Below are 115343 nucleotides of genomic sequence, written 5' to 3'. Positions count from 1 at the left end.
CGCGCTGGTGTGATAAATCCTTTGAGGATCAGATCCAGCCTGCGCGCGCGACCGCCGACCAGGCGAAGCGTATCGAGTACTACAAACAGGCACAGGTTGTGATGCATGACCAGGCACCGGCGCTGATGATCGCGCACTCTACGGTATACGAACCGGTCAGCAAGAAAGTCACCGGGTACAAAGTCGATCCGCTGGGCGGACACTACTTTGCTCAGGTAGACATTCAGGAATAATTGTCGCCTTTTCCGGGGCGGCCCTGCGTCGCCCCGGCTTTTTCTCCCTGTTTTACTGGAAACGGTAGAGGCGCAGTCTGACTGCGTCGCGGTCGGACCTACCCGATCGTCAGATGTAAGCAATAACAACCCTCGCGGCGACGGTCGCGCGGAGAAGAGAGAACCCGGATTATGCTGCAGTTCATACTCCGACGTCTGGGCCTTGTCATCCCAACGTTCATCGGTATTACATTACTCACTTTCGCTTTTGTTCACATGATCCCCGGCGATCCGGTACTGATCATGGCGGGCGAGCGCGGGATTTCTCCTGAACGTCATGCACAGTTAATGACGCTGCTGGGTCTGGATCAGCCGCTGTGGAAACAGTATCTGAACTACATCAACGGCGTACTGCATGGCGACCTGGGCGTTTCACTCAAGAGCCGCATCCCGGTCTGGGATGAGTTTGTTCCGCGCTTCAAAGCGACGCTGGAACTCGGCATCTGCGCCATGATATTTGCCGTTGCGGTGGGCATCCCGGTTGGGGTCCTTGCCGCCGTGAAGCGTGGCTCCATTTTCGATCACACCGCCGTGGGCATCTCACTGACCGGCTACTCCATGCCGATCTTCTGGTGGGGCATCATGCTGATCATGCTGGTCTCGGTGCAGCTTAACCTGACGCCGGTTTCCGGGCGGGTCGGCGACACCGTCTTCCTGGATGACAGCATGCCGCTGACCGGCTTTATGCTGATCGACACCTTCTTCTGGGGTGAGCCGGGCGACTTCCATGACGCGGTCATGCACATGATTTTACCGGCCATCGTGCTGGGCACCATTCCGCTGGCGGTGATTGTGCGTATGACGCGCTCGGCGATGCTGGAAGTGCTGGGTGAAGATTACATCCGCACGGCGCGCGCCAAAGGCCTGACGCGGATGCGGGTGATCGTAGTGCATGCGCTGCGCAACGCCATGCTGCCGGTGGTCACGGTCATCGGTCTGCAGGTCGGCACGCTGCTGGCCGGGGCGATTCTGACCGAAACCATCTTCTCGTGGCCGGGTCTGGGTCGCTGGCTGATTGAAGCGTTGCAGCGCCGTGATTATCCGGTGGTGCAGGGCGGTGTGCTGCTGACGGCAGTACTGATTATCCTGGTCAACCTGCTGGTTGATCTGCTGTATGGCGTGGTGAACCCGCGCATACGTCACAAGAAATAAGGGGGCATCATGTCTGTTGTTGATCCCGGCAGCGTTACCGTTGCACCCAAGCCGATGACCCCGTTTCAGGAATTCTGGCACTACTTTAAACGTAACAAAGGCGCGGTTATTGGCCTGGTGTACATCATCATCGTGTTGCTGTGCGCCATTTTTGCCGATGTGCTGGCACCGCATGCGCCGGCTGAGCAGTTCCGCGATGCGCTGCTGCATCCGCCGGTCTGGCAGGACGGGGGCAGCTGGAACTTTATTCTGGGCACCGATGATGTGGGCCGCGATGTGCTGTCGCGCCTGATGTACGGCGCGCGCCTGTCGCTGCTGGTGGGCTGCCTGGTGGTGGTGCTGTCGCTGATTTTCGGCGTGATATTCGGCCTGCTGGCCGGTTATCTCGGCGGCCTGGTCGACGTCATCATCATGCGTGTCGTTGATATCATGCTGGCGCTGCCCAGTCTGCTGCTGGCGCTGGTGCTGGTCGCCATCTTTGGCCCCTCGATCGTCAACGCCTCTATCGCGCTGACCTTTGTCGCCCTGCCGCACTACATCCGTCTCACCCGTGCGGCGGTGCTGGTGGAGGTGAACCGCGACTATGTCACCGCCTCCGGCGTGGCCGGTGCGGGTATGCTGCGTCAGATGTTCGTCAATATTCTGCCTAACTGCCTTGCGCCGCTGATCGTGCAGGCGTCATTAGGCTTCTCCAACGCCATCCTGGATATGGCGGCGTTGGGCTTTCTCGGTATGGGTGCGCAACCGCCAACGCCGGAGTGGGGCACCATGCTCTCCGACGTGCTGCAGTATGCGCAAAGTGCCTGGTGGGTGGTGACCTTCCCTGGATTGGTCATCCTGCTCACCGTGCTGGCATTTAACCTGATGGGCGATGGTTTGCGTGATGCACTCGACCCGAAACTCAAGCAGTAAAGAGGCACCGAGATGGCGTTATTAAATGTAGACAAACTGTCGGTGCATTTCGGCGACGACAAAGCACCGTTTCGTGCGGTTGACCGCATCAGTTATCAGGTTGAGCAGGGCCAGGTGGTCGGCATTGTCGGCGAGTCCGGCTCCGGTAAGTCGGTGAGTTCACTGGCGATCATGGGGCTGATCGATTTCCCCGGCAAAGTGATGGCGGAAAAGCTGGAGTTTAACCAGCGCGATCTGAAGCGCATCTCCGAAAAAGAGCGCCGTCAGCTGGTTGGCGCAGAAGTGGCGATGATCTTTCAGGACCCGATGACCAGCCTTAACCCCTGCTACACCGTGGGTTTCCAGATTATGGAAGCGATCAAGGTGCATCAGGGCGGCAACAAACGCACCCGGCGTCAGCGGGCAATCGACCTGCTGACCCAGGTGGGAATTCCCGATCCCGCATCGCGGCTTGATGTCTATCCTCACCAGCTGTCGGGGGGTATGAGCCAGCGTGTGATGATCGCGATGGCGATCGCCTGCCGGCCTAAGCTGCTGATTGCGGATGAGCCGACCACGGCGCTCGACGTGACCATTCAGGCTCAGATCATCGAACTGCTGCTGGAGTTACAGCGGCAGGAGAACATGGCGCTGATCCTGATTACGCACGATCTGGCGTTAGTGGCGGAAGCCGCGCACCACATCATCGTGATGTATGCCGGTCAGGTGGTGGAGAGCGGTAAAGCGAGCGATATCTTTAAAGCGCCGCGTCATCCTTACACGCAGGCGCTGCTGCGCGCGCTGCCGGAGTTTGCGGCGGATAAAGCGCGTCTGGCCTCGCTGCCTGGCGTGGTGCCGGGCAAATATGACCGCCCGACGGGCTGTCTGCTTAACCCACGCTGCCCCTATGCGACCGATCATTGTCGTCAGGTGGAACCTGAATTGCGCACCATTCCAGGACGCCAGTCCAAGTGTCACTATCCGCTGGACGATGCCGGGAGACCAACGTATGAGTCATGAAACAACCAGAGATCAGTTCCTGTTGCAGGCGATTGATCTGAAGAAGCACTACCCGGTGAAGAAGGGTCTGTTTGGTCAGGAGCGTCTGGTTAAGGCGCTGGATGGCGTCTCCTTTAATCTGGAGCGGGGCAAGACCCTGGCGGTCGTGGGCGAGTCGGGCTGTGGTAAATCCACCCTTGGCCGTCTGCTGACGATGATTGAAACCCCGACCGAAGGGCAGCTCTACTGGCACGGTCAGGATCTGCTGAAACACGATCCCCAGGCGCAGAAGCTGCGCCGTCAGAAAATCCAGATCGTGTTCCAGAACCCCTATGGCTCGCTCAACCCGCGTAAAAAGGTGAGTCAGATTCTGGAAGAGCCGCTGGTGATCAATACCCAGCTGACTAAAGCGGAACGCCGTGAGAAGACGCTGGAGATGATGGCGAAAGTCGGCCTGAAAACCGAGCACTACGATCGCTATCCGCATATGTTCTCTGGCGGACAGCGTCAGCGTATTGCGATTGCGCGCGGGCTGATGCTCGATCCGGACGTCCTGATCGCCGATGAGCCGGTGTCGGCCCTCGACGTCTCGGTGCGCGCCCAGGTGCTTAACCTGATGATGGATCTGCAGCAGGACATGGGACTCTCCTACGTCTTTATCTCGCACGATCTGTCGGTGGTGGAGCACATCGCCGATGAGGTGATGGTGATGTACCTCGGCCGTTGCGTTGAGAAGGGCAGCAAAGAGGCGATTTTCAGTAATCCGCGTCACCCTTACACCCAGGCGCTGCTCTCCGCGACACCGCGACTGAATCCTGACGATCGGCGTGAGCGGATTAAGCTGACCGGCGAGCTGCCCAGCCCGCTCAATCCGCCGCCGGGCTGCGCCTTTAATGCGCGCTGTCACCGTCGTTTTGGCACCTGTGTGCAGCTGCAACCGAAGCTGAAAAACTACGGCGGACAGGAGATTGCCTGTTTTGCAGTGGATCAGGATGAGAATCAGCCGGTCGGTGTGGCAGAAAAGGTCAGTTAAGGATCGGCAGGCCCCGTCGGGGGCCTGCGTTTCCTGATATCGCACGGGCTCAGCCCTCTTCAGCCTGAACCGGCAGAGTCATGGCCTGACGATCAGTCCCCCCGCTTTATTTTCCCCCTCTCTTATCACAGCCCGTCGCTGTTATTCGCCAGCAGCGCTGCATCTTCCTTTAGCGGTGCCATCCTGATATGAGTGCAGCTGGCTGTACCAGGCAATGTCTGAGCCCTCTCTGCTGAAACATTATTCAGAAAGGAATAGCCAGTTTAACTTAAGTTTAATTTATTAATTTTGAGTGCCGGTTGGCTATGGAAGGCATCATCGGGAGATTAGTGAATCTGTATGATTAAAATCGTTAATTAAATATGCTTTTTTTATAATCAGGTTTTCCTGACTGCGAATAACAGGATGTGGTATATTCCAGGAAAATTCCCCCCTTGTGGCAGGCCACCTCAAATGAAGAATTATGATGATTTGCAGCGTTTTAAAGAAAAAACACAAACGCTCGACATCGCCTTTAAAGATATGTCTGGCCAGACGCAGGAACCGGCGGAACAGAGTAAATGGGCACTGCTTCGTCAGCTGGCGAAGGAGGAGCATCACACGCCGTTCGGTGGCGGTCAGCGAATAGACCTGCCACAACCGCAGCCGCTGCGCGGTGATGAGTTTACGGCACCTCCGCCAGAGCCACCGCGCCCCGCAACGCTCTCTGCGTCGCCGGCAGAGGCACAGCCCCGTTACGCCGCGCTCAGTGCGCAACCGGCGGCGGCCCGCAGTTCGATTCTCGACAGCCTGGCAGGCAGCAGCGTCCCTGCGGCCACGCCAGCGGCTGAGCGGGGCCCGTCGGCCTTATTTCCACCACCCCCGCCGCCACAAAAAGCCATCGTCGCGGAACCTGTCGCCGCGCCGGTCCGGCCCGCCAGCGTGGCCGAACTTCAGCCCGCGGTGGCACCGTCCGCGCCTCATGCTGAGCCGGGACGGTTTGGCGCGCTGTTCCGCTCACGTGAAGTCAGCCTGCCGAAAGAAACCTTACTGAAACCGTTACTGGAGAAGATTGCGCTATGCCGTTAGTTTGTGTGTGCTCGCCAAAGGGGGGCGTGGGGAAAACCACGCTGGCGGCGAATCTGGCCTGGAGCCTGGCGCGGTCCGGTAGCAAAGTTCTGGCCATCGATTTTGATGTGCAGAACGCATTACGTCTGCATTTTGGCGTGCCGCTCCACGACGGCCGCGGATTTGTGGCGCGTTCAGAAGAGCAGGCGGACTGGAGTCAGTCGATTCTTACCACCGGCGGCAATATCTTTGTTCTGCCTTATGGCGACGTCACAGAGCCGCAGCGCGAACGGTTCGAAGAGAACCTGATGAAAGATCCCCACTTTATTCAGCGCGGTCTCGACACGGTGCTCAATTATCCCGGCCTGGTGATTGTGGCTGATTTTCCGCCCGGCCCCGGTCCGGCCCTTAAAGCCATGACGGCGCTGGCCGATATGCATTTAGTGGTGATGTTAGCGGATACCGCATCGGTCTCACTATTACCGCAGATAGAAGAGAACCGGATGATCGGTAAACCGCTTAATAATAAACAGGGGCACTATTTTATCCTGAACCAGTGCGATAACCGCCGCAATATTAATCGCGATGTGACGGCCTTTATGCAGCAGCGGCTGGGGGATAATTTACTGGGCGTGGTTCACCGTGATGAAAGTGTTGGCGAAGCCAACGCGTCTCAGCAGTCTGTTTACGATTTCAGCCCCGCTTCCGCCGCGGCATTTGATATTGAACTGATCGCGAAACGCGTCAGCAGCATTCTCAATATCACCGTAGGCAATGGCGAAGTTCAGGCACCTATCCGTACTCACCATTTTTAACCGGCTGGTTTCGCCAGACAGCTGATTTACACAGCGCTTCTCAGGGTGAATCATGAGTAAAATCGGGTTTTACCTGCTGCTGCTGGTGCTTGCACCCGTTGCGGCGGTGATCATCACTACGCCGATGGACAGCCAGAAACAGTATATTTTTGGTCTGATCAGCATCGGCATGATGTTTTTATTGGGTTTCAGCAAGAGCCGCAAAATTACCGTGGTGATGGTGATCCTCTCGGCATTAATGTCCAGCCGTTATATCTGGTGGCGGACGACAGAGACGCTGCATTTTAATTCCGAAGTCGAGGCTATCTTAGGGATTGGCTTATATCTGGCGGAGCTTTACGTCTGGCTGATTTTAATTCTGGGCTTCCTGCAAACCACCTGGCCTTTAAAACGCACTATCGTTCCGATGCCGGACGATACCCGGTTGTGGCCGACAGTGGATATTTATATCCCCTCCTACAATGAAAGCCTGGAAGTGGTGCGCGACACCGTGCTGGCGGCGCAGTGTATTGATTACCCGCGCGACAAACTCAGGGTCTACCTGCTGGATGATGGCAAGCGCAGCGAATTTGCCCGCTTCGCGGCCGATGTGGGGGTGGGCTATATCACCCGCGACGACAACAGACACGCCAAGGCCGGTAACCTTAACCATGCGATGAAAATCACCAAAGGTGAGCTGATCTGCATTTTCGACTGCGACCACGTCGCAACCCGCACCTTCCTGCAGGCGACGGTCGGCCCTTTTCTGAACGATCCAAAACTGGCGCTGCTTCAGACGCCGCACTACTTCTACTCACCCGATCCCTTCGAGCGTAACCTGCGCGCCGCGCGCAGCATGCCAAACGAAGGGTCGCTGTTTTATGGCCCGGTGCAGCAGGGCAATGACAACTGGAACGCCACCTTCTTCTGCGGCTCCTGTGCGGTGATCCGCCGTTCCGCGCTGGAAGAGATTGGCGGCTTTGCCGTTGAAACCGTGACGGAAGATGCGCATACCGCCCTGAAAATGCAGCGGCTGGGCTGGGGTTCGGCCTTTCTGTCGATCCCGCTGGCGGCCGGTCTGGCCACGGAACGTCTGGGGCTGCACATCATTCAGCGCACCCGCTGGGCGCGCGGCATGACACAGATTTTCCGCGTCGATAACCCGCTGTTTGGCCGGGGTCTGAAGTGGCAGCAGCGTCTCTGCTATCTCAACGCCATGCTGCATTTTCAGTTTGGTCTGCCGCGCGTCGCCTTCCTGACCGCGCCGCTGGCTTACCTGCTGTTTAACCTCAACATTATTCACTCCTCGGCGTCGCTGATTTTCGCCTACGTGCTGCCGCATCTGGTGATGTCACTCTACGTCAACTCCCGCATGAATGGCCGTTTCCGCTACACCTTCTGGGGCGAGATTTATGAGACGGTGATGTGCTTCCACCTGGTGATCCCGACCATCCTGACCCTGCTGTCGCCTAAACATGGCAAATTTAACGTGACCGATAAAGGCGGCGTGCTGGATCAGGGCTTCTTCGACTTCCATATTGTGCGTCCGCACGTGATCGTGGCGCTGCTGCTGAGCATCGGCATTGTGGCTGGCGTGGTGCGGGCGGTGATGCATGACTACTTTGGCGTCGATCCCTACGTGATTGCTCTGAATGTCGGCTGGGCGATCTTCAGCCTGATCATTCTGATGGCCGCAATTGCCGTGGCGCGCGAAACCAAACAGGTGCGTAAAACCATCCGTATTGAGGTGCAGATCCCGACGATTATTCACTACGCCAGCGGCATTTCATCGCGCACGCTGACCAGTAACCTCTCCATGGGGGGCGCGCAACTCGACGCGCCCGACGGGCGTCACGAGTCTGATGAAATCGAAGAGATCGATCTGCTGCTGAAGTCAGGCGCGATTACGCTTCCGGTCACGAAGATTTCCGGCGATGCGGAGAGCATTCGTCTGCGCTTTGAAGCGATGCCGCTGGCGCGCCGTCGCGAACTGGTGCGCGTGGTGCTGGCGCGTGCCGATGCGTGGATTCAGCCGGAGTATAAACAGGACAACCCATTGATCTCGCTGGGCACCATTATCCGTACCGTGTTTGAGCTGTTCTGGCTGACCTGGAAGGGCCGCCACGATAAACGTAAAAATGTCGACCCGGTTGCCGCGGCGGCGAAAGAGGATGGCGCGGCATGAAGATCCTGACGCAGACATTGCTGGCCAGTTCACTGACGGCGGCATTGTGGCTGACGCCTGCCGGCGCGGAAACGCCAGCGGCGGTGGACAACAGCGGCGCGGCCCCGGTAAACAGTTCAGCCCCGACGCCGCCCGGGGCGGCTCCGGTCACGCCGTCTGTCACAGACGCTACGCCGTCTGCCACGCCGGGAACCGATTCGGCGCAGGCTCCGGCCAGCGAGACGCCGTCAGCCGCGCCAGCTGCGGCAGCCGGGAACAGCGCAGCGTCTGCCGCGCCGGGAACCGATTCCGCGCAGGCTCCGGCCCGCGAAACGCCGTCAGCCGTGCCAGCTGCGGCAGCCGGGAACAGCGCAGCGTCTGCCACGCCGGGAACTGATTCCGCGCAGGTTCCGGCCAGCGAAACGCCATCAGCCGCGCCCTCTGTGGCACCAGCGACCGGCGCGGCCCAGCCATCCGCCAGCGATGCGCCCTCTGCCGCACCGGTGAACAGTGCGGCCCCGGCCAGCGGAGCGGTTCCCTCCGCGACACCACCATCCGCCTCACCCGGTGACACGCCAGGATCAGCGCCAGCCGCAGCCGTTCCCTCTGCTGAGGCGACAGCCGCTCCGCAGAATCCTGCCGCGACGGGCGACGCTGCGGCCACGACGGCGCACAGCGGAGCCGTCACGCAGGACAGCAGTGCGCTGTCAGCGGTGCCGTTGCCGCAGGGGCTGAGCAGTGCGGACCCGGCGCTGGAAGCGGCCGCCAGCGCGCTGCCCTATGCGCCAGGCCAGGCGACAGCACCGGCGGCAGACGCGCCGTTACCGGTCATGGCGGCGATCAATCAGCCGATCAGCAGCACCCTCTCCGTGGCGCAGATGGGCCAGACGCGAGGCATCACGCTGACCGGCGGCCAGTTGCAGTCAGGCATTACCTTTACCCTGCCCAGCGATGAGGTGATTACCAATGCGCGGCTCAATCTGTCGCTGCGCGTCTCAGCCGCACTGGCAGCGCGGAATACGTCGCTGCAGCTGATGCTGAACGGTCAGCCGCTCGGCACACTGCCGCTGGGCGCGACCGACAGCGATGTCAGCGACTATGAGCTGGAGATCCCGGCGGCAATGGTGGTCTCTGAAAACAACCTGAGTTTTAAAATCAACGATGCGGACAAGTTGTTGTGTGAGAAAGAGAGCGCACAGCAGTATCAGGTCACCATCCTGCCGCAGACCTCCCTGCACCTTGAGGGGCAGCAGCTGAATATCGGCACCCGCCTGCGCAATTTCCCGCGACCGTTCCTCGATCCTCAGAGGATGACCGCCGCCACCGTGACCATCGGCTTCGCCAGCAACCTCTCTCCCGATGCGGTGAGTGCGGCGGCGCTGGTGGCATCCTGGCTCGGCATCCAGAGTGATTATCGCGGGATTCGTTTCCCGGTGGTGCGCGGTGAGCTGCCGGAGAACAACGGCATCCTGTTTGGTCATCCCGGAGAGCGCATCGGCACGCTGACCTTCCCGGCCAGCAACGGCCCGATGCTGCAGCTGGTGGATAACCCCATCAATCCGGTCTACAAACTGCTGCTGGTCAGTGGCAACAACGCGGATCAGCTGCGTCAGGCGGCAAACCGGCTGACGCAGCCCCTGGCGACCGATGAGAGCCAGCTGCCGGTCTCTTCGCCGCTCCCTGACAGCCGTAAGCCTTACGATGCCCCGCGCTGGATTAACACGGACCGCCCGGTGCGGCTGAGCGAACTGCTGCGCAAAGATCAGAGCCTGACCAGCAGCGGCATCTGGCACGACGCCCTGCGCGTGAACTTCCGCGCCGCGCCTGACCTTTTCCTGTGGGATGGCGACACGGTGCCGGTCAATCTGCACTACCGCTTCCCGTCGGAAACCTGGATTGATGAGGAGAATTCGTTCCTTAACGTCATGCTTAACGGCACCTTCCTGCGCAACCTGACGGTGAACAAAGTCGGTCTGCTGGAGAATGCCTGGCACCGTTTAGGCGGGGATGCGCGGCAGGAGCAGTATCGGCTTAATCTCGAACCCTATCTGATCTACGGCGATAACCAGCTGGCGCTCTACTTCAATATTAAACCGCGCGCCGACGCGCCCTGCGGCGTGCTGCTGAATAACAACATCAAGAGCCGGATTGAAGAGGACTCGTGGATCGATCTGAGCCATACCCGCCACTTCAGTATGCTGCCGAACCTCTCTTACTTTGTCGGGGCCTCATTCCCGTTCTCGCGCCTGGCCGACTTCGGTCAGACCACGCTGCTGCTGCCGGAAACCCCCAGCAACGCCGAGCTGTCGACGCTGCTGGATCTGGCGGCGCGCGCCGGGAATGCCACCGGCGTGGCGCTGACGCAGAATCAGGTCATGTTTGGTCTGCCCGCTGGTGGCACCCATCTGGCACGTCTACAGCAGAGCGATCTGCTGGCGGTCAGCACCACCGGCAACAGCGCCTTTAATCAGGCGATGCTGGCGGCGTCACCGTACGACGCCAGCGGCAACACCTTTGGCGTGAAAGAGCCGGATACGCTGGAACAATTACGCGGCTGGCTGACCGGCGACTGGAGTCGGCAGCAGCTGGATGCCGATCGCTACTTCTCCTCCAACGAGGCGTGGCGCGGCTTCCTCAGCTATCGCTCGCCGTGGAACCCCGATCGACTGGTGGTGATGACGGTCGCAACCAGCGACGACCAGCTGCTCCGACTGCACAACGATTTAAGTTCGGCGCAGATCAACGCCGCCGTGCGCGGCGATACCGCGATCATTACCGATGAAAACGGCATTCGCAGTTTCCGCGTCGGCGCACAGTTCCCCAGCGGCGAGATGCCCTGGTACATGATGGTGGTGTGGTACGCCAACCAGCACTCGGTGCTGCTGGCACTGGCGGCGCTGCTGGTCTCTGCGCTGGTGGGCAGTGCGGCCTGGGTGATGCTGAAGCGCCATGCCTGGCGGCGTCTGCATCCAAAGCAGGACCGTGATTCCGGCAGGAAGTAAGGATAAAAAGAATGAAAACGACTCTGATAAGTGCCGGAATCCGCCATGCGCTGCTGCTGGGCAGCACGCTGATCTTCTCTTCGCCGCTGCTGGCGGCGGAAAGCAGCAACCCGGCGTTGCAGGCGCTGTTCGACCAGGCTTCTTACTGGCACCAGAAGGCGCATGACGATCTGGCGAAGGCTTCGCTGCAGAAGGTGCTGATGGTGGAACCCGGCAACACCCAGGCGCTCTACCTGCTGGCGCTCTATTCCCAGCAGGGCGGCGACACGGCGGCGGCGGCGCAGTATCGCGCCCGCCTGAGTCAGGTTGCCCCTGGCGATCCCCATCTGAGCGAGCTGGATAATGCGCGCCAGATGCAGACCATTCCGCAGGCGCAGCTTTCGCTGGCGCGTCAGCAGGCGCGCAGCGGCAATATACCGGCGGCGTTACAGACCTGGCGCAACACCTTCAGCGGCAATGAGCCGCCCGCCAGCGTGGCGGCGGAATATTATCTCACCATGGCCGGCGACCGTACGCTGCTGCCGCAGGCGGTCGAGGCCCTGCGGCAGTTTGCGGCGCAGCATCCGCAGGACACGGGTGCGCAGCTGGCGCTGGGGAAAGCGCTGACTTATCAGGAGTCGACCCGCCGTGAAGGCATCGAAGTGCTGAGCGCGCTGGCGAGCGGCAATCAGGATGCTGACCGTTCACTGCGTCAGGCGCTGCTGTGGCTCGGCCCGCAGCCCGCCGATGCGGCGCGTTATCAGACCTGGCAGCAGCGTCATCCGCAGGACACTGCGGTCATGGACTACTACCGTAAGAACGTGGGTGGCGCAGAAAAAGGGGCGGGCTTCAGCGCGCTGAACAGCGGGGATGTCGGCGGGGCGCAGGCCAGCTTTGAAAAAGTGCTGGGTGCGAATCCTCAGGATGCGGATGCGCTGGCGGGCATGGGCTACGTGGCCCAGCGTGACGGACGTTATCAGGAAGCGGCCGATTATCTGCAGCGGGCGGCGCAGCTTGGCGGCGATCAGAGTGCGTCGCGTCAGCAGCAGGCCGACGATGCCCGCTTCTATGCGCAGCTGGCCAGCGCGCAGCAGGCGCTGAAAAACGGCGACAGCGCACAGGCGCTGACATTAAGCGAACCACTGATGCAGGCGCAGGGCGAAAAAGGGCTGGCCGCCAGGCTGTTCCGCGCCGACGTGCTGCGCCGCACGAATCAGCCCGTCCAGGCAGAGCAGATCTACCGCGAAATCCTGCAAAGCGATGCGGATAACCGCAGCGCCAAAGAGGGGCTGTTTTACGTGCTGCGCCAGCAGAATCGTACGGCTGAAGCTGGCAGCCTGCTGGGCTCCCTGCCGGAGAGCGTACGCCAGAGCGTCGCACCGCGGGCGAATGAAGCCGATGCGCTGCGCCAGCAGGCGAAGCGTCAGCTGGCCGCCGGTAACAGCGCCGCGGCGATGGCGACGCTGCAACAGGCTATTCAGCGCTATCCCACGGAGGGGTGGCTGCGGCTCGATCTGGCCCGGCTCTACCGCCAGCAGGGGGATACGCTGCTGGCCGCTAACGTGATGCAGCCGGTCATGCGCAGCGGTGCCAGCAGCAGCGAGCTGTATGCCGGCGCACTCAACGCCAGCGAAAGCGGCGGCTGGCAGCAGGCCAGCACCTTACTGTCACGCATTCCCGCCAGCGCACAGACCGCAGCGATGCGTGAACTGGCGCAGCGGGTCAATTTCAACCTGCAGATGAGCACCGCCGATCGCTATCTGGCGCAGGGGGCCACGGCCGCCGCCGCCAATACCCTGAAAGCGCTCACGGTCAATCCGCCCGCGAATCCGGTTGATGCCGGTAATCTGGCGCAGAAGCTGGCGCAGGCGGGCGATCTCTCCAGCGCCGTCTCGCTGGTGCGGGCGAACCTGCAGCGCGGCGTGCAGGGGAATGCGGGCGACTATGCGGCGCAGATGGCGGTGCTGAATCAGGCGGGCCTCGGCAGTGAGGCACAGCGCTTCCTCAGTAACCCTGAGCTGCAGGCGCGCAGTACCCCGACCCAGCTGGCCGGCATTCGCAACGGCTATCTGATTAATGAAGTGGATCGCCTGCGGCAGCAGCGGCAGTATGCGGTGGCCTATGACAAGCTGATTGGTGCCCTGCAGCAGGATCCTCAGAACCGCGATCTGATGTTCGCGATGGCCCGTCTTTACCAGGACGGTAAGATGAACCGGGATGCCGGTGTGGTGTATGACTACCTGATGACCCAGGATACTCCGACTCAGGATGCCCGTGTCGGGGCCATCAACGTGGCGCTGGCGCAGAACGATGTGCAGCGCGCCAGTGCGCTGAGTCGTGGCCTTAACCGCACCGCGCCGTCGGCCGATCGCCTGCTGCTGCTGGCGCGCGTCGCGGAAGCCAACGGCGACCATACGCAGGCGATGGGCTATCTGCGTTCCGCGCGTGGTCAGCTGATCGGCCTGCAGGGCGCGCAGCCCGGCAGCGTGCCGACGATAGGCGGGCTGGCGCTGGCGGATAACCCCTTTATCAATCGCCACACTTCGCCGGTAGGACGCACCGCGTCCAGCTACGGCACCGTGCTGCCGTGGCAGGCAGCGCCTGCCGGGGTGACGGCACAGGGCGAACCGGCTGCGGGCAGCGAAACCGCGTCCCGACAGGCGCAGACGCTGCACGAGATCGACACCATGATGGATTCGCTGCAGGAGAAAACCGGCACCTGGAGTCAGGGTATGGTGCAGGTGCGCGGGCGTGATGGCGAGTCAGGCCTGAGCAAACTCACCGAAGCCAAAGCGCCGCTGACGTTCTCTACCGTGCCGTTTGAAAAGGCGCGCTTTGACTTTACCGCCACGCCGGTCTCGCTCACGGCGGGCAGCGGCGCGGCCGATGCGTGGCGTCGTTTCGGCACCAATGCGCTGAGCCAGGGCAATGTGGTCGCCGCAGGCGGTGCCACGGTCAATGATCTGCCGAACGCCACCACCGATTCGCAAACGGCGTCGGGCGTGGAGCTGAATCTGGCGCTGAAGGGCGACCGTTACAAGGTCGATCTCGGCAGTACGCCGCTGGGGCAGGATCTCAGTACCCTGGTGGGCGGCGTTCAGTGGTCACCGAAGCTGACCGACTTCCTGACGCTGATCCTGACCGGCGAGCGCCGCGCCATTACCGACAGCCTGCTCTCATACGTGGGCGCAGAGGATAAGGCCAGCGGTAAACGCTGGGGCCGCGTCACGAAGAACGGGGCTAACGCCCTGCTAAGCTACGACAATGGCGATGCGGGCTTCTATGCCGGGGCAGGCGCTTACAGCTATCTGGGTGAAAATGTTGCCAGCAACAACAGTCTGCAGGCGACGGCAGGCGCTTATGTTCGTCCGTTCCACAGCGACGACCGCGAGCTGAAAGTGGGGATGAGCCTGTCGTGGATGGACTTCTCGAAAAACCTTAGCTATTTCAGCTACGGGCAGGGCGGCTACTTCAGCCCGCAGAACTATGCGGCGGTCTCTTTCCCGGTGGAGTTCTCTCGCCGGTTTAACGATCTGAAAGTGAACATCGGCGGTTCCGCCGGTTATCAGAGCTACAGCCAGGATAAGAGTGCGTACTTCCCGGCCGATGCCCGGCTGCAGTCGCAGCTGGAGGCGCTTGCCGCCGGTGGCAGCGTGAAAGAGGCGTACTATTCGGGTGGCAGTAAAAACGGCGTCGGCTACAACCTGCACGCGGGGGCTGACTATAAACTCAATAAAGATGTGACGATTGGCGGCCAGCTGGGCTATGACACCTTTGGTGACTACAACGAAAGCAGCGCGCAGCTCTATGTCCGCTATCTGTTCGGAGAGAAGTAATGAGTGAGCATTCGGGCGGTTCGCATCCCTGGCAGCCGGGCTGGTTTGACCTGGTCAGCGTGCTGATTGAGGGGATGATCGCCAACGCCGGTCAGCAGGAGGCGGAAGCCTTCCTCTACCGCATGGGGGAGTCGCTGGCGACCCGCTATCCGTTGCCAGCGGCACGCACCGTGCAGGATCTGGAGCGCGAGTGTAATCTGCAGCTGGCGCGCTTTAACTGGGGGTTTGTGCAGCTTCAGCCGGAAGAGGCGGCGCTGCGGATTACCTGTCACGCTATACCGGCAGGCGACAACATCCTTTCACCGGCTGAGTGGCAGTCGGCGTTTGGTGCGGTGCTGGCCGGTCTTTTTTCGGGCTGGCTGCAGGGGCAGGGCGGCAGCAACCGGGTGCCGGTGACGGCTGAACGCAGTGAAGGCAGTACGCTGTACTATCGATATCAATAGGATCAACTATGAAACGTAAGCCATTCTGGCTGGGCTGGATCTGCTCAGTGTTACTGCTGGCCTGCAGCGCGCAGGCCAGTGCCAGCGGCTGGGACACTTTTAAAAGCCGTTTTGTTACCCCTGAAGGGCGGATCATCGACACCGCCAATAACAATGTCAGTCACACTGAAGGTCAGGGGTATGGCATGTTGCTGGCGGTCGCTAACGATGACCGCGCCACTTTTGATCGGCTGTGGCAGTGGACGCGCACCCAGTTGCGTAATCCGCAGACCGAGCTGTTCTACTGGCGCTATGTGCCGGGCAGTGACAATCCGGTTGCCGACAAAAACAACGCCTCGGATGGTGATGTGTTGCTCGCCTGGGCGCTGCAGCGTGCCGCGCAGAAGTGGCAGGCTGAGAGCTATCAGCAGGCCTCTGACCGCATCCAGCGTGCCATCATCCGGCTGGATGTGGCGAATTTTGGCGGGCACACCGTGCTGTTGCCGGGGGCGCAGGGCTTTAACAAAGGCAGCTTTGTAGTGCTGAACCCCTCCTACTTCCTGTTTCAGGCCTGGCATGAGTTTGGCGAGCGCAGCCATCTCCAGGTCTGGGATAAGCTGATCAATGACGGCTTCGATCTGCTGGGTAAGCTGAGCTTTGGGAAAACCGGCCTGCCGCTGGACTGGGTGGCGCTGAATGCTGACGGTACGGTTGCCCCGGCCGTCGGCTATTCCAGCCGCTTCAGCTACGACGCCATTCGCGTGCCGCTGAACATCTGGTGGTATGACCCGCACAGTCTGGCGCTGGTGCCGTTTCAGCGCGTCTGGCAGGGTTACAGCCGGATGCTGACGCCAGCCTGGTTTGACGTGCTGGCGAATACCCCGGCCCCTTACCATCTTGAGGGCGGTCTGCTGGCAGTTCGTGACCTGACGCTGAATGAGACGGGCTATCTGAGCGATACGCTGGCGGCGGATCAGAACTACTTTTCGGCCAGCCTGCAGTTACTGACCTGGCAGGCTTTTCAGGAGAAGCGCTGATTGCTCAGCGCCCTGTTGCGGATAGCAGCGGGTTCATTCCGGTTCAGGCGCGTCGCCGCGCCTGAACCCCTCCATCGCTGCGCTACTGCGGGTAGGCGACCCAGTCGCCGCCGTTAAGCCGGATCCAGGGTTTGCCCTGATACATCATCACCACCGCACCATCATTCTCCGATACGACAGGCGTCTGAGGCAGCTTGTCCGTCAGCACCGACATGTTCACATTCGGCGCATTAAACACCTGACCATCGACCACGCGCGAGACAAGCTCTGAGACAGCCAGCAGGCTGGTTGGTGCATCGATATTCAGGGGCTGTCCCTGATGCGGTGCCTTCATGCCGACAAACTTAATTCCCACCGGCACGTGCGTGATATCGGGGCTGGGGATATCGCGCAGGCCGGACATCTGCATTTTATCGCCCTGCAGCGCGGCACCATGCTCCGGCACCACCAGAACCATCACCCGGCGGCCCGATTTCTCCAGCTGCGTCAGGAAGGCGTCGATCTGGTCAAACAGCAGCTGAGCGCGCGGCTTCCACGGGGCCGTTTTCGTGCTGCCCAGGTCGCGCGTGCCGTCGTGCAGCGGGATCAGATTGTAGAAGGTGGCGCTGCGCGCATCGCTGCTCTTGCTGCGGTCATCCAGCCAGCGCTGCATCACCTGGGCATCGTTAAGCACCGGCGAGCCGTCGAACGAGGTCAGTTCCGGCGCGATACCCGCCTGGGACATCAGCGGAGCCTGAATATCGCCTGACTCGCGTAACTCCTTGAGATAGTTACCGAACACACCGGTATGATCCATCATCAGCTGCTCTTTAAAGCCCAGTTTCGCCAGATTATCGAACAGATAGCAGCGTGAATCGGTGGGCTTATAGAGATCACTGTGCGAGGTCTGACCGCAGCTGGCACGCAGCAGGCGAATCCCCGCCGGGCCGCTGTAGCTGGTGGCCGAGTTGAAGTTGGTCAGCATGATGTCGAAGTGCTGCCACAGCGGGTGATTCCGCAGCTGGGACGCATCCATATCAGACCAGGCGAGCGAACAGATATTGATCACCAGAATGTCGAACGGCTGCGAATCGGCTGGCAGACTGTCAGGGAAGTGGGTGACGCGCTTGCGTTCACTCTCATAAAAGCGGCTGAGCCAGGCGGTCAGGCTGGCGCTGGTGGGGGCAGCCGACTGGTCGAGCCCCTCCGGTGCCGCCGCGGGCTGGCTGGCGGCGGCGGGCGTCTGATTCAGAACCACCTGCGGCGTGACGGCGCGCGTGGGCAGCAGCGACATCGCCGGGCCGGCGATAGTCAGCACGTTGAGCCAGATCATCATCAGCGACACCAGCACGGTGATGCGGATCCAGGGCGAAACAAACAGGTAGATCACCAGCAGCACAAACAGCGCACCTAACATCTGCCAGTTAATAAAGCGGTCAGCCAGATCGAGCAGGTAAGCGGCGGAGAAGCCCGCCAGCTGGTCGCCCTGGCTGAGCAGGCTGCTGAGCCCGGGCAGCCAGGTGTCATGCCAGAACAGCCCGATCCCGATGGGAAGGGAGATCCAGTGACGGAGGCGATGCAGGCGCAGCGACGGCAGCGGGAAGAGGAGCCAGGCGAGAAACACCAGATTGCTCAGGGCGTGAAAATTAAGATAGCCGTACCACAGCAGGGCAAACTTCACTAAGAAATAGAAATTCCAGCCGCCCAGGCCGCGCCAGCAGGACCACAAACGGGAAGCGTGGGCCGCAGCGGGTTGATCATTTTTCATTAATGTTGGCATCCGTTTTTGAAGATTGACGCTGCCAGTGCCCCTCAGACTTCAGCGCACGTGCAGGTAACAGGCGATTCAGCAGACCGTTCCAGCGGCGCGGCAGCCACTGCTGCCACACGGGTCTGGCGATCAGCAAAATGAACAGCAGCAGCAGCGCAATCTGCACCCAATCCATCAGGTTCATCAGGACTCTCTCTCCGGCAGTAATGTAATGGGCTGCGGAACCGGGCGCTCCGGCGCGGCCACTGGCGGGGTCTCCGCGGTGCGCACCGAATCGGAAACCGGCGTCAGCACCTGCAGCGCCATCGGCGTCATTTTTTTAATGTTGCCGATCTCGGCGAGGATCTGGTTGTCCTCAAACCAGATAATCCGGTTGGCAAACAGCTCATCGTGCGGCAGTGAAAAGATAAATTTCAGCGCTTTATCCAGGTCGTTGTAGCGGCAGGAGGAGAGGAACAGAATCACCCGATCCTCCAGCACCGTGACCAGATCGCCAAAGCGGCGCGGTTTGCAGAGCGTCAGAACCTGCTGAGGGGTAAGCTGCGGCACCGGGCGCAGGGCGACCAGCAGGCCTTTGTCATTTTCCGGCAGCAGGGTGTTGCTGATTAACTGGCTGACCGCCTCACAGAACGCATCCAGGCGCAGATAACCTTTTTCATGCAGCGGCTGCAGGGAGGCGATCAGCGCATCCAGGCTGGCGGGCACGCGACGACTGAACCGCTGCCCCTGAATCCCTTCGAGCATGGTGAGAAAGCGCGACATCGCCGCCGTGGTGGGCACAATGGTGTTCACGCCGCAGGCCTGCAGCAGGCGCTCATCGCTGTAACGCAGGCTGACGCCCATCTCACGCACCACAATTTTCAGCCCGTTGCCGCGCGCGCGGCGCAGGCTGTGCACCATTTTTGCCAGTTCACCGATCTGTTCACTGTGATTCAGGCTGAAGATCACGGTGGCCGCATGGGCCTGCTGCGCCTGCAACCAGACCTGCTGATTATCGTCAAACAGCTGCCACTGGCGGGAAAGCGGCGGCGCGCCTTCAAGCACGCTTTTATCGGCCAGATAGTGTTGCTCATCATTCAGGCTCAGCGGTTCCTGCGTTTCTTTTAACGCAAAGAAATGCGCATCTTCATAGCCCAGACGAAGCGTACGATCGGCAAACAGTCTTTCGCCGGTATACCACCAGCTTATTTGATACAGCCAGCTATCCTGCTCAACGGTTAAATAAGCCAGTCCGTCTATCTGACGATAATAACGCTGAAGCGAGCTGGTCTGATTAAAAAGAGTAATACCGGTGGTGACGATGAGAAGTGTAATATTTCGTTTGCGCAACATTCTGCGCATGCGTGTTATCCAGTCACGCAACTTCGCTTCGTTTAATTTATCCCATTGCGCCGTACTGCTGCTGAAGATCACCAGCCCACTTTTATGACTGAGCGTGCGGGATAAATCCCTTTCCAGCTGCAGCAGACTTTTTTTATTTGCCGGCAGAGAAAAGAGCGGGATACGGTCGGGGCCGCCCGTCAGGTCGGGCGTCAGCAGCTCGCGGGGCGGCAGCCCGGCGCTGATGAGCGTTACGGCATGCTGCTGGGAAATAACCTGTCGAATAAAGGCACGCATATCCTGCTGGCGTGCGCAGGTGACCCAATAAAAACCGGGATTTTGCAACGTTATGACTTCAGGCTGAACCTGTCGCAGCCCCAGTGAAAAAGAATTTTTCATAATGAATTCGATATTGTTCCAGCCCAGGCTAGTTTATTATAGTCAGCACAGGTTGTAACCTGACGAATTAAAAATTACTGCGACAGGCCAATTACGCTTTTCTGATAGCGTCCTTATTCTGGAAACCCCTTTTCAGAAAAAAGGCGAAGAGGCCACTGTCCTCAATCCGACACTGTTTGTTCGTGGCGAAAAATAATGACAAACCCGAATGTTTATACGCCGGTCGCCGTTGAGGGTGGACCTCAGGATGATATCAGCGCACTGCGTGACGCCTTTTCTCTGCACGCGTTCCGTTATATCGATATTGCCCGCGAAGAACGGCTGGCAGAGATCGTATCGCGCTGGCCATTATTAACCGAAACCGTTGCCGCACAGCCGGAGCCGCATCGCTGATGGCGCTGATGGCACTTCAGGGCATCCGGGGCGGTGTCGGCACCTCCTCTCTCTGCGCAGGTCTCGGCTGGGCGCTGTCGGCACTGGGTGAACAGGTTCTGCTGATTGACGGCTCGCCGGTCAGCCAGCTCGGCATGCATTTTAATCTGCCGGTGCAGGCGGAGCAGGGCTGGATGCAGGCGCTGTGTCACGGCGGCGACTGGCTGCAGAGCGCCCGGCGCTATCCGCAGGGGCCGGATCTGCTTCCCTATGGTCAGCTCTCCGCTTCCGCCTCCGCTGCGGTTCAGGACAGCACGATTGCTGCCCCGCTGCTGGCGGCGCTACCGGCGCTGCGGGCGCGCTACGGCTGGATAATTTTTGATCTGCCCGCCGAAAGCGCGCCGTGGCATGCAGCGCTCTATGCGCAGCTGGATGGCCTGCTCGGCGTCATTACGCCCGATGCGAACTGCCATTTGCGCCTGAGTCAGCAACGCTTTCCTGCGGCGACCCGTTTTCTGATCAACCAGTTCAACGCCAACAGCCGCCTGCAGCAGGATCTGCATCAGCTCTGGATGGCGTCGCTGAATCCGCTGATCCCGCTGCTGATCCACCGGGATGAAGCGCTGTCAGAAGCGCTGATGATGAAGCAGCCGGTCGGAGAATACCGGCCCCACGCGCTGGTCAGCGAAGAGCTCACCACCCTGGCGAACTGGCTGCTGCTTCATCTGAAAGGCGATCGCGTATGAACCCGCTGCGCTGGCTGCTGACCCGACCCGCCTGGCTGGCGTTGCAGCGTCGCTACAGCACCGCCCGGAACAACGGAGCATCCCGCTTCGCCAGCGCGCTGCATCTCTTCTGGTGCGGGCTGGCGGTGACGCTGTTGCGCCTGGAGGCACCGGGCTGGCAGCAGATTATTCAGCAGCGCCGCCGCCTCTATCCGCATATTTCGCCCGAACGCCCGCAGCCGCTTGATCCTGTGCGCTATCTGATCCAGACGCTCTGGCTGGTGTTTATCCTGCCGGGTGATGGCCGCCGCCGCGTGAACGGCTTCGCCACGCTGGCTGGCTGGCGGCAGCGGGTCTATCGCTGGCTCGACAGGCGTGGCAGGCAGGCAGAGGCGCAGGGGCTGGGCGCGCGGGCGGAAAAACGGCTGAAGAGACTGCCGCCCCTGCTGCGTTACGCTCTCCTGGCCGGGATGGGCGTGATCGCGTCGGTACTGGCGCTGCTCTGTATCAGCCAGCCCTTTGACCTGCTGACGCAGTTTATCTTTGTGCTGCTGCTCTGGAGTCTGGCGATGGTGGTGCGGCGCGTGCCGGGCCGCTTACCGACCATGATGCTGATCGTCCTGTCGCTGACCGTATCCTGCCGCTATCTCTGGTGGCGTTACACCTCGACACTCAACTGGGATGACCCGCTCAGCCTGGTGCTGGGTCTGCTGCTGATCGCCGCCGAAACCTATGCCTGGGTGGTGCTGGTGCTGGGCTATTTCCAGACGCTATGGCCGCTCAACCGTCAGCCGGTTTCGATGCCTGCCGATCGTGCGCTGTGGCCGTCGGTGGATCTGCTGGTTCCGACCTATAACGAACCGCTCAGCGTGGTCAGGCCGACGCTTTACGCCGCGCTGGGTATCGACTGGCCGAAAGACCGGCTTAACATCTATCTGCTGGATGATGGCAACCGGCCCGAATTTCGCGCGTTCGCCGCCAGCATTGGCGTTAACTATGTGGTGCGTCCCTCGAATGAACACGCCAAAGCGGGCAACATCAACCATGCGCTGAAAAAGCACTGCCGCAGCGACTTCGTGTCGATCTTTGACTGCGACCATGTGCCGACGCGCGCCTTTTTGCAGATGACCATGGGCTGGTTTATCAAAGATCCCCGGCTGGCCATGCTGCAGACGCCGCACCACTTCTTTTCGCCCGATCCGTTTGAGCGCAATCTGGGCCGCTTTCGCCGCACGCCGAATGAGGGATCACTCTTCTACGGCCTGGTTCAGGATGGCAACGATACCTGGGATGCGACCTTCTTCTGCGGCTCCTGCGCCATTCTGCGCCGCACCGCGCTGGAGGAGATTGGCGGCATCGCGGTCGAAACCGTAACGGAAGATGCGCATACCTCGCTGCGCCTGCACCGGCTGGGTTACACCTCGGCCTATATCCGTATTCCTCAGGCCGCCGGACTGGCGACCGAGAGCCTGTCGGCGCATATCGGACAGCGAATCCGCTGGGCACGCGGCATGGTGCAGATCTTCCGTCTGGATAACCCCCTGTTCGGTAAAGGGCTTAAGTGGGTGCAGCGACTCTGTTATGCCAACGCCATGCTGCACTTTCTCTCCGGCATTCCGCGGCTGATCTTCCTGCTGGCTCCGCTGGCGTTTCTGCTCTGCCACGCCTACATCATCTACGCGCCCGCGCTGGCGATCGCGGTCTATGTGCTGCCCCACATGCTGCACACCAGCCTGACCAACTCGCGTATTCAGGGGCGCTGGCGGCACTCGTTCTGGAGTGAAGTCTACGAAACGGTGCTGGCGTGGTATATCGCCCTGCCCACGACCGTTGCGCTGATCAATCCCCACAAAGGCAAGTTTAACGTCACCGCCAAAGGCGGGCTGGTGGAGAAGCGGCATCTGGACTGGGTCATCACCCGGCCTTATATGCTGCTGGTGTTGCTTAACCTGGCGGGGGTAGGGATGGCGTTCTGGCGCATGCAGCACGGCCCGGCCAACGAGGTGTTAACGGTGTGGGTCAGCCTGGTGTGGGTCATCTACAACATGGTGATTCTGGGGGGCGCGGTAGCGGTCTCGGTTGAAGCCCGGCAGATCCGTGAGGCCCATCGCGTGGAGATTGCGATGCCTGCCGCCATTGCGCGCGAAAACGGCCACATGCTGCCCTGTACGCTGCGGGACTACTCCGATGGCGGGGTGGGTCTGGAGCTGCGCGAGCCGGATGCGTTGCGGGAGGATGAAAAGGTCTGGCTGCTGCTGCGTCGCGGTCAGCAGGAGTTCAGCTTCCCCTGCACGGTGCAGCGCGTCTTTGGCCGTCGGGCGGGCGTTCGCCTTGAGTCCCTGACCACCCGGCAGCACATCGATTTTATCCAGTGTACCTTCGCCCGTGCCGATACCTGGGCGTTGTGGCAGGACGGTTTCCCGGAAGATAAACCGGTGCAGAGCCTCACCGATATCATGATCCTCGGCTTCAAAGGTTATCTGCGCCTGGCGGAATATGGTCCGCCGCAGTTACGTCGGTTGTTTAACCTGCTTACCGCTGGGGTAAGCTGGCTGGCTTCGCTGTTGCCGCAAGGCATCGGACGCGTGCCCGCCTCAAAAAATCTGCATTGAGTTGATGATATGACGACAACGAGAATAAACAGGTGGGTCGCTGCGCTGTTGCTGGGTTCCGCAACATTAAGCTGCGCTGCAGCAGAGGAAAATGCACCGGTCAGCGCGGCCGGAGAGACGGCGCAGCAGGCCGTGCCGCAGCCGTCGGCTGCGCCGCTGCGAAACAGCCAGCTGAGCTTTGCTAAGCTGGCACCGCCGCCAGGCAGCATGACGCTGCGCGGAACGCGCACCACCGGGCAGATTGAGTTTGGGGTGCGCAGCGACGAAGTCGTCACGAGTGCTATGCTGAACCTCAGCTATCGGCCATCGCCTGCGCTGCTGCCGACCCTGTCGCAGCTGAAGATCTATCTCAACGATGAGCTGGTGAGCCTGATTACCCTGACGCCGGAGCAGATCGGCAAAGAGAATCAGACGCAGCTGGCGCTGGACCCCCGGTTTATCGCCGATTTTAACCGCGTCCGCTTTGAGCTGGTCGGTCACTACGCCAACATCTGTGAAAACCCGGCCAACAGCACCATCTGGCTCGATATCGGTAAAGCCAGCAGCCTGGATCTGACGCTGCAAAAGCTGCCGCTGAAAAACGACCTGTCACACTTCCCGGAGCCTTTCTTTGATGCGCGCGACACGCGGCCGCTGACCCTGCCGATGGTGTTTGCCGCCCAGCCCGATGTCGCGCAGCAGCGGGCCGCCGCCATCCTCGCCTCCTGGTTTGGCAGCAAAGCCGCCTGGCGCGGCCAGCGCTTCCCGGTCCTCTACAACCAGCTGCCGCAGCAACAGCACGCGGTGGTGTTTGCCACCAACGATGCGCGCCCGGCATTCCTGAAAGATCTGCCGCCGGTGAGCAAACCGACCGTAGAGATCGTCAGTCAGCCTGACAATCCCTATGCGAAAATGCTGCTGATTCTGGGCCGCAACGACGACGACCTGCTGACGGCCGTGCAGGGCATTGCGCAGGGCGAGTTACTGCTGCGGGGCGATACCTCCACCATTGACCGCGTCACGCTGCTGGCCCCGCGCCAGCCTTATGATGCGCCAAACTGGGTACGCACCGATCGCCGCACGACCTTTGCCGAGCTGACGCAATATGAAAATCAGTTACAGTCTGACGGTCTGCAGCCTAATCCGATCAGCCTGACGCTGAATCTGCCACCCGATCTCTTCCTGGTGCGGGCGCGCGGTATCGATATGGATCTGAACTATCGTTACACCTCGCCCACCCAGCCGGACGGCTCCAGGCTGGCGGTCAACCTGAACAATCAGTTCATTCAGGACTACCCGCTGCAGCCGAAAAACACGGCCGGACAGCAGCTGCTGCACCTTCCCTTGCTGCAGGGAACGACAGACAAGAGTCATGAGCTGAAAATCCCGGCGCTCCGTCTGGGCGTGATGAATCAGCTGCGTTTCGATTTCGACTATGCCACGACCTTTATGGGCGGCACGGCGGACGGACGCTGCGAAACCGTCACCCCGGTGAGCAATCATGTGGTGGTGGACGACAACTCCAGCATCGACTTCTCCGGATATCGCCACTACATCGAAATGCCGTCGCTGCAGACCTGGGCGAATGCCGGCTTCCCGTTCAGCCGCTACGCCGATCTCTCCCAGACGCTGGTGCTGGTTCAGCCGGATCCGGATGCGCAGCAGGTTGCTACCCTGCTGAATGCGCTGGGCAATATCGGCGCGCAGACCGGGTATCCGGCGCTGCGCGTGCAGCTTACCGACGACTGGCGCACGGCGCAGAAGCAGGACGCGGATCTGCTGCTGATCGGCGACATCCCCAAAGATCTTCAGGACGACCGCCGGATCAGTGCGCTGGTTGACGCCACCGCCAGCTGGCTGAAAACCCCGGCGCGACGGGCATCTCTGCCGGCTCAGACTCTCAGCGAGGCGGAACGCAGCGCAGAAAGCACCACCGCCATCGGCTCCCGGGGTCCGCTGGCGACCGTGATTGGTTTCCAGTCGCCGTTCTACGATCAGCGCAGTGTGGTTGCGCTGCTCGCCGATGGCAGTCCGCGCAGCTGGCAGCTGCTCGATGAGGCGCTGGCTGACAGCGGCAAACGTGCGGCCATCTCAGGCTCTACGGCAATTGTCCGTGAGTCGGGTGTGAACAGTCTGCGTGTCGGCGAGACCTACTATGTGGGCCACCTCCCCTGGTGGGAGCGGCTCTGGGCTGCGCTGGCTACCCATCCTTTCTGGCTGGCGCTCTGCTCGGTGGGTGTCGTGGTGCTGTTTGCCATGCTGGTCTGGCGTCTGATGCGTCTTATCTCGCGCCGCCGTCTGCTTGATGATGAAGATGAATAAGTCGCTTCTGCTGCGGGCAGGTGTGCTGATCGGCCTGCTGGGTGCGCTGCCGGGGCAGGCTGCGCCTGTCGCCGGTCCGCAGGTTTCACCGGTTGACTGGCTGCTGACCCAGGTGCGCATCGGCGAATCGACCAACAAGTATGAGCTGGTGCAGCAGTCGCTCTACCGGCTGGAGAAGATTGACCCGGAGAATCCCCAGGTGCTGGCGGCGCGTCTGCGACTGGCGCTGCATCAGGGCGATCTCACCACCGCACAGACCCTGCTGGATCAGCTCAACCGGCTGGCGCCCGACTCCGCTGCGGCGCGGGAATCTGCCGCCGGCCTGCGCATGATGTCGTCTGACGGACGGCAGCAACTGCAGCAGGCGCGGCTGCTTGCCACCTCAGGACGACTGGCGGAGGCGAAAAGCGCCTACGATGCCCTGTTTAACGGCGTCTTCCCCGATCCTAACATTGCCCTGGAGTACTGGCGGCTGGTGGCGCGCCTTCCCGGCCAGGAGGATCTGGCCTGGCAACAGCTTCAGGTGCTGGAGCAGCGCTATCCTGGCAACGTCGGGGTCGGATTACAGATCGCCCGCATGGCCTTTGCGCGTCAGCAGCCGGAGCAGGCAATTACACAGCTGAAGCGGCTGGCGGAGCGCGGCGGCGGGCGTGAGGCCGCCGCCGACCTCTGGCTGCAGCAGATCACTGACCAGCCGGTCAGCGACAGCAGCGTGGCGCAGCTGAAGGCCTATCTGGCGGTATTTACCGACGGCGAGCCTCATCAACAGGGTGTGGACGCGTTATCGAAGCAGCAGAGCCAGCTGGCCGATCCCGCCTATCGTGACCGGATGCAGGCGCTGGCGCGGGTCGATGCCGGTAACGATGACAGCGCCATGCGCGCCCTTGAACGGGCGCTGAAGAGCAATCCCGGGGATGCCGAACTGATGGGCGCAATGGGGCAGATTCAGGCCCGCGCGGGCCATCGTGAGGTGGCCATTCGCTGGCTGGAGCGCGCGATTCAGGCGGGTCAGCAGAGCACGCTGATTGGCAAATGGCAGTCGCTGCTGCAGACCAGTCGTTACTGGCTGGCGATTGAGCAGGGCGATAAAGCGCTGGCGCAGCACGATATCGACGGGGCTGAAAAGGCCTACCGCGCGGCGCAAACCTATGACAGCAGTGACAGCTACGCCCTGATTGGTCTGGGTGATGTGGCGATGGCGCGCAACGATGCGCCCGGCGCTGAACGGCTCTGGCAAAAAGCGCGCCGGCTGGATGGCACCAATATTACCGCGGTGCGGCGGCTGGCAGGATTTTACCGGACGGTATCGCCCGCCCGCGAGATGGCATTTATCGATACGCTGCCCGCCGACCAGCAGCGCGCTCTGGCCGACACGATTCGCACGCTGCGCAGCGACAGCCTGCGCGCGGAGGCCGATGCGCTGGCGCAGCAGGGGCGCTGGCCCCAGGCCACCGATCGCTATCGCCAGGCACTGGCGCTGACGCCGGATGACGTCTGGCTCAGCTACCGGCTGGCGGGTGCGCTGCGTAACAGCGGTCGTGCGCAGCAGGCGGAGGCGGTGATGCGCGGCGTGGCGCAGCAGCACCCGCAGGATAGCACCGCGCTCTACGCCGCCGCCCTCTGGTTCTCGGGCAACGATAACGCCGCTGAGGCCAGCGCCACGCTGCATCGTCTGCCGGAAGCACAATGGAGCAGCGATATGCGCCAGCTGGCTGACCGCCTGACGCAGGATCAGCGCTTTGCCGAGGCCGATGCCCTGCGCGAGGCGGGCGATGAGCCTGCCGCAATCGCGCTGCTTCGGCAGCAGCCGGATTCCAGCCGCCGCGATCTGACCCTGGCGGACTGGGCGCTGGCGCGGGGGGACGCGCAGCAGGCGCTGCAGGGGTATCAGCAGGTGCTGTCGCGCCAGGCGGACAACCGCGATGCGGCGCTGGGACGGATTGAGGCGCTGGTGGCGCTGCAGCGCAACGGCGAAGCCCGTCAGTCGCTGGAGACGCTGCCGCCGCAGCAGAGCACGCTGAATGCGGATCGCCGCGCGGCGCTGGCGTGGCAGGCGGTCGGTGAAACCACGCGGGCCGCGGCGCTGTTGACCGATCTGAAACAGCGTGCCGCCTCGCTGCCCCCTTCGCAGGATAAAGCGCTGGTCTATCGTGATGTGGCACGGCTGGAAGGGGCGCAGCAGCAGCCTGAACAGGCACTGGCAGACTATCGTCAGGCGATGACGGCCAGCGGCATCGCGAGCAGTGGCAATATCAGCCGCGCAACCCGCAACGATCCCCAGGATGACTGGCTGAAGCGCAGCCTGCGCAGCGACACGGCCGATCTCTACCGTCAGCAGCAGACCACGCTCACGGTGCAGCAGGACTATTCACGCAACAGCGGCACCGGCGGCATCTCCGATTTTACGGCGCACACCACCATGCTGCAGGCGGAACATCCGTTTGCCGATGGCCGGGGCTTTTTCCGTCTTGATCGGGTCGATGTCTCCGCAGGCACCTTTACCACCCGAAACGGCAGCATCGACGCCCTGTTTGGCAGCTGCGACGATGCCAATTCTGGCGGCTGTAATCGTGACAACCGCCAGCGCGATAGCGGGACGGCGCTGGCCGCGGGCTGGCATAACGCGACCTGGTCCGCTGACCTCGGTACCACGCCGCTGGGTTTTGAAGTCACGAACTGGACCGGCGGCCTGAGCTGGAAAACCGATGTGAAACAGCTCGGCGTCACACTGACGGCCTCACGCAGGCCGATCGCCAGTTCGCTGCTCTCCTATGCCGGGACGCGCGATCCCGCAGCCAGCGGCGGCAAAAGCTGGGGCGGCGTAGTGGCCACCGGCGGCAGCATCGGGCTGAGTTACGATCAGGGCGGCGCGCATGGCGTCTGGGGCGACATCAGTGCGCATCAGATCACCGGCAAAAATGTCGCCGATAACAGCCGCGAGCGCCTGATGGGCGGCTATTACTATAAGCTCATCAACAGCGACAACCGCCGGGCGACCGTCGGGCTGAACAGCATGCTCTGGCACTATCAGAAGGATCTCAGCGATTACACCTTCGGCCAGGGCGGCTACTACAGCCCGCAGCAGTATCTCTCTTTTTCCGTGCCGGTCACCTGGCGGCAGCGGACAGAGAACTGGTCGTTTGATCTGGGCGGCTCTGTCTCCTGGTCCCATTCGCAAACCCATGCCCAGCAGCGCTATCCGGTTAATCCGGGCTATACCCTTGCCAGTAACCCCTCTTCTGCCAGCAGTTCCGGCGGCGGTACCGGCTATACGCTGCAGGCAGTGATTGAGCGACGGCTGACGTCGAACTGGTTTATCGGTGCCGGTGTGGATATCCAGCAGGCGAAGGATTACACCCCGAGTCATGGTCTGCTTTATGTGCGCTATGCTGCCGGTGGCTGGGAAGGGGACCTGGATATGCCGCCACAGCCGCTGACCCCTTACGCGGATTTTAAATAATCCTGACCGGGAAAAAGCCGGACTTTTCAGACGGTAAAAAAGTCAGTTTATGGGATATACTGGCTGGCATTGTACTGTCTGCTATCTGGGCTTTTTTCATCGTCAGGAGAGAATTTTTTGCGCGTAAGCCGGTCACTTACGATAAAGCAGATGGCGACGGTTTCGCTGGTTGCGGTTATCACCATCAGTATTTTTATCGTCATCCAACTGTTTCATTTTGTGCAGCAGCGCAGGATTGACTACGCCCAGCAGATGGAGAATATCGCCCACACCGTTCGTCAGCCGCTGTCGGAAGCGGTGCTGCGGGCCGATATCCCCCGGGCCGAACACATTCTTCACTCTCTGAAACCGGCCGGTATCCTGTCGCGCGCCGATGTGGTGCTGCCCAATGCGTTTCAGGCGCTGCATGCTGACTTTGAGACAGAAAAACCGGTGCCGCGTCTGGTGGCCCGCCTGTTTGAGCTGCCGGTGCAGATTACCCTGCCGCTCTACTCGATAGAAAATACCAGAATGCCAAAGCCGCTGGCCTATCTGGTGCTGCAGGCGAACTCAACGCGCGTCTACCAGTTTATCCTCAGCACGCTCTCGACCATGATCATCACCTATCTGCTGCTGGCGCTGATCCTCTCCGTGGCGATCAGCTGGTGCATCAACCGGCTGGTGGTGCATCCGCTGCGTCATCTCTCGCGCGAGCTGCAGGAGCTGCCGCCGCAGGCGATTCTGACCCATAAACTCTCCCTGCCGCACAGCCATCATGATGACGAGATCGGCATGCTGGTGCGCAGCTACAACCGCAATCAGCAGGTGCTGGAGTCGATTCATGATGAGATGAGCCGGCTGACCACCCACTTCCCGGTCACCGACCTGCCCAACCGCACCCTGTTCCTGGCGCTGGTCGAACAGTTCATGTGCAATCCTGAACGGTCGCTGGGTCTGATGGTGATCCGCATCGAAACCCTGCAGGAAGCCAACGGCATACTCAGCGATGAGCAGCGCGACACGCTGATGCTGACGCTGGTGGAGAAGATCCGCCATACGCTGGATGACCACACCCTGCTGGCGCAGACCGGCGTCAGCGATTTTGTCCTGCTGATGAAGCGCGCCAGTAATCCGTTCCGCGCCCTGCGTCTGGCGCGCAATCTGATGATTCGCCTTAATCAGCCGGTCAGCCTGCACCAGCTGCAGCTGCGCCCTAACGTCAGCATCGGTCTGGCGCTGCGCGACGATCAGCCGCTGAGCGCCAGTGAACTGCTGGACAGGGCGATCTCGGCGATGATGTCGGCCCGTCATCAGGGCAAAAATCAGATCCTCTTCTTTGACGCCGCGCTGACCGAGCGCGCACAGAAACGCCTGACCCAGGAGCATGACATTCTGCAGGGTCTGCACGATGAGCAGTTTGCTCTCTACCTCCAACCGCAGGTCGATATGCGCACCGGGGCACTGGCGGGCGCGGAAGCGCTGCTGCGTATGCGCCAGCCGGATGGCAGTTACGGCCTGACGGAAGAGTTTATCGCCAGCGCCGAAGAGATAGGCGTGATTAGCGCAGTGGGACGCTGGGTGTTTGAAGAGGCGTGCCGCATTCTGGCTGGCTGGCAGCGGCAGGGCATGATGCTGCCGCTGAGCGTGAATATTTCTGCGGTACAGTTGCGCGATACGGGCGTGGTCTCCCATCTGCAGTCTCTGCTGACCCGTCACCGCATCGCCCCTGGCACTTTTGTGCTGGAAGTGACCGAGACGGCGCATCTGGATGATGCAGAACAGGCGATAGCGATGCTGCGACTGTTGCAGCAGGCCGGGGTGGCGGTGGCGCTGGATGATTTCGGCATGGGCTACTCCAATCTCAACTATCTGCATCAGCTGAAAGCGTTGCCGGTCAACAAGCTGAAGATGGATCGCAGCTTTGTGGCGGCGCTGCCGGATGACGACACCATGGTCTGCATCGTGGCGGCGATCGCCGAGATTATCCACCTTGAGGTGATTGCCGAGGGCGTGGAAACCGCGGAGCAGCGTGACTGGCTGCTGGCGCGCGGCATTCACATCGGGCAGGGCTACCTCTACGCGGAAGCGCTGCCTCTGACCCGATTCAATCAGGCCTGGATAGAAAACTCCTCACTGCCGCAATAATTGCCTGATTCATTGATTTTGCGAGAATTTTAGTTACAAAACCCCTTGCTGAAGCGTTTCAGTTCAGAATTACGATCCTGACATTTCCTGGGGGTTTGTCGCCCTGTATTAATCACGTAAACACAGTGTTATTTTCGGGTTACTGTCAGGCGCCACCTCTGTTGCCCGCCAGTCACAATAACGAATCCGACAACATCACCTCACGGCGTTAGTGGACACCTGTTTATGAAAACCTCACTTTTTAAAAGCCTTTATTTCCAGGTGCTGATGGCGATTGGCATCGGCGTTTTGTTAGGCCATTTTTACCCGGAGCTGGGGACCCAGATGAAGCCGCTGGGCGATGGCTTTGTTAAGTTAATCAAGATGATTATCGCCCCGGTCATCTTCTGTACCGTGGTGACCGGCATCGCCGGTATGGAAAGCATGAAAGCCGTCGGGCGCACCGGCGCTGTCGCGCTGCTCTATTTTGAAATTGTCAGTACCATCGCGCTGATCATTGGTCTGATCGTGGTTAACGTGGTGCAGCCAGGCGCAGGAATGAACGTTGATCCCGCCACCCTGGATGCCAAAGCGGTGGCGGTCTATGCGCAGCAGGCGGAACAGCAGGGCATCGTCGCATTCCTGCTGGATGTCATTCCTAACAGCGTGATTGGCGCCTTTGCCAGCGGCAACATCCTGCAGGTGCTGCTGTTTGCCATTCTGTTTGGTTTTGCCCTGCATCGTCTGGGTAACACCGGCACGCTGATCTTCAACGTGATTGAGAGCTTCTCGAAAGTCATTTTCGGCATCATCAACATGATCATGCGTCTGGCACCGATAGGGGCCTTCGGCGCGATGGCGTTCACGATCGGTAAATATGGCGTGGGGTCACTGGTGCAGCTCGGCCAGCTGATCGTCTGCTTCTATATCACCTGTGTGCTGTTTGTGGTGATTGTGCTGGGACTGATTGCGCGTCTGTTTGCCGGATTCAGCATCTTTAAGTTCATCGCCTATATCAAAGAAGAGCTGCTGATTGTGCTGGGCACCTCCTCGTCCGAGTCGGCGCTGCCGCGCATGCTGGATAAGATGGAGAAGCTGGGCTGTAAGAAGTCTGTGGTCGGGCTGGTGATCCCCACCGGTTACTCCTTTAACCTCGACGGCACCTCGATTTATCTGACCATGGCGGCGGTGTTTATCGCCCAGGCGACCAATGCCCACATGGATATTTTCCATCAGATCACGCTGCTGGTGGTACTGCTGCTCTCCTCGAAGGGCGCGGCAGGGGTGACCGGCAGTGGATTCATCGTGCTGGCGGCGACGCTCTCGGCGGTCGGCCATCTGCCGGTGGCGGGTCTGGCGCTGATTCTGGGTATCGACCGCTTTATGTCCGAAGCGCGTGCGCTGACTAATCTGATCGGAAACGGTGTGGCGACCGTGGTAGTGGCGAAATGGGTCGACCAGCTGGATCACAAACAGCTCAATGACACGCTCGCCGGCCGGAATAAAGAGAATAAAGCGTCCGAATCTTCAGTTTAATCATTGAATTTCACTTAAATCCCCTCAAATGCCCGCTGTCGCTTGCCCTGACAGCGGGCATTTGCATAATAAACCCCACTTGTTTTTTTTGACGTTTTTCACTTCGTTGCGCGACATCCTGAACTTCCTGTGGTCAAACACGTTGTTGTTGGATAACAGCGCGATTCGGCGCCAGCCGATTCGTTAATAACAGCGGCACGTCGCGCCAGTGATAACGATATTTGAATTATTTGAGTAGGGGTTCACATGCAGGGCACCAGAATTCGGCTTTTGGTTGGTGGATTAGTGCTGGCAGCAAGCAGCTATGGTCTCCAGGCAGAAACGCTGCAACCGGATCCGGCCTGGCAGGAAGGCAAGCTGGATAACGGATTTAACTGGCAGTTACTGGCCACACCGCAACGCCCCAGTGACCGCATCGAACTGCGGCTGGTGGTCAACACCGGCTCACTGGTGGAGAGTGCGCAACAGACCGGCTTCAGCCATCTGCTGTCGCGTCTGGCCATGGTGCACAATACCGCGCTCGACACCCAGCAGCAGCGCGCGCTATGGCAGCAGGCGATGGATCCTCAGCGCCCCCTGCCGCCCGTCATCGCCTCTTATGATTCCACCCAATATAATCTGAGCCTGCCGAACAACCGCCCTGAGCTGCTGAAAGAAGCGCTGAACTGGCTGGCGGCCACGGCGGGCAATATGGCGATTACCGAACAGGTGGTGAGCACCGCGCTGACGGCCTCCGATCCGGTCGCCACCTGGCCGAAAGATACGCAGGATGTCTGGTGGCGCTACCGCCTGAAAGGCTCGGCGCTGCTGGCGCACGATCCTGCGGCGCAGCCACGCGCCCCGGTTGATTTAACCCAGCTCAACGACTTTTATCATCAGTGGTACACCCCGGATGCGATGACGCTCTACGTGGTCGGCAATGTCGACAGCCGCAACCTCTCTGAGCAGATCAACAAAACCTTCTCGGCACTGACCGGCAAACGCGAAACGCCTGCGCCACTGCCCACCCTCTCCCCGCTGCCGCACGAGCCAGTGAATCTGGTCAGCAGCAACATGACGCAGGATCGCCTCTCACTGGTGTGGGATACGCCGTGGCAGCCGATTCGTGACTCGCAGAATCTGCAGCGTTACTGGCAGGGCGATCTGGCCCGTGAAGCGCTGTTCTGGCACGTTCAGCGCGCGCTCAGTGACAGCAAAGCGCAGGGCATACAGGTGGGATTTGACTGCCGCGTGCTCTATCAGCGTGCGCAGTGCTCGATCAATCTGGATGGACGCAACGACAGTCTGGCGCAGAATATGAATCTGGTGGCTCGCGAGCTGGCTAACGTGCGCGATAAAGGCTTACCGCAGGAGGAGTTTGATGCGCTGATGGCGCAGAAGCTGCTGGAGCTGAATAAGCTGTTCACCACCTATGCCCGCACCGACACCGATGTGCTGATGAGCCAGCGGCTGCGCTCCCAGCAGAACGCCGTGGTCGATATTGCGCCTGAGCAGTATCAGAAGCTGCGGCAGGCCTTCCTGGCGGGTCTGACCCGCGAGCAGTTAAACCAGGAGCTGCGTCAGCAGCTGACCCAGGAACTGATGATGGTTCTGATCCAGCCGGAAGGCGAAGCGGAAACCAACGTGAAAAGCCTGCAAAACAGCTGGGACAAAGTGATGGCACCGTCAGCGGCACCGGCGGCCAGCAGCGAAGCCACGCCGCCGGACAGCAACGTCAAAGACGTGCCGCCTGCGGCTTAAGATCAGGTCTTTGCCCTGAGCCACTCGGTCACTAACATCGGCCAGCTGGCGAGGGGCAAATCTGCCACACCGCGGATACCAAATCCGTGCCCGCCTTTCTGATAGAAATGCACCTCTGCCGGGACCTTATGCTCCCGCAACGCACTGAAAAACGCCATGCTGTGATTCACCGAGACGGCTTCGTCGTCGGCGGCGTGGATCAACAGCGTTGGCGGCACCAGCGGGTGAACCCGGGTTTCCAGCGAGTAGGCCTCAATCGTTTTCTGATCGGGCCAGGCACCCAGCAGGCGGGTTCGGGCGCCTTCATGAGCAATGCCATCACGCATGCTGATCAGCGGATAGACCAGGATCATCGCATCCGGGCGAGGTGAGAAGTTTTCTGCGCCATCCTGCACCGGATAGAGTTTTTCCGCGAAGCGTGTGCCCAGACTGGCCGCGACGTGGCCACCCGCCGAAAAGCCCATCATCACAATGTACTTTCCATTCAGGCCGCGCTGCGCCCGTTCACGCAGCACCCGCACGGCGCGCTGTGCATCGGCCAGCGGCGCATCGGGGCCTTCATGATGACCATCATAGGGCAGGCGGTAGGTCATGACCGCCAGGGTGTAGCCCATTGAGGTGAAGAAGGTCGCCAGGGCGCTGCCTTCACGGTCGATCATCACACGCTGATAACCTCCGCCTGGCGCGACCAGCAGGGTGATCCCGTTGGATTCGACCGGATGCCAGATCGCCATCTCCGGGCAACGTACACCGGTGGCGGCGCGATCGTAAGGCTCATACTCTTTTGCCATATCGACGATCTGCGGCTGTGCCCGCGAATCGCTGGCACCTGGCGCATCACCGTGTGGCCAGATATTAATGATTTCTGTGTGCATAAATAGGTCCTGATGCGGAGAATATTTTAGTTGTTTTGTTCACGGCCGGAGAGCACAGCGTCCTGCTGTTGTTGATTAAAAGATGGTCTTTTTTACGGCGAACGTCCATCCGAAAAGGGCCGAATCGGGCAGATTCGGACTATGCCTGGTGGCGCTCGGTTGGTTATAACTGGCTAATTTTATTCAATAAATTATAAGTCTGATTGAAGGGGATGGCCGGGTCGCCTGTGCGATTAACCACAATTTTTCAGCGTAAGGGAAATGAGCGGCATGGCCCGCTTTACTAGCCGCAATTTACCGGATATCACACTGCGGGCGCTTAAGAGGCGATAATGATTTTATCCCCGCGTGATCCGGGCCTGGAGGCAGGGGAGAAGTACCAGTCTCATTTGAGACTGTTTATGATTCATGGCGACAGGGCAGTTTCCGGTTGGTTGATACGGTTTAACATATCATCATCCGTTTCTACACAACGGTAAGATGCATGCCATGTCTGAACCCACACTCTCTGCCAGACAGACGTTTACGCGACTGTGGCCCACCATTTCACCCTTCAGGCTGGGCCTGGTGGTCGCCGGGATAGCCCTCATCGTCAACGCCGCCATAGACCCGTTTATGCTGACATTGCTGAAAAGCCTGCTGGACGATGTGATGGGCAGGCGGCATGCGGGGATGCTGCTGTGGATGCCGCTGGTGATTATCGGGCTGATCCTGATCCGCGGCGTCAGCGGCTATATCTCCGGTTACTGTATCTCCTGGGTCTCCGGTAAAGTGGTGATGAGCCTGCGCCGTCGCCTCTTCAGCCATATGATGGGGATGCCGGTGGCGTTCTTTGATCAGCAATCAACCGGCACGCTGCTCTCCCGCATCAGCTACGATTGCGAGCAGGTCGCCTCCGCCTCTTCCGGCTCGCTGGTCACGGTGGTGCGTGAAGGTGCCTCTATCCTTGGCCTGTTTATCATGATGTTTTACTACAGCTGGCAGCTTTCCCTGATCCTGCTGGTGCTGGCGCCCGTGGTGTCGCTGGCGATCCGCATCGTCTCCCGGCGCTTTCGCCGTATCAGCAGGAACATGCAGGACACCATGGGGCAGGTCACCTCCCATGCTGAGCAGATGCTGAAAGGGCATAAAGAGGTGCTGATGTTCGGCGGTCAGCGGGTGGAGACAGAGCGGTTTGGGCAGGTCAGCAACAGGATGCGTCGCCAGGGGATGAAAATGGTGTCGGCCACCGCGTTGTCCGATCCGCTTATCCAGCTGATCGCCTCTTTTGCACTGGCTTTTGTGCTCTATGCGGCCAGTTTTCCGTCGGTAATGACGACGCTGACAGCGGGCACCCTCAGCGCGGTCTTTTCCGCCATGCTGATGCTGATGCGTCCGTTAAAGTCCCTGACCAGCGTCAATGCGCAGTTCCAGCGCGGCATGGCCGCCTGCCAGACACTGTTTGCGATTCTGGATACTGAGCAGGAAAAAGATGAAGGCACCCGCGTTATCGGACGCGCCGCCGGTCATATCGCGTTCCGCAACGTCAGCTTCACCTATCCCGGTTCGGAAACGCCGGCCCTGAACGCAATCAATATGGATATCCCGGCCGGAAAAACGGTCGCCCTGGTAGGCCGTTCCGGCTCAGGTAAATCGACCCTCGCCAGCCTGCTCACGCGTTTTTACGATATCGACAGCGGCGAAATTTTGCTGGATGGGCACGATCTGCGTGACTACACCCTGGCCTCGCTGCGCGAGCAGATGGCGCTGGTCTCTCAGCATGTTCATCTGTTCAATGACACCATCGCCAACAATATCGCCTATGCCCGTCGTGATCTCTTCAGCCGCGCCGCGGTCGAACAGGCGGCGCAGATGGCTCATGCCATGGAATTCATCAATAAAATGGAGAACGGGCTGGATACGATGATTGGGGAGAATGGGGTGCTGCTGTCGGGTGGACAGCGCCAGCGCATTGCCATTGCCCGCGCCCTGCTGCGCGACAGTCCCGTTCTGATCCTCGACGAAGCGACCTCGGCCCTCGATACCGGCTCAGAACGGGCGATTCAGTCTGCGCTGGAGACGCTGCAGCAGAACCGCACCACGCTGATTATTGCGCACCGGCTCTCAACCATTGAGAAAGCCGATGAGATCCTGCTTATCGAAGAGGGCCGGATCGTTGAGCGCGGCTCGCATCAGCAGCTGCTGCAGCAGAACGGCGCTTATGCCCGGCTTTATCAGATGCAGTTCAGTCAGGCATCGCCTCTGCCGGAATAATTGCGCCACGATGCTGAATCACCGTGCTGGCGATCAGATGCCCGCGCTGTGCGGCGGCTTCAGCCGATGCGCCGGTCAGGCGGCGCGCCAGATATCCGGCGCTGAACGAATCGCCCGCGGCCGTCGTATCCACCACCTTCTCCTTCGCCAGCCGGACCGCAGGCACCTCAATCAGCGGCGCATCACCCGTGGCGACCAGGCAGGCCTCCGCACCCCGTTTAATCACAATTTCGCTGGCGCCTGCTTCGCGGGTTCGCGCGATAACCTCCTCCAGCGGCTGCTCGCCCCACAGCAGATGTTCATCATCCAGGGTGAGAAAGGCGATATCGGTACAGCTGAGCATGGCGCGATACGCACTCTGCGCACTGGCCCGATCGGCCCATAAACGCGGGCGATAGTTATTATCGAAAATCACCCTGCCGCCCTCTGCCCGGCAGCGGGCCAGAAGCTGCATCAGTTTTTCCCGGCTGGCAGCGGGCAGAATCGCCAGACTGATGCCGCTGAGGTAAAGATAGTCATAGTGCACCAGCTGGTCGGCGATCGCCTCTGACTGCGGGCTGTCGAGCCAGTAGCGGGCCGCGGCGTCGCTGCGCCAGTACCAGAAGGTGCGCTCGCCCTCCGCATCGGTTTCAATCACATACAGGCCTGGCATTTTATTCTCGAGACGCTGAATCAGGCCGGTGTTGACCTTCTCCTGCTGCCAGGCGGTTATCATCTGATCGCTGAACGAATCCGTCCCCAGCGCCGTGACGTAATCGACCCGTAACTGCTGCTCATCCACCTGACGGGCGAGATAAACCGCCGTGTTCAGCGTATCGCCGCCAAAACCCCGTTTGATGTTCTCACCCTTTTCCGACAGCTCAATCATGCATTCGCCGATAATGGCAATTTTCTTCTGCGTCATGGTTTGCAACCCGTAGTGAAAGAGTGCTCAGTCTCGCGTCTGGTATGGCAGTCGTCAACGCTTTTAAAACGCTGTTTTGATTTAGCTTAAGGTGCAGGAGAGGGCTAATCTGGCGGATAAGAGGCGCTAATTTCGGCTTTTTTTACCGATTATGCGGGCGACGCAGCTGATAGACTTTCCCTTTTTGTGGCCGGGTCGTTCATCTCTTTACCACAGACACTCACGATAATCGCAGCTGCGTCACCCGTTTTGGGGACATATTATCAACCAGGAAAATACCATGGTGATGGAGAGTATTAGTCAATGGCTGCCGTCTTCAATTGACCCTGATTATCAAACGGAAACCCCGCTCTTCTGGCAACAGTGCCAGCGGCGTTATCGGTTCCAGCCTATCTATCGGGTAACCGGTCGGTTACTCGCCATTGAACTGCTGACCGCCGTTTCTCATCCTGCCCAGCCGGAACGGAATCTGTCACCCGAGGCCTGGTTTGCCGGGCTCGATATCGCCCAGCGCCTCAATGTGATCTATGAGCAGCTGGAACTGCTGACGCAGTGGTCCGCCTTCTTCGAGCGCAACGGTGTGGTCGCGTCGGTCAACATCGATGGCCCCTCGCTGCTCTCTATTCAGCACCGGCCCGCCATTCGTCGCCTGATCGCCCGCCTGCCCTGGATCCGCTTTGAGCTGACAGAGCATCATGCGCTGCCACAGGCGGAGAGAGTCGCTAAGATCCCGGAACTGGGCCCGCTGTGGCTGGATGATTTTGGCTCTGGCATGGCCAATTTCTCCGCGCTGACCGAACTGAAATATGACTACATCAAGCTGTCGCGCGACCTGTTTATTCTGCTGGGCAGTTCTGATGAAGGGCGCAGCCTCTTTTCGATGCTGCTGGCGCTCATCAATCGCTACTGCAACGGCGTGATTGTCGAGGGCGTGGAAACGGAAGAGCAGTGGCAGCAGGTCAGGGGTTCCCCGGCCATCGCGGCTCAGGGCTACTACTTTTCGCGGCCTGTCCCATTTTCTGAACTGAATCATCTGACTCTCCAGCTTCCCTGATGCCGTTGCCCGCCGTCTCGACTATCTTTAACGCAGGCCGTGAAAGAGCAAGGAGAAAGCGACATGTCGCGTACCGGGAAAATCGTCAGTTGGGTTGCAGGCATTCTGGTGTTGTTGATTGTGGTGATTATTGTGGTGATCGCGACATTTGACTGGAACCGTCTGAAGCCCACCATCAATCAGAAAGTCTCAACCGAACTCAATCGTCCTTTTGCCATCCGCGGGGATCTGGGGATCGACTGGGTGCGCCATCGCGACGAGTCGGGCTGGCGGCGCTGGGTGCCGTGGCCGCAGATACACGCTGAAGATATCATGCTGGGTAACCCGCCCGGCATTCCTGATGTCACCATGGTCCATCTGCAACGGGCCGACGCGACGCTGGCACCGCTGTCGCTGCTGCACAAAGAGCTTTTCATCCCGTGGATTAAGCTGCAGCGACCCGATGCGCGCCTGATTCAGACGGCGGATAAAAAGAATAACTGGACGTTCGATCTCGCCGGTAGTGACAAGGATGACAAGGACAGCGCGCCCTCGGCCTGGTCCTTCCGGCTGGATAATATCCTGTTTGATCAGGGGCAAATCCGCTATCGCGATGCGGTTAACCGCGCCGATGTCACGGTACAGGTGAATCCGCTGGGCAAACCGGTGCCCTATGCGCAGATTGCCGGCGGTGACGATCAGCAGAAGGGCGCGGGAGACTTCGTCTTTGGCTGGCAGGCCAGTGGCACCTACAACAATGAAAAGCTCAGCGGTGAAGGCAGGATTGGCGGCATGCTCTCGCTGCGCAGCCAGAACACCCCTTTCCCGGTGCAGGCCGATGTGCGAAACGGCACCACGCGGGTTCAGGTAACCGGGGGCGTGCAGGACCCGATGAACCTGGGCGGACTGAATGTGCGTCTGCGCTTCTCCGGCGATACGCTGGCGAACCTCTATGGCCTGACCGGCGTTCTGCTGCCTGATACCCCGCCTTATGAAACGGACGGCCATCTGATCGCGAAATTCAGCGGCGAAAAGGGTGCGGTCTACCGCTATGAGAAATTTAACGGTCATATCGGCGACAGCGACATTCATGGCTCGCTGATCTACACCCAGGGCAAACCGCGTCCCACCCTCACCGGGGAACTCACCTCTGAGCAACTGCGCATGGCCGATCTGGGGCCGCTGATTGGTGTGAACTCCGGCAAAGGGAGTGAGAAGACCGCCCAGGCCAAAGCCCGGCGCGGTGAGAAATCGAATCAGCCTGCTGACCGTGTGCTGCCGCACGACAGGTTTGAAACCAAAAGCTGGGATGTGATGGATGCCGACGTGAAGTTCAGCGGCAAACGCATCGAACACAGCAACTCACTGCCGCTGAGCGATCTCTACACCCACTTACAGCTCAAAAACGGCGATCTGCTGCTGGACCCGCTGCGCTTTGGTATCGCGGGCGGCAATCTCAACAGCACTATCCGGCTGGAGGGCGATCGCTCACCGATGCGTGGCCGGGTTGACCTGCATGCACGCAAGCTGCGTTTGCGTCAGCTGTTCCCGGATGTGCAGGCGATGAAGAACAGCCTGGGTCAGCTCAACGGTGATGCCAGCTTTACCGGCACCGGCAACTCGGTCGCCGACCTGCTGGCGACCAGCAACGGTCAGCTGAAGCTGCTGATGAATGACGGGCTGATCAGCCGCAATCTGATGGAGATCGCCGGACTTAACGTGGGTAACTACGTGGTCGGCAAACTCTTTGGCGACGATCAGGTTCGCATCAACTGCGCGGCCACCGATATCAGACTGCAGAACGGTCTGGCGACGCCGAACCTGTTTGTGTTTGATACCGAGAACGCGATTATCAATGTGTCAGGGAACGCCAACTTCGCCAGTGAACGTCTGGACCTGTCGATCAATCCGGAGAGTAAAGGTGTTCGCATCGTCACGCTGCGCTCCCCGCTCTACGTGCGCGGCACCTTTAAGAATCCGGATGCGGGCGTGAAAGCGGGGCCACTGCTGGCCCGTGGGGCCGCTGCCGTGGCGCTGGGTGCGGTCGTAGGGCCGGCAGCGGCGCTGCTGGCACTGATCTCCCCCAGCGACAACGAAGACAACCAGTGCAGCAACGTTCTGCAGCAGATGAAGCAGAAGAAGTAACTAGTTGCGGTAGAGCACTTTGATAATGTGATAACCAAAGCCGGTCTTTACCGGCCCGTAAGGCGTCAGCAACGGGCAGGTAAAGACCGCTTTATCAAAGGCCGGTACCATCTGTCCCTGCCGAAACTCGCCCAGATCGCCCCCCTTACGGCCGGAAGGACAGGTCGAATGCTTCTTCGCCAGCTGCTGGAAATTGCCGCCCTTCGCCAGTTTCGCCAGAATCTCTTTTGCCAGCGCTTCCTCTTTGACCAGGATGTGTAAAGCCGCCGCGGTTTTCGCCATGTTGGTATCTCGGTTGTGTATAATTGCCGCCCAGTATAAACCCCTTTCTTTTGATTCAATCAGGCGATTTCTTCTATGCGTTTAAACCCCAGCCAACAACGTGCCGTCGAATTTGTTACCGGTCCCTGTCTGGTACTGGCGGGCGCGGGATCGGGCAAAACCCGCGTAATTACCAATAAAATCGCCCATCTGATTCGTGAGTGCGGCTATCAGGCGCGACACATCGCTGCGGTGACCTTCACCAATAAAGCCTCGCGCGAAATGAAAGAGCGTGTGGCGCAGACGCTGGGTCGCAAAGAGGCGCGCGGGCTGCTGATCTCCACCTTCCACACGCTGGGCCTGGAGATCATCAAGCGTGAAACGGCGGCGCTGGGCATGAAGTCCAACTTCTCGCTGTTCGACGATCAGGATCAGCTCGCCCTGCTGAAAGAGCTGACCAGAGAGTGGCTGGAGGAGGATAATACGCTGTTGCAGCAGCTCATCTCCACCATCTCAAACTGGAAAAATGACCTGATCGATCCGCAGGGCGCGGCCGCGCAGGCGCGTTCACAGCAGGAGAATATTTTTGCCCACTGCTATGGCCTCTACAGTCAGCATCTCAAATCGTGCAACGTCCTCGATTTTGACGATTTGATCCTGCTGCCGACGCTGCTGCTGCAGCGTAATCAGGAGGTACGCGAACGCTGGCAGCAGCGTATCCGCTATCTGCTGGTGGATGAGTACCAGGATACCAACACCAGCCAGTATGAGCTGGTTAAACTGCTGGTTGGCGCGCGGGCGCGCTTCACGGTGGTGGGTGATGATGACCAGTCGATCTACTCCTGGCGCGGCGCGCGGCCTCAGAATCTGGTGCTGCTGAGTCAGGACTTTCCGGCGCTGGAGGTGGTGAAGCTGGAGCAGAACTACCGCTCCTCGCAGCGCATTCTGAAAGCGGCGAACATCCTGATTGCCAACAATCCGCACGTCTTTGAAAAGCGGCTCTTCTCCGAACTGGGGCAGGGCAGCGAACTCAAAGTGGTGACTGCCAACAGCGAAGAGCATGAAGCGGAGCGGGTCACCGGCGAACTGATTGCGCATCACTTTATCAACAAAACGCAGTACAAAGATTACGCGATCCTCTACCGGGGTAACCATCAGTCACGCACCTTTGAAAAGTTTCTGATGCAGAACCGCATTCCCTATCGCATCTCTGGCGGCACCTCGTTCTTCTCACGGCCGGAGATTAAAGATCTGCTCGCCTATCTGCGCGTGCTGACTAACCCTGAGGATGACAGCGCGTTCCTGCGCATCGTCAACACACCGCGTCGCGAGATTGGTCCGGCGACGCTGCAGAAGCTCGGTGAATGGGCGAATCTGCGCAGCAAGAGCCTGTTTCATGCCAGTTTTGATGTCGGGCTGGGTCAGACGCTCAACGGACGTGGCCTGGAGCATCTGCAGCGCTTTACCCACTGGCTGAATGAGATCATCCAGCTGACCGAACGCGAGCCGGTCAACGCCGTCCGCGATCTGATTCGCGGCATCGATTACGAAAGCTGGCTGTTCGAAACCTCCGGCAGTCCGAAAGCCGCAGAAATGCGGATGAAGAACGTCAACACGCTGTTTCAGTGGATGACCGAAATGCTGGAGGGCAGCGATATCGACGAGCCGATGACGCTGGCCCAGGTGGTCACGCGCTTTACCCTGCGCGACATGATGGAGCGCGGTGAAAGCGATGAAGAGCTGGATCAGGTACAGCTGATGACGCTGCACGCCTCCAAAGGGCTGGAGTTCCCCTATGTGTTCCTGGTGGGTATGGAAGAGGGGCTGTTGCCGCACCAGAGCAGCATTGATGAGAACAATATCGAAGAGGAGCGTCGTCTGGCCTATGTCGGCATCACGCGGGCACAGAAAGAGCTGACCTTTACCCTCTGCCGTGAACGGCGGCAATATGGCGAGCTGGTGCGACCGGAGCCGAGCCGTTTTCTGCTGGAGCTGCCGCAGGACGATCTGCAGTGGGAGACGGAGCGCAAAGTGGTCAGTGCCGAGGAGCGGATGAAAACCGGGCAGAGCCGGGTTGCCGGTCTGCGGGCGATGCTGGATAAAGCCAGAAAAGGGTAAGCGCGTCGGGCGGAGAGGCGAAGGCGATTCGCCTCAGACGCAGGTATTACGACAGGGTTAACAACCAGTGAACATAGGACTGATAGTGGCTCTCCTGCTCCAGCAGCTCGCTGCGCAGCGGATGCGCCTCCAGCCAGTCAGCGGGCAGGGTCAGATGCAGGGCATCATCGTCTGCCTGGAGTCGTACCGCTGGCAGGGTGTCATCGCGGCGGCGGGTTGAGAAAATAATCGCCAGCCGCAGCAGACGGCACATCCGTTCCGCCAGACGCGGCGGCAGGGCGTTTTGCTGGGTCAGCAGCGCCAGATCGATGCTGCCGCTCTGGTTTTGCAGCAGGCAGGCCAGCAGCTTCTTCTGCGCCGGTGTGAAGCCAGGCAGATCCAGATGACGCACCAGGTAAGCCGCATGCTGTGGCGCATGCCGGAAGTCGACGCTGAGGCCGATTTCGTGGATCGCACAGGCGCTGAGCAGCAGCTCACGACAGCGCTGATCCAGCTTCCACGAGGTGGAAACCTGACGGAAGAAGCTCTCCGCCAGCTGACGCACACGATCCGCCTGTTCAACATCAATGCTGAACCGGCGCTGGACGTTGTGAAGCGTGCGGGTGCGGATATCGCGGTCAACGGGCAGATGCAGCATGCCGTAGACCAGCCCTTCACGCAGCGCGCCGCCCGCCAGGGTCATGCTATCGATACTGAGCGTCTGGAAAATGGCGATCAGGATCGACAGACCGCTAGGAAACACCAGCGCCCGTTCCAGTGTCAGCCCTTCGATTTCAAGCTCTTCCAGTTTGCCGCACTGGATTGCGCGCTGCTTAAGCTGCTGCAGCTTGCTCAGCGTGATGCGCTCATCCATGCCCTGCGCCACCATAATCTCCTGCAGCGCCTGCACCGTGCCGGACGCACCGACACAGGCCTGCCAGCCCTGCTGACGCAGCTGCGCGGCGACAGGCTGGATCATCTCGCGGGCAGCCTGCTCCGCCTGGTCAAAATTCTCTTTTGCCAGATGACGATCGCTGAAGAAGCGCTCCAGCCAGGTGACACAGCCCATCGACAGACTGAACAACACCGACGCGTGCGAACCATCGCCGGTTGCCAGCTCGGTACTGCCGCCACCGATATCGACCACCAGACGCTGGTCGGAGCCGCCTGTGGTGTGAGCCACGCCCTGATAAATCAGGCGCGCCTCTTCTTCACCGCTGATGACGTTGATGGTGCAGCCAAGAATCTGCTGGGCGGTATCGAGGAAGGTCTGCGCATTCGCGGCCAGACGCAGCGTGGCGGTCGCCACCACGCGAATCTGATCGGGGGGAATATCCTGCAGTTGCTCAGAGAAGAGCCGGAGGCATTGCCAGCCACGCGCCATGGCTTCGGCTGACAACTGATTACTGGCATCCAGACCGGCGGCAAGGCGAACCTTGCGCTTGATTTTTGCCACGGTCTGAATACTGCCAGAGACCTCGCGCACCACCAACATATGAAAGCTGTTAGACCCTAAATCAATCGCTGCATAAAGTGACGACGCGCTGAGCATGGTGGCCTAACCTGAACGTTTACGGTTGTTGTTGCGTGGCGCACCGCGACGATTAGCGTTATTGCCTCCACGGCGTGGGCCATTGCCGGAACGGCTGCGCTGCAGACGCTTAGGCGGCGGTAAATCGGTTAACAGGGCTTCGCTGCTGTACTTACTGACCGGAATGCTGTGACCAATGTACTCTTCAATCGACGGCAGATTCAGTGCGTACTCTTCACAGGCCAGGCTGATAGAGTGTCCGCTGGCACCTGCACGACCGGTACGACCAATGCGGTGAACGTAATCTTCACAGTCATCAGGCAGATCGTAGTTAAAGACGTGGGTGACCGCCGGGATGTGCAGACCACGGGCAGCAACGTCAGTCGCGACCAGAATATCCACGTCCCCTTTGGTGAAGTCATCAAGAATGCGCAGGCGCTTCTTCTGGGCCACATCGCCGGTCAGCAGGCCAACGCGGTGACCATCAGCGGCCAGGTGGCCCCAGATATCTTCACAGCGGTGCTTGGTGTTTGCGAAGACAATGGCGCGATCCGGCCACTCTTCTTCCAGCAGGGTCTGCAGCAGGCGCATTTTCTCTTCGTTAGACGGATAGAAAAGCTCTTCCTGGATGCGATGGCCGGTTTTCTGTTCCGGTTCCACTTCCACATATTCCGCGCTGTTCATGTGCTCGAACGCCAGTTCACGAACGCGGTAAGAGAGCGTTGCCGAGAAGAGCATGCTCAGGCGCTGCGTGGCAGGCGGCATACGGCGGAACAGCCAGCGAATATCTTTAATAAAGCCGAGATCGAACATGCGATCGGCTTCGTCCAGCACCATGACCTGGATGGCACCGAGGTTAACGTGATTCTGCTTCGCGTAGTCGATCAGGCGACCGGTGGTGGCCACCAGAATATCTACGCCCTGCTCCAGCACTTTCAGCTGTTTATCATAACCGTCTCCGCCATAGGCGAGACCCAGTTTCAGGCCGGTTGAGGCGGTAAGGGGTTCGGCATCTGCATGAATCTGCACAGCAAGTTCACGCGTTGGCGCAAGAATAAGTGCCCGTGGCTGATTAACCTGACGACCTTCCGCCGCAGGATAAGAGAGAAGATGATGAAACGTTGACGTCAGAAACGCCATCGTTTTGCCGGTACCGGTTTGCGCCTGGCCTGCAACATCACGCCCTGAAAGCGTAAAAGGCAGAGCTAACGCCTGAATCGGCGTGCAGTATTGAAAGCCTTTACTATCAAGGGCTTCAACCACTTTAGGGTGCAGGGCGAAGTCGGAAAACTTCTGTTCAGTTAAGTGTGTTTTGCTCATAGTGTGGTAGAATATCAGCTTACTATCGCTTTACGAAAGCGTATCCGATGAAATAAAGTCAACCAACATTGGTATATATTACGCCAATTCGCCAGGCATAATCTTGTGGAGTAAAACATGAGCAGCGATAAAATCGTTCATCTGACTGATGACAGTTTCGACACCGACGTGCTGAAAGCCGACGGCGTTACACTGGTAGATTTCTGGGCTGAATGGTGTGGTCCTTGCAAAATGATCGCGCCAATCCTTGATGAAGTTGCAGAAGAGTATGATGGCAAGCTGACCATCGCTAAGCTGAATATTGACGATAACCCAGGCACGGCACCGAAGTATGGCATTCGTGGTATCCCGACGCTGCTGCTGTTCAAAAATGGCGAAGTCGCCGCGACCAAAGTGGGCGCACTGTCTAAAGGCCAGCTGAAAGAGTTCCTGAACGCCAACCTGGCGTAATGCAGGACTGAATGTCTGGCAGTGGTGAATTTATCTCCTGCTGCTGGACGTTCGCTTTCAGGCGTGCTAATTTACTCACACTGCATTACGAACTTACCTTGTAGTTAGCATCTAAAGTTTTCCCTTGTTGAACCCATTCGCCCTGTACCTTATAAAGATAGAACGGTTCAGCAATCTTACGGTTAGCTCCAACTCTGGCATTACATTCGGACATCTCCCTGCATACCGATCGCCATTCCATTCGATGATCGTCGGGAAGAGCCGAAAAGAGCCATTAACGGCATGGATTAGTTGCCATACCATTCACGACAAACATTCCGAGTATTACCCCGAGTTTAAGAACCCATCACTATGAATCTTACCGAATTAAAGAATACGCCGGTTGCTGAGCTGATTACTCTCGGCGAAAATATGGGGCTGGAAAATCAGGCTCGCATGCGCAAGCAGGACATTATCTTTTCAATCCTGAAGCAGCACGCGAAGAGCGGCGAAGACATCTTCGGTGATGGCGTGCTGGAGATTCTTCAGGATGGATTTGGATTCCTCCGTTCCGGAGACAGCTCCTACCTCGCCGGCCCTGATGATATCTACGTTTCCCCCAGCCAAATCCGCCGCTTCAACCTCCGCACTGGTGACACCATCTCTGGCAAAATCCGTCCACCGAAAGAAGGTGAACGCTATTTTGCGCTGCTGAAAGTTAACGAAGTTAACTACGACAAGCCGGAAAACGCGCGTAATAAGATTCTGTTCGAAAACCTCACGCCGCTGCACGCCAACAAGCGTCTGCGTATGGAACGGGGTAATGGTTCAACGGAAGATTTAACGGCCCGCGTTCTGGATCTGGCGTCACCGATCGGTCGTGGTCAGCGTGGTCTGATCGTTGCACCGCCGAAAGCCGGTAAAACCATGCTGCTGCAGAACATCGCGCAGAGCCTGGCGTATAACTACCCGGACTGCGTGCTGATGGTCCTGCTGATCGATGAGCGTCCGGAAGAAGTGACCGAGATGCAGCGTCTGGTCAAAGGTGAAGTCATTGCCTCAACCTTCGATGAGCCGGCGTCACGCCACGTTCAGGTTGCGGAAATGGTCATCGAGAAAGCCAAGCGCCTGGTTGAGCACAAGAAAGATGTCATCATCCTGCTCGACTCCATCACCCGTCTGGCGCGTGCTTATAACACCGTGGTGCCGGCGTCAGGTAAAGTCCTGACCGGTGGTGTGGATGCCAACGCCCTGCATCGTCCAAAGCGTTTCTTTGGTGCTGCACGTAACGTGGAAGAGGGCGGCAGCCTGACCATCATCGCCACCGCGCTGGTTGATACCGGTTCGAAGATGGACGAAGTGATTTACGAAGAGTTCAAGGGTACCGGTAACATGGAACTGCATCTCGCCCGTAAAATCGCTGAAAAACGTGTCTTCCCGGCGATTGACTACAACCGCTCCGGTACACGTAAAGAAGAGCTGCTTACCTCTCAGGAAGAGCTGCAGAAGATGTGGATCCTGCGTAAGATTATTCACCCGATGGGCGAAATCGACGCCATGGAGTTCCTCATCAACAAACTGGCGATGACGAAAACCAACGATGAATTCTTCGACATGATGAAGCGTTCATAATCTGATACGGCCAGGCCGGACCACTGATTCGGCTTTTTTAATCCAGATTTGCAGAAAATCGCCCTTACGCCACGTCCCGACGTGGCGTTTTTCATTTGTGAGCTATAGGATTGAACACTGGCAGGAGCATTTATAATGACTGTGGTAGTGATGGCGAATTTTTGACCGTTCGTCTGTCTCTTGATGCAGAATTCGGAATCCGACACAGCGATAAACGCGCTTTTTCGCGTATTGTTGTGCGGGATGTTAGCTGAGAGCGTTTAACGTGAATTTACTCACTATGAGTACTGAGCTTGGTTTAATTTTTCTCTTTTCACTGGCTTTCCTCTTTTTTGCTCGAAAAGCAGCTAAAAAAATTGGTTTAGTTGATAAGCCTAACTCACGTAAACGCCATCATGGCGCGATTCCGTTGGTGGGCGGCATTTCCGTGTTTGCAGGGATCTGCTTCACGTTCGCGATTACCAACTACTATCTGCCACACGCGCTGCTCTATCTGGGCTGTGCCGGTGTGCTGGTGCTGGTCGGGGCGCTCGACGATCGTTTTGATATCAGCGTTAAAATCCGCGCGGTGGTGCAGGCGCTGGTCGCTGTCGTCATGATGGTGGGGGCAAAACTCTATCTGCTGAGTCTGGGCTTTATCGTCGGTCCGTTCGAGCTGATCGTGGGGCCCTTTGGCTATGTGCTGACGCTGTTCGCCGTCTGGGCCGCGATTAACGCCTTTAATATGGTGGATGGCATCGACGGTCTGCTGGGCGGCCTCTCCTCAGTGACCTTTGCCGCTATGGGCATCATCCTCTACTTCGACGGCCAGACCAGCCTGGCGATGTGGTGCTTTGCGATGATCGCCGCCACGCTGCCCTATATTCTGCTCAACCTGGGCTTTCTTGGCCGCCGCTTTAAAGTCTTTATGGGTGACGCCGGCAGCACCATGATCGGCTTCACCATCATCTGGATTCTGCTGGAAACCACCCAGGGTCTGAGTCACCCCATCACGCCGGTGACCGCCCTCTGGCTCATCGCCATTCCCCTGATGGATATGGTGGCGATCATGTATCGCCGTCTGCGCAAAGGCATGAGCCCGTTCTCGGCTGACCGTCAGCACATCCACCATCTGATTATGCGCGCAGGCTTCAGCTCGCGTCAGGCCTTTGTGCTGATTACCGTCGCGGCCGCGATTCTCGCCGGTATCGGGGTGCTGGGTGAGTATCTGGCGTTTATCCCTGAGTGGGTGATGCTGCTGCTTTTCCTGGGCGCGTTCATGGTTTATGGCTACTGCCTGAAACATGCATGGCGCGTGGCGCGGCGTATCCGTCGCATCAAGCGCCGTCTGAGCCATCATCGCGAAGCAAAAAATAAATGAACCCGATGCTGATTAAAGGATATCTCTGCCATGCCTTCTGACGTTGTGGACAACGAACTGGATCTTCGCGGCTTAGGCTGCCGGTTATGGCGTGGCAAGCGCTGGATTGTGGGGCTGGCCCTGCTGTTTGCCCTGGTCGCCTGGCTGGCGACGCTGCTGCTGAAACAGGTCTGGAGCACCACGGCGATCACCGATCGTCCGACAGTAAATATGCTGGGCTCCTACTATGCACAGCAGCAGTTTCTGACCAACCTGGATGTGCGGAATAACGCGTTAACCCTGGCGGCGCCCTCGCCAACGGTGATGGATGAGGTTTATCAGGAGTTCATCATGCAGCTCGCCTCGTGGGATACGCGTCGCGAGTTCTGGCAGCAAACCGACTACTACAAGAGTCGTAAAACCGGCAACGCGCACAACGATGCCGCGCTGCTTGACGACATGATTGGCAACATTCTCTTCACCCCGGCGGACGCGGCACATAACCTGCCGGACAACGTCAGACTCAATGCGGAAACCGCAGGCGACGCCAACAACCTGCTGCGTCAGTATATTGCCTACGCCAGCGAGCGTGCCGCACGTCATCTGAATGATGAGTTAAAAGGGGCCTGGCAGGCGCGCACCGATCAGTTGCAGGCGCAGGTAAAACGTCAGGAAGATGTGGCGAACGCCGTATTCCAGCGCCAGCAGCACCGTCTGGAGCAGGCGCTGAAGATCGCCAGTCAGCAGGGTATCAATGAGAAACAGACGCGCGAAGCGGGTGAAAATCTGGCGGACAGCGATCTCTTCCTGCTGGGCCAGCCCGTGCTGCAGGGACAGCTTGAAACCCTGCGTGCCACCGGTCCCAGCTTCGATATCAGCTATGATCAAAACAGAGCTATGCTGGCCACGCTGCAGACCGGACCCAGACTGAACAGCCAGTTCCAGACCTACCGTTATCTGCGTACGCCGGAAGAGCCGGTATCACGTGACAGCCCGCGACGTCTGTTCATGATGATTATGTGGGGTGCCGTTGGGGCATTAACCGGCGCGGGCGTGGCGCTGGCACGTCGTCCGCGTCTGATGTCAGACACGCATGATTGAGAGAAACAGTGTGAAAGTTCTGACCGTATTTGGTACTCGCCCCGAAGCGATAAAAATGGCCCCGCTGGTTCAGGCGCTGGCGCAGGATCCCGCGTTTGAATCACGGCTGTGCGTCACCGCCCAGCATCGCGAAATGCTCGATCAGGTGCTGCGTCTGTTCAGACTGCAGCCGGACTACGATCTCAACATCATGCGGCCTGAGCAGGGGCTGACGGAGATCACCTGTCGCATCTTAGAGGGCATGAAAACCGTTCTGCTCGACTTCCGGCCCGACATCGTGCTGGTGCACGGCGACACGACCACCACGCTGGCGGCGAGTCTGGCCGCCTTTTATCATCAGATTCCGGTTGGCCATGTGGAAGCCGGGCTGCGCACCGGCGATCTCGCGTCGCCGTGGCCGGAAGAGGGCAACCGTAAGCTGACCGGCCATCTCGCCCGCCTGCATTTCACCCCGACCTCGCGCTCGCGACAGAATCTGCTGCAGGAAAATCTCGCCGACTCACGCATTATCGTGACCGGCAATACGGTTATTGACGCGCTGCTGTGGGTACGTGATCGGGTGCTGGATGACACCAATCTGAATGCGCAGCTGGCCGCGCGCTATCCGTTTCTCGATCCGGAGAAGAAACTGGTACTGGTCACCGGTCATCGTCGTGAAAGCTTTGGCGGCGGGTTTGAACGGATCTGCAGCGCGCTGGCGCAGATTGCCCGCCAGCATCCGGAAGCGCAGATTGTCTATCCGGTGCACCTCAATCCCAATGTCAGCGAACCGGTTAACCGGATACTCAGCGGCATTGAAAATATCATTCTGATCGAACCGCAGGAGTATCTGCCTTTTGTCTGGCTGATGAACCGCGCCTGGTTAATCCTCACCGACTCCGGCGGTATCCAGGAAGAGGCGCCGTCGCTGGGTAAACCGGTGCTGGTGATGCGCGACACCACCGAGCGGCCGGAAGCGGTCGATGCCGGCACCGTGAAACTGGTGGGAACCGATGTCGCCACTATCGTGGCCAGCGTGAGCGAACTGCTGAGCGACGATGAGGCCTGGCAGGCGATGAGCCATGCCCATAATCCTTATGGCGATGGCAAAGCCTGCGGTCGTATTTTACAAGCCTTAAAAGATAACCGAGCCGAATTATGAGTTTTGAAACCATCTCCGTGATTGGACTGGGATACATTGGGCTGCCGACGGCAGCCGTTTTTGCCTCAAAGGGAAAAAAAGTGGTGGGCGTGGATATCAACGCGCGCGCCGTGGAAACCATCAACCGTGGCGCGATCCACATCGTGGAGCCTGATTTAGATCAGGTGGTACATGCTGCCGTCACGCGTGGCGACCTGCGTGCCACCACCCAGCCTGAGCCTGCGGACGCCTTTCTTATTGCCGTGCCGACTCCGTTCAAAGATGACCATCAGCCCGACCTGCGCTTTGTTAAAGCCGCCGCAGAGTCGATAGCTCCTGTGCTGAAGAAGGGCGACCTGGTGATTCTGGAGTCGACGTCGCCGGTTGGCAGCACGGAACAGATGGCCGACTGGCTGGCGGCGGCGCGTCCCGATCTGCGTTTTCCGCAGCACGGTGAGACGCCCGATGTCTTCGTCGCCTACTGCCCGGAGCGCGTACTGCCGGGTCAGGTGATGGTCGAACTGATCAATAATGACAGGGTCATCGGCGGCATGACACCCGCCTGTTCCGCCCGCGCCAGCGAGCTGTATCGCATTTTCCTGAAAGGCGAGTGTGTGGAAACCAACGCCCGCACCGCCGAGATGTGCAAGCTGACTGAGAACAGCTTCCGCGATGTGAACATCGCCTTTGCCAATGAGCTGTCGCTGATTTGCGCCGATCAGGGGATCAACGTCTGGGAGCTGATTGCGCTGGCGAATCGCCATCCGCGCGTCAACATTCTGCAGCCAGGGCCGGGCGTCGGGGGACACTGTATCGCCGTCGATCCCTGGTTCATCGTGGCGCAGAATCCCGAACTAGCCCGTCTGATCCGCACCGCGCGCGAGGTCAATGATGCCAAGCCGCAGTGGGTGCTGGACCAGGTAAAAACCGCGCTGGCGGAGTGCCTGACCCAGACCGGCAAGCGCGCCAGCGATATCACCATCGCCTGCTTCGGACTGGCTTTTAAACCCAATATTGACGATCTGCGCGAAAGCCCGGCGGTGGGCGTGGCGCAGAAGATTGCGGAGTGGCACCGCGGCACAACCTGGGTGGTTGAGCCTCACATTGCGCAGATCGCTGACGCGCTGGCAGGCAAAGCTGAGCTGGTCCCGGGCGAGCAGGCGCTGGCCCAGGCCGATATTCTGGTGATGCTGGTGGATCATCGCGCCTTCCGCGCCATCGATGCCGCTCAGGTACAGCAGCAATGGATTGTCGACACCAAAGGTGTGTGGCGATGAGGCGTTTTAGCGTTTAAATAACTGACATGTGCGGTTGCCTGGCGTAACGGCTGGCTGAGTGACGAGCAGCTGCGCGCCGCGGGTGACGCGTTGACGAAAACCGGCTACGGCCAATACCTGCTGGATTTATTACATGCCCGTCCACGTCAATATTAACCCCCTCAGCTGGGAGAGCGGATTCTTCGGTGTTGAGACGGTGCGGCTGGAGCTGCAAGGCGACACCCCACTGGAGCAGGCGCTGCGCCATCCCTGTGCACTGATGCAGATGAAAGTCGCTGCGGGTGAAACGGCGCTGATCGATACGCTGCAGCAGCATCAGTTCCAGCTGGTGGAGGGTGAGGCCGATCTGACGCTGGCGATTGTCCAGACGGAACGGCAGGCGGGCATTCGCATTGCGCGTGAGGCACAGATCCCCTCTCTGCGTGACGCCGCGTCGCAGCTCTTCAGTCAGAGCCGCTTTCGTGCGCCCTGGTATGCGCCGGACGTCAGCGGTCGCTTTTATGCGCAGTGGATTGAAAATGCGGTGCGCGGGGCGTTTGACGATCAGTGCCTGGTCGCCTGCGATGCCGCGGGTGGAGTGCAGGGCTTTGTTTCGCTGCGTGCGGTGGAGGGCGATGCCCGCATCGGCCTGCTCGGCGTCCTGCCCGACGCACAGGGACAGGGGCTGGGTCAGCGACTGATGCTGGCGGCGGCGGACTGGGCGCGGGTCAGGCAGCTCGCGCAGCTTCGGGTGGCGACTCAGCTCAGCAATCTTACGGCGATGCGCCTCTATTTACGCAGCGGTGCCCGGCTCGACAGCACCGCCTACTGGTTTTACAGGAAAGGTCATGATTCCATTTAATGCGCCGCCCGTGGTGGGCACAGAAATTGAGTATATGCAGTCGGCGATGAGCAGCGGCAAGCTGTGCGGCGACGGCGGCTTTACCCGCCGCTGCCAGCAGTGGATGGAGCAGCGTTTCGGCAGTAAAAAAGTGCTGCTGACCCCCTCCTGCACCGCTTCGCTGGAGATGGCGGCGCTGCTTATCGATCTGCAGCCTGGCGATGAAGTGATCATGCCGAGCTACACCTTTGTCTCTACCGCCAATGCCTTTGTGCTGCGCGGCGCGCGTATTGTCTTTGTCGATGTCCGCCCGGACACGATGAATATTGATGAGACCCTGATTGAAGCGGCCATCACAGAAAAAACCCGTGCCATTGTCCCGGTGCACTACGCAGGCGTCGCCTGTGAAATGGACACCATCATGGCGCTGGCGGCAAAACATAAGCTGTTTGTCATCGAAGATGCGGCGCAGGGTGTGATGTCACGCTACAAAGGCCGTGCGCTGGGTACCATCGGTCATATCGGCTGCTTCAGCTTTCATGAAACCAAGAACTACACGGCGGGTGGCGAAGGGGGGGCAACCCTGATTAACGACGCCAGTCTGGTCGAGCGCGCCGAAATCGTGCGGGAAAAGGGCACGAACCGCAGCCAGTTCTTCCGCGGTCAGGTCGATAAATACACCTGGCGCGATATGGGGTCGAGCTTCCTGATGGCCGATCTGCAGGCGGCCTACCTCTGGGCACAGCTGGAAGCGGCTGAACGCATTAACCAGCAACGTTTACGTATCTGGCAGCGTTATTATGAGGCGCTTCAGCCACTGGCGGCACAGGGACGCATTGACCTGCCCGTGATCCCTGCCAGCTGCGAACATAATGCCCATATGTTCTACATCAAGCTGCGCGATCAGGATGATCGTCAGGCGCTGATTAACTGGATGAAGGAAGCCGAGATACTGACGGTGTTCCACTATATTCCGCTGCACAGTTCGCCTGCCGGTGAGCGTTTCTCGCAGTTTGTCGGGGAGGATCGCTTTACCACAGCGGAAAGCGAACGCCTGCTGCGCCTGCCGCTGTTTTATAACCTGTCAGATAATAATCAGAGCACGGTTATCAGCTCACTGCTGAGCTTCTTTTCCTGATGTCATTAGCCAGAGCCTCAGTGTGGACCGCGTCGTCCACGCTGGTAAAAATTGTGTCTGGTCTGCTGGTGGTAAAACTGCTGGCGGTCAGCTTCGGTCCTGAAGGTGTGGGGCAGGCGGGGAACTTTCGTCAGCTGATTACCGTGCTGGGTGTACTGGCCGGGGCGGGCATCTTCAACGGTGTCACCACTTATGTGGCGCAGTATCAGCAGCAACCCGGCCAGTTGCGGGCGCTGGTGGGTACGGCGTCGGCCATGGTGCTGGGCTTTTCCGGCGCGCTGGCGCTGCTGTTTCTGCTGGCGGCGGCCCCGATCAGCACGGCGCTGTTTGGTCACGACCGCTATCAGGGCGTTATCCGCGTGGTCGCTTTCCTTCAGCTCGGCATCGCCTGGGCCAACTTTACGCTGGCGCTGCTGAAGGGGTATCGCGACGCGCGCGGCAATGCGCTGGCGCTGATCGCTGGCAGCCTGATTGGGGTTATTGGCTATCTGGTCTGCTGGTGGCTGGGTGGCTATCAGGGTGCACTGACCGGCCTGGCGCTGGTGCCGGCCCTGCTGCTGCTGCCGGCACTGGTGATGCTGAAACGCCGCGCGCCGCTGCCGCTGAGCTGGCTGCGTCCGCAATGGCATCCTGAGCTGGCGCGCAATCTGGCAAAATATACCCTGATGGCGCTGATCACGGCGGTAACCCTGCCGGTGGCCTGGGTGCTGATGCGTAACCTGCTGGCAGAGCAGCAGGGCTGGGCGCAGGTCGGCTTGTGGCAGGGCGTGACCAGCATTTCCGATGCCTATCTGCAGTTTATTACCGCCACTTTCAGCGTCTGGCTGTTGCCGACCCTGGCACGGCTCGATAACAAGCGCGACATCGCGCGGGAGATTGGCCGGGCACTGCGCTTTGTGCTGCCTGCCGTGGCCGTCGCCAGCCTGGCTGTCTGGGTGCTGCGCGATTTCGCCATCAGCCTGCTTTTCTCCGAAGCCTTTCGCGGGATGCGCGATCTCTTTGTCTGGCAACTGTGCGGCGATGTTTTTAAAGTTGGCGCCTATGTTTTCGGATATCTGGTTATCGCCAAAGCCTCGCTGCGCTTTTATGTTCTGACTGAGATCAGCCAGTTTCTGTTACTGACCCTGTTCTCACGCTGGCTGATCCCGTTACATGGCGCAACGGGGGCCGCACAGGCCTATATGCTGACCTACATGGCTTACTTTGCCCTGTGTTGTGGCGCTTTTATTGTTTACTGTCGGAAAAAATGAGTTTAATTCACGTTCTGGGATCGGATATTCCCCATCACAACCTCACGGTGCTGCGCTTTTTTAACGACGTTCTCAGCGTTGAGCAGCCTGCGGCTTCGCCACGCCATTTTATGGTGGTCACCAGGCTGCCCGAGAGTCTGGCAACGTTCAGTGCGTTACAGATCGAGTGCTTTGCCAGCAAGAAAGCGCTGGCGCAGGCGGTAGTGCAGCGGGCAAAAAACCGTCAGCAGCGTTTCTTCTGTCACGGCCAGTTTAACCCGTGGATCTGGCTGGCACTGCTTAGCGGAAAGCTGCGCCGTTCACAGCTGTTCTGGCATGTCTGGGGAGCCGATCTTTATGAAGACTCACGCAGCCTGAAGTTCCGCCTGTTTTATCACATTCGCCGGTTAGCTCAGGGACGGGTGGCACAGGTTTTTGCCACCCGTGGAGACCTGCACCACTTTCAGCAGCGGCATCGCCGGGTGCCGGGTTCACTGCTCTATTTCCCGACCCGAATGCCTGCCGCCGCCGTGCAGGCCGATCCGACGGAACCGTTCACGCTGCTGCTGGGCAACTCGGGCGATCCGAGTAACCGCCATATTGAAGGCTTAAAAGCGATTCACGCGCAGTTTGGTGAGCAGGTGCGTATTGAGGTGCCGCTGGGTTATCCGCCGGGCAATGAGGCTTATATCAGCCAGATTCAGGCCGCAGCGGATGCGCTGTTCCCGCAGGGGCAGGTGAACCTGATACGTGAAAATATGGCGTTTGAAGCCTATCTGGCGCTGCTGGCGCGCTGCCACGTCGGCTATTTTATGTTTGAACGTCAGCAGGGGGTGGGCACACTCTGCCTGCTGATTCAGGCGAACGTGCCGTTTGTGCTGACCCGCAAAAATCCATTCTGGCGCGATGTGGCAGAGCAGCAGTTGCCGGTCCTGTTCAGCGAAGATACGCTGTCGCCTGCTGTTATCGCCGAGGCGCGTCGCCAGCTCATGACCTGTGATAAAGAGGCGATCGCCTTTTTCGCTCCCGGTTATCTGGCAGGCTGGCGGGCAGCGTTACAGCTCAGCGAAGGGGAAAAGTCATGAGTCTTATGCAGTTTGGCGGCCTGCTGGTGGTCTATCTGCTGTCGCTGGGTTTCATTCTGACCCTGACCTGGCGGGAGTTTAAGCGTGTCCGTTTTAACTTCCACCTCTTTTTCACGCTGCTGTTTTTACTGACCTTCTACTTCGGCTTTCCGCTGACCTCCCTGCTGGTGTTCCGGTTTCACGTTGAGGTGGTGCCGGTGGAAAACCTGCTGGAGGCGCTGCTCTCGGCCACGGCGTTTTATGCCATCTATTACGTCAGTTATAAGGTGCGGCTGAAACCAGCTAATGCACCGCCTGCAAAGCCCTGGCTGCAGATGAACCGGGTTGAAACCCACCTGACCTGTGTGATTCTGGCGCTGGTGGCGCTGGGCACCGTTACGGTGTTCTTTATTCACAACGGTTTTCTGCTGTTCCGCCTGACGGCCTATAACCAGATCTTTTCCAGCGAAGTGTCGGGCGTGGCGCTGAAGCGCTTCTTCTATTTCTTTATTCCGGCGATGCTGATCCCCTATTTTCTGCGTCCTACGCGTCGCAACTGGCTGCTGTTTCTGGTGGTGACGGTGGCCTTTGGCCTGCTGACCTACGCGCTGGTGGGCGGGACTCGCGCCAATATCATTATTGCGTTTGCGCTGTTCCTGTTTATCGGTATTACGCGCGGCTGGATCACCCTGTGGATGCTGGCAACGGCGGGGGTGATGGCTATCGCGGGGATGTTCTGGCTGGCGCTGCGCCGCTATAACCTGGACGTTATGGGCGATGAAGCGTTTTACACCTTCCTTTATCTGACGCGGGATACATTCTCGCCGTGGGAGAATCTGGCCCTGCTGCTGGATAACTACGCCAGAATAGAGTTTCAGGGGCTGGCACCGCTGTGGCGCGATTTCTACGTGTTTATTCCCACCTGGCTGTGGCCGGATCGGCCGCTGACCGTGCTGAACAGCGCGAACTATTTCACCTGGGAAGTGCTGGATAACCATTCGGGCCTGGCCATTTCCCCGACGCTGATCGGCTCGCTGGTGGTCATGGGCGGCGTCTGGGCGATTCCGATCGGTGCCGTGGCGGTGGGGATGATTATTAAAGCCTTCGATGCGATCTACCAGCGTGGCTGCCGTGAGGCCAACCGCTACAGCGGTGCTATCCTGCAAAGCTTCTGTTTTGGTGCGGTCTTTAACATGATCGTGCTGGCACGCGAAGGGCTGGATGCCTTCGGTTCACGCGTAGTGTTTTTCTGCATCATTTTTGCTGCCTGTCTGGGCCTGGCTAAATTACTTTTCTGGTTACTGGATCGCGCAGGTTTAATTCGCGACCGCAGTGGACGGGTGCTACACAGCCCGCTCTGATTAACCTCTGGGATTAACGGAAGATATGACACAGTTAACGGATACGCCGCAGTACCGCATCCGCGGCGTTGACCTGTATGGCTTCGAAAATATGTCGTCGGCGGTGAGCTTTCTGATGCCGCCGCAGAGCGTACGCAGCGGCATTCTGGTGGCGATCAATGCGGAGAAGATTTTGACCGCCGAGCGGGATGAGGGATTACGCACGCTGCTGGCGCAGGCGGAGTATGCGTATGCCGATGGCATCAGCATTGTGCGATCGATCCGTAAAAAGTATCCGCAGGCGTCAGTGCAGCGTATTGCCGGCGCGGATTTATGGGAGGCGCTGATGGAACGTGCCGGGCGGGAAGGGACGCCGGTGTTTCTGGTGGGTGGTCGCCAGCAGGTGCTGGATGAGACCTGCGCGAAGCTGCGTCGTCAGTGGAATGTGAATATTGTCGGGGCGCAGGATGGCTATTTTGCGCCAGCGGATCAGGATGCCCTGTTTGCCCGGATTGCCGCCAGCGGCGCAAAGCTGGTGACCGTGGCGCTGGGGTCGCCGCGTCAGGAGCTGCTGATGCTGGCGTGCCGAGCACAGTGGCCGGATGCGCTTTATATGGGGGTAGGGGGAACCTACGACGTCTTCACCGGCCATGTGAAGCGCGCGCCCAAAATCTGGCAGCGGCTGGGGCTGGAGTGGCTCTACCGTCTGATTCGGCAGCCGAGCCGCCTGCGCAGGCAGTTAAAACTGCTTAAATATTTGCGCTATCACTGGCGCGGCGATCTCTGATATCGCTGATAAATGCCGCATTTTTACGCACGGTGAGCGCGGAAATGTACTATTTGTCGACGAAATGCACAAAGCGTAATCAAACGCGCCTTTTTATTTAAAAAGCACTAGACACGATGGGCGCTTATCTCTAGTATGCACATCCGCAACGGCGCTACGCGCCCGTAGCTCAGCTGGATAGAGCGCTGCCCTCCGGAGGCAGAGGTCTCAGGTTCGAATCCTGTCGGGCGCGCCATATCGTTTGTGCGCATGAGCTTCGGTGGTTGATTTACCGCGGTTGGCAGTAAAGATTTACATGCTGCAGGTCTTTGACTTGTAACATTAAGTACAGTGGTGGCTATAGCTCAGTTGGTAGAGCCCTGGATTGTGATTCCAGTTGTCGTGGGTTCGAGTCCCATTAGCCACCCCAGATTTTGCTGGGATACGCGAAGGTGGCGGAATTGGTAGACGCGCTAGCTTCAGGTGTTAGTGTCTTAACGGACGTGAGGGTTCAAGTCCCTCTCTTCGCACCAGGCAAAACAGTTAAAAAAATCGGCGAGTAGCGCAGCTTGGTAGCGCAACTGGTTTGGGACCAGTGGGTCGGAGGTTCGAATCCTCTCTCGCCGACCATTTTTAGAAACCTGTCTGAAAAGACAGGTTTTTTTTCGTCTGTAGAAAAGTGGATTTGAATGTCTGCGGGAGATATGGGCCGGACCGGGTGGGTGCGGTGTAACCATGTTGCTGTCAGTTCGAGCCTGTGAAGGTAACACGTTCAGATCGGAAAGTCGCTTAAGCCATCCATGGCCGCTCGGCCCACGCGATTACGCACCTCATCCATGAGGTGCGCCCGTAAACGGGCCAACGCGTTGCGTTGTTCAAAAACGCTCCCGGCGTTTTTATCCGGGCGGCGGGACGCTTTCCTCTTCTGACCGTGTTCCCTGCGCGTTGAGCTTATGCGCTGTGGTTAGATGCATCCGGGTTTAGATCTGTCATTAGTCCAAAGCTTCCTTGTAAGTATCTGATGCGTCTGCCATACGTGAAGCGAAGGGAGCATACGCCTGTAGCAAAGCATAGCGGGCCAGGGATGGCCCGCGCTGAGCCTGCCATGGATGGCGTCTTTTGCGTCTTTGCGAAAGGCGTATACTCCCTGAAGCCCGCACTGTGGTGAGAGCCGGCGTGCTCGTTAGCGTATTGTTTGATGCCAGATTACCCGCTTTGAGTGAGTCAGTTGTCAGAGAAGGTTGCTGAAGCAGGATCGCTAGCGTCGTGAATTGCCGACAAATAAGTTATTGTTATTTATAGATTCATAAAGAGTCCGGGCTCGCTGTCTCCGTTCAGAGACAGAGAAAGTCTCTGCTGTCGCCAGATACCGACACTTACCCGCCATCTGCTCCGCTGAAGCACTCAGCATCTTCGATAACATAATGATTTAAAATAGTTTTTAAAATAACCTTCAATCTGGCACGGCTTGTGCAATACTCCTGCTGTAGATGCTCATTCCACCTCTTATGTCTGCTGATGCTGCATAAACCTGGGAATGATGCAGAGCCAATTTTAGGTACCTGTTGTCTGCCTGCCTGTATCGCGAAAGCCTTACAGGATTACCAGACACCACGTTGAGTCGGGTACCTCCCGGTTGTCTTACCGACCTGATCTTACACCTGCCACTGGCAGGTGTTTTTTTTGCCTGAGGAGAAGGAGCGGCAGATTGCGGGCACAAAAAAGCCGGGCGAGCCCGGCTTAGTTAGCTTTGCGCCTGTCAGGCGCCAGGATTATTTTTCAGCGTCAGCAGTAAGCCTTCACGGCGCATCTTCGCGGCCTCTTCCGGACGATGCAGACGATCATACACATCCGCCAGCCACGCATAATCGAATGCGTCAGGACGCTGTGCCAGCGCCTGCTGCAGAGCATCCGCTGCCTGCTGCCACTCTCCATGACGCATCAGCAACTGTCCCAGCGTGCTGTGCAGCAGCGGCGTTGCGCCATGCTGTTTGATCTGCTGACGTAAGGCCTTCTCAAGTGCTTCCGGATTGCCGCTTTTAATGCGGGGCATCAGCAGCACCAGACGATCGTCATAATGACGCTTGAGGCCTTCCAGCACGATCGACTGCGCGGTGTCATGATCGTTGCACTCAATCAGGTGATCCGCCATGGCGACCTGCAGCGTGGTATCCTGACGGGTCTTACGGCTCAGCGTATTCCACCAGCGCTTCAGACCGTCACTGCCCTGATCGGCCATCGCCTGATTCATCAGGCCCAGCCAGGCCTGCTGCTGCAACGCGTCGCGATGGAGGTCGTCGCCGACCTGCGCTTTCTGCATCGCAGGCAGAATATCCAGCAGCGCACTCCAGGCGCCGGTACGGACATAGGCCTGTTCAGCCAGACGCAGCACTTCAGGATGACGCGGTGCCACTTCCAGCAGACGATCGATGCTGTGACGTGCAGCGTGATCTTCATTGCGCGCCAGCTGAATACGTGCGCGGGCAATTTCTACCGGAATGGTATTGTTTTCGGACAGCTCTGCCGCGCGTTCAAGATGCTGATTGGCACGCACTTCATCACCGCGCTGCTGCGCGGCTTCCGCAGCCAGCAGGTAGTTTGCTACCGGCACATCCGCGTGATCGGCATCTTTAGAGAGCAGTTTTTCCGCCTGACGGTGGTCACCTTCCGCCAGCTTCATCAGCGCAGTCTGCGTATGACGCTGGGCGCGGCGGCGTTTACGTCCGGTAAACCAGCCACGGGTGCGTGCGCCGGTTCGCAGCACGCGACGCAGCAGCCACTCCACGGCCAGAATCACCAGCAGGCTGAGAATAAGGATAATCACCAGCCCGGTGACGCTGGTTTCGATATTCCAGTTATCAGTCTGAATCAGCACATAGCCCTGATGACCGGCAATCATCGGTCCCAGTACCACGCCCGCAATCAGCAGGATAAAGAGGATAAATACCTTAAGCATGCTTAGCCTCCCTGCTGAGTGGCAGCGGCAGAGGGCTGAGCTAACAGGTTCCGCACACGGGTCTGCATCAGCTGTTCCAGCAACGGCTGGCTTTCCAGCGTGTCAGGCAGATCCATATTGATGTTCTGCTGGCTCAGCTCATCCAGCTGGGCAAGGAAGGCTTTCGTTGCCGCATCGTTAGTGTCATACCAGGCGCGAACCCAGGCGGAGACGGTATCGATAGATTGTTTGTAAATCTCATCCTGATGACGCGGCACAGCCTGCGCTGCGATCAGCAGACGCGAGCGGATATTCTCCCGCAGATAGACATCCTGATTCGGGGCCAGCAGCGGCTGGGCGGTATTATCGCGGCGGCGGATGGTAATAAAGTCATCCATAAAGTTGTGCCAGCTCTTCACCAGGTTCTGACGCCACTCGCGCACGGAACCCGACAGTTCGCCGCCATCGCTGTCCATCGGCGCATCATCGCTGTCGTTGTCTGCCAGACGCAGATTATCGACGTTGTTCGACAGCTGATTCAGCTTGAGGATCACGCCGTCATAATCGACCTGCGTGACGGAGGAGAGATTGCTGATGTCCTGGGTCAGGGCGCGACGCACGTTCATTACGCTGGGATCGTTCATGTCGGCCAGGCTGGCATCGGCGCTTTTCAGCAGCGCAGCGGCGGTCGTGACATCCTGATCGCTCCAGAGCTTGCGGCCAGCCAGTTTCACCAGATAATCGGCCTGAGCCAGCAACCAGCTGCGCACGTCATTGCCGGAAATCACGGCCATTTTTTCGCGCAGGGTTTCCAGCTCTTTGGCTGACGCGTTCTGCTGGGCCTGTGCCGTCTGCAGTGCGGTTTCAGCGCCGCTCAGCTGCTGGGTCAGCTGCTGTTTGTCGCTGCTGGCCTGCTGCTGCAGCGCACTCAGCTGGTCACTCAGCTTCTGATTGGTTTGTGCCTGTAAATCAGCCTGATGTTTCCCGTAAAGGTATAAACCTGCACCCATCGCCAGCGCAATGACGATCGCCACTGCCCCCAGCGCCATGCCACCCTTATTCGCATTGCGCGGAGGCGTGTCGTTGCTGGAGAGAGAGCGGTCGACCGCTGGGGTGGTTTCTTCAACCATGGCGGAGGAGTCTTTTTGTTCCGTCATATGTGGCACATCCCATTGTTAAGTTCATCGTAACGCGCGCAGCAGCGCATCGTTATCGGCACCATCGGCTACCTGAATATCCTGCCAACCCAATCCTGCGGCCAGGGTAGCCAAACGTTCACTGACGACAATCAGTCGGCAGTTGAGCAGCCATTCCTCGCGATCGACTGCGGGGAACAGCGAAAAGAGCTGTTGTAACATTTCACCGCTGGTGACCACCAGTACCGAGATGCCGCGATCGCGCCAGCGGCGGCCTTCGACCGGTCCGTCGTAATGCTTCTGACAGCGCTGGTAACAGGCAGCAAACGTCACCTCAGCACCACGCCGGGTTAATGTCTCTGCCAGCAATTCGCGTCCGGGGTCGCCGCGCAGGATCAGCGCACGTTTACCGGCAATCTGCTGCAGCGTATTCAGCTGAATCAGTTCTTCACTGGTTTCATGAGCATGGGGCCATGTTACCTGCCGGCCGCTGGCGGTGTGAAACGCCAGCGCAGTGCTGCGACCAATTGCATAATAGTCCAGCTCGCCGGGCCATGCTTTGATCGCGTGCTGCGCGTAGTGAATAACCTGCTGAGAAAGAATGAAAACCAGGTCGCCCGGGCGGAGGGCGGCGAGCTTCTGAGGCAGAAAGGGGAGGTCCGCGCCCGGTGCGAACTCGATTAGCGGCAGGCTCCACGCCTGCCTGCCAAGGGCATGCAGGCGTGACACCAGCTCTGCCGCGGCGGGTTCCGGGCGCGTCACCAGAATGGTCATGCCGGTGGCTGCCCCTGGTAAACGTCCTGCAGAATCTCACGGGCGCCACCGTCCAGCAGCTCGTCGGCCAGGGAAATGCCCATCTCGCGGGCCTGATCCCGCGGACCACGACGCTCGCCGCTGACCATTACATGACCATCCGGTGCACCGACCATGCCGCGCAGCCAGAGTTCATCGCCTTCCAGCACGGCGAAACTGCCGATAGGCACCTGACACCCCCCTTCGAGACGGGTATTCATGGCGCGTTCCGCTCTGACACAGACTTCCGTGTCGTCGTGATTCAGCGCCTGCAGCAGGCCGATCAGGGTGGTGTCATCCAGACGGCATTCAATACCGACTGCGCCCTGGCCCACGGCGGGTAAGGAGACTTCAGCAGGCAGGGCCTGACGAATACGATCTTCCAGCCCCAGACGTTTCAGCCCGGCAACGGCGAGAATAATCGCGTCATATTCACCCGCATCCAGTTTGCTCAGACGGGTGCCCACGTTGCCCCGCAGCGAGCGGATCACTAGATCCGGGCGACGAGCGCTAATCTGGCACTGACGACGCAGGCTGGAGGTGCCGACAATAGCACCCTGAGGCAGCGCGTCCAGGCTGTCATAATGATGAGAAACGAACGCATCGCGCGGATCGTCGCGCTCGCAGATGGTTACGAGGCCCAGACCTTCAGGGAAATCGACCGGCACATCTTTCATTGAGTGCACCGCCATATCGGCCCGGCCATCCAGCATCGCCAGTTCCAGCTCTTTGACAAACAGCCCTTTACCGCCGACTTTCGCCAGCGGCGTATCAAGAATAATGTCACCCTTGGTGACCATCGGCACCAGTTCAACGCGCAGTCCCGGATGGGCGCTCATCAGGCGTTGCTGTACATAATGTGCCTGCCATAATGCGAGCGGGCTTTGTCTTGTAGCAATTCTGAAAATTTTGTCTAACATGCTGTTAACCATTTTTATCGTTCACTGAATATCCTATCATCTCTGGGTGAATACTGTCAGTTTCAACGGATTGAAAACGGCCTGTGAGCGGTTTCAGGCCCGGTTTATCAAGCCATCACGTGGGAACCAGTGCTGAAAAGGCGGGAAGCTGGTAAGAACGTGCTAAACTGTTAAGTAGCGCAACTTTCTTTACGGTCAATCTGCCGGGTGTTAGATTGATCACGTTTCCAGCAATTATCTGCCCACTTTTTTACTTTTATAAGCGGCAGAGCGGGGAAACAGGGTGCTTAAACACTGGGACAATCAGGCGAAACGTCTTGTACCTCTACATTGAGACACTGAAACAGAGACTGGATGCAATCAACCAGCTGCGCGTTGATCGTGCGCTGGCTGCCATGGGACCCGCTTTTCAGCGCGTCTACAGTCTGCTGCCAACCTTATTACATTATCAACATCCGCAGATGCCGGGTTACCTCGAAGGTAACGTTCCACATGGCATCAGCTTTTTCACGCCTGATGAAAACCAGCGTCAGCTGCTGGCCGATCTCACCGGTGACAGCGACCTGCGCCATGCCGATGCGCCGAAAGGCGAAATGCCGATCACGGCGATCTACTCCATGGGCAGCACCTCCTCTGTCGGGCAGAACAGCGTCTCGGATCTCGATATCTGGGTCTGCCATCAATCCTGGCTGGATAATGAAGAGCGGCTGAATCTGCAGCGCAAATGCACGCTGCTGCAGAAGTGGTGCGTCTCGATGGGCGTGGAAGTGAGCTTCTTCCTGATCGACGAGAACCGCTTCCGTCACAACGAAAGCGGCAGTCTGGGCGGTGAAGATTGCGGCTCAACGCAACACATTCTCCTGCTGGATGAGTTTTACCGCACCGCGGTGCGTATGGCGGGTAAACGCCTCCTGTGGAATATGGTGCCGGGCGAAGAGGAGCATCACTACGACGATTACGTGATGTCGCTCTATGCCAAAGGGGTGCTGACGCCTAACGAGTGGCTCGATCTGGGCGGCCTTGGCACCCTGTCGGCGGAAGAGTATTTCGGTGCCAGCCTGTGGCAGCTCTATAAGAGCATCGATTCGCCCTATAAAGCGGTGCTGAAGACCCTGCTGCTGGAAGCCTACAGCTGGGAATACCCGAACACCCAGCTGCTGGCGATGGACATTAAACAGCGTCTGCACGATGGCGAAATCATCTGCTTCGGGCTGGACCCTTACTGCATGATGCTGGAGCGCGTGACGCACTATCTGACCAGCATCGACGATCAGCCGCGTCTCGACCTGGTGCGGCGCTGTTTCTATCTTAAAGTGTGCGAAAAGCTCAGCACGGACGACCATCCGCAGCGCAGCGGCTGGCGTCGCGAAATTTTATCGCAGCTGGTGAAAGAGTGGGGCTGGAACGACGAGAAGCTCGCTATCCTGGATAACCGCGCCGGGTGGAAAATCGAGCGCGTGCGTGAAGCCCACAATGAACTGCTGGATGCGATGATGCAGAGCTATCGCAACCTGATCCGCTTTGCCCGCCGTAACAATTTAAGCGTGAGCGCCAGCCCGCAGGATATCGGCGTGCTGACCCGTAAATTGTATGCCGCCTTTGAGGCGCTGCCGGGCAAAGTGACGCTGGTGAACCCGCAGATTTCACCCGATCTCTCTGAGCCGAACCTGACCTTTATTCATGTGCCGCCTGGCCGTGCCAACCGCTCCGGCTGGTATCTCTATAATCAGGCGCCGGATATGGATTCGATCATCAGCCATCAGCCGCTGGAATATAACCGCTATCTGAACAAGCTGGTGGCATGGGCGTGGTTTAATGGCCTGCTGACCCGCAAAACCCGGCTGCATATCAAAGGCAATGACACCTGCGATCTGGCGCGCCTGCAGGAGCTGGTTAACGACGTCTCCAGCCACTTTCCGCTGCGCCTGCCTGCGCCGACGCCCAAAGCGCTCTACAGCCCGTGCGAAATTCGGCACCTGGCGATTATCGTGAACCTTGAGCACGATCCGACGGCGGCCTTCCGCAATCAGGTGGTGCATTTTGACTTCCGCAAACTCGATGTCTTCAGCTTCGGTCAGCAGCAGCAGTGTCTGATTGGCAGCATTGACCTGCTCTACCGTAACTCCTGGAATGAGGTGCGAACCCTGCACTTCAGTGGTGAACAGGCGATGATCGAGGGACTGAAAACCATTCTGGGCAAGATGCACCAGGATGCCGCACCGCCAGACACGGTAGAGGTCTTCTGCTACAGCCAGCATCTGCGCGGTCTGATTCGCACGCGCGTTCAGCAGCTGGTGTCCGAGTGCATTGAGCTGCGCCTTTCCAGCACGCGTCAGGAGCCTGGCCGCTTCAAGGCGCTGCGTATGGCTGGCCAGACCTGGGGACTCTTCTTTGAACGCATGAGCGTCTCCGTGCAGAAGCTGGAAAACGCGGTAGAGTTTTATGGCGCGATCTCCAATAACAAGCTGCACGGGCTATCGATCAAAGTCGAAACCAACCAGACGCCGCTGCCGCCGGTGGTCAACGGCTATGCCAGCGAAGGCATTATTCAGTTCTTTTTCGAGAACACGACGGACGACCAGGGCTTCAATATCTATATCCTGGATGAGTCCAACCGGGTTGAGGTTTATCATCACTGCGAAGGCAGCAAAGAGGAGCTGGTGCGCGACGTCAGCCGGTTCTACTCCTCCTCGCACGATCGCTTTACCTACGGGTCGAGCTTCATCAACTTTAACCTGCCGCAGTTCTACCAGATAGTGAACACCGGCGAGCGTTTTCAGGTGATACCGTTCCGCAGTCAGACGCTGACCCAGCTCTGCACCAGCCAGCCTGACAACGACAACAGCGACTATCAGCCACGCTATCAGGTGCACTGATGCCGACCGGCTGCCTGCGCTCAGCAGGTGGCCGCGCGCTTCCTGACCGCTTATCAGGTTCACGCTATTTGCGGGGATTTCCTGTTGCTTTTCCACCTTCAACTGCGATGATAAGCATCCAGGTAAAGGACATGAAGAGCATAAAGAATGAAGAAAGTGATAAGCCTGTTTGCCATGACACTGGCAGTAATCAGCCTTGCAGGTTGTGGTCTGAAAGGGCCGCTTTACTTCCCGCCGAAGGATCAGCCGAAGAAACAACAAGCGCCGACCGAACGCCAGAAAGCGGACGCCTCTAAAGCCGATGTGGGCGGGCTGGTAACCGGCAATTCAGGCGTAAAAGCGAACTAATCTGATGGCTTACCCGGCGGAGCAAAAAATGCAGTTCTCCAAAATGCACGGTCTCGGCAACGATTTTATGGTTGTGGATGCGGTGACGCAAAACGTCTTCTTTTCGCCGGAATTGATCCGCCGGCTGGCCGATCGTCATCTGGGGATCGGCTTCGATCAGCTGCTGATTGTTGAACCGCCCTACGATCCCGATCTCGATTTCCACTACCGCATTTTCAACGCCGACGGCAGCGAAGTGGCTCAGTGCGGTAACGGCGCACGCTGCTTTGCCCGCTTTGTGCAGCTGAAAGGGCTGACCAACAAAAGCGATATCCGGGTCAGTACCCAGAATGGCCGCATGGTGTTAACCGTGACGCCGGACGATCAGGTGCGCGTGAACATGGGCGAACCGAACTTTGAGCCGCAGCAGGTGCCGTTCCGTGCCAATAAAGCGGAAAACCTCTATCTGCTGCGCGTGGCTGAACAGACGGTGATGCTGGGCGCGGTGTCGATGGGCAATCCGCACTGCGTGATTCAGGTTGAAAGTGTGAAAACCGCACAGGTTGAACTGCTGGGTCCGATTCTGGAAAGCCATGAGCGCTTCCCGGAGCGGGTCAATGTGGGCTTCATGGAGATCGTCAATCCCGAACACATCCGCCTGCGCGTCTACGAACGCGGCGCGGGAGAAACGCAGGCGTGCGGCAGCGGCGCCTGTGCTGCCGTGGCATGCGGCATCCAGCAGGGCATTCTGGCACCCAAAGTGCGTGTCGATCTGCCCGGCGGAACCCTGCATATCACCTGGAAAGGGGCCGGACAGCCGCTCTACATGACCGGTCCTGCGACACACGTCTACGATGGGTTTATTCATCTATGAAAAATATCGAAGAGCAGGCTGACAGTTCGGTTCTGCTGGACGATCAGGCCGTCAGTGATTATCTGCGGCAGAATCCCGATTTCTTTATCCGTAACGCCCGCGAAGTGGAACAGATGGCCGTGCCGCATCCGGTTCGCGGCAGCGTCTCGCTGGTGGAGTGGCATATGGCGCGTCAGCGCAACCACATCCAGCGGCTGGAAGAGGAGATCACGCTGCTGATGGAGCAGGCCAGCGCCAACCATGAGCTGTTCGATCGTCTGCTGTCGCTGGAGAGCCATCTGGCCGCGGCTGACTCGCTGCAGGATATGCTCAACCGGCTGCATCGCTGGGCGCGAGAGCTGGGGCTGGCGGGTGCCAACGTGCGGCTGTTCAGCGATAAATGGCTGCTGGGCGCCCCCTCCGATTTCTTCCAGCTGAGCCTGTCGCGTCAGGCCTTCGAACCGCTGCGTATTCAGCGTTTCGGTCATCAGCACCACTATCTCGGCAACATCAACGGCCCGGAACTGCTGCTGCTGCTGCCGCAGGCTAAAGCGATCGGCTCGGTGGCGATGTCGCTGATGGGCGAAGCGGGCGACCTCGGCGTGCTGATTTTCAGCAGCCGCGACAGCCAGCACTATCAGTCAGGCATGGGGACGCTGCTGTTGCAGCACCTGTCACAGATGATGCCAGGTCTGCTGTCGCGCTGGGTTGAACGCGCATGAGCAGCGCGCTGCAGGAGGCCGTTGACGGATTTCTGCGCTTCCTGAAAGTGGAACGCCAGTTAAGTCCGCTGACCCAGAGCAGCTATGCGCGCCAGCTCGCTGCGCTGGTTGCGATTGCGGATGAGATGAAGCTCAGCAGCTGGGCCGCGCTGGAGCCCGCCCAGGTGCGCAGTATGGCGGCGCGCAGCCGCCGCGCCGGACTCTCGGCCAGCAGCCTTGCGCTGCGTCTCTCAGCCCTGCGCAGTTTCCTGGACTGGCAGGTCAGTCAGGGTATGCTCGCCGCTAACCCCGCCAAAGGGGTGATGACGCCGCGTAAAGCGCGCCATCTGCCGAAGAATATCGACGTTGACGAAGTGAATCAGCTGCTGGAGATCGATCTCAGCGATCCGCTGGCCGTTCGCGACCGGGCGATGCTGGAGGTGATGTATGGCGGCGGGTTGCGTCTCTCTGAACTGGTCAATATGGATTGCCGCCACGTTGACCTCGATTCCGGTGAGGTGTGGGTGGTGGGTAAGGGCAGTAAAGAGCGCCGGGTGCCGATTGGCCGCACGGCGGTGACCTGGATCGAACAGTGGCTGCCGCTGCGTGAAACCTTCGGCTGTCAGGATGATGCGCTGTTTCTTTCAACGCGCGGCAACCGCATCTCGCCGCGCAGCGTGCAGAAGCGCTTCGCCGAATGGGGCATTCGCCAGGGCGTCGCCAGTCATATCCATCCACATAAGCTGCGTCACTCCTTTGCAACGCATTTGCTGGAATCCAGCGGCGATCTGCGCGCCGTGCAGGAGCTGCTGGGGCATGCGAACCTGTCGACGACCCAGATCTATACCCATCTCGACTTCCAGCATCTGGCTTCGGTGTATGACGCTGCGCATCCCCGCGCCAAACGAGGAAAGAACGAATGAAGTTTTATCGTCCGCTGTCGGCCATCAAAGCCATGACTTTCGACCTTGATGACACGCTTTACGATAACTACCCGGTGATCCGCCGCACCACACTGGAGTCTCATGCCGCGTTACAGGCTTTTCATCCGGCGCTGCGCGACTTTACGCCGCAGGATTATCAGCAACTGCGTGATGAGCTGTTGCAGCGAGAGCCCGACATCTTTCACGACGTTTCGGAGTGGCGCCGCCGTTCGGTTGAGCTGGCGATGCTGAATATCGGCCTCTCTGCGGCGGAAGCCACGGCGGGCGCGGCAGAGGTGATGGCGGTCTTCCACCAGTGGCGGAGTCAGGTTGTGATGCCGGAGGAAACCCATCAGACGCTGAAAGCGCTGGCGGAGAAGGTGCCGCTGGTGGCGATCACCAACGGCAACGCCAGCCCGGAAAAAATGGGTATTGCCGGCTATTTTCAGTTCACTCTGCGCGCCGGGCCCGACGGGCGCGCCAAGCCGTGGCAGGATATGTATCAGCTGGCGGCGCAGCGTCTTGCTATCTCCCCCCACCATATTCTGCATGTGGGCGACGATCTCACCACTGACGTGGCGGGTTCGCTGCGCGGCGGGCTGCAGGCGTGCTGGATTAACCTGCGGCAGGGCAACCTGATGCATATCCCGGACGCGCGCCTGTTGCCGCATGTCGAAATTTCGCGGTTGGCATCACTCACCTCACTGCTATAATGGCTGTAAATTTATCCAGTCGTTGCCGCTTTCAGCTTTGCCGCCCGCCTTGTCTGTGGCAGGCGCACTACCGCGCGCGATGACGGCGTTTTCTCTTTGGTAACCGGTGCTTATGGACGTTTCTGAACTGCTCGATGGGTTAAATGACAATCAGCGTGAGGCCGTAGCGGCCCCGCGCAGTAACCTGCTGGTGCTGGCAGGCGCGGGCAGTGGCAAAACGCGGGTGCTGGTGCATCGCATCGCCTGGCTGATGTCGGTAGAGAACTGTTCACCCTATTCCATTATGGCGGTGACCTTTACCAACAAAGCGGCGGCGGAGATGCGTCACCGTATTGAGCAGCTGATTGGCACCAGCCAGGGCGGGATGTGGATCGGGACTTTCCACGGTCTGGCGCATCGCCTGCTGCGTGCTCATCATCTTGACGCCGGTCTGCCACAGGACTTTCAGATCCTCGACAGTGAAGATCAGCTGCGCCTGCTTAAGCGCCTGATTAAATCGATGAACCTGGATGAGAAGCAGTGGCCTGCGCGTCAGGGCATGTGGTACATCAACGGCAAAAAAGATGAAGGCTTGCGGCCAAAGCATATCGAAAGTTACGGCAATCCGATCGAGCAGACCTGGCTGCGCATCTATCAGGCCTATCAGGAAGCGTGCGATCGCGCCGGTCTGGTGGACTTTGCCGAGCTGCTGCTGCGCGCGCATGAGTTATGGCTCAACAAGCCGCACATTCTGAATCACTACCGCGAACGCTTCACTAACGTGCTGGTGGATGAGTTCCAGGATACCAACAACATTCAGTATGCCTGGATTCGGATGCTGGCGGGTGACAGCGGCCGGGTGATCATCGTGGGTGACGATGACCAGTCGATCTACGGCTGGCGCGGTGCGCAGGTCGAAAATATCCAGCGCTTCCTGCAGGATTTCCCCGGCGCGGAAACTATCCGTCTGGAGCAGAACTACCGCTCAACCAATAACATCCTGAAAGCCGCCAACGCCCTGATCGCCAATAACAATGGCCGGCTGGGTAAAGAGCTCTGGACCGACGGCAGCGATGGGGAACCGATCTCCATCTACTGCGCCTTCAATGAGCTGGATGAAGCGCGCTTCGTGGTTAACCGCATTAAGGTCTGGATGGAGAACGGCGGGGCACTCAATGACTGCGCCATTCTCTACCGCAGTAACGCCCAGTCGCGTGTGCTGGAAGAGGCGCTGCTGCAGAGCAGCATGCCCTACCGGATTTATGGCGGCATGCGCTTCTTTGAACGTCAGGAGATCAAAGATGCGCTCTCCTATCTGCGTCTGATCGCGAACCGCAATGACGACGCGGCGTTTGAGCGTGTGGTCAATACCCCGACGCGCGGCGTGGGCGATCGGACGCTCGACGTGGTGCGTCAGACCGCCCGCGAACGTCAGATGACCCTGTGGCAGGCGACGCGCGAACTGCTGCAAACCCGCGCGCTGGCTGGCCGGGCTGCCTCGGCGCTGCAACGCTTCTGTGAGCTGGTCGATTCCCTGGCGACCGAAACCGCCGAATTACCGCTTCATGTGCAGACCGATCGGGTGATCAAAGACTCCGGTCTGTGGCTGATGTATGAGCAGGAGAAAGGTGAAAAGGGTCAGGCGCGAATCGAGAACCTTGAGGAGCTGGTGACGGCAACCCGCCAGTTCAGCTATCAGGACGAAGATGAAGATCTGATGCCGCTGCAGGCGTTTTTATCTCATGCGGCGCTGGAAGCGGGCGAAGGTCAGGCAGACAAATGGCAGGATGCGGTTCAGCTGATGACGCTGCACTCGGCAAAAGGGCTGGAGTTCAGCCAGGTCTTCATCGTCGGCATGGAAGAGGGGATGTTCCCGAGCCAGATGTCGCTGGATGAGGGGGGCCGGCTGGAAGAGGAGCGTCGTCTCGCTTATGTCGGCGTCACCCGTGCGATGCTCAAGCTGACGCTGACCTACGCTGAAACCCGCCGACTCTATGGTAAGGAAGTGTATCACCGTCCTTCCCGTTTTATCGGTGAGCTGCCCGAAACGTGCATTGAAGAAGTGCGGCTGCGCGCCAGCGTCAGTCGTCCGGTCAGCCATCAGCGGATGGGGGCACCGGTGACCAAAAATGACAGCGGATTCTCGCTGGGCCAGCGTGTTCATCACGCCAAATTTGGTGAAGGCACCATCATTAACCTGGAAGGCAGCGGCGAGCACAGCCGCCTGCAGGTGGCGTTTCAGGGGCAGGGAATCAAGTGGCTGGTGGCGGCTTACGCGAAGCTGGAAACGCTTTAGCGTGCGGTTGACGGCTTTTTCGTCTCAGCGTAACATGCGCCCACTATTATCATGAGAGGACAACGCCTTGGACACGCCCAGTCGATGCTGGCTCAATGACCTGGATACCAGGCATAACATCTAAGGCTACCTCTTTACGCGGGTAGCCTTAGCGGTTATCAGCGACCTCCCTTTTTGATCCCGTCGCACGAGTCAGCACTGATTTACCTTTGAAACTCTGTTTCCGTGTTCAGGCCGCCCGTTCTGTGTTGAGGAACGGCGGATTGCCTTGTCCCATTTAGTCTGCAATGGGGAGTATTGCTATGCTGAGCGCATTTAAACTGGACCACAGCCGCCTGACGCGACTGGAGCTGGAAGACGAAAACGACAAGCTGACCACCTCCGTCTGGGTCGATCTGATTGAGCCGGAAGAGGGCGAGCGTGACCGGGTGCAGTGTGAGCTGGGCCAGAGCCTGGCAACCCGACCTGAGCTGGAAGATATCGAGGCGTCGGCGCGTTTCTTCGAAGATGAAGATGGTCTGCACATCCACTCCTTCTTCTTTTATGAAGATGCGGACGACCACGCCGGTAACTCCACGGTGGCGTTCACCATCCGTGAAGGCCGCCTCTATACCCTGCGCGAACGCGAACTGCCCGCTTTCCGTCTCTACCGCATGCGCGCCCGAAACCAGACCCTGATCGACGGCAACGCGTTTGAGCTGCTGCTCGACCTGTTCGAGACCAAAATCGAACAGCTGGCGGATGAGATCGAAAACATCTACAGCGCGCTGGAGAAACTCAGCCGGGTGATTATGGAAGGTCAGCAGGGCGAAGAGTACGATCAGGCGCTGTCACGCCTGGCAGAGCTGGAAGATATCGGCTGGAAAGTGCGTCTCTGCCTGATGGATACCCAGCGCGCCCTGAACTTCCTGGTGCGCAAAGCGCGTCTGCCGGGCAACCAGCTGGAGCAGGCGCGTGAAATCCTGCGCGATATCGAGTCGCTGCTGCCGCACAACGAATCGCTGTTCCAGAAGGTCAACTTCCTGATGCAGGCCGCGATGGGCTTTATCAACATCGAGCAGAACCGCATCATCAAGATCTTCTCGGTGGTCTCCGTCGTCTTCCTGCCGCCGACGCTGGTGGCATCCAGCTACGGGATGAACTTCGAGTTTATGCCGGAACTGAAGTGGAGCTTTGGCTATCCGGCTGCAATTGGCCTGATGATCCTGGCGGGCCTGGCACCCTATCTCTACTTCAAACGTAAAAACTGGCTGTAAAACGTTCCGGGCCATCATCGATGGCCCGTTCTGCTGGCTCCCGTCGCCATTTCTGCGTACTCTGTCCCCCTTGTTTTTACAAATAATTAACTTTTATGGACGCTTTATCCTTACGCGCGCAGTGGGCGCTGCTGCTGCTGGTGTCGGTCCTGCTGGGGACGCTGCTGCACCACTTTCAGGTGCCCGCGGCGCTGCTGCTGGGCCCGATGGTGGTCGGCGTGGTAATGGGATTATCAGGCGCAACGCTGCGCATCGACAGGCGGTTGTTCCTGCTGGCGCAGGCGGTACTGGGCTGCATGATTGCGCAGAGCCTGTCGCTGTCGATTCTGACGCCGCTGATTCAGGAATGGCCGGTGGTGCTGGCGGTGCTGCTGCTGACCCTGGCGGCCAGCGGCGTATCGGGCTTTCTGCTGGTGCGTTTCAGTCAGCTGCCTGGCCCGACCGGTGCCTGGGGATCGTCACCGGGTGGCGCATCTGCCATGGTGGCGATGGCGGGCGACTTTGGGGCCGACGTGCGGCTGGTGGCGTTCATGCAGTATCTGCGGGTGCTGTTTGTCGCCTCGGCGGCGGCACTGGTGGCACGTATCGGTCTGGGGGATGAGGCACACAGCGTCTCGCTGCTCTGGTTTCCCGCCCTGAATCGCGGCTTTGTCATCACGCTGGCGGTGATGCTGGCGGGCGCGTGGCTGGGCACCCGGCTGCGCATCCCGTCGGGGGCGCTGTTGCTGCCCGCGCTGGCAGGGGCGGCACTGAACGGCAGCGGTGTCGCGGTACTCCAGGTGCCGGAGTGGCTGCTGGCTCTGGCCTACGCGCTGATCGGCTGGAGTGTCGGGCTCCGGTTCACCCGTCCGATTTTCCTGCTGGCGCTGCGCACGCTGCCGCAGATGCTCGCCTCCATCTTCGGGCTGATGCTGTTGTGTGGCGGGCTGGCGTGGATGCTGACGCAGATGCTGGATATCGATCTGATGACCGCCTATCTCGCCACCAGTCCGGGCGGGCTGGACACGGTGGCGATTATTGCCGCGGGCACCCAGGTCAACATGGCTTTTGTGATGGCGTTACAGACGCTGCGTCTGTTCACCATCCTGCTGACCGGTCCGGCGATGGCGCGTTTTATTTCACGCTACGCGCGCACGGGTGCGGAATGAAAACGCCACCGCATCGCAGACAAACACCAGCAGCGCCAGCCAGATGAAGCCAAAGGTGACCATCTTGTCTGGCGTGATGGTTTCCCCGTAGAAAACGACCGCCAGGATAAACATCAGGGTCGGGCCGAGATACTGAAAGAAGCCAACCGTGGAGAGACGCAGCCGGCTGCAGGCCGCCGCAAACAGCATCAGCGGAATGGTGGTGATAATCCCTGCCGCGACCAGCCTGAGGTTGAGACTCAGCGGGTTAGCGGAGAGATGGCTGGTAGGGCTGTCGGCAAAGCCGAACAGATAGATGGCCGCCAGGGGGAACAGCCACAGGGTCTCAATCAGCATGCCGCTCTGGGCATCGACCTGAATCTTTTTACGCACCAGACCATACAGGGCGAAGCTCAGCGCCAGCCCCAGCGCAATCACCGGCAGCGAACCGAACTGCCACAGCTGCACCAGCACGCCGAGGGTGGCCAGCAGCACCGCCAGCCACTGGAGACGACGGAAACGCTCGCGCAGAAACAGCATGCCGAACACCACATTAATCAGCGGATTAATAAAGTAACCCAGGCTGGCTTCCAGCATATGCTGATTATTCACCGCCCAGATAAACAGCAGCCAGTTGCCGCCAATGGTCAGCGCGGTCAGCGCCAGCATCAGCACTTTTGCTGGCTGAGAGAACACGCTGCGTACGACGGGCCAGCTGCGGCTCAGCGTAATCAGCAGCAGCATAAACAGCGCAGACCAGATAACCCGGTGCGTCATGATTTCCGTGGCCGGAACCTGCTTCACCAGTTTGAAGTAAGCTGGCGCGATGCCCCAGATAAAGTAAGCCCCCAGGGCGAAACCCACGCCCTGGCGGGTTTGTTGCGTATCCATATGAGATCCAGATGGCGTGCTTAGCCGATAAGATAGGTGGCGGTTGCCGTGGCGATATAGTCGCCCTGTTGGTTGTGCAGCTCGACGCGCGCCACGGCGACTTTGTTACCGGCACGCAGCAGGCTGCTGGTGGCAGTAAAGCGCTCGCCGCGTCCGGGGCGCAGATAGTCAACGCGCATATCGATGGTGCCCATGCGGGAGAGACGCTGGCGAAGCTCGGCTTCGCTGATGCTCTCCTGACGGGTCAGCGCGTTACTGACGCAGACCATGCCTGCCGCCACATCCAGAACCGACGCGATCACCCCGCCGTGCAGGATCTGTTGTGCCTGGTTGCCCACCAGCATGGTTTTGTTGGCAAAGCTGATTTCGGCGTAGTCCGCCTCCAGGCGCATCAGTTCCAGACCCAGCGCCTGATTGAAGGGCATGTGATAAACGAAAATTTCGCCGACCAGCTGGCGAGCGTCCTGCGGTGTCAGCACGGGTGATGACATGATGATGTGTCCTGAAAAAATCGGGCCAGAGGGGCGCGCAATCTGAATGAGTTGTGTATTCTATGCCGCCTGCGAGGGGGTTTCCAGTTTAAGAAATCAGCACTCTTGCTCACTGCCATTTGCGTGTAGAATGGCCTGCTTTTTACGACACCCTTTCAGTTGTTTTAATACGCAGCGCTCACCGGAGAATTTTATGCGTAAGCATCGCGCCTTGCTGGCGGCAATGTTGATAATTCCTGCGCTGGCGCAGGCAGATGAAGCTCAGATCAAAGAGGTTCATGACGCGCCACAGGTTCAGGGCAGCATCATTGCTAACCTGCTGGAGAAGCATGATAATCCGTTTGTTCTCTATCCCTACGAGAACAACTATCTGCTCTACACCTACACCAGCGACCTGAATAAAGAGGCGATCTCCTCCTATAACTGGGGAGAAAATGCCCGCAAAGATGAAGTGAAATTCCAGCTCAGCCTGGCGTTTCCGCTGTGGCGCGGTATTCTGGGTGATAACTCGGTGCTGGCCGCCTCTTACACCCAGCGCTCCTGGTGGCAGCTGTCGAATCGCGGTGAATCCTCGCCCTTCCGTGAGACCAATTATGAGCCGCAGATTTTCCTTGGCTGGGCCACGGATTATTCGCTGGGTGGCTGGACACTGCGGGATGTCGAACTGGGTCTGAATCATGAGTCTAACGGGCGCAGCGATCCCACTTCGCGCAGCTGGAACCGCGTTTATGCGCGGCTGATGGCGGAGAACGGGAACTTCCTGGCGGAGATCAAACCCTGGTATCGCATCCCGGATGGGGCAAATAATGACGACAACCCCGATATCACCAAATATATGGGTTATTACCGCACCCGGCTGGGCTATAAGCTGGGCGACAGTATCTTCAGCGTTGAAGGCAACTATAACTGGAACAGCGGTTATGGCGGTGCGACGATGGCCTGGAGCTACCCAATCAGTGAGCATGTCCGCTTCTATACGCAGGTGTTCAGCGGCTACGGTGAATCACTGATCGATTACAACCATCGCCAGACGCGTCTGGGTGTGGGTGTAACGCTCAACGACTTGTTCTAATCCCTAACGTACGACAGGAATCGCGTGGCAACCTCGGCAGTTCTCAATCAGGAAGCGCTGGCGCAGCAGGTATTGCAGGATACCTTCGGCTACCAGCAGTTTCGTCCCGGTCAGCAGACGATCATCAATCAGGCGCTGAGCGGGCGCGATTGTCTGGTGGTCATGCCCACCGGCGGCGGTAAATCGCTCTGCTATCAGATCCCGGCGCTGGTGCGCGAAGGCCTGACGCTGGTGGTCTCGCCGCTGATCTCACTGATGAAAGATCAGGTCGATCAGCTGCTGGCAAACGGCGTGGCCGCGGCGTGTCTCAACTCCACTATGACGCGCGAACAGCAGCAGACGGTGATGGCTGACTGCCGCACCGGTCGGGTGAAGCTGCTCTACATCGCCCCTGAACGCCTGATGATGGATAACTTCCTCGACAATCTGGCACACTGGCAGCCCGTGATGCTGGCGGTGGATGAGGCGCACTGTATCTCGCAGTGGGGGCACGATTTCCGTCCGGAATATGGCGCGCTGGGCCGGTTGCGTGAACGCTTCCCGGAGGTGCCGGTGATGGCGCTGACCGCGACCGCCGATGAAACCACCCGTAACGACATCGTTAACCTGCTGCACATGCAGGACCCGCTGATCCAGATCAGCAGCTTCGACCGTCCCAATATCCGCTACACCCTGGTGGAAAAATTTAAGCCCACAGATCAGCTGCTGCGCTACGTTCAGGATCAGCGCGGCAAGTGCGGCATTATCTACTGCAACAGCCGGGCGAAGGTGGAAGACACCGCCGCGCGCCTGCAGAGCCGGGGGCTGAGCGTCGGGGCCTATCATGCCGGTATCGACAGCGAACAGCGCGCCAGAGTGCAGGAATCGTTTCAGCGTGACGATCTGCAAATCGTGGTGGCGACGGTGGCCTTTGGGATGGGCATCAACAAGCCCAACGTCCGCTTTGTGGTTCACTTTGATATCCCGCGCAACATCGAATCCTACTACCAGGAAACCGGCCGTGCCGGCCGTGATGGCCTGCCCGCCGAGGCGATGATGCTTTACGACCCGGCAGATATGGCCTGGCTGCGTAAGTGTCTGGAAGAGAAAGTGCCGGGGCCGCTGCAGGATATTGAGCGTCACAAGCTCAACGCCATGGGCGCGTTTGCGGAAGCGCAGACCTGCCGCCGCCTCGTGCTGCTCAACTACTTTGGTGAGGGGCGCCAGCAGCCGTGCGATAACTGCGATATCTGTCTCGATCCGCCTAAACGGTATGATGGTCTGGTCGAGGCGCAGAAGGCGCTTTCCGGCATCTACCGCGTGGGACAGCGTTTCGGCATGGGCTATATCGTGGAGGTGCTGCGCGGCTCCAACAATCAGCGTATCCGGGAACAGGGCCATGACAAACTGCCGGTCTATGGACTCGGCAAAGATCAGAGTCACGAGCACTGGGTCAGCGTGTTGCGTCAGTTGATTCATCTGGGGCTGGTCACGCAGAACATTGCCATGCATTCGGCGCTGCAGCTGACCGAAGCTGCCCGCCCGGTGCTGCGCGGTGAAGTCCCCCTGATGCTGGCGGTGCCGCGCCTGATTACCGCGAAGACGAAGAGCAGCAGTCCGGCGAAGTTTCACGGTGGCAACTACGATCGCAAGCTCTTTGCCAAGCTGCGTAAGCTGCGAAAAGCGATCGCCGATGAAGAGAATATTCCGCCTTACGTGGTGTTCAATGACGCCACACTGATTGAAATGGCAGAACAGATGCCGGTCAGCGCGTCAGAGATGCTCAGCGTCAATGGCGTGGGTCACCGCAAACTGGAGCGCTTTGGCAAACCTTTCCTGGTGATGATCAAAGAGCATCTCGATGAAGAGTAAAGGACACTGATTATGCTGATGTTATTTGCCACTGTGGCGCTGGTACACCTGGTGGCGCTGATGAGCCCCGGCCCGGATTTCTTTTTCGTCTCACAGACGGCTGCCAGCCGCTCACGCAAAGAGGCGATGATGGGCGTGCTGGGCATTACGCTCGGTATCGTTGTCTGGGCGGGAGTGGCGCTGATGGGGCTGCATCTGATTCTGGAGAAAATGGCCTGGCTGCACCAGATCATCATGGTCGGTGGCGGACTCTATCTGCTGTGGATGGGCTGGCAGCTGATGGGGTCGGCACGTCAGCGCCACAAACAGCCGCAGCAGGATGAACCGGTGGTGGAGCTGCCAAAACGCGGCATGAGCTTTCTTAAAGGGCTGCTGACGAATCTCTCAAACCCCAAAGCGATTATCTACTTCGGCAGCGTCTTCTCGCTGTTTGTCGGGGATGATGTCGGCGCGACGGAGCGCTGGGGGTTGTTCCTGCTGATCATCGCAGAAACTTTTGCCTGGTTTGCGCTGGTGGCGGCAATCTTTGCCCTGCCGTGGATGCGTGCGAAATATCAGCGCCTGGCAAAATGGGTGGATGGTATGGCAGGGGTGCTCTTTGCCGGTTTCGGCATCCATCTGATTATCTCCCGCTAAGCATCGCGGATGCCGGCGTGCACGAGGCGCGTCCGGCAGGGTTCTCACCTCCCGTCGTCTCTCCCTCATGTGACAGCGATCACACTCTGCTTCACCGTTTATCCCGTTACCTTAACCATCACTCAATCGTCACCCGGTGTTAATCCACCGAGGCATCACCTCTGGTAAGGTCGGTAACCGGGCATATTTTTGCAGGAACAGGATGATGAGAATGAAAGCGCTGCTGCTGCTGTTAATGAGTGCGGGCATCAGCGCCTGCGCGTCGCCAGTGGCGACCCGTTATCCGGTGTCTCAGCCGATCCGGACGGATAAGGTGACGTCGATGCTGGCGCAGCTTCCTGCGCCCGGCCTGCCGCAGGGTGACAGGATTAGCCGGATCTCTGCGGCTTTTCTCGGGACACCTTATCAGGCCCATACGCTGATCGGCTCGCCTGCGACGCCCGAAGCGCTGGTGATCAACCTCTACGGGGTAGACTGCTTTACGCTGCTGGATTATGTGCAGGCGCTGAGCCAAAGCCACGATCGCCCCAGCTTTGAAGCCAGCCTTATCCGCACCCGTTATCGGGATGGCGAGGTCAGCTACCTGAAACGGCGCCACTTTTTTTCTGACTGGGCTGCTGACAGCCCGCCGATTGCCGATGACGTCACCCGCACACTGAGCCCGGCGGCGGTGACGGTGATGAAACCACTCAATCGTCAGGCCAGCGGAACAGAAAAAGTGCCGGGTCTGGGCGTGATGCCGCGTCCGATCACTTACATTCCGGCCCGCGCCCTTACGCCCCGGCTGCTTGACCAGATTCAGAATGGCGATTACGTCGGGGTTTATACGCCCGCGGCGGGGCTGGATGTCTCACATGTGGGGATTGCCGTCCGGCACGATGGCCGGTTGTGGTTCAGGAACGCCTCCTCGCGGGCTGAAAACCGCCGGGTTGTCGATGCGCCGTTCAGGGAATATATGCGGTCAGTGCCGGGCATCATCGTGCTGCGTGCCGTGCCGGCGGTGTGATGAGAGAGAAGCGATCGCGCCAGCCCTGGCGGGCCGGCGCGTCAGGATCAGGCGATCTTCCTGGCGCTGGCCAGCAGGGCGCCGACCGCCATAAACAGTCCGCCGAAAATACGGTTCATGAGCTTCATCTGTTTTGGCCCTTTAATCCAGCCCGCAATGCGGGTCGCCAGCGTGGCGTAGCCAATCATCACGATGATATCGACCACTACGGTCGTCACGCCCAGCACCAGATACTGCATAAAGAGTGGCTGATGCGGCTGAATAAATTGCGGGAAGAGCGCCGCCAGAAAGACGATGCTTTTGGGGTTGGTCAGGTTCACCAGCACGGCACGTTTGAACAGGCGACGGCGCGGCATCGCTTTAGCGACCGCGTCCAGGTCGATACCGCCCGCTGAGCGCCACTGCTGAATACCCAGCCAGACCAGATAGGCCGCACCGGCCCATTTCAGAATCTCAAAGGCGAGCAGCGACTGGGAAAACAGCGCCCCCAGCCCGATGCCTACCAGCACGATATGCAGCGCCAGCCCGACCTGCAGGCCGGAGATGGATGCCACCGTGCCGCGATAGCCGTGGCTGATGCCGGTACTCATGGTGTTAATCGCGCCGGAGCCGGGCGACAGGCTGAGAATTGTGGTGGTGAGCAGATAGGTCAGCCACCATTCGATGGTCATGGGTTGCGCTCTCTTTAGGGGCGGAAGTGTGACACAATACGCCAGAAATAAGCGCGGCGCTACGGCCTGCGTACGGCAACAGGGACTCTTTATCCGGTCATCAGGAGGGCGAATGAATCCACACAAAGCCAGCTGGCTGCGACGCGAAAAAGCCTTTGCTGCCTTTGCAACCGGTCCGCTGCTCGACTTCTGGCACAGCCGTGAAGAGCGTGAGTTTACCGGCGTCGGCAATCTGACATTACGTTACGTCCGGTTCACGTCACCGAAACACACGCGTGTCATCCTGATTGTGCCCGGCCGCATCGAGAGTTACATCAAATATCCTGAGCTGGCCTACGATCTGTTTCACTGTGGCTTCGATGTGGTGATCCTCGATCATCGCGGCCAGGGGCGCTCCGATCGTCTGCTGGAAGACTCACACCGCGGCCACGTGGTGGAATTTACCCACTATGTCGACGATCTCGAAACCCTCTATCTGAAAGAGATCGTCAGCGGACACTATCAGCAGCGTTATGCGCTGGCTCACTCGATGGGGGGCGCAATATTAACGCTGTTTCTGGCGCGGCAGCCGCAGGCTTTTCATGCGGTTGCCCTGGTGGCCCCGATGTTTGGTATTGCGCTGCCGTTGCCCGCCTTCCTGACCCACCGGATACTCGACTGGGCGGAGAAACGCCCGGCGGTGCGCGATGGTTATGCGCTCGGCACCGGACGCTGGCGCGCGCATCCATTTGGCATCAACCGGCTGACGCACAGTGCTGAGCGTTACCGGCGTAACCTGCGCTTTTATGCTGATGATCCGGCGATTCGCGTTGGCGGGCCGACCTATCACTGGGTGCGCGAAGGCATCCATGCCGGTCGCAACATCATCAGCCAGGTGGATAAGATCACCACGCCGCTGCTGCTGTTACAGGCCAGCGAGGATCGGGTGGTCGATAACCGTTCGCAGGACCTGTTTTGTGCCGCGATGGCTGCGGCGGGTCATCCGTGTGAGGGCAACACGCCGCGGGTGATCAACGGCGCGCGTCATGAGATCCTGTTTGAAAAAGACGCGATGCGTGCCGAAGCGCTCAATGCAGTGGTCGACTTCTTTTCAGCGCATCACTGACGTTATTTATCCGACCGGCGAAAGCCGGCAGACTCCGATACCCGAGGTTTTCATGTACCACATCGTTGCATCCGACCTGGATGGCACGCTGCTTTCTCCCGAACATCGCCTGACCCAATTTGCACGCGAAACACTGCAGCAGCTGGTCGCCAGAGATATTCACTTCGTTTTCGCGACCGGCCGTCATCATATCGATGTCGGACAGATGCGCGACAGCCTGGCGATTCCGGCTTATATGATCACTTCAAACGGCGCGCGCGTTCACAACGCGGCGGGCGAACTGGTCTTCAGTCACAATCTGGATGCCGACATCGCCAGCGATCTGTTTGGCCTGCAATATCATCACAACGAAATCCTGACTCACGTCTACCGGGATGATGAGTGGTTTGTCAGCCGCTCAAGTCCGGCAGAACAGGATTACTTCCGCGAGTCGGTGTTCAATTATCAGGTCTATGAGCCAGGTCTGCTGCCAACCGATAACATCAGCAAAGTCTTCTTCACCTGCGAAAACCCTGAACATCTGATCCCGATGGAGCAGGCCATTGAAGCGCGCTGGGGTGATCGCGTTAACGTCAGCTTCTCATTACCTACCTGTCTGGAGGTCATGGCGGGCGGCGTGTCGAAGGGGCATGCGCTGGAAGCCGTGGCGAAGCAGCTGGGTCATTCGCTGCAAAGCTGTATCGCCTTTGGCGACGGCATGAACGATGTGGAGATGCTGAGCATGGCGGGTAAGGGCTGTATCATGCAGAACGCTCATCAGCGGCTGAAAGATACCCTGCCGGCGCTGGAAGTGATTGGATCAAATGCGGATGATGCGGTGCCGCAGACGCTGCGCGCACTCTACCTCGCATAAGTAAATGAATGAAAAGGGCCGGTTATCCGGCCCTTTTTTTATGCCGTCAGGCGATTTTCTGTTTGTGTCTGTGTTCGCTGACCATGGTCAGGAGCAGCAGAATAACGGCGAGCACGCAGCCTGCGATCATCACCAGGAAGCCGCCATCCCAGCCGAAGTAGTCGACGGTGTAACCGACAATGGCGCTGGCGGCCACCGAGCCTCCCAGGTAGCCGAACAGGCCGGTAAAGCCCGCTGCCGTTCCTGCCGCTTTTTTCGGGGCCAGCTCCAGCGCGTGCAGACCAATCAGCATCACCGGACCGTAGATCAGGAAGCCAATCACGATCATACAGGCCATATCGACGCCGGGGTTACCCGCCGGATTGAGCCAGTAGATGACGGTCGCGACGGTGACCAGCGTCATAAAGAACACCCCGGTCGCCCCCCGATTGCCGCGGAACACCTTATCCGACATCCAGCCGCAGAGCAGCGTCCCCGGTATCCCCGCATATTCATACAGGAAGTAGGCCCAGGAGGATTTATCCAGCGTGAAGTGTTTCACCTCTTTGAGATAGGTCGGAGACCAGTCGAGGATGCCGTAGCGCAGCAGATAAACAAACACGTTGGCCAGCGCGATGTACCACAGCAGCTTGTTCGGCAGCACGTACTTCATGAAGATCTGCTTTGCCGTCAGCTCCTCTTCATGGCTGGCATCGTAGTCGGGCGGATAGTCGTTTTTATACGCTTCAATCGGCGGCAGGCCACAGGATTGCGGGGTATCGCGCATCAGCGCAAAGGCCAGAATCGCAATGGCAATCGCGCCAAAAGCGGGCATGTAGAGCGCCGCTTTCCAGTCGTTAAACCATGCCATGCCCAGCAGAAACAGCAGCGGGGGAATACCGCCGCCCACATTATGGGCGCAGTTCCAGACCGAGACGATCCGGCCGCGCTCCTTCTGTGACCACCAGTGAACCATGGTGCGTCCGCACGGCGGCCAGCCCATCCCCTGAAACCAGCCGCAGATAAACAGCAGTACAAACATCACCATGATGCTGGAGGTCGCCCAGGGCACAAATCCCATGATCAGCATCACCGCCGCGGCCAGAATCAGGCCAGCCGGTAAGAAGACGCGCGGGTTTGAGCGGTCCGACACCGATCCCATGATGAATTTTGAAAAGCCGTAGGCGATGGAGATGCCCGACAGGGCAAACCCTAAATCGCCCCGCGAAAAACCCTGTTCGACCAGATAGGGCATCGCGAGCGCAAAGTTTTTTCTGACCAGATAGTAGGCGGCATAACCGAAGAAGATCCCGATGAAAATTTGCCAGCGCAGACGACGGTAGAGGGGATCGACACGATCCTCTGCCACCTGTGGCTGGCGTGGCGCAGGTTTAAAAATGCTCAGCATCAGTGAGGCCCTCCAGGGCACATTATGGTTTTTGAATTCCCGGCAGGTTGAAGCAGGAAAAGAGGAGAAAATGGCCATCCGATGTTCCATTTCGCGCAAAGAATAGTGTTAGTTGCGCAGCGTTACTGTGATGAATGACACATTTGTTACAGTTTTATTACAGTTGAGAGCGAAAGTGTTCACCTGATGGATCATTTCGCGCATTTTGTCTGGCGGAAAAGCGGTTCTGTCGACAGTTATGTCAGTCTGTGTAAACGGTCCGCTACTTAAAGATTCTGATCGAATGTTTTATAGCCAGATGTCAACCAGATTTCACAGCCTGATGGCAGCACATTGTTTACACTGGCGGCCTGTTAATTTCAGGGTCATGACCGTGTTCTTATTAATTATTACCACTATTCTGTGGGCCTTTTCGTTCAGTCTGATTGGCGAATACCTTGCCGGGCAGGTGGACAGCTGGTTTTCCGTTCTGATGCGTCTGGCGCTGGCTGCGCTGGTCTTCCTGCCTTTCCTGCGCTGGCGCGGCTACCGCCCTTCAACGCTGCTGCTTTATATGCTGGTGGGGATGCTGCAGCTCGGGGTGATGTATCTGCTGAGTTTTGAAGCCTATCTCTATCTGAGCGTTTCAGAATTCCTGCTGTTTACGGTGATGACGCCGCTGTATGTGACGCTGATTTACGATCTGATCAGCCGTCGTCCGCTGCGCATCGGTTATGTGTTCAGTGCGCTGCTGGCGGTGGCCGGTGCGGCGATTATCCGTTATGACAAAGTCAGCGATCATTTCTGGTTCGGGCTGCTGTTAGTGCAGCTGGCAAACATCTGTTTTGCGGCGGGAATGGTAGGGTATAAGCGTCTGCAGGAGACCCGTCCGATGCCGCAGCACACCGCCTTCTCCTGGTTCTATCTGGGTGCGGTCGTGATTGCCGTGATCGCGTGGTGCGCCTGGGGTAATCCGCAGAAGTTACCGACCACCTCACTGCAGTGGGGCATTCTGGTCTGGCTGGGCGTTGCGGCTTCCGGTCTGGGCTATTTTATGTGGAACTACGGTGCAACGCAGGTCGATGCCGGCACGCTGGGCATTATGAATAACATGCACGTTCCCGCCGGGCTGCTGGTGAATCTGGCAATCTGGCAGGAGAAACCGCACTGGCCGAGCTTTATTGCGGGTGCGCTGGTGATCCTCGCCTCGCTGTGGGTGCATAAGCGCTGGGTGGTGGGGCGCAGCAGCCGATCTTAAAGGAGAATCGCACCTAATCAGTGGCTGTGGGTCAGGTGAGGCCTCCCGGGCTGGCGCGTCCGATCGCGAAGGAATCTCACCTCCCTGTGGATCGGCCGGGCCATCCCTGGCCCGGACGCTTCGCTCTTCTGACGCGCCAGCCCATGAGGCGCAACAGCCTCATCGCTGTTAAATGCATGGCTCAGCGCGAGCATGAAGGAGTGATGCAGGGTAGTAAAGCCTGGAGGCGCAACAGCCTCATCGCTGTTAAATGCGTGGCTCAGTGCGAGCATGAAGGAGGGAATGGCGGGCTGAGAAGTAAAGCGTCCGCCGCATGGCTGGCCCGGTGCTGCTCTTGTCACAGCCCTGATGAAGCGGGAGGGAAGGGGTGGCGCAGCTGAGGAGCAAAGCGTCCGAGCCAGGGATGGCGAGGCCGTGCTGCATGGATGCAGGCTTTCTTTGCGATCAGATGCGCCACCTCTGACCACGCAGGGGTCAGAAGCGATCAAAAATTAAGCCGGCTTATCACTCTTCGGACGCTGGATCATTGCCAGCCCTTTCAGGAAGTTACGCAGAATCTGATCGCCACACTCGCGGTAGTTCTTATGGTCGGGCTTGCGGAAAATCGCCCCTACTTCCGCCTGCGACACGGTAAAGTTCGCGCGCTTCAGCACGTCAGGAATGTCGGTCGTTTTCAGATCGAACGCGATACGCAGTTTCTTCATGAAGATATTGTTATTCATTTTGCGCTCGATCGACGGGGCAGGCGCCTCTTCGCTTTTACCACGACGGTAAAAAATCAGGCCATTCAGAAAATACCCCATCAGCACATCAGGGCAGGGACGGAACGCGGCGTCGTCATCTTTTTTCAGCCACGCCTGAATATCCGTCTCGGGTACCTCACATTCCGCCAGCGCAAAAATCTTCACCATTCCGGCATCGCTCAGATTAAGCATGTAGCGCACGCTGCGCAGAATATCGTTATTAGTCATGGTGAGATCTTCTCATGGTCAGTCGACAGGCTGCGCATTATAGGGGATTTTGCCGGCGTCCGCGCAGGTTTGTGCCCGACCGGTTACCGCTGCAACACCGCACCGGGCAGCGCAGCATCACGCACAAACGGCAGATGCTCACAGGCGTGCTGACGGGCAAAACGGATAAAGGCTTCCAGCACCGGCTGCCGCTGTTCACCTTCGCGCACGGCGGCGTAAAGACGACTCCAGAGCCCCTCACCCAGCGTGCGGGTCACGACCAGACCCTGCTTCTCAAAACTCTCCACCACCCAGTGCGGCAGCGCCGCGATACCCATGCGCGCGGAAACCATCTGAATCATCAGCAGGGTGTTATCGACACTTTTCAGTGCCGGGCTGACGCCAGCAGGCTGCAGGAAGTGACGCCAGATATCCAGACGCTGACGCTGCACCGGATAGATCATCAACACCTCATCAGCCAGATCTTCCGGGGCAATCTGCTCCACCTGCGCCAGCGGATGATCCGTTGCCAGCACCAGCCGCACTTCATAATCGAACATCGGGGAGTAGAACAGGCCGGAGCGCGCCAGAATATCGGAGGTCAGCACCACATCCAGCTCACCCTGCTGCAGAGCGGGCTGAGGATCAAAGGTCACGCCCGATTTGAAATCCATCACCACCTGCGGCCAGCTCTGACGGAATTTATCCAGCGCGGGGGTCAGCCACTGAATACAGCTATGACACTCGATCGCCACCCGCAGCGTGGTCTGATGCGGCTCATGGCACGCCTGCAGGGCGTGCTGGATCTGCGGCAACACCTGCTCTGCCAGCTGCAGCAGAATATCGCCCTGCGGCGTAAACCGCAGCGGCTGACTTTTACGCACGAACAGGCGGAATCCCAGCCGCTGCTCCAGGTCGCTGAACTGATGAGAGAGCGCCGATTGCGTCTGGTGAAGCTGGGCCGCCGCCGCCGCCAGCGATCCCGTATTGCGCAGAGCCTGAAGCGTCCGCAGGTGCTTGAGTTCGATCATGAGGGTCCTTCACATCGAAAATGAACATATTGCGCTTGAGCCACATACAGTACCCGCAGATTATAGCAGTGTAAACATCTGGACGGCTAAACCTCTCTGGCTGCCTGTAAAAGGCAGCGTGAAAGATTATCTGGAGAACAGCACATGACTATCCTGAACCACACCCTCGGCTTTCCCCGTATTGGCCTGCGCCGGGAACTGAAAAAAGCACTGGAGCAGTACTGGGCGGGTGATATTTCGCAGCAGGACTTACTGGCGGTGGGCCGTGAACTGCGCGCCCGCCACTGGCAACAGCAAAAAGCGGCGGGTGTCGATCTGCTGCCGGTCGGCGATTTCGCCTGGTACGATCATGTGCTGACCACCAGCCTGATGCTGGGTAACGTGCCCGCACGCCATCAGAACCCGGAGGGCAGCGTTGACCTGGACACCCTGTTCCGCCTGGGCCGTGGTCGAGCCCCCAGCGGGGAACCCGCCGCTGCGGCAGAGATGACCAAATGGTTTAACACCAACTATCACTACATGGTGCCGGAATTTACCCGGGGACAGCGGTTTAAACTGGCCTGGACTCAGCTGCTGGACGAGGTCGATGAGGCGCTGGCGCTGGGTCACAACATCAAGCCGGTGCTGCTGGGGCCGGTAACCTATCTGTGGCTGGGCAAAGTGAAAGGTGAGCCGTTCGAGCGCCTGTCGCTGCTGGAAGCGATTCTGCCCGTCTACCAGCAGGTGCTGGCAGAACTGGCCAAGCGGGGCATCGAATGGGTGCAGATTGATGAACCGGCCCTGGCCCTGGAACTGCCGCAGGCGTGGCGCGACGTCTTCAAACCGGCGTATGACGCGCTGCAGGGTCACAGCAGACTGCTGCTGACCACCTACTTTGACAGCATCGGACAGAACATTGAGGTGATTCGCGCACTGCCGGTGCAGGGCCTGCATGTCGATCTGGTTCATGGCCACGATGACCTCCAGCAGCTGAATCAGCAACTGCCCGCCAGCTGGCTGCTGTCACTCGGGGTGATCAACGGGCGTAACGTCTGGCGCGCCGATCTCAGCCGCTGGTTCAGCCGTCTGCAACCGGTGATTGCACAGCGGGAACAGGTCTGGATCGGCTCCTCCTGCTCGCTGCTGCACAGCCCGATCGATCTCAGCGTGGAAACCCGTCTGGATGATGAGGTCAAAAGCTGGTTCGCTTTCGCCCTGCAGAAGTGTGCTGAACTTTCGCTGCTTACTCACGCACTGAACCAGAACGATGCGGCGTCGCTGGAGGCATGGAGTGCCCCGGTGCGCGCTCGTGCGCACTCGCGACGCGTGCACAATGCCGCAGTGTGCCAGCGTCTGCAGGCCATCACGCCACAGCTCAGTCAGCGCCAGCGCGCCTATTCTGAGCGGGCTGCCCTGCAGCGTCAGCGTTTCAGACTGCCGGCCTGGCCCACCACCACCATCGGCTCTTTTCCCCAGACCACCGAGATCCGTGGCCTGCGCCTCGACTTTAAGCAGGGCCGTCTCGACAGCAGCCACTACCGCACCGGCATCGCGGCACATATCAGGCAGGCCATTACCGAACAGGAGCGGCTGGGGCTGGATGTGCTGGTTCACGGTGAAGCGGAACGCAACGACATGGTGGAGTATTTTGGCGAGCATCTGGAGGGATTTGTCTTCACCCAGAACGGCTGGGTGCAGAGCTACGGTTCCCGCTGTGTGAAACCGCCGGTGATCATCGGGGATATCAGCCGGCCGGCGGCGATCACCGTGGAGTGGGCCAGCTATGCGCAGTCGCTGACCGACAAGCCGGTAAAAGGGATGCTGACCGGCCCGGTTACTATCCTCTGCTGGTCATTCCCGCGTGAAGATGTGTCACGGGAAACCCTCGCAAAGCAGATCGCGCTGGCGCTGCGTGATGAAGTGGAGGATCTGGAGAAGGCAGGAATCGGGATTATTCAGATAGATGAACCGGCTCTGCGTGAAGGCCTGCCTTTGCATCAGTCGGAGTGGGCCGCCTACCTGACCTGGGCGGTAGAGGCGTTCCGGCTTACCGCGGCCGTGGTGCAGGATGACACCCAGATTCACACCCATATGTGTTACTGCGAGTTCAACGACATTATGGATGCCATTGCGGCGCTGGATGCCGATGTCATCACTATTGAAACCTCGCGCTCCGATATGGAGCTGCTGGAATCGTTTGAGCATTTCGACTATCCGAATGAAATCGGCCCCGGCGTCTATGACATTCACTCGCCTAACGTTCCCAGCGTTGAGTGGATAGAGGCCCTGCTGCAGAAGGCCGCACAACGGATTCCGGCAGCGCGTCTGTGGGTAAACCCGGACTGCGGCCTGAAAACGCGCGGCTGGACGGAAACACGTCAGGCGCTGGCCAATATGGTAACGGCGGCGAAGAAACTGCGTGGTGAGACGGCGTAGGGAAGCGGGTCCGGGTGGCAAAAAAGGGGCGCAGACGCGCCCCTTTTTCAGTTACTGCGAGGTCACACCATATTGCCTGAACCAGGTCAGCATCCGCTGCCAGCCATCCTGAGCCGATTCCGCATGGTAGCTCGGGCGGTAGTCTGCATTAAACGCATGACCCGCTTCGGGATAGACGATGATCTCGGCGGTGGCATTGGCGGCATGCAGCGCCTGTCGCATCTGCTCGACGCTCTCCAGCGGAATGCTCTCGTCCTGTCCGCCATAGAGCCCTAAAACCGGCGCGTTGAGCGCGACGGCAATATCAATCGGGTGCTTCTGCTGCTTCAGGGTACGGTCGCCGGTCAGCCGTCCATACCAGGCCACGGCGGCGCGCAGCTGCGGATTGTGCGCGGCGTAGAGCCAGCTGATGCGGCCACCCCAGCAGAAACCGGTAATGCCCATGCGGCGGATATCGCCCCCGTTGCGTGCGGCCCAGTTGGCGGCATGGTCCAGGTCAGCCAGCACCTGAGTATCCGGCACTTTACTGACCAGCTCGCTGAACAGCGTCGGGATATCGTGATACTCAGAGGGATCGCCCTCGCGGAAATAGAGCTCCGGTGCAATCGCCAGATAGCCTTCCAGCGCCAGACGGCGGCAGATATCCCGGATGTGTTCGTGCACACCAAAGATCTCCTGCACCACCAGCACGACGGGTAAAGGACCTTCCGCTGACTGCGGTTTTGCAAAATAGGCCGGCATGTTTTCGCCCTGACTGGGCACGGAAGTCTCACCTGCGTGAATGGCCGGACTATCGGTAATAATGGTGGTGTCGGCGGTGGGTTGCACGGCTGGCGCAAAGCCGCCCGTCGCCGGTTTTTGTGGCAAAGTATCACTGGGTTTCATTATTCTCTCCGTGCAAGCATTGGCGCAATCACGTAACTATAGCCTGGCCCGAAAGCGTGCGTGCCAGGTGTCGGGTAACAGAATCAGCAGCGAACAAACGCATCCACCTCTTTAACATTGCCATGACCCCGACACAGCCCCGCCGGGCGTTATCCGGGCGAAGAAGATGTCAATGTGTGATTAATGTCGCATTTTTTCTTCCGGTAAATGTAACTTTCATTTTCTTAAGTGAATGCTGTCACATATTTATCGGGCGTGCTGGCGTAGAGTGGCGCGCTATCATCCCTTAACAGGAGTCTGCAAATGACACAGTCTGACGTTTTCCATCTTGGCCTGACGAAAGCCGATCTGCAGGGCGCCACCCTGGCGATTGTGCCGGGCGACCCGGAGCGCGTGAAGAAAATTGCCGGACTGATGGAGGATGCCACGCATCTCGCCTCACACCGTGAGTTTACCTCCTGGCTGGCAAAACTGGATGGCAAGCCGGTGGTTGTCTGTTCAACCGGCATCGGCGGCCCTTCGACCTCTATTGCGGTAGAAGAGCTGGCTCAGCTTGGCGTGCGCACCTTCCTGCGCGTCGGCACCACGGGTGCCATTCAGCCACATATCAACGTCGGCGATGTGCTGGTCACGACCGCCTCCGTGCGCCTGGATGGCGCCAGCCTGCATTTCGCGCCGATGGAGTTCCCGGCGGTGGCTGACTTCGGCTGTACCACTGCGCTGGTGGCGGCTGCAGAAGCCTGTGGCGCCACAACCCATATCGGCATTACCGCCTCCTCTGACACCTTCTATCCGGGCCAGGAGCGCTACGACACCGTCTCAGGCCGCGTCGTCAGCCGTTTCAAGGGATCGATGAAAGAGTGGCAGGAGATGGGTGTCCTCAACTATGAGATGGAATCCGCTACACTGTTAACCATGTGCGCCAGCCAGGGCCTCCGCGCCGGTATGGTGGCAGGCGTCATTGTGAACCGTACGCAGAAAGAGATCCCTGATGCGGTCACCATGAAACAGACAGAAAGCGACGCAGTGAAGATTGTGGTCGAAGCGGCGCGTCGCTTGCTGTAGGCCGCGTCAGGCCGCGGGCCCCTATCGGGCCTGCTGCTGTATAAGGCGCGTCATTTCAGTGAAACCTGAGAAGGCTTATGCGCAATACACTTCCTGTCCGACGACCGGCATTCAAAGCCGATCCCGCCGCCCTTAATGCCCGGCTGGAACGCGGTGCCGAACGCTTCCGTGCCGCCATGCAGCAGGGTGACTATGCACAGGCCGCCCAGTGCTGCGAAGAGGCGCTGCGCTATCTGCCTCAGCAGATGCAGGTGCTGAGCGACTATGCACTCTGTCTGCTGCGTCTGGGTCAGTACCAGAAGTCCTATAAAATCTATCAGAAGATCGCACACTCCCCGCCCGCGGTGCGCAGCACCGCCTCTGAAACCTGGCTGGATGGCCTGACGGAAGTCTGTGGCTGGCTGAATAAGCCGGATGAGGTGGCGCGCTATGGTCTGTCGTCGCTGATGCAGTCCGATGCGTGTTTCAGTCAGGGGCAGCGTGTGGCGTTTCCCGCTCCCCAGCCCGAACCTGCCGATCTCACACAGCCGCACCAGAATGTCATTGCCTTCAGCCTGTTTGGTGACCAGCCGCGCTACTGCGAAACCCTGATTAAAAACGTTGAAGTCGCACCTGAACTCTATCCCGGCTGGGTCTGCCGCATCTACCTTGACGACAGCGTGCCGCAGCATGTCTGGCAGCGACTGGACCAGCCGCATGTGCAACGGGTCGATATGTCGCATGAGAAAACCCTGTTTCCCACCCTGTGGCGTTTTCTGGTGATGGACGATCCCGGCGTGAAGCGCTTTATCGTCCGCGATGCCGACTCGCTGCTCTCAGAGCGCGAAGTGGCGGCGGTCAGCGCCTGGCTGGCTTCACCTTACTGGTTCCACCATATGCGTGACTACTTTTCCCACACCGAACTGCTGCTGGCAGGGATGTGGGGCGGCTGTCATGGCGTCTTTCACAACGTGGAACAGGCGATGCGTGATTTTATTGCGCACTACCGGGGGAGCGAACGCTTCACCGATCAATATTTCCTCAAAGTGGCATTATGGCCGACAGTACGTGAAAGCGTGCTGAATCACGATGAACTGTTCCACTTTCATCAGGCCCGGCCGTGGCCTGCCCATGCGCCGGTGCGCTGGCAGACGCCGCAGTTCCACGTGGGCAGCAATGCCGGCTTTGCCAGTATGACCGGGAAAGCCAGTGTGGCCGACGGCAGCAGACAGCGCGTGGCGATCACCGCGGGCGAAACCACCTGGCACTATCTGGCGCAGGTTAAGCAGGGTGAGTGGCTGTTGCCGATGCCCTTTTTTCTGATTGAGGAGTGGCAGGCGGGAAGGGTGACCGTGACCGCGCTCTAAGTTGCTGAGCGCGAATAAATTTATCTGGACATTCATACAGTGCGACTCTACCTTTTTCCTCAGCAGTGTAAGTCGCGGGGAAATCATGGATCAGCACATCATCATCAGCATCTGTCTGGCGCTTGCCGGGGTCGGGATCGGCTGGATGCTGGCACAGCTTCGTGCCGGGCACCAGGCCGCCAGTTTCCAGACTGAGCGTCGTCTGCTGCAGGAGGCACAGCAGCGTCAGCAGCAGCAGACTGAACAGCTTCAGCAGCAGATCCGCGAGCGGGAACAGGAGCTGCGTCAGCTGCACGGTGCCCTGAGCGGAGCCACGGAGCGGCTGCAGCAGCTCGACTACTGGCGCAATGAAAGTGAGCAGCTGAATCGCGAGCTGCGCAATCAGCTGGAGGTCAACAGCGCGCAGGAAGCGGAGCTGCGTGAGGTGACCATCCGTCTGGAAGAGACCCGTTTTGCCGCCGAGGAGAAGCAGCGCCTGCTGACCAACAGCGAACAGCGTCTCAGCGCCCAGTTTGAAAACCTCGCCAACCGCATTTTCGAAAACAGTGGCCGTCGCGTCGATGAGCAGAACCGTCAAAGCCTGGATAGCCTGATTGGCCCGTTACGTGAACAGCTGGATGGCTTTCGTCGTCAGGTGCATGAAAGCTTTGGCGCAGAGGCGCGTGAACGTCACACCCTGACCCACGAAATCCGTCAGCTTCAGCAGCTGAATGCGCAGATGGCGCAGGAGGCGCTCAACCTGACCAAAGCCCTGAAGGGCGACAATAAAATCCAGGGTAACTGGGGGGAAGTGGTCCTGAGCCGGGTGCTGGAAGCCTCCGGGCTGCGTGAAGGCTATGAATATGAAACGCAGGTCAGCATTCAGTCTGAACAGCAGGGCAGGATGCAGCCGGATGTGATTGTGCGGCTGCCGCAGGGCAAAGATGTGGTGGTGGACGCCAAGATGACGCTGGTGGCCTATGAGCGCTACTTCAATGCGGATGATGAGATCGAACGTGAACAGGCGATTCAGGAGCATGTCAGCGCCATGCGGGCCCATATCCGCCTGCTGGGGCGAAAAGATTATCAACAATTGCCCGGTTTACGCTCGCTGGATTATGTGTTGATGTTCATTCCGGTTGAACCGGCCTTTTTACTGGCGATCGACCGCCAGCCTGAGCTGATTAGCGAGGCGCTGCAGCAGAATATCATGCTGGTCAGCCCCACCACGCTGCTGGTGGCGTTACGGACCATCAATAATCTGTGGCGCTATGAGCACCAGAGCCGCAATGCACAGCGTATTGCCGATCGGGCCGCACGCCTCTATGACAAGATGCGGCTGTTTGTGGATGACATGAGCGGTATTGGTCACAGTCTGGACAAAGCGCAGAACAGCTATCGCGAGGCGATGAAAAAGCTGGCCGAGGGGCGCGGTAACCTGATTGCGCAGACGGAAGGGTTTCGTGCGCTGGGCGTTGAAATCAAACGGCCGATCAATCCTCATCTGGCCGAACGGGCTATGCCGGAAAACCGGATGGCAGATGACGACAGGGATGATGAGGATGCGGATGACAGTGACAGGCGTGTGAGACGCCTCCACGAATAGTATGGGCGCAGCGTGCCTGACTTCCGTGACTCTGATACACTTCGGAAAGTATTGTTTGTGGAGCAGGTAAAACCGATGGCAGATGAATCACAGCAGGAAACCACCCATTTTGGCTTTCAGACGGTCGCCAAAAGCGAAAAAGCTGACAAAGTCGCGGATGTGTTTCACTCCGTAGCGGCAAAATATGACCTGATGAACGATTTGATGTCCTTTGGCGTCCATCGTATCTGGAAGCGCTTTACCATAGACAGCAGCGGTGTTCGCCGCGGTCAGCGTGTGTTGGATCTGGCGGGAGGCACCGGCGATCTGACGGCAAAATTCTCTCGTCTGGTGGGTGACACCGGTCAGGTGGTACTGGCGGATATCAACAGTTCCATGCTGAAGATGGGCCGCGAAAAGCTGCGCAATCAGGGTGTGGTGGGCAACGTCAGTTACGTGCAGGCCAACGCAGAAGCTCTGCCTTTCCCTGATAACTACTTCGACTGCATCACCATCTCCTTTGGTCTGCGCAACGTCACGGAAAAAGAGAAGGCGCTGGCCTCCATGTTCCGGGTGCTTAAGCCGGGCGGACGCCTGCTGGTGCTGGAGTTCTCTAAGCCAGTGCTGGACCCGCTGAGCAAAGCGTATGACGCCTACTCGTTCCACATTCTGCCGCGTATCGGCCAGCTGGTGGCGCAGGATGCTGAGAGCTACCGCTATCTGGCCGAATCGATCCGTATGCATCCCGATCAGGAGACCCTGAAGGCGATGATGAACGATGTCGGCTTTGAAAATACCACTTACTCCAACATGACTGGCGGCATCGTGGCGCTGCATCGTGGATTTAAGTTCTGAGTGAGATGGTGATGAACCTGACTCCTTTGATTATGGCGGGCATGGAGACGGCGCTGAACCGTATTCTGTACCGCGATCGTGGCCTTAAGCCGGCGCGGCAACGTCTGAATGGCAAAGTCCTGACACTTCGCCTGAATGAGTTCTCGTCTCCCCTGGTGCTGGTGTTCAGTGAACAGCAGCTGGACGTGTTAGCTGACTGGCAGGACCGCAGCGACTGCACGGTGATCACCTCGCTGAAAAGTCTGCCAAAGCTGCGCGATCGCCAGCAGCTGACGCCGCTGATTCGCAGCGGTGAACTGCAGGTAGAGGGCGATCTGCAGGTGGTGCAGCAGTTCTCGGCGCTGATGGATCTGGCTGAGCTGGATCCGGCGGAATATCTGGCTCCCTGGGTGGGCGACATCGCCGCGCAGGGCATCAGTCAGCGGGCACAGCAGGCTTTCCGCTTTTTCAAAGGTGAAGCAGCGCGTCGTCAGGGATATCTTGGACAGGCCATGACCGAAGAGTGGCGTGTTGCGCCTGGCTCACTGGAACTGGCCTGGTTTTCTGAGGAGGTCGACGCGATGGAACGTTCGCTTGAGGCGCTTGATGCGCGTCTGGCGCAGCTGGAGGCAAAATGAGTTTAGGAGAGATCCGCCGCTTATATCTGATCATGAAGGTGTTTCTGACCTATGGCCTTGATGAACTGATCCCGCAGACACGTCTCACTTTCCTGTTCCGCCTGTGGCGTCGCTCAATTTTCTGGATCCCCAATCTGCACCAGCATGAACCGACCGGTGCGCGTATGCGTATGGCGATGGAGCAGCTGGGGCCGGTCTGGATCAAGTTTGGTCAGATGCTGTCAACGCGCCGGGATCTCTTCCCGCCGCTGATCGCCGATCAGCTGGCGATCCTGCAGGACCGTGTGGCGCCCTTTGATGGCGTCAAAGCGAAAGCACAGATTGAAGCCTCAATGGGCGCACCCATCGAGACCTGGTTTGATGATTTTGACATTAAGCCGCTGGCGTCTGCGTCGATTGCGCAGGTTCACACCGCCACACTGAAATCTAACGGCAAAAAAGTGGTGATCAAAGTGATCCGCCCCGACATTTTGCCGGTGATCAAAGCGGATATGAAGCTGATCTATCGCCTGGCGCGCTGGGTTCCGCGTCTGCTGCCGGATGGCCGTCGTCTGCGTCCGGTCGAAGTGGTGCGCGATTATGAGAAAACCCTGCTTGATGAGCTGAACTTGTTACGCGAAGCCGCTAACGCCATTCAGTTACGCCGCAATTTTGAAGAGAGCCGTATGCTCTATGTGCCGGAAGTCTATTCCGACTATTGCAGCGAAACCATGATGGTGATGGAGCGCATTTACGGTATCCCGATTTCCGACGTTGCGACGCTGGAGCGCCATGGCGTGAACATGAAGCTGCTGGCCGAACGCGGTGTCCAGGTCTTCTTTACCCAGGTCTTCCGCGACAGCTTCTTCCACGCAGATATGCATCCGGGCAATATTTTTGTCAGCTATGAACACCCGGAAGATCCGCAATATATCGGTATCGACTGCGGCATCGTGGGGTCGCTGAACAAAGAAGATAAGCGTTATCTGGCAGAAAACTTTATCGCGTTCTTCAACCGTGACTATCGCAAGGTTGCCGAGCTGCACGTTGATTCCGGCTGGGTTCCGCCCGATACCAACGTCGAAGATTTCGAGTTTGCGATTCGCACGGTGTGTGAGCCGATTTTTGAAAAGCCGCTGGCTGAGATCTCGTTCGGGCATGTGCTGCTGAACCTGTTCAACACCGCGCGTCGCTTTAATATGGAAGTGCAGCCGCAGCTGGTGCTGCTGCAAAAAACGCTGCTTTATGTGGAAGGCATTGGCCGTCAGCTCTACCCACAGCTCGACCTGTGGAAAACGGCCAAACCCTTCCTGGAAGAGTGGATCAAGGATCAGGTGGGTATCCCCGCCATTATCCGTGCGGTCAAAGAGAAAGCGCCGTTCTGGGCTGAAAAACTCCCGGAGCTGCCAGAACTCTTTTACGACAGCATGCGCCAGCACAAGCTTTTACGGCACAGCGTCGATAAATTAGTGGGCGATCTCAATGCGCAGCGCGTCCGTCATCATCAGGCGCGTTATCTGTTTGGCGTCGGTGCCACACTGCTGCTAAGCGGAACGGCAGTTCTGCTCACCCGACCGGACTGGGATCTCTTTCCGGCGGTTCTGATGGCGGCAGGAATCGTTTCATGGCTAATCGGCTGGCGTAAGACAAACTGATTGTCACGTCTGTTTAAAAAAAGGTAATGTCGCTGGCTAAAGCCCGGCTAAAAAGGGCACTCTGTCCTGCATTACCTTATCGTTTTCACAGAATATTAGAGGCTATCTCATGGGCGGTATCAGTATCTGGCAACTGTTAATCATTGCCGTGATTGTTGTACTTCTGTTCGGTACCAATAAATTACGTAATCTGGGTTCGGATTTAGGTTCTTCGATTCGTGGCTTCAAAAAGGCCATGAGTGATGAGGACGACAAAAAGGATCAACCGAAAGAGCAGGACGCTGACTTCGCTGCCAAAACACTGGCGGACAAACAGCAAACTTCGGCTAACAAAGAAGAAGCCAAGAACGACAAGCAGGTGTAAACCGTGTTCGATATTGGTTTTAGTGAACTGGTATTGGTGTTCGTTATCGGGCTGATTGTACTCGGCCCGCAACGATTACCGGTTGCGGTGAAAACCGTGGTCGGCTGGATCAGGGCGATTCGTTCGCTGGCAGCCAATGTACAACATGAACTGGCGCAGGAACTCAAACTGCAGGAGTTGCAGGAGAGCCTGAAAAAGGTGGAAGAGGCGGGCCGTGGCACGCTCTCCCCTGAGCTGAAGGAGTCGATGGAAGAGCTGCGTAAAACGGCAGATTCAATGAAGCGCTCGGTCAGTCAGAGCATCGACATTGAAAAAGAGGAAGACGAAGCGAACACCATCCACTCTGCACAGCATCGGTATGCCCCTGAGCCTGCTGCGACGGAAACCGCCGCGACGCCAGCCTCAGCAGAGCATCAGGCCAGCGCACCGGCACAGGCACCGTCTGCGGTAGTGGGTGCCGATGCCGCGGTGCAACCCGCACCGGCCGCGGCCGCACAGCGACCCTCTGCTGCGCCATCCGCTCCGGCTGCGCCATCCTCTGCTGCACCTGCTGCTGTGGCCAGCGCACCGGCACAGGCACCCGCTGGCGAATCCGCCAGGTCATCAGAGTCTGCGCGTCCTTCCGCGACCTCCTCTCCTGCAGGTGATGAACGATAATGGCCGTTGAAGATACCCAACCGCTCATCAGCCATCTGATTGAGCTGCGTAAGCGATTACTGAACTGCATCATCGCCGTACTGGTCATTTTCCTGGTACTGGTCTATTTCGCCAACGACATCTACCAGCTGGTCGCATCACCGCTGATCAGTCAGATGCCGGTGGGCTCCAGCATGATTGCAACCGATGTCGCCTCGCCGTTCTTTACCCCGATAAAGCTGACCATCATCGTGTCAGTGTTTCTCGCGGTGCCGGTGATCCTCTATCAGGTCTGGGCATTTGTCGCCCCGGCGCTCTACCGGCATGAGCGCAGGCTGGTGATGCCGCTGCTCTTTTCCAGCACCTTCCTGTTCTACTTCGGTGTGGCCTTTGCTTATTTCGTCGTTTTCCCGCTGGCATTTGGCTTTTTCACCAAGACCGCGCCCATCGGCGTGACGGTCGCAACGGATATCGCCAAATACCTCGATTTCGTCATGACTCTCTTCATGGCCTTTGGGGTGGCGTTTGAGGTGCCGGTGGCGATCGTGTTGCTCTGCTGGACCGGTATCACCAGCCCGGAAGATCTGAAAAAGAAACGTCCCTATATTCTGGTGGGCGCTTTCGTAGTCGGGATGCTGCTCACACCTCCGGACGTTTTTTCCCAAACTTTGCTCGCTATTCCGATGTACTGCCTGTTTGAAGTCGGCGTATTCTTTTCCCGTTACTATGTGGGTAAAGGCCGCTGGTCACAGGATGAGGATAAACATACCGACGCCTGACGCTGACCGTATGACCCGCACAGGCGGGAAGCGAGCCATCCAGACCGCCCCTCCGGGCGGTTTTTTTTTACAAACTGTGGGAAAAATTATGTTTGATATCGGTGTAAACCTGACCAGCACGCAATTCGCCTCCGACCGGCAAAAGGTGGTTAAACGCGCGCGTGATGCGGGCGTCACCGGCATGCTTATTACCGGCACCAACGCGCTGGAGAGCCAGCAGGCTCAGCGACTGGCTGAAGGCCAGCCCGGCTTTTGCTGGTCTACCGCGGGCGTTCACCCTCATCATGCCAGCGAATGGTCGCTGGAGATCGCCAGCACCCTGCGCCGGCTGGCGGAAAAACCGGAAGTGGTCGCCATTGGTGAATGCGGACTCGATTTTAATCGCAACCTCTCGGCCCATGAGCAGCAGGAGTATGCATTTGACGCACAGCTGGCGCTGGCCGCAGAACTCAATATGCCGGTGTTCCTGCACTGCCGTGAAGCCCATGCGCGTTTCGCTGCGGTGCTTGCCCCCTGGCTGCCAAAACTGCCGGGTGCGGTGATCCACTGCTTTACCGGCACGCGCGACGAACTGGAAGCCTGTCTGGAAATGGGGTTATCTGTGGGCATTACGGGCTGGGTCTGCGATGAGCGTCGGGGTCTGGAACTGCGTGAGCTGCTGCCGCTGATCCCGGCCGAACGCCTGCTGCTGGAAACGGATGCGCCCTACCTGTTGCCGCGCGACATGCGTCCGCGTCCGCCTTCGCGCCGCAACGAACCCTGCTTTTTACCGCATATTGTCAATCAGGTGGCGACATGGCGAGGTGAGAGTGCGGAGGCACTGGCGGCCCGCATTGATCATAATGCGCGGACGCTGTTCAGACTGGCTTAAAGCTTGCGGAACTGCTTGTTATCGACGCTGCGCATCACCTGCTTGTTGAGGAGATTCAGCAACAGGATCGAGCGTGTTTCACCATCCGGCTCGGCAAAAATGGCGCGCAGCCCTTCAAACGTTCCTTCGGTGATAACAACCTCATCGCCGCTCTGTGGCGTTTCAGGATCGAGCAGGATTTGCGGGACGTCGGTTTCCAGCGCTTCGATGACCGCCGACGGCACGGTTGCCGGGGTGGAGCCGAAGCGGACAAAGTGACTGACACCGCGGGTGCTGCTGATGGTGGTGGTGTGAATCTCTTCAGGATCGAATTCGATAAACAGGTAGTTAGGGAACAGCGGCTCACTCACCGTGGTGCGTTTACCGCGCACGATCTTTTCCAGAGCGATCATCGGGCTGAGGCAATGCACCTCCTGCCGCTCGAGATGCTCCTTCGCGCGCAATAGCTGTCCACGTTTGCAATAGAGTAAGTACCAGGCTTCCATAACGGCTCCCATTGAATGGACGCTAAGAATAGCAAACCTGTTGCCAGAGTTATAGCGCAGGGGCAGGGTAAAGCGGCCCGCAGAGAAAATAAATTGAGACTTTTCTTAGCAGGCCGGAGGCGGGCAGAAACGGTAACGGGAAATTGACGTGCACCAGGGCTCTGTATCAGACTCGATAACCTTCACCCCTGCAAAAGGAACGTCTGATGGAACTCTTTCTGTTGAGCAATGGCAGGCTGGCGGACGATGCGCCGCTGCTGGGTTATGCGCAGCCGCAGCTGCACGCGATGATCGCCCGACGCGCTATCCGCTCGGCGGTCCTGATCCCCTACGCGATAATCCGGGGCGATCAGCAGCAGCGCGCCGCCGAACTCACGGCCTCTCTGGGCATCCCGGTCAGGCTGGTTCAATCCTTTGCCTCACCGGCTGAGGCGATTGCACAGGCAGAACTGATTCTGGTCAGCGGCGGCAACACCTGGTTTCTGAACCAGATGCTGCATGAGCAGGATCTCATCGTCCCGATCCAGCGTGCGGTACGTGAGCGACAGGTGCCTTATCTCGGCTGGAGCGCGGGCTGCAATGTGGCGACGCCCTCCATCCGCACCACCAACGATATGCCGGTGCGCAGCAGTGTGGTGCTGCCCGCGCTGGGACTCTTCCCGGTGCAGATCAATCCCCACTATCTTGATGCCAGCGTCAGCGGCCATATGGGCGAAACCCGCGATGAGCGTCTGGCGGAGTTCTGCGCGGTCAATCCGACGGAGTCGGTGATTGCCCTGCGTGAAGGCAGTTTTCTGCACCTGCATGACAACCAGCTGCGCTATCACAGCGTGCGAAACGAGGACTTTAAGCTGTTTCGCCACGGCGACCCGATTCAGGGAATGCACGATACCCGCGCACTGCAGCCGCTGGTTCCCTTTCAGTGCGTATGAGGCTGCGGTATAAACCTCAGCAACTCCGCGTAATCAGACCTATAATGGCCGATTCACTCTGGCCGGAATGTTAAAGCCGCATGAAATACCACGATTTGAGAGACTTCCTCGCGCTGCTTGAACAGCGCGGTGAGCTAAAGCGCATTACCCAGTCCATCGATCCCGAACTGGAAATGACGGAGATTGCCGATCGCACGCTGCGTGCCGGTGGCCCCGCCCTGCTGTTTGAAAACCCGAAAGGGTACGATATGCCGGTGCTGTGCAACCTGTTCGGCACGCCTAAGCGCGTGGCCATGGGCATGGGGCAGGAGGAGGTGAGCGCCCTGCGTGAAGTGGGTAAGCTGCTGGCCTTCCTGAAAGAGCCTGAGCCGCCAAAAGGCTTCCGCGACCTGTTCGATAAAATGCCGCAGTTTAAGCAGGTGCTGAACATGCCGACCAAACGGCTGCGTAATGCGCCCTGTCAGGAAGAGGTGTTCAGCGGTGATGAGGTCGACCTGACGCGTATTCCGGTCATGAAGTGCTGGCCAGGCGATGCCGCACCGCTGATTACCTGGGGACTGACCGTCACGCGCGGCCCCCACAAAGAGCGCCAGAATCTCGGTATTTACCGTCAGCAGGTGATCGGTAAAAATCGTCTGATCATGCGCTGGCTGTCGCACCGTGGCGGCGCGCTTGATTTTCAGGAGTGGACGAAAGCGCATCCGGGTGAACGTTTTCCGGTTTCGGTCGCGCTGGGCGCCGATCCTGCCACCATCCTCGGCGCGGTGACGCCGGTGCCTGACACGCTGTCAGAATATGCGTTTGCCGGTCTGCTGCGCGGCAACAAAACGGAAGTGGTGAAGTGCCTGTCGAACGATCTTGAAGTGCCGGCCAGTGCGGAAATCGTGCTGGAAGGCTATATCGAAGCGGGCGATATGGCGCCAGAAGGCCCCTACGGCGACCACACTGGCTACTACAATGAAGTGGATAGCTTCCCGGTATTTACCGTGACGCATATCACGCAGCGTCGTCAGCCGATCTATCACTCCACCTATACCGGGCGTCCGCCAGATGAACCCGCCGTACTGGGCGTGGCGCTGAATGAAGTTCTGGTACCAATTCTGATTAAGCAGTTCCCGGAGATCGTGGACTTCTACCTGCCGCCTGAAGGTTGCTCCTACCGGCTGGCGGTTGTGACGATTAAAAAGCAGTACGCAGGGCATGCCAAACGTGTCATGTTTGGCGTCTGGTCATTTTTGCGGCAGTTCATGTACACCAAATTTGTTATTGTGTGTGACGATGATGTTAATGCGCGCGACTGGAATGACGTGATCTGGGCGATCACCACGCGAATGGATCCGGCCCGTGATACGGTATTAGTCGAAAATACCCCTATCGACTATCTCGATTTCGCCTCGCCGGTTTCCGGGCTGGGGTCGAAGATGGGGCTTGATGCAACCAATAAGTGGCCGGGTGAAACGCAGCGTGAATGGGGTACGCCCATTGTTAAAGATCCTGCGGTCACGGCGCGCATTGATGCTATCTGGGATGAGCTAGGTATTCTTGATCAGCCGCCACAGCGTTGATGGCGAGCACAACCATAAAGACGACCCGACAGAGGGAACGCATGACAACGTTAAGCTGTAAAGTAACTTCGGTTGAGGCGATTACCGACACGGTCTATCGCGTTCGCCTGATCCCTGAAGCGGAATTCAGTTTTCGCGCGGGGCAGTATCTGATGGTCGTGATGGATGAGCGTGATAAGCGTCCGTTCTCACTGGCCTCAACGCCGATGGAAAAAGATATTATTGAGCTGCATATCGGCGCGTCCGATCTCAACCTCTATGCGATGGCGGTGATGGATCGGATCCGCAACGATCGCCAGATCACCGTCGATATGCCGCACGGTGACGCCTGGCTGCGCGAAGAGAGCAGTAAGCCGCTGATCCTGATTGCAGGTGGCACCGGCTTCTCCTACGCCCGTTCGATTCTGCTCACCGCGCTGGCGGAACAGCCGGAGCGCGATATCGCCATTTACTGGGGCGGACGTGAGCTTAAGCATCTGTACGATCTGGACGAGCTGAATGCGCTGGCGGTGAAGCACCCGAACCTGAAAGTGATCCCGGTTGTTGAACAGCCTGAAGCGGGCTGGCAGGGACGTTCCGGTACGGTACTGACCGCGGTGATGCAGGATTTCAGCACGCTGAGCGAACATGAAATCTACATCGCCGGACGCTTTGAGATGGCGAAGATTGCCCGCGACCGTTTTTGTGCCGAGCGTGGCGCAGTCGAGTCACAGATGTATGGCGATGCGTTTGCCTTTATCTGATCGCCGGCAGCAGACAGAAAAAACCCNCGGGTAAATCTGACAAAAAAACGCAACGTATTACAGACGCTCGAATACGGTTGCGATCCCCTGGCCCAGCCCGATACACATGGTGGCAAGACCCAGGCTGGCATCGCGTCGTTCCATAATGTTCAGCAGCGTGGTACTGATACGCGCGCCGGAACAGCCCAGCGGATGGCCTAACGCAATCGCGCCGCCATTCAGATTGACCTTTTCATCCATCTGCTCCAGCAAGCCTAAATCTTTGATGCACGGCAGTGTCTGCGCAGCAAAGGCTTCGTTCAGCTCAAAGACGTCGATATCGCTGACGCTCAGTCCCGCCCGTTTTAACGCCAGCTTACTGGCCGGAACCGGCCCATAGCCCATGATTGAAGGATCGCAGCCCACCACGGCCATGCTGCGGATGCGGGCGCGCGGCGTCAGTCCCAGCTCGCGGGCGCGTGATTCGCTCATCACCAGCATGGCGGCTGCGCCATCTGACAACGCTGACGAAGAGCCCGCCGTCACGGTGCCATTCACCGGATCGAAAGCCGGTTTCAGCGCCGCCAGGCCTTCGGCGCTGGTCTCTTCACGGATCACTTCATCGAAATCATAACGTTTGAGGATGCCGTCGCTGTCATGACCATAGGTGGCGACAATCTCTGTCGCAAAATCACCGCGCCGGGTGGCCTGCCAGGCCCGCTGGTGCGAACGCAGGGCAAACGCATCCTGCTGCTCACGGCTGATATGATGCATTCGCGCCAGCATTTCTGCCGTCAGGCCCATCATCCCTGCGGCTTTGGCAACCGTCCGGCTAAGCCCGGGATGAAAGTCGACGCCGTGGTTCATCGGCACATGCCCCATATGCTCCACGCCACCGATCAGACAGCTCCGGGCATCACCGACCATAATGGCGCGGGCGGCATCGTGCAGCGCCTGCATGGAAGAGCCACACAGCCGGTTGACGGTGCTGGCTGGCACCGTGTGGGGAATTTCGGCCAGCAGGGCAGCGTTACGTGCGATATTAAATCCCTGCTCCAGCGTCTGCTGCACGCAGCCCCAGAGAATGTCATCCAGCTCTGCCGGGTTCACCGTCGGGTTGCGGCTCAGCAGTTCACGCATCAGATGCGCAGAGAGATCTTCGGCGCGCACATGACGGAAGGCGCCGCCTTTTGACCGGCCCATTGGCGTGCGCACGGCATCAATAATCACCACATTTTCCATCTTCTTGCCCTCAGGCGCTTTTCAGCGCGGCTTCATCAATCGGTTTGGCGGCGGGATACCAGCTTTCATGCTGATGGGCTTTCTGCAGCAGCAGTGCAGGCAGGGCATACAGGCCACCGAGGCCGCTATAACGCCGGGCCTGATCCACCACGTTGCTGTTGCCCAGAGTATCGAGATAGCGGAAAGCCCCGCCACGGAAAGGCGGGAAGCCGAGGCCATACACCAGCGCCATATCGGCTTCAGCCGGTGAGGCGATAATCTTCTCTTCCAGGCAGCGCACCACTTCGTTCAGCATCGGCAGCATCATGCGGTTCAGAATCTCTTCATCGCTGAAGATTCGCGCGGGCTGACAGGCCTGTTGCAGCAGCGTATCGACATCGGCATCGGCCACTTTTTTTGGCTTGCCCTTTTTATCTTCTTCCCAGCGCCAGAAGCCTTTGCCATTTTTCTGGCCAAAGCGACCAGCCTCAAACAGCAGATCGATTGCGTCGCGATAGTCATGCTTCATGCGGTCCGGGAACCCGTCAGCCATCACGCTTTGCGCATGGTGCGCCGTATCGATGCCCACGACATCCAGCAGCCATGACGGCCCCATCGGCCAGCCAAACTGTTTTTCCATGACCTTATCTATCTGTCGGAAATCTGCGCCATCGCGCAGGAGCAGGCTGAAAGCGGCGAAGTAGGGGAACAGCACCCGGTTAACAAAGAAGCCGGGGCAGTCGTTGACCACGATAGGGGTTTTGCCCATTTTGCTGGCCCAGGCCACCACTTTGCCAAGGGTCGCTTCACTGGTTTTCTCGCCCCGGATCACTTCGACCAGCGGCATACGCGGCACCGGGTTAAAGAAGTGCATGCCACAGAAGTTTTCCGGGCGCTGCAACGCCTGCGCCAGCTGGCTGATAGGAATGGTCGAGGTATTCGAGGCCAGAACGGCATCGTCACGCAGATGCCGCTCTGTTTCAGCCAGCACTTTAGCCTTGATCTGCGGATTCTCGACCACCGCTTCCACCACCACGTCGGCCAGTTCAAAACCGGCGTAATCCAGCGTGGGCTGGATGGTGGCGATGACGCTGGCCAGCCTGTTGCCGTCAATTTTTCCGCGCGCCAGCTGGGTGTTAAGCAGCTTGCTGGCTTCATTCATCCCCAGCGTCAGCGCCTGTGGATTGATATCTTTCATTCTGACCGGCACGCCTTTCCAGGCAGACTGGTAGCTGATGCCACCGCCCATGATCCCTGCGCCCAGCACTGCCGCCTGAGCAGGTGCGCCGCTTTCGCTGGCGCGTTTTTTTGCCAGCCCTTTAACGTACTGATCGTTGAGGAAGATGCCGACCAGAGCGCGCGCTTCGTCAGACTGCGCCAGCGGCACAAATGCAGCCGTTTCAAGCTTCAGCGCATCATCACGACCGAGACTGGCCGCGGCCTCAATGGTTTTTACCGCCATCAGCGGAGCGGGGTAATGTTTTCCTGCGGTCTGCATCACCATGCCCTTCGCAATGGTAAAACTCATCGCCGCCTCAATCGGGCTGAGCTTCAGCGGGGCCAGTTTAGGCGCACGGCGCGCCTGCCAGCTGCCCTCTTCGGCGGCCGCTCTGAGCATGGTGATGCCCGCTTCGCGCAGTTTGTCACGGGCAACCACCGCATCGACCAAGCCCAGTTTCAGCGCGGCATTGCCATCCACATCTTTACCGGCGGCAATAATTTCCAGCGCGCTGTCGGCTCCCAGCAGGCGGGGCAACCTTACGCTGCCGCCAAAGCCTGGCATGATGCCGAGTCTGGTTTCCGGCAGGCCGATGCGGGCATCCGCAGTGGCGATGCGCATGTCGGTCGCCAGGACGCACTCACATCCGCCACCCAGCGCATAACCATCAATGGCTGCCAGGGTGGGCACGGGCAAATCTTCCAGACGGTTGAAGATGCTGTTGGCGTAACTCAGCCACTGGCTCAGCTTTTCGGTGGGAGCATCAAACAGGGAAAGGAACTCGGTAATATCCGCGCCCACGATAAAGGCGGGTTTAGCGGAGCTCAGCAGCAGGCCGCGCAGTGCTGGCTGCTGTTCCAGGACCGCAATGGCCTCGCCCAGACTGGCGACCGTTTGCGTATCCAGCTTGTTGACTGAGCCTGTGGCATCAAAAACCAGCTCGGCGATGCCATCGTCCAGCCAGTGAAGGGTAAGGTTAGCGCCTTGGTAGAGCATGTGCGTCTCCTGAAACCGCGAAAGGTGATCTGGTCATACCAGATGATCGTGAGTGTGGGAGTGATGTTAATTTTTTGCAAACCGCTCTTTGCTTATTTGCTAACAAGATCACAGCCACGCCGGCTTCGGCATCTGAGCAAGGGGTATGCTAAACTGCGGCCATTTCGCGACACGGGAGAGACGGCTATGGATTCACTGAAGACCTTGTATCACGCGCACATCGCCACGTTGCAGCAACGGGCGCAGCAGGTGCTGGCACGCAATAAACTGGATGCGATGCTGATCCATTCCGGTGAGTTGCTGACGGTGTTTCTGGATGACCACACCTATCCGTTTAAGGTGAATCCGCAGTTCAAAGCCTGGGTGCCGGTCACGCAGGTGCCTAACTGCTGGCTCTGGATCGATGGCGTGAACAAGCCGAAACTGTGGTTCTACTCTCCGGTGGATTACTGGCATAACGTTGAACCGCTGCCGGACAGTTTCTGGACCGGAGATGTCGAGGTTATCGGCCTGAAAAACGCCGATGAGATTGCGCAGCTGCTCCCTGCACAGCGTGATAATGTCACCTATATCGGGCCGGTTAATGCACGCGCGGCGCAGCTCGGAATCTCCTCAGACAACATCAACCCTAAAGCGGTCATCGACTTTCTGCACTACCATCGCAGCATCAAAACCGACTATGAACTGGCCTGTCTGCGTCAGGCGCAGAAGCTGGCGGTTGCGGGTCATCGCGCGGCCAAAGAGGCGTTCTCTGCGGGCCTGAGCGAATTTGACATCAATCAGGCTTACCTGACCGCGACCGGCCATCGTGATACCGATGTGCCGTACGGCAATATTATTGCGCTGAATGAACACGCGGCGGTGCTGCACTACACCCGCCTGGATCATCAGCCACCGGCGAAACGACACAGCTTCCTGATTGATGCGGGGGCCGAATATCTGGGCTACGCCGCCGATCTGACCCGCAGCTATGCGGCGCAGAGCAGCTCGCTCTATGCCAGAATGGTGGAGGCGATGAACGCCGAGGAGCTGGCGTTAATCGCCACGCTGAAGCCGGGGGTGCGCTACACCGATTATCATCTTCAGATGCACCAGCGTATTGCGAAGATGTTGCTGAAGTTTGAGCTGGTGCAGGGAATCAGCGAAGAGGCGCTGGTGGCTGAAGATCTGACCGGGCCATTTATGCCACACGGTCTGGGACATCCGCTGGGCTTGCAGGTGCATGACGTTGCCGGGTTTATGCAGGATGAGCAGGGCACCCATCTCGCCGCGCCTGCGCAGTATCCTTACCTTCGCTGCACCCGCGTGCTGCAACCCGGCATGGTCTTAACCATCGAGCCGGGCTTCTATATTATCGACTCGTTACTGGCGCCGCTGCGTCAGGGCCGTTTCAGTCAGCACTTTAACTGGCAGGCGATTGATGCGCTTCGGCCTTATGGCGGCATTCGCATCGAAGATAACGTGGTGATCCATCCAAACCGCGTTGAAAACATGACCCGCGATCTGCATCTGGCCTGATGGACGCTTTTGATATTCCCGCGCTGGCCGTGAGCATCAGTGAGGAAACCATCAAAAAGAGTCGCTTTATTACGCTGCTGGCGCACACCGAGGGGACAGAGGCCGCGCGCGCCTTTGTCCAGCAGGTGAAAAGCGAGCATCCTGCTGCCCGGCATCACTGCTGGGCCTGGGTGGCGGGCGCGCCGGATGACTCTCAGCAGCTCGGTTTTTCGGATGATGGTGAGCCGTCGGGCACCGCCGGGAAACCGATGCTGGCGCAGCTGATGGGTGCCGGTATTGGCGAGGTGACCGCTGTGGTGGTGCGTTATTACGGCGGCATCATGCTGGGCACCGGTGGCCTGGTGAAGGCGTATGGCGGTGGCGTCCAGCAGGGACTGAAGCAGTTACCGCGACAGCGCAAAGTGCCGATGATGGTTTTCACGCTGCAATGCGACTATGCACAGCTTAGCGATATCGAACGGCTGGTGCAGCGTTTTGAAGGTAAGGTGACCGACAGCCACTATCAGGATCGTATTGCGCTGACGCTGGCATTGCCTTACGGACAGATCGAGGGCTTCAAAAAAAATCTGTCAGACTTTAGCCGGGGCGCGTTGTCGCTGATCCCGCTCACACCATGATGTTCATCTCTCTTATTTAAAGGAACGGCTGAATGCACTTTCGCGCCATTACCCGCATCGTCGGTCTGCTGGTAATTCTTTTTTCAGTGACAATGATTCTGCCCGGCCTCGTCGCATTAATTTATCGCGATGGCGCGGGACGGGCGTTCAGCCAGACATTTATGATGGCGCTGGTGATCGGCTCGCTGCTGTGGTGGCCGAACCGTAAAAAGAAAACCGAACTCAAACCCCGCGAAGGGTTTCTGATCGTCGTCCTGTTCTGGACGGTGCTGGGCAGCGTAGGGGCCATGCCCTTTATCTTTGCGGAGCAGCCGCATCTTTCCGTCACGGATGCGTTCTTTGAATCTTTCTCGGGCCTGACAACCACCGGAGCCACCACGCTGGTGGGGCTGGACTCGCTGCCTAAGGCCATCCTCTTCTACCGGCAGATGCTGCAGTGGCTGGGCGGGATGGGGATCATCGTGTTAGCGGTAGCCATCCTGCCGATTCTGGGCGTCGGGGGCATGCAGCTTTATCGCGCTGAAATGCCGGGACCCCTGAAAGACAATAAAATGCGCCCGCGCATCGCCGAGACGGCCAAGACACTCTGGCTGATCTATGTTCTGCTGACCGTAGCCTGCGCGCTGGCACTCTGGCTGGCGGGCATGCCGGCGTTCGATGCTATCGGCCACAGCTTTTCGACCATCGCCATTGGCGGCTTCTCAACTCATGATGCCAGCATCGGCTACTTTAACAGCAGCACCATCAATACTATCGTGGCGGTGTTCCTGCTGATCTCCGGCTGTAACTACGGCCTGCACTTTTCCATGCTAAGCGGACGTAACCTGCGCGTGTACTGGCGGGACCCGGAGTTCCGCATGTTTATCGGCGTTCAGCTGACGCTGGTTCTGATCTGTACGGTGGTGCTCTGGTTCCACAATGTCTATGCCAGCGGCTGGCAGACCCTGAACCAGGCCTTTTTCCAGGTGGTGTCCATGGCGACGACGGCGGGTTTCACGACCGACAGTATCGCTCGCTGGCCGCTGTTCCTGCCGGTTCTGCTGTTGTGCTCAGCTTTCATTGGTGGCTGTGCCGGTTCAACCGGGGGGGGCCTGAAGGTGATCCGCATTCTGCTGTTGTGCAAACAGGGTAACCGCGAGCTTAAGCGTCTGGTTCACCCGAATGCGGTGTACACCATTAAGCTGGGCAATCGTGCGCTGCCGGAGCGTATTCTGGAAGCCGTCTGGGGATTCTTCTCGGCCTATGCGCTGGTGTTCCTGGTGAGCATGCTGGCGATCATCGCCACGGGCGTCGATGACTTCTCCGCTTTTGCTGCCGTTGCCGCGACGCTGAATAACCTCGGGCCGGGCTTAGGCGTCGTGGCAGACAACTTCACGTCTATGAATGATGTGGCGAAATGGATACTTATCTCTACCATGTTGTTCGGGCGTCTCGAGGTTTTCACCTTGCTGGTGCTGTTCACGCCTACTTTCTGGCGTGAATAATTAATAAGGATGCTGACATGAAAGCGCTGATTCTCTATTCCACCCGCGACGGGCAAACGCAGAAGATTGCTTCCGCTCTTGCGGAGACCATCCGGCAGCAGCAGCCGTGTGATGTGCTGAACATTCAGGATGCCGCTGTGCCTGACTGGACACAGTATGATCGCGTACTGATTGGCGCCTCGATCCGCTATGGCCATTTTCAGCCGGTCGTCGAGACCTTCGTTAAGCAACATCTCCCTGCGCTGCAGCAGCGTACCAGCGGTTTCTTTTCGGTAAACCTCACGGCACGCAAACCTGAGAAGCGTTCTCCTGAAACGAATGCCTATACCCGGAAGTTCTTATTGCAGTCTCCATGGCAGCCTGACTGCTGTGCCGTATTCGCAGGGGCGCTCTATTATCCCCGCTATCGCTGGTTTGACCGCGTGATGATTCAGCTGATTATGCGTATGACCGGCGGTGAAACCGATGCAACGAAAGAAGTGGAATACACGGACTGGCAACAGGTGAGCCGTTTTGCCCATGAATTTGCACAGTTACCAGGCAAATCGTAGCGAAATAGCGCGATTTGGTGAAAATTACTTCGAACAGTAATCTTTTCGCAATAAACGCTTGTCAGGCCGCGCGAACTCCCTATAATGCGCCTCCATCGACACGGCACACCGGCAACGGGAAACGGGTTGAAGGTTCAGGAGACTGAGCCGCCGGAGAAAAACTTCTGAAAAAAGAGGTTGACTCTGAAGGAGGAAAGCGTAATATACGCCACCTCGCGACAGGACGCTAACGCACTGTTCGCACTGCTCTTTAACAATTTATCAGACAATCTGTGTGGGCACTCGCAGGATTGATATCAGCGTCCCCGGACGCACAAAAATATCAAAGCCTCACGAGTGAACACATAATGAAATTCATTATGACGTT

Annotated in this window: 93 protein-coding genes, 4 tRNA genes and 1 pseudogene (1 of these 98 running past the window's edge); 76 read left to right on the top strand and 22 right to left on the bottom strand. The window is 58.8% G+C overall.

The genetic code is table 11. The annotated features are described in order from the left end of the window. The 12 genes from dppA to FJW00_RS10155 all read left to right on the top strand — a co-directional run. A protein-coding gene (gene dppA, locus FJW00_RS10210; RefSeq protein WP_058957158.1) for a dipeptide ABC transporter periplasmic-binding protein DppA crosses the window boundary here: on the top strand, window positions 1–233 show its final stretch. Its footprint begins 1378 nt before the window's first position; the window shows 233 of its 1611 coding nt (coding positions 1379–1611); its start codon lies beyond the left edge, outside the window; its stop codon occupies window positions 231–233. 171 nt (window positions 234–404) lie between these two features. Then, entirely contained in the window at window positions 405–1424 is a 1020-nt protein-coding gene (gene dppB, locus FJW00_RS10205; RefSeq protein WP_009088364.1) for a dipeptide ABC transporter permease DppB, read from the top strand. A gap of 9 nt (window positions 1425–1433) precedes the next feature. Beyond that, complete coding sequence (gene dppC, locus FJW00_RS10200; protein WP_009088366.1) at window positions 1434–2336, top strand: dipeptide ABC transporter permease DppC; 903 nt, start codon at window positions 1434–1436, stop codon at window positions 2334–2336. A 12-nt stretch (window positions 2337–2348) separates the two neighbouring features. Next, window positions 2349–3335: a dipeptide ABC transporter ATP-binding protein gene (gene dppD, locus FJW00_RS10195; protein WP_009088368.1), complete on the top strand. Its 987-nt coding sequence runs from the start codon at window positions 2349–2351 to the stop codon at window positions 3333–3335. Further along, a complete protein-coding gene (dppF, locus tag FJW00_RS10190; RefSeq protein ID WP_009088370.1) occupies window positions 3325–4347 on the top strand; it encodes a dipeptide ABC transporter ATP-binding subunit DppF in 1023 nt (340 codons plus the stop codon). Before dppD ends, dppF begins: the two co-directional genes overlap by 11 nt. A 453-nt stretch (window positions 4348–4800) precedes the next feature. Further along, entirely contained in the window at window positions 4801–5415 is a 615-nt protein-coding gene (gene bcsO, locus FJW00_RS10185; RefSeq protein ID WP_140923956.1) for a cellulose biosynthesis protein BcsO, read from the top strand. After that, window positions 5406–6209 carry a cellulose biosynthesis protein BcsQ gene (gene bcsQ / locus FJW00_RS10180; RefSeq protein WP_009088374.1) on the top strand — a complete coding sequence of 268 codons (804 nt, stop codon included), beginning with the start codon at window positions 5406–5408 and terminating at the stop codon, window positions 6207–6209. The genes bcsO and bcsQ (FJW00_RS10180) overlap by 10 nt, the downstream gene beginning before the upstream one ends. Before the next feature lie 52 nt (window positions 6210–6261). After that, window positions 6262–8373 carry a UDP-forming cellulose synthase catalytic subunit gene (gene bcsA, locus FJW00_RS10175; protein ID WP_009088376.1) on the top strand — a complete coding sequence of 704 codons (2112 nt, stop codon included), beginning with the start codon at window positions 6262–6264 and terminating at the stop codon, window positions 8371–8373. Continuing rightward, window positions 8370–11354 (top strand): cellulose biosynthesis cyclic di-GMP-binding regulatory protein BcsB, encoded by a 2985-nt coding sequence (gene bcsB, locus FJW00_RS10170; RefSeq protein WP_140923954.1) that lies wholly within the window; start codon window positions 8370–8372, stop codon window positions 11352–11354. The genes bcsA (FJW00_RS10175) and bcsB (FJW00_RS10170) overlap by 4 nt, the downstream gene beginning before the upstream one ends. 11 nt (window positions 11355–11365) lie before the next feature. Beyond that, complete coding sequence (locus FJW00_RS10165; protein ID WP_140923952.1) at window positions 11366–15169, top strand: cellulose biosynthesis protein BcsC; 3804 nt, start codon at window positions 11366–11368, stop codon at window positions 15167–15169. Beyond that, window positions 15169–15612: a cellulose biosynthesis protein BcsD gene (gene bcsD / locus FJW00_RS10160; RefSeq protein WP_009088381.1), complete on the top strand. Its 444-nt coding sequence runs from the start codon at window positions 15169–15171 to the stop codon at window positions 15610–15612. Before FJW00_RS10165 ends, bcsD begins: the two co-directional genes overlap by 1 nt. Window positions 15613–15620: 8 nt before the next feature. Next, window positions 15621–16628, top strand: a complete 1008-nt coding sequence (locus tag FJW00_RS10155) for a family 8 glycosyl hydrolase (RefSeq protein ID WP_058958313.1) — start codon at window positions 15621–15623, stop codon at window positions 16626–16628. 82 nt (window positions 16629–16710) lie between these two features. Here FJW00_RS10155 and bcsG read toward each other — a convergent pair whose 3' ends face one another. The 3 genes from bcsG to bcsE are packed head-to-tail and all read right to left on the bottom strand — an operon-like array spanning window position 16711 to window position 20097. After that, a complete protein-coding gene (gene bcsG, locus FJW00_RS10150) occupies window positions 16711–18375 on the bottom strand; it encodes a cellulose biosynthesis protein BcsG (RefSeq protein ID WP_140923949.1) in 1665 nt (554 codons plus the stop codon). Further along, window positions 18365–18562, bottom strand: a complete 198-nt coding sequence (gene bcsF, locus FJW00_RS10145) for a cellulose biosynthesis protein BcsF (protein WP_009088386.1) — start codon at window positions 18560–18562, stop codon at window positions 18365–18367. The genes bcsG and bcsF overlap by 11 nt, the downstream gene beginning before the upstream one ends. Next, window positions 18562–20097, bottom strand: a complete 1536-nt coding sequence (gene bcsE, locus FJW00_RS10140) for a cellulose biosynthesis protein BcsE (RefSeq protein ID WP_140923947.1) — start codon at window positions 20095–20097, stop codon at window positions 18562–18564. Before bcsE ends, bcsF begins: the two co-directional genes overlap by 1 nt. A gap of 195 nt (window positions 20098–20292) precedes the next feature. On the opposite strand from bcsE, the gene bcsR reads away from it, so the two are divergent. The 8 genes from bcsR to FJW00_RS10095 all read left to right on the top strand — a co-directional run bounded on the left by bcsR (window position 20293) and on the right by FJW00_RS10095 (window position 34946). Beyond that, the gene (bcsR, locus tag FJW00_RS10135; RefSeq protein ID WP_009088390.1) at window positions 20293–20490 is read left to right on the top strand and encodes a cellulose biosynthesis protein BcsR; all 198 of its coding nucleotides are present in this window, start codon (window positions 20293–20295) and stop codon (window positions 20488–20490) included. Continuing rightward, window positions 20490–21215 (top strand): cellulose biosynthesis protein BcsQ, encoded by a 726-nt coding sequence (gene bcsQ, locus FJW00_RS10130; protein ID WP_140923945.1) that lies wholly within the window; start codon window positions 20490–20492, stop codon window positions 21213–21215. The genes bcsR and bcsQ (FJW00_RS10130) overlap by 1 nt, the downstream gene beginning before the upstream one ends. Further along, a complete protein-coding gene (gene bcsA / locus FJW00_RS10125) occupies window positions 21212–23806 on the top strand; it encodes a UDP-forming cellulose synthase catalytic subunit (RefSeq protein WP_009088393.1) in 2595 nt (864 codons plus the stop codon). The genes bcsQ (FJW00_RS10130) and bcsA (FJW00_RS10125) overlap by 4 nt, the downstream gene beginning before the upstream one ends. Before the next feature lie 9 nt (window positions 23807–23815). Further along, window positions 23816–26107 carry a cellulose biosynthesis cyclic di-GMP-binding regulatory protein BcsB gene (bcsB, locus tag FJW00_RS10120; protein WP_140923943.1) on the top strand — a complete coding sequence of 764 codons (2292 nt, stop codon included), beginning with the start codon at window positions 23816–23818 and terminating at the stop codon, window positions 26105–26107. Beyond that, the gene (gene bcsC, locus FJW00_RS10115) at window positions 26100–29567 is read left to right on the top strand and encodes a cellulose synthase complex outer membrane protein BcsC (protein WP_140923941.1); all 3468 of its coding nucleotides are present in this window, start codon (window positions 26100–26102) and stop codon (window positions 29565–29567) included. The genes bcsB (FJW00_RS10120) and bcsC overlap by 8 nt, the downstream gene beginning before the upstream one ends. A gap of 117 nt (window positions 29568–29684) precedes the next feature. Further along, entirely contained in the window at window positions 29685–31691 is a 2007-nt protein-coding gene (gene hmsP, locus FJW00_RS10110; RefSeq protein WP_111208637.1) for a biofilm formation regulator HmsP, read from the top strand. A 225-nt stretch (window positions 31692–31916) separates the two neighbouring features. Beyond that, entirely contained in the window at window positions 31917–33206 is a 1290-nt protein-coding gene (locus FJW00_RS10105; RefSeq protein ID WP_009088401.1) for a dicarboxylate/amino acid:cation symporter, read from the top strand. A 246-nt stretch (window positions 33207–33452) separates the two neighbouring features. Further along, on the top strand, window positions 33453–34946 hold the full coding sequence (locus FJW00_RS10095; protein ID WP_140923939.1) for a M16 family metallopeptidase: 1494 nt from the start codon (window positions 33453–33455) through the stop codon (window positions 34944–34946). 2 nt (window positions 34947–34948) lie between these two features. On the opposite strand, the gene FJW00_RS10090 is transcribed toward FJW00_RS10095, so the two are convergent. After that, entirely contained in the window at window positions 34949–35821 is an 873-nt protein-coding gene (locus FJW00_RS10090) for an alpha/beta hydrolase (protein WP_009088404.1), read from the bottom strand. A gap of 489 nt (window positions 35822–36310) precedes the next feature. Between FJW00_RS10090 and msbA the strand changes: the two genes are divergently transcribed. Beyond that, the gene (msbA, locus tag FJW00_RS10085) at window positions 36311–38074 is read left to right on the top strand and encodes a lipid A ABC transporter ATP-binding protein/permease MsbA (protein WP_373682547.1); all 1764 of its coding nucleotides are present in this window, start codon (window positions 36311–36313) and stop codon (window positions 38072–38074) included. Here the strand turns inward: msbA and kdgK are convergent. Next, window positions 38046–38978, bottom strand: a complete 933-nt coding sequence (gene kdgK, locus FJW00_RS10080; RefSeq protein ID WP_140923935.1) for a 2-dehydro-3-deoxygluconokinase — start codon at window positions 38976–38978, stop codon at window positions 38046–38048. The genes msbA and kdgK overlap by 29 nt on opposite strands. 280 nt (window positions 38979–39258) lie before the next feature. Between kdgK and pdeH the strand changes: the two genes are divergently transcribed. After that, window positions 39259–40032, top strand: coding sequence for a cyclic-guanylate-specific phosphodiesterase (gene pdeH, locus FJW00_RS10075; protein WP_058958109.1), 774 nt, complete (start codon window positions 39259–39261; stop codon window positions 40030–40032). Between the two features lie 63 nt (window positions 40033–40095). After that, entirely contained in the window at window positions 40096–42156 is a 2061-nt protein-coding gene (locus FJW00_RS10070; protein ID WP_140923933.1) for an AsmA family protein, read from the top strand. Here the strand turns inward: FJW00_RS10070 and ppiC are convergent, their stop codons facing one another. Further along, the gene (gene ppiC, locus FJW00_RS10065) at window positions 42157–42438 is read right to left on the bottom strand and encodes a peptidylprolyl isomerase PpiC (protein WP_009088412.1); all 282 of its coding nucleotides are present in this window, start codon (window positions 42436–42438) and stop codon (window positions 42157–42159) included. It abuts the gene before it with no gap. Between the two features lie 75 nt (window positions 42439–42513). Between ppiC and rep the strand changes: the two genes are divergently transcribed. Continuing rightward, the gene (gene rep, locus FJW00_RS10060) at window positions 42514–44535 is read left to right on the top strand and encodes a DNA helicase Rep (RefSeq protein WP_140923931.1); all 2022 of its coding nucleotides are present in this window, start codon (window positions 42514–42516) and stop codon (window positions 44533–44535) included. Between the two features lie 46 nt (window positions 44536–44581). Here the strand turns inward: rep and gppA are convergent, their stop codons facing one another. Then, window positions 44582–46066 (bottom strand): guanosine-5'-triphosphate,3'-diphosphate diphosphatase, encoded by a 1485-nt coding sequence (gppA, locus tag FJW00_RS10055; protein WP_140923929.1) that lies wholly within the window; start codon window positions 46064–46066, stop codon window positions 44582–44584. Between the two features lie 6 nt (window positions 46067–46072). Further along, window positions 46073–47365: an ATP-dependent RNA helicase RhlB gene (gene rhlB, locus FJW00_RS10050; protein WP_009088417.1), complete on the bottom strand. Its 1293-nt coding sequence runs from the start codon at window positions 47363–47365 to the stop codon at window positions 46073–46075. Between the two features lie 117 nt (window positions 47366–47482). On the opposite strand from rhlB, the gene trxA reads away from it, so the two are divergent. The 17 genes and pseudogenes from trxA to FJW00_RS09960 all read left to right on the top strand — a co-directional run bounded on the left by trxA (window position 47483) and on the right by FJW00_RS09960 (window position 61250). Next, entirely contained in the window at window positions 47483–47815 is a 333-nt protein-coding gene (gene trxA / locus FJW00_RS10045; RefSeq protein ID WP_003851963.1) for a thioredoxin TrxA, read from the top strand. 351 nt (window positions 47816–48166) lie between these two features. Next, window positions 48167–49426, top strand: coding sequence for a transcription termination factor Rho (gene rho / locus FJW00_RS10040; protein ID WP_003851960.1), 1260 nt, complete (start codon window positions 48167–48169; stop codon window positions 49424–49426). 280 nt (window positions 49427–49706) lie between these two features. Beyond that, complete coding sequence (wecA, locus tag FJW00_RS10035) at window positions 49707–50786, top strand: UDP-N-acetylglucosamine--undecaprenyl-phosphate N-acetylglucosaminephosphotransferase (RefSeq protein ID WP_033736131.1); 1080 nt, start codon at window positions 49707–49709, stop codon at window positions 50784–50786. A 30-nt stretch (window positions 50787–50816) separates the two neighbouring features. After that, window positions 50817–51866, top strand: a complete 1050-nt coding sequence (wzzE, locus tag FJW00_RS10030; protein WP_140923927.1) for an ECA polysaccharide chain length modulation protein — start codon at window positions 50817–50819, stop codon at window positions 51864–51866. A gap of 10 nt (window positions 51867–51876) precedes the next feature. Next, complete coding sequence (gene wecB, locus FJW00_RS10025; protein ID WP_009088424.1) at window positions 51877–53007, top strand: non-hydrolyzing UDP-N-acetylglucosamine 2-epimerase; 1131 nt, start codon at window positions 51877–51879, stop codon at window positions 53005–53007. Then, complete coding sequence (gene wecC / locus FJW00_RS10020; protein ID WP_058958104.1) at window positions 53004–54263, top strand: UDP-N-acetyl-D-mannosamine dehydrogenase; 1260 nt, start codon at window positions 53004–53006, stop codon at window positions 54261–54263. Before wecB ends, wecC begins: the two co-directional genes overlap by 4 nt. 33 nt (window positions 54264–54296) lie before the next feature. Further along, window positions 54297–54419: pseudogene (locus FJW00_RS10015) on the top strand (glucose-1-phosphate thymidylyltransferase 2 RmlA2); the annotation flags it as partial. Next, entirely contained in the window at window positions 54397–55104 is a 708-nt protein-coding gene (rffC, locus tag FJW00_RS10010) for a dTDP-4-amino-4,6-dideoxy-D-galactose acyltransferase (protein ID WP_140923925.1), read from the top strand. The pseudogene FJW00_RS10015 and the gene rffC, both read left to right, overlap by 23 nt. Beyond that, on the top strand, window positions 55091–56221 hold the full coding sequence (gene rffA, locus FJW00_RS10005; protein ID WP_009088429.1) for a dTDP-4-amino-4,6-dideoxygalactose transaminase: 1131 nt from the start codon (window positions 55091–55093) through the stop codon (window positions 56219–56221). The genes rffC and rffA overlap by 14 nt, the downstream gene beginning before the upstream one ends. Then, a complete protein-coding gene (wzxE, locus tag FJW00_RS10000; RefSeq protein ID WP_140923923.1) occupies window positions 56221–57471 on the top strand; it encodes a lipid III flippase WzxE in 1251 nt (416 codons plus the stop codon). The genes rffA and wzxE overlap by 1 nt, the downstream gene beginning before the upstream one ends. Continuing rightward, window positions 57468–58535 (top strand): TDP-N-acetylfucosamine:lipid II N-acetylfucosaminyltransferase, encoded by a 1068-nt coding sequence (gene wecF, locus FJW00_RS09995; RefSeq protein WP_140923921.1) that lies wholly within the window; start codon window positions 57468–57470, stop codon window positions 58533–58535. Before wzxE ends, wecF begins: the two co-directional genes overlap by 4 nt. Then, on the top strand, window positions 58532–59875 hold the full coding sequence (wzyE, locus tag FJW00_RS09990; RefSeq protein ID WP_058958101.1) for an ECA oligosaccharide polymerase: 1344 nt from the start codon (window positions 58532–58534) through the stop codon (window positions 59873–59875). The genes wecF and wzyE overlap by 4 nt, the downstream gene beginning before the upstream one ends. Window positions 59876–59900: 25 nt before the next feature. Then, window positions 59901–60641 (top strand): lipopolysaccharide N-acetylmannosaminouronosyltransferase, encoded by a 741-nt coding sequence (gene wecG, locus FJW00_RS09985; protein ID WP_140923918.1) that lies wholly within the window; start codon window positions 59901–59903, stop codon window positions 60639–60641. A gap of 158 nt (window positions 60642–60799) precedes the next feature. Further along, window positions 60800–60876, top strand: a tRNA-Arg gene (locus FJW00_RS09975). A gap of 98 nt (window positions 60877–60974) precedes the next feature. Next, window positions 60975–61050, top strand: a tRNA-His gene (locus FJW00_RS09970). A 16-nt stretch (window positions 61051–61066) separates the two neighbouring features. Next, window positions 61067–61153: transfer RNA gene (locus FJW00_RS09965), tRNA-Leu, on the top strand. A gap of 20 nt (window positions 61154–61173) precedes the next feature. Continuing rightward, window positions 61174–61250, top strand: a tRNA-Pro gene (locus FJW00_RS09960). Window positions 61251–62379: 1129 nt separating this feature from the next. On the opposite strand, the gene hemY is transcribed toward FJW00_RS09960, so the two are convergent. From hemY to hemC, 4 genes are read right to left on the bottom strand one after another with little or no spacing between them, the layout of a single operon-like run. Then, window positions 62380–63576, bottom strand: a complete 1197-nt coding sequence (gene hemY, locus FJW00_RS09950; RefSeq protein ID WP_009088436.1) for a protoheme IX biogenesis protein HemY — start codon at window positions 63574–63576, stop codon at window positions 62380–62382. A gap of 2 nt (window positions 63577–63578) precedes the next feature. Then, on the bottom strand, window positions 63579–64712 hold the full coding sequence (hemX, locus tag FJW00_RS09945) for a uroporphyrinogen-III C-methyltransferase (protein ID WP_009088438.1): 1134 nt from the start codon (window positions 64710–64712) through the stop codon (window positions 63579–63581). Between the two features lie 24 nt (window positions 64713–64736). Next, a complete protein-coding gene (gene hemD, locus FJW00_RS09940) occupies window positions 64737–65465 on the bottom strand; it encodes a uroporphyrinogen-III synthase (RefSeq protein WP_140923916.1) in 729 nt (242 codons plus the stop codon). Next, a complete protein-coding gene (gene hemC, locus FJW00_RS09935) occupies window positions 65462–66403 on the bottom strand; it encodes a hydroxymethylbilane synthase (protein WP_111208493.1) in 942 nt (313 codons plus the stop codon). The genes hemD and hemC overlap by 4 nt, the downstream gene beginning before the upstream one ends. 317 nt (window positions 66404–66720) lie before the next feature. On the opposite strand from hemC, the gene FJW00_RS09930 reads away from it, so the two are divergent. The 10 genes from FJW00_RS09930 to FJW00_RS09890 all read left to right on the top strand — a co-directional run bounded on the left by FJW00_RS09930 (window position 66721) and on the right by FJW00_RS09890 (window position 77475). Further along, window positions 66721–69279 carry a class I adenylate cyclase gene (locus FJW00_RS09930; protein WP_009088443.1) on the top strand — a complete coding sequence of 853 codons (2559 nt, stop codon included), beginning with the start codon at window positions 66721–66723 and terminating at the stop codon, window positions 69277–69279. Between the two features lie 147 nt (window positions 69280–69426). After that, entirely contained in the window at window positions 69427–69627 is a 201-nt protein-coding gene (gene lptM, locus FJW00_RS09925; RefSeq protein ID WP_009088446.1) for an LPS translocon maturation chaperone LptM, read from the top strand. A gap of 28 nt (window positions 69628–69655) precedes the next feature. Beyond that, window positions 69656–70480: a diaminopimelate epimerase gene (dapF, locus tag FJW00_RS09920; protein ID WP_009088448.1), complete on the top strand. Its 825-nt coding sequence runs from the start codon at window positions 69656–69658 to the stop codon at window positions 70478–70480. After that, window positions 70477–71181 carry a DUF484 domain-containing protein gene (locus tag FJW00_RS09915; protein ID WP_009088449.1) on the top strand — a complete coding sequence of 235 codons (705 nt, stop codon included), beginning with the start codon at window positions 70477–70479 and terminating at the stop codon, window positions 71179–71181. The genes dapF and FJW00_RS09915 overlap by 4 nt, the downstream gene beginning before the upstream one ends. Beyond that, window positions 71178–72083: a tyrosine recombinase XerC gene (xerC, locus tag FJW00_RS09910; RefSeq protein WP_058958097.1), complete on the top strand. Its 906-nt coding sequence runs from the start codon at window positions 71178–71180 to the stop codon at window positions 72081–72083. Before FJW00_RS09915 ends, xerC begins: the two co-directional genes overlap by 4 nt. Continuing rightward, window positions 72080–72796, top strand: a complete 717-nt coding sequence (yigB, locus tag FJW00_RS09905) for a 5-amino-6-(5-phospho-D-ribitylamino)uracil phosphatase YigB (RefSeq protein WP_140923913.1) — start codon at window positions 72080–72082, stop codon at window positions 72794–72796. Before xerC ends, yigB begins: the two co-directional genes overlap by 4 nt. Before the next feature lie 112 nt (window positions 72797–72908). Continuing rightward, window positions 72909–75071 carry a DNA helicase II gene (gene uvrD / locus FJW00_RS09900; RefSeq protein WP_009088456.1) on the top strand — a complete coding sequence of 721 codons (2163 nt, stop codon included), beginning with the start codon at window positions 72909–72911 and terminating at the stop codon, window positions 75069–75071. Between the two features lie 67 nt (window positions 75072–75138). Further along, on the top strand, window positions 75139–75195 hold the full coding sequence (gene ysgD, locus FJW00_RS22745) for a YsgD/CorL family protein (protein WP_350769477.1): 57 nt from the start codon (window positions 75139–75141) through the stop codon (window positions 75193–75195). A gap of 178 nt (window positions 75196–75373) precedes the next feature. Next, window positions 75374–76327 (top strand): magnesium/cobalt transporter CorA, encoded by a 954-nt coding sequence (gene corA, locus FJW00_RS09895; protein ID WP_009088458.1) that lies wholly within the window; start codon window positions 75374–75376, stop codon window positions 76325–76327. A gap of 95 nt (window positions 76328–76422) precedes the next feature. Continuing rightward, complete coding sequence (locus FJW00_RS09890) at window positions 76423–77475, top strand: AbrB family transcriptional regulator (RefSeq protein ID WP_111208478.1); 1053 nt, start codon at window positions 76423–76425, stop codon at window positions 77473–77475. Here FJW00_RS09890 and rarD read toward each other — a convergent pair. Next, a complete protein-coding gene (gene rarD, locus FJW00_RS09885; RefSeq protein WP_009088462.1) occupies window positions 77446–78345 on the bottom strand; it encodes an EamA family transporter RarD in 900 nt (299 codons plus the stop codon). The genes FJW00_RS09890 and rarD overlap by 30 nt on opposite strands. Before the next feature lie 20 nt (window positions 78346–78365). Then, a complete protein-coding gene (locus FJW00_RS09880; protein ID WP_009088464.1) occupies window positions 78366–78836 on the bottom strand; it encodes a thioesterase family protein in 471 nt (156 codons plus the stop codon). Window positions 78837–79029: 193 nt separating this feature from the next. On the opposite strand from FJW00_RS09880, the gene pldA reads away from it, so the two are divergent. From pldA to FJW00_RS09860, 4 genes are all read left to right on the top strand, one after another. Continuing rightward, the gene (gene pldA / locus FJW00_RS09875) at window positions 79030–79908 is read left to right on the top strand and encodes a phospholipase A (protein WP_009088467.1); all 879 of its coding nucleotides are present in this window, start codon (window positions 79030–79032) and stop codon (window positions 79906–79908) included. Between the two features lie 24 nt (window positions 79909–79932). Next, window positions 79933–81759, top strand: a complete 1827-nt coding sequence (gene recQ / locus FJW00_RS09870) for an ATP-dependent DNA helicase RecQ (protein ID WP_140923911.1) — start codon at window positions 79933–79935, stop codon at window positions 81757–81759. Window positions 81760–81771: 12 nt separating this feature from the next. Next, window positions 81772–82395 carry a threonine export protein RhtC gene (gene rhtC / locus FJW00_RS09865; RefSeq protein WP_009088470.1) on the top strand — a complete coding sequence of 208 codons (624 nt, stop codon included), beginning with the start codon at window positions 81772–81774 and terminating at the stop codon, window positions 82393–82395. Window positions 82396–82600: 205 nt separating this feature from the next. Beyond that, window positions 82601–83401 (top strand): DUF1460 domain-containing protein, encoded by an 801-nt coding sequence (locus FJW00_RS09860; RefSeq protein WP_181405374.1) that lies wholly within the window; start codon window positions 82601–82603, stop codon window positions 83399–83401. Between the two features lie 47 nt (window positions 83402–83448). Here the strand turns inward: FJW00_RS09860 and rhtB are convergent, their stop codons facing one another. Then, window positions 83449–84072, bottom strand: a complete 624-nt coding sequence (gene rhtB, locus FJW00_RS09855) for a homoserine/homoserine lactone efflux protein (protein ID WP_003854387.1) — start codon at window positions 84070–84072, stop codon at window positions 83449–83451. 112 nt (window positions 84073–84184) lie between these two features. Between rhtB and pldB the strand changes: the two genes are divergently transcribed. Together pldB and yigL are read left to right on the top strand one after the other, a co-directional pair. Next, the gene (pldB, locus tag FJW00_RS09850) at window positions 84185–85177 is read left to right on the top strand and encodes a lysophospholipase L2 (RefSeq protein WP_009088474.1); all 993 of its coding nucleotides are present in this window, start codon (window positions 84185–84187) and stop codon (window positions 85175–85177) included. Window positions 85178–85229: 52 nt separating this feature from the next. After that, window positions 85230–86030 carry a sugar/pyridoxal phosphate phosphatase YigL gene (yigL, locus tag FJW00_RS09845; protein ID WP_140923908.1) on the top strand — a complete coding sequence of 267 codons (801 nt, stop codon included), beginning with the start codon at window positions 85230–85232 and terminating at the stop codon, window positions 86028–86030. A 46-nt stretch (window positions 86031–86076) separates the two neighbouring features. Here the strand turns inward: yigL and glpT are convergent, their stop codons facing one another. Continuing rightward, the gene (glpT, locus tag FJW00_RS09840) at window positions 86077–87417 is read right to left on the bottom strand and encodes a glycerol-3-phosphate transporter (RefSeq protein WP_009088478.1); all 1341 of its coding nucleotides are present in this window, start codon (window positions 87415–87417) and stop codon (window positions 86077–86079) included. A gap of 373 nt (window positions 87418–87790) precedes the next feature. On the opposite strand from glpT, the gene FJW00_RS09835 reads away from it, so the two are divergent. Further along, the gene (locus FJW00_RS09835) at window positions 87791–88654 is read left to right on the top strand and encodes a carboxylate/amino acid/amine transporter (RefSeq protein ID WP_033736487.1); all 864 of its coding nucleotides are present in this window, start codon (window positions 87791–87793) and stop codon (window positions 88652–88654) included. 491 nt (window positions 88655–89145) lie between these two features. Here FJW00_RS09835 and FJW00_RS09830 read toward each other — a convergent pair whose 3' ends face one another. Continuing rightward, window positions 89146–89625, bottom strand: coding sequence for a YehS family protein (locus FJW00_RS09830; RefSeq protein WP_140923906.1), 480 nt, complete (start codon window positions 89623–89625; stop codon window positions 89146–89148). 83 nt (window positions 89626–89708) lie between these two features. Further along, the gene (gene metR, locus FJW00_RS09825; protein WP_009088486.1) at window positions 89709–90635 is read right to left on the bottom strand and encodes an HTH-type transcriptional regulator MetR; all 927 of its coding nucleotides are present in this window, start codon (window positions 90633–90635) and stop codon (window positions 89709–89711) included. Window positions 90636–90779: 144 nt separating this feature from the next. On the opposite strand from metR, the gene metE reads away from it, so the two are divergent. After that, the gene (metE, locus tag FJW00_RS09820; RefSeq protein WP_140923904.1) at window positions 90780–93050 is read left to right on the top strand and encodes a 5-methyltetrahydropteroyltriglutamate--homocysteine S-methyltransferase; all 2271 of its coding nucleotides are present in this window, start codon (window positions 90780–90782) and stop codon (window positions 93048–93050) included. Window positions 93051–93101: 51 nt separating this feature from the next. Here metE and FJW00_RS09815 read toward each other — a convergent pair whose 3' ends face one another. Next, window positions 93102–93935, bottom strand: coding sequence for a dienelactone hydrolase family protein (locus tag FJW00_RS09815; RefSeq protein ID WP_009088490.1), 834 nt, complete (start codon window positions 93933–93935; stop codon window positions 93102–93104). Between the two features lie 303 nt (window positions 93936–94238). Between FJW00_RS09815 and udp the strand changes: the two genes are divergently transcribed. The 10 genes from udp (at window position 94239) to tatD (ending at window position 103666) form a co-directional block, all read left to right on the top strand. Beyond that, entirely contained in the window at window positions 94239–95000 is a 762-nt protein-coding gene (udp, locus tag FJW00_RS09810) for a uridine phosphorylase (protein WP_009088492.1), read from the top strand. Between the two features lie 77 nt (window positions 95001–95077). Further along, window positions 95078–96346 carry a tetratricopeptide repeat protein gene (locus FJW00_RS09805; RefSeq protein ID WP_140923903.1) on the top strand — a complete coding sequence of 423 codons (1269 nt, stop codon included), beginning with the start codon at window positions 95078–95080 and terminating at the stop codon, window positions 96344–96346. An 85-nt stretch (window positions 96347–96431) separates the two neighbouring features. Continuing rightward, window positions 96432–97931: a DNA recombination protein RmuC gene (rmuC, locus tag FJW00_RS09800; RefSeq protein WP_140923901.1), complete on the top strand. Its 1500-nt coding sequence runs from the start codon at window positions 96432–96434 to the stop codon at window positions 97929–97931. Window positions 97932–98006: 75 nt separating this feature from the next. Continuing rightward, entirely contained in the window at window positions 98007–98765 is a 759-nt protein-coding gene (gene ubiE, locus FJW00_RS09795; protein WP_009088499.1) for a bifunctional demethylmenaquinone methyltransferase/2-methoxy-6-polyprenyl-1,4-benzoquinol methylase UbiE, read from the top strand. A gap of 11 nt (window positions 98766–98776) precedes the next feature. Further along, window positions 98777–99382: a ubiquinone biosynthesis protein UbiJ gene (ubiJ, locus tag FJW00_RS09790; protein ID WP_140923899.1), complete on the top strand. Its 606-nt coding sequence runs from the start codon at window positions 98777–98779 to the stop codon at window positions 99380–99382. Then, window positions 99379–101016 carry a ubiquinone biosynthesis regulatory protein kinase UbiB gene (gene ubiB / locus FJW00_RS09785; protein WP_009088503.1) on the top strand — a complete coding sequence of 546 codons (1638 nt, stop codon included), beginning with the start codon at window positions 99379–99381 and terminating at the stop codon, window positions 101014–101016. Before ubiJ ends, ubiB begins: the two co-directional genes overlap by 4 nt. A gap of 109 nt (window positions 101017–101125) precedes the next feature. Continuing rightward, window positions 101126–101380, top strand: coding sequence for a Sec-independent protein translocase subunit TatA (gene tatA / locus FJW00_RS09780; RefSeq protein ID WP_009088506.1), 255 nt, complete (start codon window positions 101126–101128; stop codon window positions 101378–101380). Between the two features lie 3 nt (window positions 101381–101383). Further along, the gene (tatB, locus tag FJW00_RS09775) at window positions 101384–102037 is read left to right on the top strand and encodes a Sec-independent protein translocase protein TatB (RefSeq protein ID WP_140923897.1); all 654 of its coding nucleotides are present in this window, start codon (window positions 101384–101386) and stop codon (window positions 102035–102037) included. Then, on the top strand, window positions 102037–102795 hold the full coding sequence (gene tatC, locus FJW00_RS09770) for a Sec-independent protein translocase subunit TatC (RefSeq protein WP_009088508.1): 759 nt from the start codon (window positions 102037–102039) through the stop codon (window positions 102793–102795). Before tatB ends, tatC begins: the two co-directional genes overlap by 1 nt. A gap of 88 nt (window positions 102796–102883) precedes the next feature. After that, the gene (gene tatD / locus FJW00_RS09765; protein WP_140029661.1) at window positions 102884–103666 is read left to right on the top strand and encodes a 3'-5' ssDNA/RNA exonuclease TatD; all 783 of its coding nucleotides are present in this window, start codon (window positions 102884–102886) and stop codon (window positions 103664–103666) included. Here tatD and rfaH read toward each other — a convergent pair. Next, complete coding sequence (gene rfaH / locus FJW00_RS09760; RefSeq protein ID WP_009088512.1) at window positions 103663–104151, bottom strand: transcription/translation regulatory transformer protein RfaH; 489 nt, start codon at window positions 104149–104151, stop codon at window positions 103663–103665. The genes tatD and rfaH overlap by 4 nt on opposite strands. 206 nt (window positions 104152–104357) lie before the next feature. Between rfaH and pepE the strand changes: the two genes are divergently transcribed. From pepE to fre, 3 genes are all read left to right on the top strand, one after another. Then, a complete protein-coding gene (pepE, locus tag FJW00_RS09755; protein ID WP_058958179.1) occupies window positions 104358–105083 on the top strand; it encodes a dipeptidase PepE in 726 nt (241 codons plus the stop codon). Window positions 105084–105163: 80 nt separating this feature from the next. Continuing rightward, window positions 105164–106648, top strand: coding sequence for a 4-hydroxy-3-polyprenylbenzoate decarboxylase (gene ubiD, locus FJW00_RS09750; RefSeq protein ID WP_009088516.1), 1485 nt, complete (start codon window positions 105164–105166; stop codon window positions 106646–106648). Between the two features lie 41 nt (window positions 106649–106689). Continuing rightward, on the top strand, window positions 106690–107391 hold the full coding sequence (fre, locus tag FJW00_RS09745) for an NAD(P)H-flavin reductase (RefSeq protein WP_009088519.1): 702 nt from the start codon (window positions 106690–106692) through the stop codon (window positions 107389–107391). Between the two features lie 57 nt (window positions 107392–107448). Here fre and fadA read toward each other — a convergent pair whose 3' ends face one another. Then, entirely contained in the window at window positions 107449–108612 is a 1164-nt protein-coding gene (fadA, locus tag FJW00_RS09740; protein WP_140923895.1) for an acetyl-CoA C-acyltransferase FadA, read from the bottom strand. Between the two features lie 10 nt (window positions 108613–108622). Further along, window positions 108623–110806, bottom strand: a complete 2184-nt coding sequence (fadB, locus tag FJW00_RS09735) for a fatty acid oxidation complex subunit alpha FadB (RefSeq protein WP_140923893.1) — start codon at window positions 110804–110806, stop codon at window positions 108623–108625. 186 nt (window positions 110807–110992) lie between these two features. On the opposite strand from fadB, the gene pepQ reads away from it, so the two are divergent. From pepQ to hemG, 4 genes are read left to right on the top strand one after another with little or no spacing between them, the layout of a single operon-like run. Then, window positions 110993–112324 (top strand): Xaa-Pro dipeptidase, encoded by a 1332-nt coding sequence (gene pepQ / locus FJW00_RS09730; protein ID WP_140923890.1) that lies wholly within the window; start codon window positions 110993–110995, stop codon window positions 112322–112324. Beyond that, window positions 112324–112941: an IMPACT family protein gene (locus FJW00_RS09725; protein ID WP_140923888.1), complete on the top strand. Its 618-nt coding sequence runs from the start codon at window positions 112324–112326 to the stop codon at window positions 112939–112941. Before pepQ ends, FJW00_RS09725 begins: the two co-directional genes overlap by 1 nt. Window positions 112942–112973: 32 nt before the next feature. Next, entirely contained in the window at window positions 112974–114425 is a 1452-nt protein-coding gene (trkH, locus tag FJW00_RS09720) for a Trk system potassium transporter TrkH (RefSeq protein ID WP_009088529.1), read from the top strand. A 17-nt stretch (window positions 114426–114442) separates the two neighbouring features. Beyond that, the gene (hemG, locus tag FJW00_RS09715) at window positions 114443–114976 is read left to right on the top strand and encodes a menaquinone-dependent protoporphyrinogen IX dehydrogenase (protein ID WP_009088532.1); all 534 of its coding nucleotides are present in this window, start codon (window positions 114443–114445) and stop codon (window positions 114974–114976) included. The last annotated feature ends 367 nt before the right edge of the window (window positions 114977–115343 follow it).

The organism is Pantoea anthophila, assembly GCF_006494375.1.
Classification (GTDB): domain Bacteria; phylum Pseudomonadota; class Gammaproteobacteria; order Enterobacterales; family Enterobacteriaceae; genus Pantoea; species Pantoea anthophila.
Note: the sequence above shows the minus strand (reverse complement) of the source record. Positions and strands in the feature narration are given on the sequence as shown.

Coding starts and splice junctions, on each gene's coding strand:
- FJW00_RS10095 (WP_140923939.1), top strand. CDS start 33,453: ATGCAGGGCACCAGAATTCGGCTTTTGGTTGGTGGATTAGTGCTGGCA.
- rhlB (WP_009088417.1), bottom strand. CDS start 47,365: ATGAGCAAAACACACTTAACTGAACAGAAGTTTTCCGACTTCGCCCTG.
- wzyE (WP_058958101.1), top strand. CDS start 58,532: ATGAGTCTTATGCAGTTTGGCGGCCTGCTGGTGGTCTATCTGCTGTCG.
- gppA (WP_140923929.1), bottom strand. CDS start 46,066: ATGCTCAGCGCGTCGTCACTTTATGCAGCGATTGATTTAGGGTCTAAC.
- ubiE (WP_009088499.1), top strand. CDS start 98,007: ATGGCAGATGAATCACAGCAGGAAACCACCCATTTTGGCTTTCAGACG.
- tatC (WP_009088508.1), top strand. CDS start 102,037: ATGGCCGTTGAAGATACCCAACCGCTCATCAGCCATCTGATTGAGCTG.
- pepE (WP_058958179.1), top strand. CDS start 104,358: ATGGAACTCTTTCTGTTGAGCAATGGCAGGCTGGCGGACGATGCGCCG.
- hemX (WP_009088438.1), bottom strand. CDS start 64,712: ATGACGGAACAAAAAGACTCCTCCGCCATGGTTGAAGAAACCACCCCA.
- hemD (WP_140923916.1), bottom strand. CDS start 65,465: ATGACCATTCTGGTGACGCGCCCGGAACCCGCCGCGGCAGAGCTGGTG.
- bcsG (WP_140923949.1), bottom strand. CDS start 18,375: ATGAAAAATGATCAACCCGCTGCGGCCCACGCTTCCCGTTTGTGGTCC.
- corA (WP_009088458.1), top strand. CDS start 75,374: ATGCTGAGCGCATTTAAACTGGACCACAGCCGCCTGACGCGACTGGAG.
- trkH (WP_009088529.1), top strand. CDS start 112,974: ATGCACTTTCGCGCCATTACCCGCATCGTCGGTCTGCTGGTAATTCTT.
- rho (WP_003851960.1), top strand. CDS start 48,167: ATGAATCTTACCGAATTAAAGAATACGCCGGTTGCTGAGCTGATTACT.
- FJW00_RS10105 (WP_009088401.1), top strand. CDS start 31,917: ATGAAAACCTCACTTTTTAAAAGCCTTTATTTCCAGGTGCTGATGGCG.
- FJW00_RS09880 (WP_009088464.1), bottom strand. CDS start 78,836: ATGTCATCACCCGTGCTGACACCGCAGGACGCTCGCCAGCTGGTCGGC.
- FJW00_RS09725 (WP_140923888.1), top strand. CDS start 112,324: ATGGACGCTTTTGATATTCCCGCGCTGGCCGTGAGCATCAGTGAGGAA.
- bcsR (WP_009088390.1), top strand. CDS start 20,293: ATGACAAACCCGAATGTTTATACGCCGGTCGCCGTTGAGGGTGGACCT.
- wecG (WP_140923918.1), top strand. CDS start 59,901: ATGACACAGTTAACGGATACGCCGCAGTACCGCATCCGCGGCGTTGAC.
- ubiD (WP_009088516.1), top strand. CDS start 105,164: ATGAAATACCACGATTTGAGAGACTTCCTCGCGCTGCTTGAACAGCGC.
- FJW00_RS10070 (WP_140923933.1), top strand. CDS start 40,096: ATGTCGCGTACCGGGAAAATCGTCAGTTGGGTTGCAGGCATTCTGGTG.
- bcsF (WP_009088386.1), bottom strand. CDS start 18,562: ATGAACCTGATGGATTGGGTGCAGATTGCGCTGCTGCTGCTGTTCATT.
- rfaH (WP_009088512.1), bottom strand. CDS start 104,151: ATGGAAGCCTGGTACTTACTCTATTGCAAACGTGGACAGCTATTGCGC.
- ubiJ (WP_140923899.1), top strand. CDS start 98,777: ATGAACCTGACTCCTTTGATTATGGCGGGCATGGAGACGGCGCTGAAC.
- rarD (WP_009088462.1), bottom strand. CDS start 78,345: ATGGATACGCAACAAACCCGCCAGGGCGTGGGTTTCGCCCTGGGGGCT.
- xerC (WP_058958097.1), top strand. CDS start 71,178: ATGAGCAGCGCGCTGCAGGAGGCCGTTGACGGATTTCTGCGCTTCCTG.
- hemC (WP_111208493.1), bottom strand. CDS start 66,403: ATGTTAGACAAAATTTTCAGAATTGCTACAAGACAAAGCCCGCTCGCA.
- FJW00_RS09860 (WP_181405374.1), top strand. CDS start 82,601: ATGAGAATGAAAGCGCTGCTGCTGCTGTTAATGAGTGCGGGCATCAGC.
- uvrD (WP_009088456.1), top strand. CDS start 72,909: ATGGACGTTTCTGAACTGCTCGATGGGTTAAATGACAATCAGCGTGAG.
- ppiC (WP_009088412.1), bottom strand. CDS start 42,438: ATGGCGAAAACCGCGGCGGCTTTACACATCCTGGTCAAAGAGGAAGCG.
- bcsQ (WP_140923945.1), top strand. CDS start 20,490: ATGGCGCTGATGGCACTTCAGGGCATCCGGGGCGGTGTCGGCACCTCC.
- udp (WP_009088492.1), top strand. CDS start 94,239: ATGACACAGTCTGACGTTTTCCATCTTGGCCTGACGAAAGCCGATCTG.
- fadA (WP_140923895.1), bottom strand. CDS start 108,612: ATGGAAAATGTGGTGATTATTGATGCCGTGCGCACGCCAATGGGCCGG.
- FJW00_RS09890 (WP_111208478.1), top strand. CDS start 76,423: ATGGACGCTTTATCCTTACGCGCGCAGTGGGCGCTGCTGCTGCTGGTG.
- pldA (WP_009088467.1), top strand. CDS start 79,030: ATGCGTAAGCATCGCGCCTTGCTGGCGGCAATGTTGATAATTCCTGCG.
- dppB (WP_009088364.1), top strand. CDS start 405: ATGCTGCAGTTCATACTCCGACGTCTGGGCCTTGTCATCCCAACGTTC.
- FJW00_RS09830 (WP_140923906.1), bottom strand. CDS start 89,625: ATGACTAATAACGATATTCTGCGCAGCGTGCGCTACATGCTTAATCTG.
- FJW00_RS10165 (WP_140923952.1), top strand. CDS start 11,366: ATGAAAACGACTCTGATAAGTGCCGGAATCCGCCATGCGCTGCTGCTG.
- bcsB (WP_140923954.1), top strand. CDS start 8,370: ATGAAGATCCTGACGCAGACATTGCTGGCCAGTTCACTGACGGCGGCA.
- fadB (WP_140923893.1), bottom strand. CDS start 110,806: ATGCTCTACCAAGGCGCTAACCTTACCCTTCACTGGCTGGACGATGGC.
- metE (WP_140923904.1), top strand. CDS start 90,780: ATGACTATCCTGAACCACACCCTCGGCTTTCCCCGTATTGGCCTGCGC.
- fre (WP_009088519.1), top strand. CDS start 106,690: ATGACAACGTTAAGCTGTAAAGTAACTTCGGTTGAGGCGATTACCGAC.
- rffA (WP_009088429.1), top strand. CDS start 55,091: ATGATTCCATTTAATGCGCCGCCCGTGGTGGGCACAGAAATTGAGTAT.
- bcsE (WP_140923947.1), bottom strand. CDS start 20,097: ATGAAAAATTCTTTTTCACTGGGGCTGCGACAGGTTCAGCCTGAAGTC.
- rhtB (WP_003854387.1), bottom strand. CDS start 84,072: ATGACCATCGAATGGTGGCTGACCTATCTGCTCACCACCACAATTCTC.
- lptM (WP_009088446.1), top strand. CDS start 69,427: ATGAAGAAAGTGATAAGCCTGTTTGCCATGACACTGGCAGTAATCAGC.
- FJW00_RS10090 (WP_009088404.1), bottom strand. CDS start 35,821: ATGCACACAGAAATCATTAATATCTGGCCACACGGTGATGCGCCAGGT.
- hemY (WP_009088436.1), bottom strand. CDS start 63,576: ATGCTTAAGGTATTTATCCTCTTTATCCTGCTGATTGCGGGCGTGGTA.
- tatA (WP_009088506.1), top strand. CDS start 101,126: ATGGGCGGTATCAGTATCTGGCAACTGTTAATCATTGCCGTGATTGTT.
- rep (WP_140923931.1), top strand. CDS start 42,514: ATGCGTTTAAACCCCAGCCAACAACGTGCCGTCGAATTTGTTACCGGT.
- FJW00_RS10155 (WP_058958313.1), top strand. CDS start 15,621: ATGAAACGTAAGCCATTCTGGCTGGGCTGGATCTGCTCAGTGTTACTG.
- metR (WP_009088486.1), bottom strand. CDS start 90,635: ATGATCGAACTCAAGCACCTGCGGACGCTTCAGGCTCTGCGCAATACG.
- msbA (WP_373682547.1), top strand. CDS start 36,311: ATGTCTGAACCCACACTCTCTGCCAGACAGACGTTTACGCGACTGTGG.
- pldB (WP_009088474.1), top strand. CDS start 84,185: ATGAATCCACACAAAGCCAGCTGGCTGCGACGCGAAAAAGCCTTTGCT.
- FJW00_RS09805 (WP_140923903.1), top strand. CDS start 95,078: ATGCGCAATACACTTCCTGTCCGACGACCGGCATTCAAAGCCGATCCC.
- pdeH (WP_058958109.1), top strand. CDS start 39,259: ATGGTGATGGAGAGTATTAGTCAATGGCTGCCGTCTTCAATTGACCCT.
- bcsQ (WP_009088374.1), top strand. CDS start 5,406: ATGCCGTTAGTTTGTGTGTGCTCGCCAAAGGGGGGCGTGGGGAAAACC.
- rhtC (WP_009088470.1), top strand. CDS start 81,772: ATGCTGATGTTATTTGCCACTGTGGCGCTGGTACACCTGGTGGCGCTG.
- yigB (WP_140923913.1), top strand. CDS start 72,080: ATGAAGTTTTATCGTCCGCTGTCGGCCATCAAAGCCATGACTTTCGAC.
- wecC (WP_058958104.1), top strand. CDS start 53,004: ATGAGTTTTGAAACCATCTCCGTGATTGGACTGGGATACATTGGGCTG.
- FJW00_RS09815 (WP_009088490.1), bottom strand. CDS start 93,935: ATGAAACCCAGTGATACTTTGCCACAAAAACCGGCGACGGGCGGCTTT.
- rmuC (WP_140923901.1), top strand. CDS start 96,432: ATGGATCAGCACATCATCATCAGCATCTGTCTGGCGCTTGCCGGGGTC.
- wzzE (WP_140923927.1), top strand. CDS start 50,817: ATGCCTTCTGACGTTGTGGACAACGAACTGGATCTTCGCGGCTTAGGC.
- bcsA (WP_009088393.1), top strand. CDS start 21,212: ATGAACCCGCTGCGCTGGCTGCTGACCCGACCCGCCTGGCTGGCGTTG.
- FJW00_RS09915 (WP_009088449.1), top strand. CDS start 70,477: ATGAAAAATATCGAAGAGCAGGCTGACAGTTCGGTTCTGCTGGACGAT.
- wzxE (WP_140923923.1), top strand. CDS start 56,221: ATGTCATTAGCCAGAGCCTCAGTGTGGACCGCGTCGTCCACGCTGGTA.
- kdgK (WP_140923935.1), bottom strand. CDS start 38,978: ATGACGCAGAAGAAAATTGCCATTATCGGCGAATGCATGATTGAGCTG.
- dppD (WP_009088368.1), top strand. CDS start 2,349: ATGGCGTTATTAAATGTAGACAAACTGTCGGTGCATTTCGGCGACGAC.
- pepQ (WP_140923890.1), top strand. CDS start 110,993: ATGGATTCACTGAAGACCTTGTATCACGCGCACATCGCCACGTTGCAG.
- wecA (WP_033736131.1), top strand. CDS start 49,707: ATGAGTACTGAGCTTGGTTTAATTTTTCTCTTTTCACTGGCTTTCCTC.
- bcsA (WP_009088376.1), top strand. CDS start 6,262: ATGAGTAAAATCGGGTTTTACCTGCTGCTGCTGGTGCTTGCACCCGTT.
- hemG (WP_009088532.1), top strand. CDS start 114,443: ATGAAAGCGCTGATTCTCTATTCCACCCGCGACGGGCAAACGCAGAAG.
- dppF (WP_009088370.1), top strand. CDS start 3,325: ATGAGTCATGAAACAACCAGAGATCAGTTCCTGTTGCAGGCGATTGAT.
- tatD (WP_140029661.1), top strand. CDS start 102,884: ATGTTTGATATCGGTGTAAACCTGACCAGCACGCAATTCGCCTCCGAC.
- dppC (WP_009088366.1), top strand. CDS start 1,434: ATGTCTGTTGTTGATCCCGGCAGCGTTACCGTTGCACCCAAGCCGATG.
- bcsC (WP_140923941.1), top strand. CDS start 26,100: ATGAATAAGTCGCTTCTGCTGCGGGCAGGTGTGCTGATCGGCCTGCTG.
- bcsO (WP_140923956.1), top strand. CDS start 4,801: ATGAAGAATTATGATGATTTGCAGCGTTTTAAAGAAAAAACACAAACG.
- dapF (WP_009088448.1), top strand. CDS start 69,656: ATGCAGTTCTCCAAAATGCACGGTCTCGGCAACGATTTTATGGTTGTG.
- rffC (WP_140923925.1), top strand. CDS start 54,397: ATGCCCGTCCACGTCAATATTAACCCCCTCAGCTGGGAGAGCGGATTC.
- glpT (WP_009088478.1), bottom strand. CDS start 87,417: ATGCTGAGCATTTTTAAACCTGCGCCACGCCAGCCACAGGTGGCAGAG.
- bcsB (WP_140923943.1), top strand. CDS start 23,816: ATGACGACAACGAGAATAAACAGGTGGGTCGCTGCGCTGTTGCTGGGT.
- ubiB (WP_009088503.1), top strand. CDS start 99,379: ATGAGTTTAGGAGAGATCCGCCGCTTATATCTGATCATGAAGGTGTTT.
- wecF (WP_140923921.1), top strand. CDS start 57,468: ATGAGTTTAATTCACGTTCTGGGATCGGATATTCCCCATCACAACCTC.
- yigL (WP_140923908.1), top strand. CDS start 85,230: ATGTACCACATCGTTGCATCCGACCTGGATGGCACGCTGCTTTCTCCC.
- trxA (WP_003851963.1), top strand. CDS start 47,483: ATGAGCAGCGATAAAATCGTTCATCTGACTGATGACAGTTTCGACACC.
- bcsD (WP_009088381.1), top strand. CDS start 15,169: ATGAGTGAGCATTCGGGCGGTTCGCATCCCTGGCAGCCGGGCTGGTTT.